Raw genomic sequence first — 114,139 nt, 5'->3', positions numbered from 1 at the left:
ATCTGGTAGCACAGCGACTTGCCGCCGCCGGTCGGCATCAGCACCAGCGCGTCACCGCCCGCGACGACGGTGTCGATGATGTCGGCCTGCTCACCGCGGAAGGATTCGTACCCGAACACCCGCCGGAGGACCTGAAGGGCTTCGGAATCGGGCAGCTCGGTCGTGTCGCTCACGTCGGCGAGTTTAGTGAGATCGCGCCGGCGATGCTGGCGCGATCGCCGGACCCTGTGGATTACGGGTGAAATCGGCCGGCAGGGCCGGGAGTTCCTCGGTCATCCACTGCCGCGGCGAGCAGCCCGCGATCGCCCGGAACTCACGGGTCAGATGCGACTGGTCGGCGTACCCAGCGGCGGCCGACAGCTCGGACAGCCGGGTGAGCGGGTGCCTGCGCAGGTAGCTCGTGACCCGCTCGAAGCGCAGCACCCGGGACGTGACCTTGGGCGGGAGGCCGAACTCGGACGTGAACCGGCCGGTGAGGTGCCGCCGGCTCCAACCGACCTCGGCCGCCAGCTTCTGTACGCCGATTGCGCCGCTCGACGCGCACAGTCGCTGCCACGCCCAGTCGAGCTCCGGACGAACCGCACTCGGACGGCGCGCACCGAGCCGCCGGAGCAACATGTCCTCCAGCACGTCGAACCGGGTCGACCAGTTCGTCTCCGCACGCAGGTGCTCGGTCAGCTCGCGGGCCGGTCGTCCGAGCACCTCGTCGAGTCCTACGACCGCCGACGCGAGCTCACCCGGAGGCAGCCCGAACAGCACGCGAGCGGCCGCGGGAGTGAGTGAGAGCTGCACACCGGCCCGGCTGGGTGTCTGACCGATCTGCACGGCGGTGGAGTGCAGCCCGCCGATCAATGCGTCGTACTTCTCCACCGGACCGCCCGGCCACGCGACGCCCAGCGGCTCGTCGAGCGTGACGACGAGCGTCAGGTAGCGCGAGGGCAGACCGCGGTGCAGGTCCGGGGGATCTGCGTCGTATGCATATCCGATGACGTCACCGACGTACGGGCGCAGCGCAGCGTGCAACGGGCGCGTGCGGTGCTCCATCCCGGCCATGGATCCAGACTAGAGCTGGCCACGGACAGAACCGGCCCTCCAGGATCCGGGACCCGCGTACCGCCATCCGGACGAGCGTGGCAGGATCGGTAGGTACGTTCACGTAGCAAGGAGATGTCGTCGTGCCCGCTCTCAGGTCCCGCACTGTCACCCACGGCCGCAACATGGCGGGCGCCCGCGCGCTCATGCAGGCCTCCGGGGTAGCCCGGGAGGACTTCGGGAAGCCGATCATCGCGGTGGCGAACAGCTTCACCGAGTTCGTCCCCGGCCACACGCACCTCGCCCCGGTCGGCCGGATCGTGTCCGAGGCGATCCATGCGGCCGGCGGCATCGCCCGCGAGTTCAACACGATCGCGGTCGACGACGGGATCGCGATGGGCCACGGCGGCATGCTCTACAGCCTGCCGTCCCGGGACCTGATCGCCGACTCGGTCGAGTACATGGTCGAGGCGCACTGCGCGGACGCGCTGGTCTGCATCTCGAACTGCGACAAGATCACGCCCGGCATGCTGATGGCGGCGCTCCGGCTGAACATCCCGACCGTGTTCGTCTCCGGCGGCCCGATGGAGGCCGGCCGCGCGACGCTCGTCGACGGCACGGTCCGCAAGCTCGACCTGATCGACGCGATGTCCGAGGCCGTCAACGAGAACGTCTCCGACGCCGACATCCTGCGGATCGAGGAGAACGCCTGCCCGACCTGCGGTTCCTGTTCCGGCATGTTCACCGCGAACTCGATGAACTGCCTGACCGAGGCGATCGGCCTCTCGCTGCCGGGCAACGGCTCCGTGCTGGCCACCCACACCGCCCGCAAGGCGCTGTACGAGAAGGCCGGCGAGACCGTCGTACGGATCACCAAGCGGTACTACGACAACGACGACGCCACCGTGCTGCCGCGGAACGTCGCCTCCAAGGAAGCGTTCGGGAACGCGATGGCCCTGGACATCGCGATGGGCGGGTCGACCAACACGATCCTGCACCTGCTCGCGGCTGCCCAGGAGGCGGAGGTCGACTTCGACCTGGACGACATCAACGCGGTCTCGCGGAAGGTCCCGTGCCTGGCGAAGGTTGCGCCGAACGTCGCGCCGCAGGGCACGTACTACATGGAGGACGTGCACCGCGCCGGCGGCATCCCGGCCATCCTCGGTGAGCTGCACCGCGCCGGCCTGCTGAACGAGAACATCCACACCGTGCACAGCGACTCGATCGACGAGTGGCTGAAGACGTGGGACCTGCGCGGCGGCTCGCCGTCGCCGGAGGCCGTCGAGCTGTGGCACGCGGCGCCGGGCTGCAAGCGGTCCGCGACCGCGTTCTCGCAGTCGGAGCGGTGGGAGACCCTGGACGACGACGCGGTGAACGGCTGCATCCGCGACTGCGAGCACGCGTACTCCAAGGACGGCGGTCTCGCCGTGCTCAAGGGCAACCTGGCCGTCGACGGCTGTGTCGTGAAGACGGCCGGTGTGGACGAGTCGATCTGGACGTTCGAGGGTCCGGCGGTGGTGTGCGAGTCGCAGGAGCAGGCCGTCGAGAAGATCCTGACCAAGCAGATCCAGCCGGGTGACGTCGTCGTGATCCGGTACGAGGGCCCGAAGGGCGGCCCGGGAATGCAGGAGATGCTGTACCCGACCTCGTACCTGAAGGGCCGCGGCCTGGGCAAGGTCTGCGCGCTGATCACCGACGGCCGTTTCTCCGGCGGTACGTCGGGACTCTCGATCGGGCACGTGTCACCCGAGGCGGCGTCCGGCGGGACCATCGCGCTGGTCCAGGACGGCGACCGGATCAGGATCGACATCCCGAACCGCTCGATCGAGCTGCTGGTGGACGACGACGAACTGGCCGCACGCGAGGCGGCACTCGGCGGCGTCTACGCCCCGAAGAACCGCGACCGCAAGGTGACCACCGCCCTCCGCGCCTACGCCGCCATGGCCACCAGCGCCGACAAGGGCGCGGTCCGGGACATCTCCAAATTGGGGTAATGAAAGACCCGATGGACGACGTCATGCCCGGCGGCCGGTTCGCCAAGCCGGTGCGGCAAGGTGGCACCGTGCGCCGCAGGAGCGGTTCGGCGAACACGCATGCACTGCTCCGGCATTTCGAGCGGGTCGGATTCGACCTGGCCCCTCGGCTGGTGGCGGTGGACGGTGCGACGGAGACGCTGTCGTACCTCCCCGGAACCACGGGATACCCGCCGCTGACGGAAGAGCTCCGGTCGGATCGGGCGCTGGTGAGTGTGGCCCGCGCGATCCGCCGGCTCCACGACGCGACCGAGGGATTCGAGCCGGTCGAGCCCGAGGACTGGCGCGAGCTGGAGGTCGCGGTGCCGGTTCGGATCGACTGTGTCGGGCACCACGATCTGGCTCCCTGGAATCTCGTCTTCGACGGCCCCGAGGTCACCGGGATCATCGACTGGGACACGATCCGCCCGTCGAACCGCCGGTGGGATCTCGCGTACGCCGCGCACCAGTTCGTGCCGTTCCACCCAGCAGCCTCGCTGGAGCCGTTCGGCTGGCCGGAGGAGCCCGACCGGTCCGGGCGGCTGCGCCTGTTCTGCGCCTCGTACGGCCTCGGGGTCGCGCCGGCCGAGCTGGTGGATCTGATCGGGATCAGGCTGCTGTCGTTCGCGGCGTACATCGAGCAGCAGGTGCGGGCGGGCGATCCGGCGTTCGACGTCCACCGGGACGAGGATCACGCCGGCGGGTATCGAGCCGCCGCGGCCTACGTGCTGGCGAACCGGACGACGTTGCTCGCGGACGGCTAGAACTCGAGGTCGAAGGCGAGGTTGATCGCCTCGGCGAGGGCTGGTTCCTGGTCGGGATGGAGGTAGCCGATCAGGCGGCCGAGCTGCGACTTCGGGATGGTCTGGATGTTGTCGCAGGAGATCGCGCTGGGGTGGTCGAGGCCGTTGTCGGGGCCGACCAGGACCTCGGTGGACAGGCCGCGGATCGTGCTGGTGATCGGCGCGACCGTCACGTTGGTGAGGCGCGGGCGGATCAGTTCACGGGTCAGCACGACGACCGGCCGGGGCTTGTCGAGCCGGGCGATGTGCAGTGGACGCACGACGTCGTACTCAGTCGAGGTCGCTGAGCACGGTGCCCGCGGCCGCGGGGGCGAGGCCCTCGAGGTCGGCGTACTCACCCTGTTCGTTCAGGATGGCGAGATCGCGGGCGGCCAGCTCGCGGCGCCGCTCACGCACCATCGCCCGGGCGACAACAGAGGCCCGGCTCGTCGCCTTGTCGGTGGCGACGAGCTCGTCCATGAAGTCGACCAGGTCGTCCGGCAGCCGGACCGTGATCTGCTTACTCATACCACAACCATACCGCTACGGGATTCACATCGGTAGCGGCTAGTTGGGGGAGAGGGCGGACCAGGCGATGAGGTCGGTGGCGGGGAGGGAGGGGAGGGCGGTGATTGCGGAGAGTTCAGTGTCGATGAGGGCGATGAGCTGGACGAGGCGGGTGGTGATGTCCGTGGCTTCGAGGAGCTTCTGGCGGTCGGGGGTCATGAGTTTCATCGCGGCCGACATCAGGTACGACAGGGTGCCGGGGTCGTCGGGGAGGTCGCCGAGGTGCAGGCCGGGGCGGCTGATCTCGCTGACCGCCTCGGCGTACTTGCGGAACCTCTCGAGCGCGATCGTCGCCGTACCCAGCGGGTCGTCGCCCAGGTCGTCGGGCAGCCACTCGACATCCGCGACCAGGTAGTCGCCGCCGCCGTCCAGCTCGCTCACCTTGAACCGGCGATTGCCGGTCAGCGTCACCTCGACCGGTCCGTCGTCGTCCGCGTCCAGCGAGATCTCGGAGATCGTCGCCGCGCAGCCGGTCCCGTACAACGACCGGAACACCCGCTCACCCAGCTCGTACCCGTCCCGGACCGCGAGCGCGCCGCAGACCAGTTCGCCGCCGTTCTCGACCAGGTCCCGGACCACCGCACGGCCCTGGACGTCGGTCACCGGAATCGAGACCACCAGGCCGGGAAAGATCACCGTGTCGACAGTGAGCAACGGCAGGCGGGAGTCCATGGCAACGAGCCTAGTGGACATATCCCCACATCACGGCCCGTGACAGAGCCAGTGACAGGGCCAGTGACAGGGCCAGTGACAGGGCCGGTACGGCGTCGCTCGCGGCCGAGGTGTGGATATGGGGCCGAGCGGCCCGGCCCGCGCCACTAGACTGGCGCCATGATTCGCCGCGTCGACCTGCGGGGCCGAGTGGCGGCCGGAGAGGTCTTCGACCTCCAAGCCGAAGTGAATGCCCTCGTTCCCCGAGCCGTGTTCGACGTCGAGAAGGCTCTCGACGTCGTCCGACCCATCTGCCTGGACGTCCGCCATCGCGGCCTCGAGGCGATCAGGGAGTACGGCGAGAAGTTCGACCATGTGCGCGTCGAGGACATCCGGGTCCCGGCCGAGGCGCTGAAGACCGCGCTCGAGGAGCTCGACCCGGAGGTACGCAACGCCTTCGAGGAGTCGATCCGCCGGGTCCGCGAGGTCAGCCAGGACGAGCTCACCGCCGACATCGCCTCCGAGCCCGCGCCGGGCGGGCGGGTGACCCAGCGGTTCGTCCCGGTCCAGCGCGTGGGGCTCTATGTCCCGGGTGGCCGGGCGCCGCTCGCATCGAGCGTCCTGATGAACGTCGTTCCGGCTCAGGTGGCCGGCGTACCGTCTCTTGCTGTTGCCTCCCCGCCGCAGAAGGAGTTCGGCGGTCTGCCGCACCCGACGGTGCTCGCGGTGTGCGCGCTGCTCGGGATCGAAGAGGTGTACGCGATGGGCGGCGCGCAGGCGATCGCCGGGTTCGCGTACGGCTTCGACGGCTGCAAGAAGGTCAACCTGATCACGGGCCCTGGCAACATCTACGTGGTCGCGGCCAAGCGGTTCCTGCTGGGTGAGGTCGGCATCGACTCCGAGGCCGGTCCGACCGAGATCGCGGTCCTCGCCGACGACTCCGCCGACCCGAAGCACGTCGCCGCCGACCTGATCAGCCAGGCCGAGCACGACCCGATGGCCGCCAGTGTCCTGGTCACGCCGAGCGAGTCGCTGGTCGCCACGGTCGAGACCGAGCTCCTGATCCAGGTCCCGAAAACCAAGCACCAGGACCGCGTGACGGAGGCGCTGAAGGGTCAGCAGTCGGCTGTCGTGCTGGTCGACGACCTCGACCAGGGCACTGCAGTCGTGGACGCGTACGCCGCCGAGCACCTGGAGATCCAGACCGTGGACGCCGAGGAGCGCGCCTGCCTGATCACCAACGCCGGCGCGATCTTCGTCGGCAGCTGGTCGCCGGTGTCGCTCGGCGACTACTGCGCCGGCTCGAACCACGTCCTCCCGACGGCCGGGTGCGCCTGCCACTCGTCCGGCCTGTCCGTGCGCAGCTTCCTCAAGGCGGTCCACGTGATCAACTACTCGCGCGACGCACTGCACGACGTCGCCGGTCACGTCGTCACGCTGGCGCACGCCGAGGACCTGCCCGCCCACGGTGCTGCGGTGTCCGTGCGCTTCCCAGAGGAGCGGTGATGGGCCGCTTCGACGGGCTGCCGATCCGCGAGGAGTTGAAGAGCTTCGAGCCGTACGGCGCCCCGCAGCTCGACGTCCCTGTGCTCCTGAACGTCAACGAGAACCCGTACCCGGCGAGCGAAGCAACCGTCGCAGACATCGCCGCGGCGGTCACCGAGGCCGCCCGTGGCATGAACCGCTACCCGGACCGCGAGTTCATCGGCCTCCGTGCGGATCTCGCGGCGTACCTGGGGCGCGAGTCCGGCGCGCACCTCGAGCCGGAGCAGCTCTGGGCGGCGAACGGGTCCAACGAGGTGATGCTCCACGTCCTGCAGGCCTTCGGCGGTCCTGGTCGTACGGCGCTCTCGTTCGCGCCGACGTACTCGATGTATCCGGAGTACGCGCGGGACACGAACACCGCTTGGGTCACCGGCCGCCGCGCCGAGGACTTCACGCTGGACAAGAGCAAGGCGCTGGCGGCGATCTCGCGGCACCGCCCGTCGGTGGTGCTGCTCGCCTCGCCGAACAACCCGACCGGGACGGCGCTGCCGATCGACGTGACCGAGGCGATCGTCGCGCAGGCCGCTGCACAGGGTGCCGTGGTCGTGGTCGACGAGGCGTACGCGGAGTTCCGCCGCGCCGGCACGCCCAGTGCGGTCAGCTTGTTGCCGTCGTACCCGAATCTTGCGGTCGCGCGGACGATGTCGAAGGCGTTCGCGATGGCGGGCGGACGGGTCGGATATCTTGCCGCGAGCAAGCAGTTCGTGGACGCGTTGCGGATCGTCCGGTTGCCGTACCACCTGTCCGCGGTGACCCAGGCGGTCGCGCGGGCGGCGTTGCGGCACTCCGACGAGTTGCTCGGCCGGGTCGAGCAGCTCCGGGTGGAGCGGGACGAGACCGTCGACTGGCTGCGGTCGCTGGGGTTGCGCGCGGTCGACTCGGACGCGAACTTCGTCCTGTTCGGTACGTTCGCGGATCGGCACGCGGTCTGGCAGGCGTTGCTGGACGACGGCGTACTGATCCGGGAGACCGGTCCGGACGGCTGGCTGCGGGTCTCGATCGGCACCGGCGACGAGATGGCCGCGTTCCGCGCTTCGCTGGAGCGCATCCTCAAGACTGACGTAGGAAGGCTGACATGAGTCGGACTGCCCGGATCGACCGGGAGACGAGCGAGTCCAAGGTCCTCGTCGAGCTGAACCTCGACGGCGAAGGCCGGGCCGATATCTCGACAGGCGTTGGGTTCTACGACCACATGCTCAACGCGCTCGCCAAGCACGCGCTGCTCGACCTGCACGTGAACACGGTCGGCGACCTGGAGATCGACGCGCACCACACGGTCGAGGACACCGCGATCGGGATCGGTCAGGCGCTGCGCGAGGCGCTCGGCGACAAGCGCGGGATCCGCCGGTTCGGCGACGCGACCGTGCCGCTCGACGAGGCGCTGGTGCACTGCACGGTCGACCTGTCCGGGCGTCCGTACTGCGTGCACACCGGCGAGCCGGACGGTCAGGTGTACGCGATCATCGGCGGCGACTACGCCGGCTCGCTGACCCAGCACGTGTTCGAGACGCTCGCGTTCAACGCCGCGATCTGCGTCCACATCCGGGTGCTGTCCGGCCGCGACCCGCACCACATCGTCGAGGCGCAGTTCAAGGCGTTCGCCCGCGCGCTCCGCGCCGCAGCCGAGCTGGACCCGCGGCAGCCCGGAATCCCGTCCACCAAGGGCGCCCTGTGAGCAAGAAGGTCGTCCTGCTCGACTACGGTTCCGGCAACATCCGGTCGGGGGAGCGGGCGCTGCAACGCGTCGGCGCCGACGTCACGGTGACCGCCGACTTCGACGCGGCCTGCAACGCGGACGGTTTGCTCGTCCCGGGCGTGGGCGCCTTCGAGGCCTGCATGACCGGCCTGAAGGCGGTCCGCGGCGATGTCGCGGTCGACCGCCGGCTGACCGGCGGCCGTCCGGTGCTCGGGATCTGCGTCGGCATGCAGATCCTGTTCGCCCGCGGTATCGAGCACGGTGTCGAGACCGAGGGCTGCGAGCAGTGGCCCGGCACCGTCGAACGCCTGCAGCCGAAGGACGACCAGCCGGTCCCGCACATGGGCTGGAACACCGTCGACGTGCCGTCCGGCACGAAGCTGTTCGACGGCATCGAGAAGGAGCGGTTCTACTTCGTCCATTCGTACGGCGTTCGCGAGTGGCAACTGCTGGACGCCCGCGAGTCGGTCGCGCCGGTCGTGACGTGGACGACGTACGGCGCCGATCGTTTCGTCGCCGCCGTCGAGAACGGCCCGCTGTCCGCCACCCAGTTCCACCCGGAGAAGTCCGGTGACGCGGGCGCGGCGCTGCTCGAGAACTGGGTCCGGTCCTTGTAAGCGAGTGACACTCGTTCTCTTGCCGTTCGGTTGTTGTTTACCGTACGTTCACTGGTCACCACTGCTTGTCGTCGAGCGAGGAGACCGCCCATGTCCGAAGCGCAGTCCAGTTCCCTGTCCAGGCGTCAGTTCGTCGGCCGCGCGGCGGCGGCCGGGGTCGCGGTCACGGTGGCCGGCTCGGTCGACGCGCTCTACACGGCACAGCCCGCGCTCGGCACGTCCGGCCCGAAGATCGGTTACGGACCGCTGATCGAGGACCCGAACGGCATGCTCGACCTGCCGCGCGGGTTCAGCTACAAGATCCTGTCCCGCGAGGGCACCGTCCGGCCGGACGGGCTGCCGATCCCGAGCCGGTTCGACGGTATGGGCGTGTTCCCGGACCGCGACGGCGGCTCCCGCCTGGTCCGCAACCACGAGTGCAGCCCGACCTCGAAGATCAAGGTCGTCGCGCCGGCCGAGCGGACCTACGACCCGGCCGCGGCCGGGGGCACCAGCACGCTGGTGGTCGACCGGCAGAACGGCGCCCAGAAGGAGTTCGTCAGCCTCGGCGGTACGGCGATCAACTGCTCCGGCGGCCCCACGCCCTGGCGTACCTGGCTGACCTGCGAGGAGACCGAGCTCAAGGCCGGACAGAGCGGGTACACCAAGGACCACGGCTTCATCTTCGAGGTCGACCCGTACGACGACCGCCGCAACGTCGACCCTCATCCGCTGACCGCGATGGGCCGCTTCCAGCACGAGGCCGTCGCGATCGACCCGCGGACCGGGATCGTCTACGAGACCGAGGACGCGTTCGTGGCGCCGCTCGGCGGCTTCTACCGCTTCCTGCCGAACCGTCCCCGCGGCGGCTGGGGCTCGCTGCGCGCCGGCGGCGAACTGCAGGCGATGCACATCCCGGGCCTGCCGGACCTGTCGGTGGTCCAGGAGGCCGGCGCCGAGTTCCACGACGTGCAGTGGGTGACGGTGCCGGATCCGCTGGCGACGACCGAGTCGGTCCGGGCGCAGGACTACGCCAAGCCGATCACCGGCGGCTACAAGCTCGAGGGCTGCTGGTGGGGCGACCTGGACCGGTGCGTGTACTTCGTGTCGTCGTTCGCCCGGACCGAGCTCGGCCCGAAGGTCGACCACGATGGCCAGGTCTGGCGGCTCGACCCGCGGAAGCGGACGCTCCGCCTCGAGGTGATCTTCACCCGCCCGAAGCCCGGCTCCGACGACCCCGAGTTCGATGCCCCCGACAACATCACGATGTCGCCGTACGGCGGGCTGATGATGTGCGAGGACGGCCTCGGCGAGCAGCACATCCTCGGCACCACGGAGGACGGCGAGGTCTTCAAGTTCGCCCGCAACCGCGTCAACAACGGCACCCCGGAGGAGCCGGAGTACGGCGAACTGTCCGGCGTCGGCTTCTCCGCCGACGGCCGCACGATGTTCTTCAACGTCTACACACCGGGCATCACCTACGCGATCACCGGCCCATGGCGCCGTAGGCGTTAGGCGATCGCGCCTGGGAAGGGGAGCGGGGTGCCGCCCCAGGTGAGTTGGCTGGTCGCGTAGCCGAGCAGGGTCTCGATCGCGAACGTCCGTACCGCGGGTTGTTCGGCGGCCTCGACGAGGTCGCCGTACACCGCGGCGATCCGGCGCTCGATCAGCAGGACGAGAGCGGTTGCCGTGGCGGTGTTGCTGACAACCTGGGGGAGGTCGTACGCCGGTTCGGCCGCGACCGGGGTCTCGCCGGCGGCGACCAGCAACGCGCTCAAGTGGTCGCGGTTGTTGCGGTGGACCTCGAACGTGTCGGTCGCGTCCCGGAACCTGGCCCCGCTGAGCTTCCCCCCGGCGACGCCCACGCCGTACAACGCGGCATGCTCACCGGCAAGCGCGGCCTGCAGGGCTTCCACCTCGTTCATGGGGCGTCCTTTTTCTTCGGGGTGAGGGTCGAGGACAGCTGGGTCTCGGACGCGGCGATTTCGGCGAGGAGGCGGGCCGGGGTGCCGGACAGCTTGGCTGCGGCTGCCGCGTGAGCGACGGCGGCGGCTTTCTCCTGCTGGGCGATGGCGGCCAGCGCGGCCTGCGCACTCGCCGGGACCGCAGACCTGGCTGCCTTGGCTGCCACACCCTCGGTCTCCTTGAGCTTCGCCAGGTGGCTCACGTGGTACTTCGCGCCCGCGGCGAGCCGGGCCCGCAAAGCCGGGAACTTCCGGCTCGCGGTTGCGTAGAGCTGGGACAATTGAGTCACCTGGGTCGCCGCAGTACTGAGCGCCGCGACGACTGCCGGGTCGACGGTCGGTGTCTCCCCGGTCGGCCCCGGTGACGTCGGCGTGCCGTTCACGGCGCCGTTCGTTCCCGGCGTACCGGCCCCGGAGGCGTCGTCCTTGCAACCGGCCAGCGCGACCGCGCCCGGGACAAGGGCGGCGGTGACGAAGACGGTACGTCGGCTGAGGCGGCGTTCAGGCACGGCGGAACGATACCCGGTGCGGCGCCCACGACCGGTTCGGGAGAGCCGATGACCGGGATCGAAGCACCGGGCGGATATGGTGGGCTACTGCTCTCGGCCGAACCGCCGGGAGCCGAACGGGTGCACAACTGGAGAGAGGCAGGTCAACCTGTGAGCCGAAAGCCGGGCCCCACGAGCCACACGGACACCACGAGCCTCGAGAATTTCCTGCGGCCGATCGTCGAGCAGTTCGGCTGCGACCTGGAGGCCGCGGACATCACGCCGGCCGGGCGCCGCCGCCTGCTGCGCGTCCTGGTCGACCGCGACGGCGGCATCAGCCTGGACGACATCGCCGAGGTGACCCGGGCCATCTCCAAGGCGCTCGACGCCGACGACATCATGGGCGAGGGCGCCTACACGCTGGAGGTCTCCAGCCCCGGCGTCGACCGGCCGCTCACCCTGCCCCGGCACTGGCGCCGCAACATCAGCCGGCTGGTCGCGGTCACGCTGAGCGACGACACGAAGCTGACCGGCCGCATCAAGTCCGCCTCCGAGGAGGCGGCCGAACTGGACGTCGACGGCAAGCGGCAGAGCGTCGCGTACGCCGACGTGGCCAAGGCCAAGATCCAGATCGAGTTCAACCGGACCGCCGGCAACGACGAAAAAGAAACACCTGCCGACGGCACGGTGGAGGAGAACTGACATGGACATCGACATGGCCGTGCTGCGGTCGCTGGAACGGGAGAAGGACATCTCCCTGGACGTGGTCGTCGAGGCGATCGAGCAGGCGCTGCTGGTCGCGTACCACCGCACCGAGGGCGCGCAGCAGCACGCCCGCGCCGAGCTGGACCGCAAGACCGGGCACGTGACCGTCTTCGCCCGCGAACTGGCCGAGGACGGCACGCTGGCCCGGGAGTACGACGACACCCCCGCCGACTTCGGCCGGATCGCCGCCACCACGGCCAAGCAGATCATCCTGCAGCGGCTGCGCGACGCCGAGGACGAGGTGCGGTACGGCGAGTTCTCCGGCAAGGAGGGCGACATCGTCTCCGGTGTCGTCCAGCAGGGCCGCGACCCGCGGTCGGTGATGGTCGACCTCGGCAAGATCGAGGCCGTACTGCCGGCGCCCGAGCAGGTGCCGGGGGAGAAGTACGAGCACGGCTCCCGCCTGCGGGTGTACGTCGTCGGCGTCCGGAAGGGCTTCAAGGGACCGCAGATCACGGTCAGCCGGACCCACCCGAACCTGGTGAAGAAGCTGTTCGCGCTGGAGGTCCCGGAGATCGCCGACGGCACCGTCGAGATCACCGCGATCGCCCGCGAGGCGGGGCACCGGACCAAGATCGCCGTACGGACCCTGAACCCGTCGGTGAACGGCAAGGGCGCGTGCATCGGGCCGATGGGTCAGCGGGTGCGCAACATCATGCACGAGCTGCACGGCGAGAAGATCGACATCATCGACCACAGCGACGATCCGGCGACCTTCGTCGGGAATGCGCTGTCCCCGGCGCAGGTTACGTCTGTCGAGGTGGTGGACGCCGCGGCCCGTGCCGCGCGCGTCGTCGTACCCGACTACCAGCTCTCGCTGGCGATCGGCAAGGAAGGGCAGAACGCCCGCCTCGCCGCCCGGCTCACCGGCTGGCGGATCGACATCCGGCCGGATACCGATGTGACTGGTGAGAGCGAGAAGGTAGACTGATCTCTCGGTCGGTCGACTGAGTCGTCACCACACCCCGAGGAACTGTGACAGAAACTGCAGACGCGCGCCCTGAGAAGCTTCGGGAGCGCACCTGTATCGGGTGCCGGAGACGGTGCAGTCCGACTGACCTGCTGCGGATGACGGTATCCGAAGGACTTGTCCTTCCGGATCCCGATCGTCGGGCACCCGGTCGCGGGGCGCATCTGCACCCGGCGATCGAGTGCTTCGAGTTGGCCGTCCGGCGCAAGGCGTTCCCACGGGCCTTCAAGGTCCAGGGTCCGCTCGACGTGACCGGGCTGCGGGAGTACGTCGCGCAGCGTGATAAGCAAGAAGCAGTGCAAAAGGCGGCCACCCGGCCGTCCGCGGCGGTCTGACCGGACCGTCGTGACCGACATGAAGGCGGGTCATCGACTCATGACCACTCGATGAGTGTCGAACGATGAGTGCAATGCGATGAGCATGTACGTCAACTAACGGTCCGCGCCCAGGCTCGGACCAGAGGGAGAGTAGTGGCAAAGGTCCGGGTCTACGAGCTCGCGAAAGAGCTCGGAGTTACCAGCAAGGTCGTTCTGACCAGACTGAACGACATGGGCGAGTTCGTCCGATCGGCATCCTCGACCATCGAGGCACCGGTTGTTCGGAGGTTGGCGGAGGAGTTCGAGAAGAACCCGCCGAAGAAGCGTGCGGCCAAGAAGGCCGCCGCCAGCACGTCTGCCGCGCCGCAGGCGACCGCACCGGTCGCACCGGCGCCCAAGCCGGCCCAGCCGGCTGCCCCGAAGGCTCCGGCCGAGCGCACCGCGCCGGCCGCTGAGGTGCGCACCGAGGCGGCTCCGGTCGCCGAGGCCCCGGCGGCTGCGGCCCCTGCGGCCGAGTCGGCGCCGGTGAAGTCGACGCCGGGAATCAAGCCGGGTCCGCGTCCGGGCCCGAAGCCGGGTCCGCGCCAGGAGTCCGCTCCGGCCGAGCCGGCTGCGCCTGCTCCGGTCGAGTCGGCTCCGGTCGAGTCCGCTCCGGCGGCGAGGACGGAGTCCCCGGCAGCGCCGTCGTTCGAGGCTCCGGCCGCGAAGGCAGCCCCGGAGACCCGTGGCCCGTCGGCCCCGTCGGCTCCGTCCACTGGGCCGCGTCGTACCGGTGGCGAGTCCGCGGCCCGTCCGGGTCCGCGTCCGGCGCCGGGTGCGAGCCCGCGTCCGGGCGGTCAGGGCGGCGGCCAGGGTACTGGTCCGCGTCCGGGTGGCCAGGGTGGTCCGGGTGCAGGTCCGCGTCCGGGTGCGCCTCGTCCGGGTGCCCCGCGTCCCGGTGCGCCCCGTCAGGGCAGCCAGGGTGGCGGCGGTCCGCGTCCGGGCGCGCCGCGTCCGGGCAACAACCCGTTCAGCTCGACCCAGGGCATGCAGCGCGGTGGCGCACGCCCCGGCCCGGGTGGCGGCGGTGGCGACCGGCAGGCTCCGAGCCCGGCCGGGATGGCTCCGCGTCCGCCGCAGGGTCGCAGTGGCGGCGGCGAGCGCGGCGGTAGCGACCGTCCGCGTTCCGGTGGTGTTCCGGGCGCCCCGCGTCCGAACCCGGCGATGATGCCGAAGTCCTCGGCCGGTACGTTCACCGGCCGTCCCGGCGGCGGCTCCGGCGGTCCCGGCGGCGGCGGTGGCGGCGGCCGTGGTCGTCCCGGCGGCGGCCCGGGTGCCGGTCCGCGTGGCGGTGGCGGTGGCGGCGCCGGTGGCGGCTTCCGTCCCGGTGGCGGCGGCCCGAGCGGCCCGCCCGGTGGCGGCGGTGGCCGTCCGGGTCCGGGCAACCGCGGTCGTGGCGGGACGCAGGGTGCCTTCGGGCGTCCGGGCGGTCCGGCGCGTCGTGGCCGCAAGTCGAAGCGGGCGAAGCGCCAGGAATTCGACAACATGCAGGCTCCGGCCGTCGGCGGCGTGCGCGTCAAGCACGGTGACGGCGAGGTCGTGAAGCTGCCGCGTGGCGCGTCGCTGACGGACTTCGCCGAGAAGGTCGGAGTCGACCCGGCGTCGCTGGTCCAGGTGCTGTTCCACCTCGGTGAGATGGTGACCGCGACCCAGTCGGTGAACGAGGAGACGCTCGAGCTGCTCGGTACCGAGCTGAACTACGACGTCCAGATCGTCTCGCCGGAGGACGAGGACCGCGAGCTGCTGCAGTCGTTCGACATCGACTTCGGCAACGACGAGGGCGACGACAGCGACCTGGCTCCGCGGCCGCCGGTGGTGACCGTCATGGGTCACGTCGACCACGGTAAGACGAAGCTGCTGGACGCGATCCGGATGGCGAACGTCGTGGCCGACGAGGCCGGCGGGATCACCCAGCACATCGGTGCGTACCAGGTGACCACCGAGGTCGACGGCCAGGAGCGGGCGATCACCTTCGTCGACACCCCGGGTCACGAGGCCTTCACGGCCATGCGTGCCCGTGGTGCGCAGGCCACCGACATCGTCATCCTGGTGGTCGCGGCCGACGACGGCGTGATGCCGCAGACGATCGAGGCGCTGAACCACGCCCGTGCGGCGGGTGTCCCGATCGTGGTCGCGGTGAACAAGATCGACGTCCCGGCGGCGGACCCGACCAAGGTGCGCGGTCAGCTGACCGAGTACGGCCTGGTCCCCGAGGAGTACGGCGGCGACACCATGTTCGTCGACGTCTCGGCCAAGTCCCGGATCAACATCGACGGCCTGCTCGAGGGCGTCGTACTGACCGCGGACGCGGCGCTGGATCTGCGGGCCAACCCGAAGATGCACGCCGAGGGCATCGCGATCGAGGCGAACCTCGACAAGGGCCGTGGTCCGGTGGCGACCGTGCTGGTGCAGCGCGGCACGCTCCGGGTCGGCGACTCGATGGTGGTCGGTCCGGCGTACGGCCGGGTCCGGGCCATGCTCGACGAGCACGGCAACACCGTCGAGGAGGCGACCCCGTCGCGTCCGGTCCTGGTGCTCGGTCTGACCGCCGTACCAGGTGCGGGTGACAAGTTCCTGGTCGTCGACGACGACCGCCGGGCCCGGCAGATCGCCGAGCGGCGCGAAGCCCGTGCCCGTGCGGCCGCGAACGCCAAGCGTCGTGTCCGTCGTACCCTCGAGGACTTCATGGCCTCGATGGAGAAGGGCGAGGCCCAGGAGCTGCTGCTGATCCTCAAGGGCGACGTGTCCGGTTCGGTCGAGGCGCTGGAAGACGCGCTGGTCCGGATCGAGGTCGGCGACGAGGTCAACCTGCGGATCATCGACCGCGGTGTCGGTGCGATCAACGAGAACGACGTCAACCTGGCCATCGCGTCGAACGCCGTCATCATCGGCTTCAACGTGCGGCCGGCGGGCAAGGCCGGGGACCTGGCCGAGCGCGAGGGCGTGGATGTCCGGTACTACTCGGTCATCTACTCGGCGATCGACGACATCGAGGCCGCCCTGAAGGGCATGCTCAAGCCGATCTACGAGGAGGTCACCCTCGGCCAGGCCGAGATCCGGGAGATCTTCCGCTCCTCGAAGGTGGGCAACATCGCGGGTTGCTGGGTGACCAGCGGCCTGCTCAAGCGGAACGCGAAGGTCCGGTTGATCCGGGACGGCGCGGTGGTCGTCGACAACACCGAGCTGTCGTCGCTGAAGAGGTTCAAGGACGACGCGTCCGAGGTCCGCGAGGGCTTCGAGTGCGGTCTGACCATCAACAACTTCAACGACATCAAGATCGGCGACGTCGTCGAGGCGTTCGAGCTGCGCGAGAAGCCGCGGAGCTGACAGCAGGTGGTGCCCCTGATCCCAGGGGCACCGGAGTAACGTCCGGAGAGGCGCTGGTCGCCTCTCCGGACGTTGTTCATGAATGAAGGGGTGAGCCCTGATGGGTGAAGCAAGGGCGAAGCAGTTGGCCGACCGGATCCAGGTGCTCGTCGCGGAGCTGCTGGAGCGCCGGGTCAAGGACCCGCGGCTCGGATTCGTCACGGTCACCGACGCCCGGCTGACCGGCGATCTGCGCGAGGCCAGCGTCTTCTACACGGTGTACGGCGACGAGCAGGCCCGCGCGAGCACCGCGGCCGCTCTGGAGTCGTCGAAGGGCCTGATCCGCAGCGAGGTCGGCAAGGCGCTCGGTCTGCGGCACACCCCGAGCGTGGCGTTCTTCCTGGACGCCGTGCCGGAGACCGCGGGGCACATCGAGGAACTGCTCGAGAAGGCCCGGACGGCCGACGCCGAGGTGGCCAAGGCCGCCGCGGGCGCGAAGCCGGCCGGCGACGCGGATCCGTACAAGCACAAGGACGACGACGAGGACGAGCAGGACTGAGTGGGACTTGGGGTACGTCGTTGAGCCTTGACTTCACGCCGGCGTCGGACGGGATCGTGGTCGTCGACAAGCCTGCCGGCCTGACCTCGCACACTGTCGTCGCCCGGATCCGCCGGCTGGCGGGCACCCGGAAGGTCGGTCACGCCGGCACGCTGGACCCGATGGCGACCGGTGTCCTGGTGGTCGGCCTGAACCGGGCGACGCGGCTGCTCGGCCACTTGCAGCTGGCCGACAAGTCGTACGACGCCACGATCCGGCTCGGCGCCACCACGACGACCGACGACGCCGAGGGCGAGATCATGTCCACGACTCCCGTCGACGGCATCACCGCCGAGGCGATCTCGGCGGCCGTCGAGGGGTTCCGCGGGGAGATCTCGCAGATCCCGTCGAAGGTGTCGGCGATCAAGGTCGACGGCCGGCGTGCGTACGAACGGGTGCGAGCCGGCGAAGAGGTCGCGCTCAAGGCCCGGGCGGTGACCGTGTCGCGCTACGACGTCCTCGACGTCCGGCCCGACGCCGACGGGATCTCGGTCGACATCTCGGTCGACTGCTCCAGCGGCACCTACATCCGGGCACTGGCCCGCGACCTCGGCGCCGAACTCGGCGTCGGCGGTCACCTGACCGCGCTGCGCCGTACCCGGGTCGGATCCTTCGACCTCACGACGGCGCACACTCTGGAGTCCCTCGCCGAGTCCTTCGACTGGCTCCCGATCGCGGACGTTGCCGCAGGCACCTTCCCGCGGTACGACGCCGACGACGCCCAGGCGACCGCGATCCGCACCGGCCGCCCACTGCCAGGCCTCGAACTGCCCGTCGGACAAACCGCGATGTTCGCCCCGGACGGCACCTTCCTGGCGCTCTACGAACCGCACGGCCCCGTCGCCAAACCCACCGCGGTCTTCGTCAGCTGATTTCTGTCGGTGGGGCGGCGTACCGTCCTGTCGCATGAAATACGGGTTCGTGATGGCGTACGGCGATGCGCGGGCCGCGGCTGAGCTCGCGCCGATCGCCGAGGCGCACGGCTGGGACGGGTTCTTCGTGTGGGAGTCGATCTGGGGGATCGACGCCTGGGTCATGCTCGGTGCCGCGGCGATGACGACCGAGCGGATCAGGCTCGGGACGATGCTCACGCCGCTGCCGCGCCGAAAACCGTGGGACGTGGCGGGACAGGTCTCGACCGTCGACAACCTCAGCGGCGGCCGGGTGATCCTCTCGGTCGGGCTGGGCGTGACGGGAGACGACCGGTTCTGGCTGTTCGAGGACGATCCCGGACGGAAGGTCCGCGCGGAGCTCATGGACGAGTCGCTGGAGCTCTTGCCGCATCTGTGGCGCGACCAACCGTTCGAGTACTCCGGCAAGCACTACCAGGCCCGCAAGATCGCCGAGCTGATGCCACCGGCGCCACCGCCGCCCGTGCAGCAGCCGCGGGTCCCGACCTGGGTCGTGGGCGGTTGGCCGCGGCCGAAGTCGATGCGCCGCGCGGCGCTGCAGGACGGCTGGCTCCCGGCGTACGTCGGCGACGGCGAGGTGACGCCCGAGGTCGTGGCCGAGGGCGTCGCCTGGATCCGCAAGGAACGCGAGGCACACGGCCTGACGATGGACGGGTACGACGTGGTCGCGGAAGGCACGACCCACGCCGACGACGCCAAGGCAGCGGACACGGTCCGTCCGTGGGCCGAGGCGGGCGCGACCTGGTGGATCGACGCCGACTGGTCCTCGATGGATCCCGTCACCGTCCGCCAGGCTGCCGAGCGCCGCCTGAAAGCGGGTCCGCCCCGCGTCGATTGATCTGCACGTACGCTGGAGTGGTGCGTTCTCGTCCGACGTTGGAGTGGTCCCCGGGCCCTGAGGTGCTGGCTTTGGAGCCGGGCGCGACGGACATCGGCCCGGTCGCGCAGACCGTGGCCGCCGGGCGCGTCGTCGTACTGAGTGGCGCCGGCATCTCGACCGAATCGGGGATCCCGGACTACCGCGGCGAGACCGGCAGCCTGCGGACGCACACCCCGATGACGTACGGCGACTTCACCGCGAGCGAGGCCGCCCGCCGGCGGTACTGGGCACGCAGCCACCTCGGCTGGCGCACCATCGCCCGCGCCGCCCCGAACGACGGCCATCGCGCCGTCGCAGCCCTCCAGGCCCGCGGCCACCTGAGCGGCATCATCACGCAGAACGTCGACGGACTGCACCAGGCGGCCGGCGCCCGCGACGTGATCGAACTGCACGGCAACCTCGACCGGGTGATCTGCCTCGGCTGCGGGACGACGTCCGCCCGCGAGGTTCTCGACCGCCGCCTCCGCGCCGCCAACCAGGCGTTCACGGCCGAGGCGACCCGCATCAACCCGGACGGCGACGTCGAACTCCCCGAGGACGTCGTCCGCACGTTCACCGTCGTTCCGTGCACGGTCTGCGGCGGCGTGCTCAAACCCGACGTGGTGTTCTTCGGCGAGAACGTCCCGAGGAGCCGCGTCGAGCGCTGCTACCGGCTGATCGACGACGCGAACGCCGTCCTCGTCCTCGGTTCGTCCCTCACCGTGATGTCCGGGTTCCGCTTCGTCCGGCACGCCGCCAAGGCCGCTACGCCGGTGCTGATCGTCAACCAGGGCTTGACCCGCGGCGACCCGTACGCGACGTACCGCATCGATCTCCCGCTCGGACGGGCCCTGACGGCGCTGACGGAACTGCTGGAAGAAGCCAGCGGGCCGAGCCACGCGTGAGGTGGCCCGGCCCGTGGTCCGCAGTACGGATTGGAAAGGGTCAGCGTTGCGCGCTGGTCCGTACGCGGTTCAGGGAGGCCTCGAGGGCCTTGGGGGAGGGAGCGGCCTGGGGTGACGCGGCCCGGGGTGATGCGGCGGCCTGCTTCGCCAGCGTGCGCGCCCGGGCGGCCCACGCGGCCTGCTCGGCGGCGGTGACGACCGGCTGTGCGCCGATGAGCGTCTTGTAGGTGAGCGCGGCCATGCCGGCCTCACCCTCGAAGCGCGGGTGGTAGTTCAGTGCCCGCAGCAGGTTGATGTCCTTGCCCTGGATCCACGCCTGACCGTCCGGGGCGCACGCGTCGTGCCCGGTGGACGGCCCGAAGGTGTCGACGTACGTCGCTCCGCCGGCCTCGGCTGCCGCGGAGACGGCCGCGTTCAGCTCCTCCTCGATCGAGTACAGGTACGCGTAGTCGCCGTCGGCGAACGGGAGGATCGACGGGCAGGTCCCGTGCTCCGGCGCGATCTTCGGGTAGCCGACCAGCACGACGGTGGCCTGCGGCGACCTCGCCCGGATGCCCTGGACGACGATCGCGATCCGGGTCTGCGTCTGGGTGATCTTGGTTTTCAGCGTGTCCACGCCGTCGACCGTGAAGTGCGCCTTGCACGGCGCTCCGGTCGGGTCGGAGGCGCGCAGCCCGGGGCAGGTGCCGATGATGTCGCCGAAGACGCCGAAGTCGTTGCCGCCGATCCCGAGCGTCACCAGGTCGGTGTCCGGCGTCAGCGCGTCGAACTGCGGCGCGGCGGTGCCGAGGATCGTGCTCTGCGGCTGGGTCATGTTCGTGGTGTCCGCCCCGCCGCAGCTCACGTCGGTGAACCGGTGGACGCCGAGCGCCCCGGCCAGCAGCTTCGGGTAGTTGCTGTACGAGCGGGCGCACCCGAGCGACAACAGGTCGGCCAAGGGGACGAACGGCGCGGACGTGTACGAGTCGCCCAGTGCGACGTACCGCTCGAAGCCGGTGGATGTCGTGGAGCTCGGCGCAGCGGTGGCGGCAGCGGCAGGTAGGCCGGCCACCAGAGCGAGTGCAGCGCAGACAGCAACCAGACGGCGTAGCTTCACGAGACCTCCCCAGGCTCATCCAGTGCGCGGCCCACCATAAGTTGAGTCACCGCACGATTACAAGGGGTGATCGCGGACCTGGTGGACGCAAGGGAGGCGGGGCATGGAATCCTGCTGCCATGCGTGTCTGGCACGGATTGGACGAGGTGAGCCCGGACTTCGGGCCGACCGTCGTCACCATCGGCAACTTCGACGGCGTGCACCGGGGTCACCAGGAGGTGCTCGCGCACGCCCGCGCGCGTGCGGCCGAGCTGGGTGGTCTGCCGGTGGTGGCGATGACCTTCGACCCGCACCCGATGCGGGTCCTGCGGCCCGACCATGCGCCCCTGCAGCTCAGCGATCCCGCCCGGCGCGCCGAGCTGCTCGGCGAGGCCGGCGCGGACGCGGTGCTGATCCTCCCGTTCACCAAGGAGGTGTCGCACTGGTCGCCGGAGGAGTTCATCGAGCGCACGCTGGTGAACGCGCTGCACGCGAAGGCGATCGTGGTGGGTGAGAACTTCCGCTTCGGCCACAAGGCAGCCGGCCACGTCGACACGCTCGTCCAGGCGGGAACGCAGTACGGCTTCCAGGTCGAGGGGCTGAGCCTCGCGGGGGACGAGCAGCCCTGGTCGTCGACGTACGTGCGGCAGCGGCTCGCCGACGGCGACGTGGAGGCCGCCGCGGAGGCGCTCGGCCGCCCGCTGCGGGTCACCGGCGTGGTCGTCGAGGGCGACAAGCGCGGCCGCGAGCTCGGCTACCCGACGGCGAACATCCCGGCCGACCCGGGCGCGGCGGTCCCGCAGGACGGCGTGTACGCCGGATGGCTCACCGTGCTGACACCGGCACCGGGCGCCCCGGCGTACCCGGATCCGCTGCCCGCGGCGATCAGTGTCGGCAGCAACCCGACCTTCGACGGCGTCGACCGCCGGGTGGAGTCGTACGTGCTGGACCGCGACGACCTCGAGCTGTACGGCGCCACGGTCGCGATCGATTTCGTGGCCCGGCTGCGCGGTACGCAGATCCGATTCGACAGCATCGACGAGCTGCTGGTGCAGATGAAGGCCGATGTCGACGGTGCGCGACGCCTGCTCAGGGCCGATTAGGCACCGGCAGGGCTGATTAGGGGGCGCGTCCACAGGCTGATACGCTGGCTGCTGCCGTCTGAACGGCCGCGGATCGAGAGTGCTCGGGTGAAGAATGCCCCGGTGCGCCGCGCAACGGAAATCGAGAGGACTCCTGTGTCATCTGTTGATGCCGCAACGAAGAAGAAGATCATGGGCGAGTACGCCCTGACCGAGGGCGACACCGGGTCCCCCGAGGTCCAGGTTGCGCTCCTGACGCACCGCATCGCTCACCTCACCGAGCACCTGAAGGAGCACAAGCACGACCACCACAGCCGTCGTGGCCTGCTGCTCCTGGTCGGTCAGCGCCGCCGGCTGCTGAACTACCTGGCGAAGAAGGACATCAACCGCTACCGGTCCCTGATCGAGCGGCTCGGCCTTCGCCGATGACTTCGCGAGGAGCGGCCCCCGAGACTCGGGTGGCCGCTCCTGGCGTATCCACGCCTTGGTGTGGAACAACTGAATATCGAATCACGTAAGACGTACGAGGCGACGCGAAGCGCGTGGCGGGACCACGACCGGTCCTCGGTAGTGGCTTTCGGGTACAGCCAGATGGTTGGCACAGACCCGCGAGCCTCGATCGAAGACCGGCATCCCGGAAGCTCGCGCCTCGCAGTCGTCACACTGTGAGAGAGGGGTATCCCGTGTCGGGATCCACACGTGCGCCCATGGAGGGCGCCGAATTCGCTGAGGCCGTCATCGACAACGGCAGCTTCGGCACCCGTACCATCCGCTTCGAGACGGGCCGTCTGGCCCAGCAGGCCGCGGGCTCCGCGGCTGCCTACCTCGACGGCGACACGATGGTGCTGTCGGCCACCACGGCCAGCAAGAAGCCCAAGGACCAGTTCGACTTCTTCCCGTTGACGGTGGACGTCGAGGAGCGGATGTACGCCGCCGGCCGCATCCCGGGCTCGTTCTTCCGCCGGGAGGGCCGTCCTTCCGAGGAGGCCATCCTGACCTGCCGGCTGATCGACCGCCCGCTGCGGCCGTCGTTCGTGTCCGGCCTGCGCAACGAGATCCAGGTCGTCATCACGGTCCTGGCGCTGAACCCGGACAAGCTGTACGACGTGCTCGCGATCAACGCGGCGTCGATGTCCACCCAGATCGCCGGGCTGCCGTTCTCGGGCCCGATCGGCGCCACCCGCGTCGCGCTCATCGGCACCCAGTGGGTCGCCTTCCCGACGCACACCGAGCTCGAGGACGCCGTCTTCGACATGGTGGTCGCCGGTCGTGTCACCGAGTCCGGTGACGTCGCGATCATGATGGTCGAGGCCGAGTCGACCCCGACCACCTTCGACAAGGTGGCCGCGGGCGCGCAGGCGCCGACCGAGGAGATCGTCGCCGAGGGCCTCGAGGCCTCCAAGGCGTTCATCAAGACCCTGGTCGACGCGCAGTCCGAGCTGGCGGCCAAGGCCGCGAAGCCGACCGGTGAGTTCCCGGTCTTCCCGGACTACCAGGACGACGCGTTCGCCGCGGTCGAGGCTTCCGCCAGCGAGGAGCTCGCGCAGGCGCTGACGATCGCCGGCAAGCACGAGCGTGAGGACGCCACCGACGCGGTCAAGGCCGCCACGGTGGACAAGCTGGCCGCCGACTTCGAGGGCCGCGAGAAGGAGCTGTCCGCAGCGTTCCGCTCGCTGACCAAGAAGCTGGTCCGGCAGCGGGTGCTGAAGGAGAAGGTCCGCATCGACGGCCGCGGGCTGGCCGACATCCGGCCGCTGAAGGCCCAGGTCGGCGTGCTCCCGCGGGTACACGGTTCGGCGCTGTTCGAGCGCGGCGAGACCCAGATCATGGGTGTCACCACGCTGAACATGCTCCGCATGGAGCAGCAGCTGGACACGCTCTCCCCGGAGACCCGCAAGCGGTACATGCACAACTACAACTTCCCGCCGTACTCGACCGGTGAGACCGGCCGGGTCGGTTCGCCGAAGCGCCGCGAGATCGGTCACGGCGCGCTGGCCGAGCGGGCCCTGGTGCCGGTGCTGCCGTCCCGCGAGGACTTCCCGTACGCGCTGCGCCAGGTGTCCGAGGCGCTCGGCTCGAACGGGTCGACCTCGATGGGTTCGGTCTGCGCCTCGACGCTGTCGCTGCTGAACGCCGGTGTGCCGCTGAAGGCCCCGGTCGCCGGTATCGCGATGGGCCTGATCTCCGGTGAGATCGACGGCGAGACGCAGTACGTCGCGCTCACCGACATCCTGGGCGCGGAGGACGCGTTCGGCGACATGGACTTCAAGGTCGCCGGTACGAAGGACTTCGTCACCGCCCTGCAGCTGGACACCAAGCTGGACGGCATCCCGGCCAGCGTGCTCGGCGGCGCGCTGACCCAGGCCAAGGACGCCCGCCTGACGATCCTGGACGTGATGGCCAAGGCCATCGACGCGCCGGGTGAGATGAGCGAGTTCGCGCCGCGGGTCATCTCGGTGAAGGTCCCGGTCGACAAGATCGGCGAGGTCATCGGCCCGAAGGGCAAGATGATCAACCAGATCACCGAGGACACGGGCGCCGACATCTCGATCGAGGACGACGGCACCGTGTACATCGGCGCGACCGACGGCCCGTCGGCCGAGGCGGCCCGGGCCGCGATCAACGCGATCGCGAACCCGACCATGCCGGAGAAGGGCGAGCGCTACCTGGGCACGGTCGTGAAGACGACCAACTTCGGTGCGTTCATCAGCCTGCTGCCGGGCAAGGACGGCCTGCTGCACATCAGCAAGCTGCGTCCGCTGGCCGGTGGCAAGCGCGTCGAGGCCGTCGAGGACGTGCTCTCGGTCGGTCAGAAGCTGCAGGTCGAGATCGCCGAGATCGACGACCGCGGCAAGCTCTCGCTGATCCCGGTCATCGAGGGTGAAGAGAAGTCCGAAGAGAAGGCTGCCGAGTCCGCCGAGTGATTCGAGCAACCACCAGCACGCTGCTGAGCCCGGAGGCGGGCGGTCCGGTGAAACGGACCGTCCTGCCCTCCGGGCTCCGCGTGCTCTCCCAGTCGGTGCCGGGCTTCCGCTCGGTCACGTTCGGCCTCTGGGTCGGCGTCGGCTCCCGCGACGAGCCGGAGCAGCTGGCCGGTGCGACGCATTTCCTCGAACACCTGCTGTTCAAGGGCACCGAGCGCCGCGACGCACTGGAGATCTCCGCCGCGATCGACGCGGTCGGCGGCGAGATGAATGCATTCACCGGCAAGGAGTACACCTGCTACTACGCGCGGGTGCTGGACTCCGACCTGCCGCTCGCGGTCGACGTGATCTGCGACATGATCACCTCCGCCACGCTGACGAACGCGGACGTGGAGAGTGAGCGCGACGTCATCGACGAAGAGATCGCGATGCACGCCGACGAGACGTCGGACCACATCCACGACCTGTTCGCCGAACAGCTCTGGGGCAAGTCCCCGCTTGGTCGCTCGATCACCGGTACGCCGGAATCGGTCGCCGGGCTGTCCCGCCAGCAGGTCGTCGGCTGGTACCGGCGCCGCTACAAGCCCTCCAACATCGTCGTCTCGGTGGCCGGCAACGTCGACCACGCCGACGTGGTTCGCCTGGTTCGCAAGGCGTTCGAGCGTCATTGGGTGACGGCCGAGGCCGAGCCGGCCGCTGTACGACGTGGTTCCGGCAAGACCGTTCCGACGTACGGCGGGGTGCAGGTGCACCACCGTGACGTCGAGCAGGCGCACCTGGTGCTCGGGATGCCCGGGCTGGTCCGGAGCGACGAGCGCCGTTACATCGCCGGCGTCCTGCACGGGATCGTCGGCGGCGGGATGTCGTCGCGGTTGTTCCAGGAGGTGCGGGAGAAGCGCGGACTGGCGTACTCGGTGTTCACGTTCGGTTCGGCGTACGCCGACGCGGGCATGGTCGGCGTATACGCGGGCTGTCTGCCGAAGAAGGCTCCCGAGGTCCTGGACGTGATCCGCGGTGAGCTCGAGTCGATTGCCCGCGGCAACATCACTCCCGACGAGCTGCTGCGCGGCAAGGGGCAGATGCGCGGCTCGGTCGTGATGGGCCTCGAGGACGCCGGCGCCAAGATGACCCGGATCGCGAAGGCCGAACTCGTGTACGGCGAACTCCCCACCGTCGACGAGATCCTGCACCGCATCGACTCGGTCACCCTCGACGACGTGACAGCCCTGGCCGCCGACCTCTACGCCGGCACCCCCGCCCTCACCGTCATGGGCCCCTTCAAAGAAGACACCACCGCCTTCACCCTCTGAATCTCAAGAGCCTCTGGACAAGCGCACACCGGTGTGAGGATGGCCTGGGGACCGGCGCATCATCGTCGGGCGGACCGATACGGCCTCGGTTGGTGTTGCTCGCTTTAGTGCGGATGTGACCGCAGCACTCCGTCGGCGTCGACCAGGTTCAGGGTTACGGTCTTGTCTCCGTCGTCCAGTTGAGCCGGCCAGGTACCCCAGATCACCAGTTCCCCGCCGGGGTGGTGCATCAAATGCTCGGTCAACTCGCTGGGACCGCTGATGATGTCCATCTCCACGACGATGTCGGATGCGCTGGGGTATCCCAGGACGATTTCGCCGGTTGACGTGATCTCCTCGAACATCTGTTGCCGGGTGCGCTCGTCGTCCCTTCCCACGTGGGGACCACCTGCGAAGTAGAAGGAGACACGGCTTCCGGGCAAGAGTTTGTCGTACAGCTCCGTCACCTCTTGGGGTGAGCGCACCATGAACCATCGTGCAGCGCCTCCAGCCCTGGCCAGACGTTCGAGGACGATGACATCGGCCCGTAGCTTGCTCCAGCGTCTGGCCAGAACCTCATGCCCGGCCAATTGAAGCGACATCGGGGACGTCATGTCGGGTTCTCACTTCGGTAGACGGTACGAACCGAATTCCTCCATCGGCTTCAGCCCGAGCTGCTCGAGGAAGTTCTCTGGACCACTCTGCACCACTGCGGCTTTGATCTGCTCGGGGTAGCGAAAGACACTGACGTGACCGGCCGAGTCATTGTCTGCAATGGCTGAGCCCTTCGGCAGCTTGGATGTGTCGACACTCCAGATTTTGGCATTCGGTTGGAAGACCTGCTGGCGATCCACCGAACTGGAGACTGAATTGCGGAAGGATAGGCTCCTGAGGTCCTGGACGTCATCCGCGGCGAGCTCGAGTCGATTGCCCGCGGCAACATCACCGCCGACAAAGAAGATACTGGTCTGAATGGTCAGCTGATTTCCAGGAGGGTGAGGAAGGCGGATGCGGCGGGGGAGCGGCCGGCCGCGCTCCAGACGACGTACTCGATCCGGCCTGGTGCGTCGGTGATCTCGACCGTGGCGACGCCGGTCAGTTGTGGTGCGTAGGTCGAGGCGAACAGGGCAACGGCGAGCCGTTCGCTGACGAGCCGCGCCATCAGCTCGGCGGTGCTCACCTCGAAGGCGACGTCGCGGACGAGTCCCGCGGCCTCGAAAGCCTGGTCGCTCTGCAGACGACCGGCTGTCCGGGGCGGCAGGTCCACGAACACCTCACTCGCGAGGCGCTGCAGCGTCACCGACGACTCGGCCGCGAGCGCGTGATCGGGCGGAACCACCGCGACCAGCCGGTCGCGAGCCAGTTCACGCGTCTCCACGCCCTGGGGCCGAGCGGTGGTGGGCAGTCCGAGGAACGCAACGTCGAGGATGCCTTCCTTGACCTGGTCGGCCAGCTTCTCGCTCGCACCGACGCGCAGCGAGATCCGGACGTCGGGATACTCACGCCGGAAGTCCCGTAGCGCTGCTGGAATGTCGACCGCGGCGACGGTCGGGATCAGCCCGACGGCGAGCCGTCCGCGGACCAGACCGACCGCGGCGGCGGCCTCTGCGGCGGCGCGCTCGGCGGCGTCCAGGCACTGACGGGCCGCCGGCAGGAACGCCGTACCGGCCGGTGTCAGGCGCACACGTCGGCTGGTGCGGTCGAACAGGCGTGCGCCGAGTTCCCGTTCCAGGCGGGCGATCTGGTGGCTCAGCGCAGACTGCACGACCAGGCACCGTTCGGCGGCGCGGGTGAAGTTGTTCGTCTCGGCGACCGCGACGACGTACCGGAGTTGCTGGAGTTCCATGGAACTATCTTGAATCACGATCGATAGCGTGACGAACATGTGTTGGACTCATTGATCGCCGCGGCCGGAAACTGCCAGGGTGACCAATCAACCTGTCCTCACGAAGCAGCGGGCCTCGACGACTCGTTCGTGGCTGGGGGTCGCCGCGATCACCGCCAGCCTGTTCGTCTTCCTGACCACCGAACTGATGCCCGTCGGCCTCCTCACCCCGTTGAGTACCAGCCTCGGCGTCCCGGTCGGGGTCGCCGGCCTGATGGTGACGCTGTACGGCGTCTCGGCCGGCCTCGGCGTACCGTTCATCGTCGCGTGGAGCCGGCGGGTCAATCGCCGCCTCCTGCTGGCCGTCCTGTTGTCGGTGCTGACCGTGGGAAACCTGGTGACCGCGATCGCGCCCAACTTCCCGTTGATGCTGGCCACCCGGCTGTGCATGGGGTTCGCCAGCGGGGTGTTCTGGGCGATCGGCGTCAGCATGGCGATGCGCCTGGTGGCCGAGCGGGACGCGAGCAAGGCGGCCGCGGTCGTCATGTCCGGCATCTCGGTCGCGGCGGTCGTCGGCATCCCGCTCGGGATCTTCCTTGAGAGCCGGACCGACTGGCGCGCCACGTTCCTGATCTGGTCGGGGCTGAGCCTGCTCGTCCTGGTCGCGGTCGTCGTCGCGATTCCCTCGTTGCCGTCCGACAACGCGGTGCCCGTGCGGGCAGTGTTCGCGCTCCCGGTCAGCAACGCGCGACTTCGGGTGGTGATGCTGATGGTGATGCTGTTCGTCCTCGGGCACTTCGGCGCGTACACCTTCGTCCGGCCTTTCCTGGAAGGCGAGTCGTCCGCGTCACCGGCGTTCATCACCGCCGTGCTGATGGCGTACGGCGCGGCTGGGGCGGCGGGCAACTTCATCGGCGGACGAGTGGTGTCCTGGAACAGCCGCGCCGGTTTCATGGCGGGCTGTGCGGGTGCCGCCGCAGCCCTGCTGTTCTTGCTGGCCGTCGGTCATTCGCCGGTCGGTCAGGTCGTCGCACTGGTGCTGTGGGGTACGTCGTTCGGCGTGGTCCAACTGTGCCAGGTGAACCTCACGCAGGCCGCCGCTCCCGAGACCTTCGAGGCAGCCATGTCGCTCAACACGATGGCGTACAACACCTCGATCGCCCTCGGCGCACTCTTCGGCGGCCTGTTCGCCGACCACGCAGGCGTGAACAGCGTCATCTACTTCGGCATCACGCTCATCGCCGCGTCGCTCCTGCTCACGCTCGTCACCGGCCGCCCGAGAGTCTGATCGGTAGGGTCTGGTAGCCGCGCAGGACCAGGCGGTCGCGCCGGGTCGGTTCGCCGTTCGGTGTGATCGTGAAGGGGCGCAGGCGGTCGAAGGCGACCGTGGCCTCGAGCCGGGCGAGGCTGTTGCCGAGGCAGATGTGCGCGCCGGCGCCGAAGCTCAACGGCTTGTTGCCGGGGCGCAGTGGGTCGAACCTGTCGGGGTCCGGGAAGCGCTCGGGGTCACGATTCGCCGCACCCAGCAAGAGCACGAGACTGCTCGCTGCTGGAATCGGCGTGCCCACGATCTCCGAGCGTTCCCGGGCGACGCGGGTCGTCACCTGCACGGGGGAGTCGTAGCGCAGTACCTCCTCGACGAAGGCTGCATCCGTTGGCAGATCGGGCTGTCGGAGCAGGATCGCCAGGCCGTTGCCCAGCAGATCCGTGGTGGTCTCGAAACCGGCCACCAGCAACAGGATCAGGTTGGCGAGCAGTTCCTCGTCCGACAAGCGCTGCCGGGCGGCGACCAGCGCAGCGACCAGGCCGTCGGGCGGCGGGTCCTGGATCAGGTAAGCGAAGTATTCACCCAGCTCTCGGGCCGCCGCGTCAGCAGCGGCGTCCGACGCATCGGTGAGCTCGAGCGCCGCTGTGAGATCTGAGGCGAGTGGGCGGAAGCGATGCCGGTCGTCCGTCGGTACGCCGAGCAGCTCGCAGATGACTGTCACCGGGAGCTGGAACGCGAACCTGTCCATGAAGTCGACCTCCGCCGCAAGCCCGTTGAGCAGCTCGTCGACCGCGGCCTCGATGGCAGGCTGCAGCCCCGCGACCCGGCGCGGTGTGAAGACCTGCGAGAGCAGTGAGCGCATCCGCCCGTGGTCCGGTGGATTCGCGCGCAGGATCGAGCGCTGCATCAATTCGAGCGACGGCTGGCTCGACGGCTCGGCCGGGATCTCGAACACCGGGTTGCGCAGGACCTCGTTCACGGCGGCGTACCCGACGACCAGGAAGATGTCGTCGGTCACCGGGAGCAGCGGGCCGAGGCGATGCGCAGCGGCGTACAGCGGGAACGGATCGGCCCGCCCCGCAGGCGACATCAGGTCCTGGAGGATCTCGGCGGGGGTCATGCGCGGCGTCCCAGCAAGAGGTAGCCGATTGCGTACAGCGTCGCGCCGGCGACCTCGAAGATCTGGATCAACCCGAAGCGCGGACCGGACGTGAAGATGAACAGGCCGCCGAGGGTGTAAGCGATGGCGCCGACGCCGAGGAGTTTGCCGGCCAGACGCAGCCCCCGCCGGCTCAGCGTCCGCCCGAGCCAGACGTAGCCCAGCGGGAAGATCAGCAGCGCCGGGAACACGATGAGTGCGGCCGGTGTGCTCAGGTCGGCCGGCTCGTGGACCATGCTCGGCGCGTACTCCGCGCGCACCGGGTTGTGCGATCCGTCGAAGACGATCAACGCGAACCAGAACAGCGTCCCGGCCATCGCGGCGTACCAGGACCGGAGCTCACGGCGTTGGTTGCTCAGCGCAATCATGCTGGCCAGGCTGACGACCTGCAGGCCGAGGCCGAGGGCTTGGAGGTCGTGGGTGAGTCCGTACCGCTCGCCGACCGCTGCGATGCTCCAGCCGTCGCGGGCGGGATGCAGCAGGGTGCCGAGCCAGAACAGCGGCCCGCCGCTGAAGGCGGTCAAGCGGGCGGTGGCGCGCAACTGCCGGCGCAGGCCGGTCGGCGCGGGGAGGGTCTCGGTCATGGCGGTCTGCTTTTCACTAGAGTGTCCCACTAGCGAACCACTAGAGGCTCGCTCTAGTCAACTGCTATGCTGTCCGTCCATGACACGACGAGCGGAACAGACCCAGGCCAACCGGCAGCGGATGCGCAAGGCGGCGCAGACGCTGTTCACGACCCGGGGGTACGCCGCGACGTCGATGCAGGCGATCGCCGACGAGGCCGGCATGGCGGTGCAGACGCTGTACTTCACATTCCGCACCAAGCGGGCGCTGCTCGGCGAGCTCCTCGACGTGGCGGTGGCCGGCGACGACGAGCCCGTACCGAACCTGGAGCGTCCGCAGGTGCTGGCGGCGATCGACGACCCGGATCCGGTGGCGCAGTTGCGCACGCAGACACGGCTGGCCCGCGAGGTCTACGAGCGGGTCGCGCCGATTCTCCAGGTCGTCGCGCATGCGGCCACTGCTGATCCGGAGATCCATGAGCTCTGGGAGACCAACAATGCCCAGCGTGCCGTCGTGATGGAGCGGATGACCGCAGCACTCGCCGCCAAGACGGCCCTCCGCGAAGGTCTCGACACGGCGATGGCGACCGACATCACGCTCGCCCTGCTGAGCCCTGAGCTGTACCACCTGCTGACGGCCCGCCGCGGCTGGGACCCGTCCCGCTGGGAGAGCTGGACGGCGGACGCGCTGGTGACGCAGCTCCTCCCGCCGGGATAGGTTGAACCGAAGACGTCATACGTGATCTGCCACTGGATCCCTGGATGCACGGGCTGGGCCTGCTTGCTGGGATGACATGCAATTTGCGGCCGACGCGATCCGCGCCGGAACACCGGTGCGGCTCCGGCCTGCCTTGCGAGGATCATCGTGCTCGACGCGTTCCGTACTGCCCGTGAATCGTTGACCGACGCCGTCCGGATCACCCCGGGATGGCTCACGACGTACTCGGTTCTCCAACTACTGCTGGCAATTCTGCCCGGTGCGCAGGTCGTGCTGATCCGCGACTTGGTCGACAGCGGTGACGTCTGGCGTCCCTTGCTCGGGCTGACCGTGGTGGTCGGGTCGATGTATCCGCTGACCCAGGTGTCGAACTGCGTCGGCCAGCGGATGATGCTGCGTCTCCGGCTCGAGTTGCGGATCGAGCTTGCTCGCGTCGCCGCCCGGCTGAGCCCGAGCCGGCTGGCCGAGCCCGAGACGGTTCGCGATCTGGAAGCGAGTCAGACTGCGACGCATCCGATCAGTGACGTGGCCGGCAAGCCGGTGCAGTTGCTCAGCGCGGCGGTGACGTCCGTCGTACTGTGCCTGGCGATCGCGTCGATCAACCTGATCTCCGGGCTGCTGGTGCTTGGTGCGTTGGCGCCGACCGTTCTCGCGTTCACGTTGATCTCGAGGATGGAGGCCCAGGGCTGGCCGCGGGTCGCCGAGCACGAACGCAGAGCGGCGTACGCGACCGAGCAACTGATCCAGCAGCGCCCCGGGACCGAGCTGGCGGTGCTGGGTTCGGGGTGGAAAGTGGCCGGTCTCGTCGCTGGTAGTCGTGCGGGGGCGACCTGGGTCCTCGATCGGATGATTCGTACGGCGTTGTTGTACGAGCTGGGTGCGGCGCTGGTCACGGTGCTGCTGTTCGGGGGTGCGCTGGTCGCTTTGGTGCGCGGCGGTGCGACTGGGGGCGCGGCGGCTGCGGCGGTGGCCGGCACGATCACCGGACTGAACGCGATTCGCCAGTGTGGGTACGCATTCGGCAGTATCATCACCGCGGCTCCGCAGGCCGCGATCTACCGCAGGTTCGTGCGGAGCGTGCCTGCCGGCCCGCGCAGTGCGGTCGTCCGACGCGTCGATTCCGTTGCCTTGGACAACGTCACGTTCGGCTACCCGGGCACCGCCGAGCCGACCCTTCGCGACGTGTCCATCGAAGCTCGTCGAGGCGAAATGATCGCGCTGGTCGGTGTGAACGGGGCGGGCAAGTCGACCGCGATCAACTTGCTGGTCGGTGCGTTGACCCCCGACAGCGGGCGGGTGCTGATCGACGGAGCAGATGCCGACGCGCTGGCAGAGGACGAGCGGCTCGCACACTTCGGCCTGCTGGTGCAGGAGTTCGGACGTTTCGAGTTCACGCTCCGGGACGCGGTCGGCCTCGGCGCGCCGGATGTCGTCACGGACCAGGCCATCCGCGACGCGCTGGCCGGCACCTTCGCCGCCGACCTCCAACTCGACACGCAACTCGGTCAGCAATGGGGCGGCACCGGCATCTCCGGCGGCCAGTGGCAGCGGCTGGCGCTGGCGCGGATCCGGCTGCGTGACGCCGGCGTCTGGATCCTCGACGAGCCGACCTCCGCGATCGACGCCGAGGCGGAGCACGAGATCTTCACCGACCTCCGCCGTACCAGCGCCGACCGCATCACGATCGTCGTCTCCCACCGAGCCTGGACCCTCCGCGAGATGGACCGCATCTACGTCATCGACAACGGCACAGTCGCCCAGCAAGGCACGTACGACGAACTGATGACCGACCCAACCACCCGCTTTGCCCGCTTGTTCGCCACCCAAGCCCTCACCCATACCCGGTGAACGCCTCGTGTTGTTGACTTGGGTGGTGAGTGGGCTCTGGCGGTTTGCGGGCGTCGCCTGGGGAGCGGGGCGCGGGCTGGTGGTGCTCACGGCGGGCATGGTGATGGTGGCGGCTGGGGCGCCGGTGGGGACTGCGGTGGCGCTGGGGCAGGTGGTTGCGGGGGTTGCTCGGGGGGATCGGGATCACGCGGTGGGGTGGGCTGTGGTGGCCGGTGTGTGTTTGTTGCTGCAGTGGCTCGGTGGGGCGTTGCAGCGGGCAGCGGCTACTGCGTTGGGGGAGCGGGTGGATGCGCGGCTGCAGCACGAGTTGATGCGGGCTGTGGCCGCGCCTACCGGCGTTCGGCACTTGGAGGATCCTGCGACGGCGGCGCTCGTGGAAGTTGGGCGTGACACCTTGCGGGCGGACTGGGCGCGGCCGGGCCGGCTCGCGAACACGATCGGTGGATTGGCCACCGGCCGGATCATTCTGCTGGCCTCGGGCGTCATCCTCGCCGGATTCCATTGGTGGCTCGGCGCGGGTTTGCTCGTGGCCGGTGTGTGGTCGGCGTACGAGGACCGGGTCGCGTCCCGCACCGAAGCGGGGCACCACTACGGCGCGACAGAGTCGGCGCGCCGGATGCGGTACTTCAACGACTTGGGAACCACCCCGCCGGCCGCCAAGGAGATCCGCCTGTTCGGACTGCCGGAGTTCGTCGTCGGTCGCCATGGCGAGACCTGGGCCGCGACGATGCAGCGGGTCCTGACTCCGGCCGGCCGTCGTCCGCTGATTGCGACTGCGTTCCTGGGTGTTGTCGTGCTGGGCGGCATCGTGCTCGTGGTCCGCGAGGCGATGGCCGGGCGCCTCGCCGTCGGCCCGACGGCGACGTACGTCCAGACGTTCCTGATCGCGTTGGGCGGCATCCAGCAGTCGTCGTGGTCCGGTCTGCAGACGGAGCTCGCCCTCGCAACCCTCGATCGGTACGACGCGGCGATGGGCGCGATCGCACCGACGGCCACAGTCGCTCATGGATCGCAGCCGGCAACCGGCATGCCGGAACGCGAGATCGCCTTCCGCAACGTGTCTTTCGGCTATCCGGGCACGAACCGGCGGGTACTGAAGGACCTCGACCTGGTCATTCCGGCCGGGAAATCGCTCGCAGTCGTCGGCGCGAACGGTGCCGGCAAGACCAGCCTCGTCAAGCTGCTCTGCGGTCTGTACGAACCGAACGAGGGCACAGTCCTGATCGACGGCGTCGAGCTGCAGGACCTCGACACCGACGACTGGCGGCGCAGACTGGCGGTCGTTTTCCAACAGCCCGTGCGGCTGCCGATGTCGGCGCACGCCAATGTCCGGTTCGGTCGCGGTGACGCAGACATTGGGATCGCAGTCGAGCGTGCAGGAGCGAAGAGCATCGTCGAGGCGCTGCCGAACGGCGGGGAGACGGTGCTCTCCGCGGAGTTCGACGGCGGTGTCGAGCTGTCCGGCGGCGAGTGGCAACGGCTCGGCCTCGCGAGAGCGCTGTACGCCGTCCAACAGGGTGCATCCGTACTGGTACTGGACGAACCGGCGGCGCACCTGGACGCCCGCTCCGAAGCCGAGCTCTACCGGCGTTTCCTCGACCTGACCGCAGGGCTGACCACGATCCTGATCTCGCACCGCTTCTCGACCGTGCGCCAGGCCTCGTCCATCGTCGTCCTCGACGAAGGCAGGGTGATCGAGCGGGGATCGCACGACGAGCTACTCGAGCGAGACGGCACCTACGCCCACCTGTTCCGCCTTCAGGCGGCTCGCTTCGAGGGAGGCCCGGAATGAAGTCATGGGTCGCCACCGCGCGTCTGCTGATCGGCCTCGGCTGGGAGATCGGTCCCGGCCTGTTCACGCTCTACACAGTCGTCACGATGTCGAGTTTCATCAGCCCGCTGCTCGTCGCGCTCGGCGTACGGCCGTTGGTCGACGGCGTGGTGTCCAGCGAACCGCGGCAGATAGTTGCCGGAGGCATCGCGGTCGGCGTCGCGCTCACCTTCGTACTGGTGGCCCCGATCGGGTATCGCTGGGCAACGATCCGGATGCGCGAGCGCTCCAGCTTCGTCGCCGAGCGCAGGGTACTGAGGCTGGCCGCCGGTGCACCGCAGATCCAGCACTTCGAGCGACCCGAGTTCCTGGACCGGCTGCAGACACTGCGGCGGGAGGCACCGGATCTCGCGGACAGCGTCACCATGCCGTTCATCGGCCTGTTCGTCGTGGCCCAACTGGTGATCAGCACCGTCCTGCTGGCGGACCTGATGCCGATACTCGTGGTGCTGCCGCTGGTAGCGATTCCCTCGCTGTGGTTGAGCCGCCGGGCCGAACGGATTCGCCGACGATCGGAGCTGGAGGCCGCTTCGCAACGCAGGCTCGCACAACAGCTGTTCATGCTGTCGGTCGCCCCGACGTCGGCACAGGAACTACACGTCGCCTCAATGGGCGACGAGCTGTTGAGGCACCACCGCGACGCATCCGACAAGGCCAACTCAATCGCCCACGAGGCGCTCTTCCGCTCGGTCCTGATCGGCTCCGTCGGCTGGGCGGTCTTCCCGCTCGCGTACGTCGCCGCGATGGTGCTGATCCTTCATGAGGCGAGTGTCACCCCAGGTGACGTGGCCTTGGCCCTCGCACTGGCCGGCGCCGTGGTGAGCGCGGCGAACCGCGTCCTCGACCTCGCAGGAACCGTACTGCGCGTGCGCACAACGGCCGAGCACTACTTCTGGCTTGCACAGCAGGCCGAAGAGGAACCCGGCACCGTGCCGACGCCGGATCGTCTGACGCGCGGCATCGAGCTGAAGCAGGTCACCTTCGGCTACGGCTCAGATCGCCTCGCCCTCCCCGGGACCGACCTGTTCCTCCCTGCCGGCCGCACGGTCGCCATCGTCGGCGAGAACGGCGCGGGCAAGTCGACCCTGGTCAAGCTCCTCGCCGGTGTGTACCGGCCCGCCACGGGTGCGGTGCTGGTCGACGGCGTCGATCTCGCCACGATGAACCTCGAGGAGTACCGGCAGAAGGTCAGCGCCGGTTTCCAGGACTTCGTCAGATACCAGCTGACGGTTGGCGAGGCCGTCGCGGTCGGTGGACTGTCCGAGCCGCCGGACCAAGTGCGAACCGCCCTCACGAAGGCGGACGCGAGCTTCGTGGACACGTTGCCGCAGGGCCTCGATACCCAACTCGGTACTTCGTGGGTCGACGGCGTCGAACTCTCCGGCGGGCAATGGCAGAAGCTGGCGATCGCCCGCGCACTCGTCCGCCCGGCGCCGCTGCTGATGATCATGGACGAACCGAGCGCCTCACTGGACCCGCAGACCGAGGCGGCCGTCTTCGACCGGTTGGCCGCCGAGGCACGGGCCGGACGTGCGGATCACGTTGCTCATCTCACATCGCTTCTCGACCGTGCGCTCGGCGGATCTCATCGTGGTACTGGAGAAGGGCCTCGTGACCGAGCGCGGTACGCATGACGAACTGATGACAACGGGCGGCACCTACGCCGAGCTCTACAGTCTGCAAGCGGCCGGTTACCGCTGACAAGTGCTCGGAGTGCGCAACTGTGCGCAGAGATGAGTTTTGCCAGGATCTGACCTGTCATCAGATGACTCTGGCGTACTGATCTGATTAAGTGGACGCTCGCTCCGCAACTGTGGGCTGGTCATCTGAGGTCTTGGCAAAGTAACGCCTGAGTTACACGCCGCCGCTTTGCGCCTGACAACGTTGACATGTGCAGTTTCGACCAGCCACCATGACGCTTGATCCGCCCGCCTAGCGGCCCTCCCGCCGAGGAAAGTTGGTTTGACCGTGCGACGTCTGAGTGGGGTAGTGGGGGTGGCACTGGGATTGGCTCTCGTGCTCGCCTCGTGTGGAGACGGCAAGAGCAGCGGCTCCGGCGGCGGCTCCGGCAGCAAGAGCGAGGTCATCGCGATCGCTGCCGACCCGCTGGAGTACATCAACCCGCTGAACGAGAACGGCAGTCCGGGCATCCAGGTCGCGATGGCGATGTTCGCCCCGCTGGTGACCACGGACCCGGAGACCGGCAAGCTGCAGAACGTGATGGCCGACTCGGTCACGCCGGACAAGACCAGCCAGACCTGGACGATCAAGCTGAAGGCCGGCAACACCTTCCAGAACGGCCAGCCGCTGACCGCGAAGGACTACGTGGACAGCTGGAACATGACCGCGATGGGCTCGAACGCCTGGAAGAACAACGGCTTCTTCTCCAAGGTCGACGGGTACGACGCCCTGAACCCGCCGACCCCGGACGGTGCCACACCGAAGCCGACGGCGGTGAAGGCGCTGAGCGGCCTGAAGCAGATCGACGACCTGACCTTCTCGGTCAAGCTGAAGGTGCCGTTCTCGCAGTTCGGCCTGACGCTGCAGTACCTCGGCCTCGCGCCGCTGCCGGAAGAAGTGCGGAAGAACCCGGACGCGTACAAGCGCAAGCCGATCGGCAACGGCCCGTTCAAGCTCGCCGCCGACTGGAACGCCGGTGACGACATCAAGCTGGCCAAGTGGGACGGCTACAAGGGCCCGCTGGTACCGCAGGCCGACGAGATCACGTACCGGTTCATCCCGAACGCGGACACGGCGTACAACGAGTTCCTGGCCGGCAACGTGGACTTCGTCGATGTGCCGCCGACCAAGGTGAAGAGCTTCAAGACCGACGCCCCCGACCAATGGGTGACCAGCATCAGCTCCGGCGCCAACTACCTGGTGATCCCGGCCTGGGACGCCCGGTTCAAGAACCCGAAGCTGCGGCACGCGTTCTCGATGGCGATCGACCGGAAGGCCTTCGCGGACCTGGTCGGCCTGTCCGAGCCCGCCAAGGGTCTGGTCGCGCCGGACATGGCCGGGTACCGCGACAACGCCTGCAAGTACTGCGATTTCGACGCCGCCAAGGCCAAGCAGCTGCTGCAGGAGGCCGGCGGTTTCTCCGGCCCGGTGAACATCAACTACAACACCTCGTCGGCGACCGGCCAGATCTTCGCCGAGGCGATCGGCAACATGCTCCGGCAGAACCTCGGCCTGACCGTCAAGTACACCGGTAAGCAGGGATCGGAGATCGGCGAGCTGGCCGACAGCCGCAAGCTGGACGGGTTGCGCTTCAGCGGCTGGGGTCACGACTACCCGTCGATCGAGGACTACCTGACGCCGATGTTCAAGTCCAACGGTGACGCGAACTTCGCCGGCTACGCCAATCCGGCGCTGGACGCCGTACTGGCCAAGGGTGACGCCGAACCGGATCCGGAGAAGGCGATCAAGCTGTACCAGCAGGCCGAGGACATCGCGCTCGAGGACATGCCGCTGATCCCGCTCTACACGAAGTCGAACGCGTACCTGCACTCGGCGAAGATCGAGCCGCGGGTCTCGAAGTTCGTCGGCGTCTCGGCGCTCTGGGCCACCTTCAAGTGATCCGTTTCGTCCTGCGCCGTGCACTGGCGGCGGTACCGATCGGTGTGCTGGTGACGCTGGGGGTCTTCGCGCTCGTCTTCGCGATGCCCGGAGACCCCCTGCGGGAGCTGGCCGGCGACAAGCCGATCCCCGCCGCGGTGCTCGCCGCCAAGCGCGCGCAGTACCACCTGGACGACCCCTTCATCGTCCAGTACCTGCTGAGCATGAAGGACATCCTCACCGGGCACTTCGGTACGACGTTCGCGGGTGCGGATATCGCCGACCAGCTCCGGCTGCGGATCCCGGTGACGCTGAAGCTGACGCTGCTGGCGAACGCCGTGCAGTGGACGCTCGGACTGTTCTTCGGCATCTACGCCGGCTTCAAGCGCAACGGCTGGGTCGACCGGTCGTTGCTGCTGGCAACACTCGTGCTGCTCGCGGTGCCCGGACTGGTGGCGTACTTCGCCGCGCAGTACCTGTTCGGGGTCGAGCTGAAATGGTTCCCGGTGTCCGGCGTGCTGGAAGGGTTCCCGCACGCGTACCTGCTGCCCGCGCTGGTGATCGGCGTCCTCGGGTTCGCCGGCCTGGCCCGGCTGCTGCGGACGTCGATCGTGGAGACGGTGAACGCCGACTTCGTGAAGACCGCGCGGGCCAAGGGACTGGGCGAGCAGCGGGTGCTGTGGCGGCACATCCTGCCGAACGCGCTGCTGCCGGTGGTCACGTTCATCGGGCTCGACCTGGCCGGCATGTTCGGCGGCGCGATCATCACCGAGAGCATCTTCAACCTGCCGGGACTCGGCCAGTTCATGTTCCAGGCGATCAAGCTGAAGGAGGGCGGGGTCGTGGTGCTGCTGTCCACGCTCGCGTTCATCTCGTTCATCCTGATCAACCTGCTGATCGACCTCCTGTACGGCGTCCTGGATCCGAGGGTGCGCAATGTTTGAGGTAAGCCATGTCTGAACAGATCTCCGCGGCGGTCGGCGCCGAGGCGCAGGAACTCGGCGACGGCCGCACCCTGTCCAACCGCGAGCTGCTCCGGGCCCTGCTGCGCAAGCCGCAGTTCATCGTCTGCAGCCTGCTGCTGCTCGGGTTCTTCACGATGGCGGCGGTGCCGAAGCTGTTCACGTCCGCCGATCCGCGGTTCTGCGAACTGGCCAAGAGCCGGCAGGGCCGCAGTTCGGGGCATCCGTTCGGGTTCGACATCCAGGGCTGCGACTACTTCGCCAATGTCATCTACGGCGCGCGGCCGTCGGTGCTGGTCAGTATCTGCGCGAGTTTCGGCGTGTTCGTGCTGGCCGGATCGCTCGGCCTGCTGGCCGGGTACTTCCCGGGTTTCGTGGACGGCCTGATCTCGCGGACCGCCGACGTACTGTTCTCGATCCCCGGCATCGTGGTGCTGATCGTGATCCTGAACTCGGTCGCGAACCGGAGCATCTGGATCATCGTCGGCGTCATCCTGCTGATCGGCTGGCCGGGCGGGATGCGGCTGATGCGGGCCACGGTCTTCTCGGTCCGCAATCGCGAGTACGTTCTCGCGGCCCGGTCGATCGGCGTGCCGCCGGTGCGGATCCTGCGCAAGCACGTGTTCCCGAACGCGATGGCGCCGCTGCTGGCGATGACCACGCTCGGCATCGGCGGCATGGTCGGGCTCGAGGCCGCGCTGACGTTCCTCGGGGTCGGGCTGCAACCGCCGTCGATCTCGTGGGGCTCGCAGTTCGGCGTCGCGGCGTCGTACCGGGACACGCCGCACCTGTTCATCTGGCCGGCGTTGTTCATCTCCACGATGACGATCTCGTTCATGATCATCGGCGACTCCATCCGGGACGCCCTCGACCCGAAACTCATGCGATGACTGCTACTGGCGAAGTACTGCTCAAGGTCGAGAACCTGTCGGTCGAGTTCGATACGCCGCGAGGCCCGGTGCGGGCCGTGGACGGGGTGTCCTGGCAGGTGCGGGCGGGGGAGATGCTGGCGATCCTGGGCGAGTCCGGGTCCGGGAAGAGCGTCTCGACGCAGGCACTGACCGGGATCCTGGAGATGCCGCCGGGCCGGATCGTGTCCGGTACGGCGGAGTATCGCGGCGCGGACCTGATCCAGATGACCACGAAGGAACGCCGCAAGATCGTCGGCGACCGGATCACGATGGTGTTCCAGGACTCGCTGTCGGCGCTGAACCCGGTGCAGTCGGTCGGGACCCAGATCGCCGAGTGCTACCGGGTGCACCGCGGGATGTCGAAGCGCGACGCGATGAAGAAGGCCGCGGAGATGCTCGACCAGGTGCGGATCCCGGCCGCGGCGAAACGGGTCGGCGACTACCCGCACGAGTTCTCCGGCGGGATGCGGCAGCGCGTGATGCTGGCGATGGCGCTCGCGCTGGATCCCGACGTACTGATCGCCGACGAGCCGACCACGGCGCTCGACGTGACCGTGCAGGCCCAGATCCTCGAGCTGATCGCGGAACTGCAGGCCGAGCGGGACATGGGCGTGGTGCTGATCACGCACGACCTCGGCGTGGTTTCGGACGTCGCCGACAACGTCGTGGTGATGTACGCCGGCCACGTGGTCGAGCGGGCCGCGACGGCCGAGGCTCTCGAGAACCCCGTACACCCATATACCGAAGGGCTGCTGGGTTCGATGCCGTCGGCCGAGCTCAAGGGCCGCGAGCTGCCGACCATCCCCGGGACGCCGCCGTCGCTGCACGCGATCCCGTCCGGCTGCGCGTTCCGGACCCGGTGCCCGATCGCGGTCGACGACTGCGCGGCCGACGTGCCGCCGTTGCTGACGATCGCGCCCGGACGTGAGGCCGCGTGCATCCGCCGTACGTCGCTCGTCGCGAAGGAGGCTGTCTGATGCCCGGATCGACCTCAGAAGAGTTGCTGGTGGCAAAGGATGTCGTGAAGCATTACGACATCAGCCCGGCGCTGAACTTCGGCGCCAAGACCGTCGTCCGCGCGGTCGACGGCGTCGACCTGACGCTGCGCAAGGGCGAGTCGCTCGGCATCGTCGGCGAGTCCGGTTGCGGGAAGTCGACGCTGGTCCGGCTGCTCGCCGCACTCGAGAAGCCGACGTCGGGTCAGATCGAGTACGGCGGTGTGGACGTCAGCAAGCTCCGGGGCCGCGAGCTGCGGCGCTGGCGGCGCAACGTCCAGGTCGTGTTCCAGGACCCGTACTCTAGTCTCAACCCGCGGATGCGAGTCGGTGAGATCGTGGGCGAGCCGTTCGAGGTGCACCCCGACGTCGGCAAGGGCATCGATATCCGGACCAGGGTCCGCGAGCTGCTCGAGCTGGTCGGTCTGCGGCCCGAGGACGAGACCAAGTTCCCGCACCAGTTCTCCGGCGGGCAGCGGCAGCGGATCGGGATCGCGCGGGCGATCGCGCTCAACCCCGACGTACTGCTCTGCGACGAGCCCGTGTCGGCGCTCGACCTGTCGGTGCAGGCGCAGGTGGTGAACCTGTTGATGCGGCTGCAGCGCGAGCTCGGCCTGAGCATCATCTTCGTCGCCCACGACCTGTCCGTGGTCCGGCACGTCTCCGACCGGGTCGCGGTCATGTACCTCGGCAAGGTCGCCGAGCTGGGCGAGCACCAGCACGTGTACGACGTACCCGCCCATCCGTACACGCAGGCGCTGCTGTCCGCAGAGCCCGGTCTGGCGCGGCAGGGCCGGCAGCGGATCGTGCTGGCCGGTGACCCGCCGTCGCCGGTCATGCCCCCTTCGGGCTGCCGGTTCCACACCCGATGCCTGCGGGCGGAGGCCAAGTGCAGTACCGATGTACCGGCGCTCCGGGAGATCAAGTCCGGCCAGACCGTCTCGTGCCACTTCGCGGAGGATGCGCAGGCCGCCTACTCCCACGCCTAGGCAATAGTTGCAGAGTGATGGCCTAGGGTTGCGGCCGTGAGTACGGTTTCCTCGGCAGGCAGACGCTTCGTCCTGCTTGCCGGGGTGATCGTCGTGGCCGGCGGGCTGGCGGCGTGGTGGATTCTCACCGCGGGCCGGGCCGCCAACGAAGGGTTCGACATCACCGACGAGGGCTACTACCTGCTCTCGTACCGGTGGTGGGACAGCAACCCGTTGGCGCTGACCGGTGTGCAGTATCTGTACGGCCCGGTGTTCGAGTGGCTCGGGTACGACATCGTGAAACTCCGGTTCTTCCGGCTGTTCACGGTGGTCGCCGTACATCTCGTCTTCGGCTACAGCTTCATGCGCTGGCTGCGCGGGCGACGGCCGGGGCTGCCACCGACCCGGCTGTGGGAGGCCGCGGGTACGGCGGTCATCCTCGCCGCGGGCGGGATGTGTTACAGCTGGCTGCCGCAGTCGCCCGGCTACAACGATGTGGTGCTGCTCGGCGCGCTGACGCTGGTGTCCTGCGTGCTGTGGATGGCGACCGCGGTCGATCGCGGTACGCCGGTCCCGTCCTGGATCTTCGTCGTCGCCGGACTGGTGATCGGCATGATGGTGCTGGCCAAGTGGACGTCGGTCGTGGTGATCGGACTGATCGTGATCACCGCGGTGGTCGTACTGGCCGGCCAGGGCGGGCGAGCCGTTGCCCGCGGCATCCTTTTCGCGCTCGGCGGCCTGGCCCTCGTGGCCCTCGTCGTACAGCTCTTCGTGGTCCGGCTGAACGTGGCCGTGCCGGGCATCCTCGACGTCAACAAGTTCATCGCCGGTACGTCGTACTCGCCGGCCGAGCTGCTGCAGCTCTACTGGTCGAGCACGATCAAACTGATCGGCCGGACACTGAGCGCGCACGGCCTCCTGCTCCTCGCGACCGCCGTAGCGGTCATCGCCCGCTGGCGCCGGCTCCGGATCGCCGCCGCGATCTTCGCCCTGGCGGCACTGATCCTGTCCGTACGACGGGTGATCGTCGACGACGGCGCCGTCGGCGGCTCGCAACACATCCTGATGTACGCCGAGACCCTGCTGGCCGCCGTACTGGTCGCCGTCGTGGCCGCAGCCGGCGCCGTGATCGCGGGCCGCTTCGGCGTCACGCCCCGCTCCCGGCTCAGCCGTGAGAACACGCGGACCTGGGTGATCCTCGCGCTGCTCGTGCTGCTGCCGCTCGTGCAGGCGTTCGGCACGAACACCCCGCTCTTCACGATCGGCCTCAACGCGTTCGCCGCCTGGGCCGCGGTCATGATCGCCGTTCTGACCGGCATCTGGGCGGCCCCGATCGTGGCCCGGGTGACCGTCGGACTGGTGCTGGTCGGGTCCCTGGTCGCGACATCGACGATCGCGTACACCGGCCTGTTCCGGTACCCGTATCGCTCTGTCGGCCACTCGCAGCTGACCGCGGCCTCGACGATCCCCGCGTTGGACGGCCTGTACCTGTCGCCGCCGGCCGAGGAGAACTTCAGCCGCCTGGCCGCCGATCTCCGCCCGTACACCGAGCCGCCCGGGCGGCCGATGCTCGCGTTCGACAAGATGGCCGGCCTGGTGCTGATGCTCGGCGGTCGACCGCTCGGTGAGGCGTGGATCGCGCCGAAGGAGCGTGCGCGGACCGCCGCCGGTATCGAGGAGGTCTGCCGCAGGGAGCGCCCGTCCAGGCCGCCGCTCGTCATCCTGAACCGCGAGATCTCCGACGTCGAGATCAACGCCCTGCGCGTCTGCGGGCTGGACTTTCACGCGGACTACGAACAACTTGCCCCGGCGCGGCAGACGATCGGTCTGCAGGTGTGGATACCGAAGGCCGAGCGGGCCGGCCACGCGGCCGGATGAGATCCTGTTGCCTTCGGTGCCGTGGGTTCGGACAGGAAGGTTGCGCATGATCAAGGTCGGTGTCCTGGGGGCCAAGGGCAGGATGGGCGCTCAGACGTGCCTCGCGGTCGAGGAGGCTCCCGACTGTGAGCTGGTCGCGCAGCTCGACCAGGGCGACGCGCTCGACGCGCTGACCGCGGCCGGCGCCGAGGTCGTCGTCGACTTCACCCGGCCTGAGGTCGTGATGGACAATCTTGCCTGGTGCATCGAGCACGGCATCCACGCGGTCGTCGGCACCACCGGCTTCGACGACGAGCGGCTCGCCACCCTTCGCGGTCTCTTGGAGAAGGCCCCGGAGACCGGCGTACTGATCGCGCCGAACTTCTCGATCGGGGCCGTGCTGATGATGCAGTTCGCCGCGAAGGCCGCGCCGTACTACGAGTCGGTCGAGATCGTCGAGCTGCACCACCCGGACAAGGTGGACGCTCCGTCCGGCACGGCCCGGCGTACGGCGGAACTGATCGCGGACGCCCGTCGGGAGGCCGGCTCGGGCCCGATCCCGGATGCGACCACGACGGCACTCGAGGGCGCCCGCGGCGCGGACGTCGAGGGGATCCGGGTGCACGGAGTCCGGCTGCGTGGCCTGATCGCGCACCAGGAGGTGCTGTTCGGCGACGAGGGCGAGACGCTGACGATCCGCCACGACTCGATGGCCCGGGTCTCGTTCATGGCCGGCGTCCTGCTCGGCGTACGGCGGATCGGCGGCGCGCCCGGTCTGACCGTCGGGCTCGAGCACTTCATGGACCTCTCCTGAAATGAGAGCCAAGCAGACCGCGTTCGTCCTGGCGGTCGTGTTCGTCGCGTACGCCGTGCTGATCGGCTGGCGGGGCGTTCTGCTGATCAAGGTCGGTACGCCGGTGCCGGTCGTGCTCGGGCTCGCGGTCCTGGTGATCCCGCTGGTCGGCGCGTATCTGGTCTGGCGCGAGATCCAGTTCGGCCGCCGGACCGAGGTGCTGGCACGTGAGCTGGAGGCGGCCGGCGGTCTGCCGGTCGACGATCTGCCGCGCCGGCCGTCGGGCCGGGTGGACCGGGCAGCGGCGGACGAGGCCTTCGGACGGTACAAGTCAGAGGCGGAAGCGGCCCCCGACGACTGGCGGGTGTGGTTCCGGCTGTCGACGGCGTACGACGCCGCAGGGGACCGGAAACGGGCCCGCGAGGCCATGCGAACGGCTATCGCGCACCACGGCCGGACCGCATGAGTTCCGGGGCAGTTCCCCGGGATAACTGACAACTGGGTGTGGAACGCGATATTTTCGCAGGTACGTGGCAGCCGCCACGTAAAGGTCGGAGACTGGGTGGGGCCGTCCTGTGCCATCAGACGGATCTCGCCGCGGCACGGGCGACGTACAGGGGGCTGGGTTCGGCGGGCTACTGCGCCGGCACCGACGCGAGGCGGGGCTGTCGCAGGAAGCGCTGGCCGAACGAGCCGGTCTCAGCGTCGACGCGATCGCGGCGTTGGAGCGAGGACGCAGGCGTGCGCCGCGGGCGCAGACGCTGCGTCTGCTCGCGGACGCGCTGAAGCTCGGTGAGCCGGAGCGGGCCCTGCTGACCGCGACAGCCCGCAAGGAGGCCGGCTCGGTTCGCCTACCGATGCGGCAACCACCCGCGCCGGCCAACGAGCTGATCGGACGGACGACCGAGCTGACCGCGACGACGCGCCTGCTCGGGCAGCGACTGACTCGCTTGCTGACCTTGACCGGACCAGGTGGTGTCGGCAAGACCCGCCTCACCCTGGCACTCGCCGGCGACGTGGCGGACAAGTTCCCCGACGGCGTCTGCTGGGTGCCGCTCGCGTCGGTCACCGACTCCGCCGCGGTCGCTCTCGCCGTCGCCGCGTCGATCGGCATGCATCGGCAGGAAAGCACCCGGCTGGTCGAGGACATCGCCGAGCAGATCGGCCGGAGCACGATGCTGCTGGTGTTCGACAACTGCTCGCACCAGGTCGCGACGGTCGGGCAGGTCTGCTCGATCTTGCTCGAGTCCTGCCCCAACCTGTCCATCCTCGCGTCCAGCCGGGAGCTGCTGCGGCTGGCGGGAGAGAGCGTGTACGTCGTACCCGCCCTGTCCCTGCCGCACGACGAGGACCGGTTGACGTCGTCGGAAGCGGTGCGGCTGTTCGTCGAACGCGCCATCGCCCGCGGCTACGACCCGGCCGGCGAGCTCGACCAGGTCGCGCGCGTGGTACGCCGCCTGGAGGGGATGCCGCTCGCGATCGAGCTGGCCGCGGCGCGGACGAACGTGATGACGATCGAGGAACTCGCGAGCGAGCTCGACACGTCGTTCGGCATCCTGGCCGGCGGTCCACGCACCGCGTCACCTCGCCAGCAGTCGATGTACGGCGCGATCGAGTGGAGCCATGCACTGCTCAGCGAGGCCGAGCGGGACGTGTTCGCGCGGCTGTCGGTATTCGCCGGCGGCTGGACGCTGGGCGCGGCGGCAGCGGTCATGCCCGGTGCCGCGACCCGGGTCGAGGCTCTCGACCTCATCGGGCGGCTGGCCGACAAGTCGCTGATCCGGGTGACCAGGCGCGAAGGCGTCGCCCGGTACTACATGCTCGGTGTGATCCGGGAGTTCGCGGCCGATCGCCTGCGGGCCGCTGGACAGACGGACGACGCCGCCGCGCGGCATGCGCAGTACTACGTCGGCCTGGCCGAGGATTCGGAGAGCCGGCTGCGTGGACCGGAGCAGGGGGAGTGGCTCGACCGGTTGGACGGTGAGCTCGCGAACCTGCGGTCCGCGATGGCGTGGGCGCTGCGGACCAGCTCGATCGACGAGGCGTTGCGACTGGCCGGTGGGCTGTGGCTGTTCTGCTACCTTCGCGGGCACTACGCCGAGGGCAGCCAGTGGCTCGAGCGTGCCCTGCAACTCGGCGAGTCGGTGCCGCCCGAACGGATCGCGGAGCTCGCGCCGGTGTATGCGAAGGCCAACCTGGGCGCCGGGACACTGGCGTTCCTCCAGTGCGAGTACGACGCCGCGACCGAGCGACTGAAGACCGCCTTGCGGCAGTACAAGGAGCTTGGCGACACGTCCGGCGCTGCGTTGGTGCTGCAACGACTCGGCGGTGTCGCACGCGAACGGGGCGACTACGAAGCGGCGGAGGACCTGCACTGCGAGAGCTACGACCTGTACGAGAGTCTCGGCGACCGGGTCGGAATGGCCTGGGCGCACAATTACCTCGGCTTCGTGGCCTGGCTCCGCGGCGACCTCGAGATCGGCGCGCGCCGGTGCCGGCGAGCTCGCGACAGCTTCCGGGCCGTCGGTGACGGCGAAGGACTCGCCTGGTCGCTGATCAGCCTCGGCGCCATCGCGCAGTACGGCGGTGAACTGGTCGAGGCCGAGGATCTGCTGCAGGAGAGCCTCGCGCTGTCGCAACGGCTCGGATATCGCGAGGGTGCCGCCTGGTCGCTGAACCAGCTCGGTATCGTCGAACGCCGGCGTGGCCTGACCGACCGCGCCGTACACCTGCTCGACGAAAGCCTGGCCGAGCATCGGGATCTGGGGGACCGGTGGCGGTCGGCCAGTGTGCTGGAGGAACTCGCCGCGGTCGCACAGCAACGCGAGCGCAGCGAGTACGCCGCATTTCTGCTCGGTGCCGCCGACGGAGTCCGCGAGGTCATCGGGGCGCCGGTGCCGGAGATCGAGAAGGCCGGTTGCGAGGCCACGCGAGCCGCGGTCGAAGCGTCGCTCGAGCGGCGGGCCTTCCGGGCGGCTTGGTCGGCCGGCCGCGCGGCGCCACTGGCCGCGGTTGCGGACGGTTACCCGCCGCCGGAATCCAGCTCAGGAGCTACACCGGCGGAGCGGACGCGCGATCCGTTCTGAACCGGGCGTGCCTCGCGGAGCACCACGACCTGGGGGATCGACGATGCCCCGCGAGGGATCTGAGGGCGCGGATCCAGATTCGTGGCCCGGCCGGCTGTGTCCTCTGTCTGACCCCCCAGGCAGTCCCCCCACTCACAGCCGGCCGAAGCCACGTCCGCGATGGTCACCAGTCGTCGGGCCCTCCCAGTCGACGATCGGTTCCTCCGCGCTACCTCAAGAGTGCCGTGATCACGCTGCGTCGCACAGGGACGCAACCCTGACATCGCCCTGACAAATTTGTCCTGACAACGAAATCCCCGGCCGGATTTCGCCGACCGTGACCGCGACCTGCCGGTCCGTAGGGGAAATGCAGTCCGCTTTCAGGCGCTCGTCACGGCAGATAGCCGGAAACAGCTTTTGTGAATCCGGCGACCTTTCGTAAAGGAGCACCGGCGCCTTCGTCGAGGCCGGGCTCCTCGGCCACTGGTGCGGGGATGCCTTCGCCGGCGCAGCTCACGTCCTTGGCCGGCGCGACCCCGGTGGTGAGGAACGTGTTGACGATCCGGTCCGCGCAGCGGTTCACACCGCCGTAGATGCCGTGGTCGCCTTCGCGCGTGACAGTCAGCAGCCGCGAACCGGCGTACCGGCTGTGGGCCGCCGCAGCGAGGCTGTAGCTGGTCGCGGGATCGTGCACGGACTGCACCATCAGCGTTGTGGGCAAGCCTTTGCCGGTCGGTGTCGGCATGGTCAGGTTCGGACGGTCCCAGTAGAAGCAGGGGTTCTCGGACATCGTCCAGCCGACCAGCGGGAAGTGCGGACCGAGACGGGCGGCGAGTTGTTCGCCGTACTCGCGGCCTTGCGGCCAGACCGTGTCGTTGCAGGTGATGGCGGTGAACGTCGCGTCCTCGGCGTCGTCCTCACCGAGCATCCGGAGGCCCACGGGGGACCGGCCGGCGCGTTCGACCAGTTGCTGCTGGCGGGCCTTCGAGAGCCCGTCGACCTTGCGTTGCGCGGCCCGCGGACCGCCCTTTGCCTGCGCCGCGGAAAGGTCACGGAGAAATAGCAGGTCGGCCGCGAGGGAATGGAAGTCGAGCTTCGAGTACATATCCCCGGTCACCATCAGGTCGAGGGTGTTCTCGTCGTACCTGACGTTGACCGCGCCGTCCAGGAACTCCTCGGTCGCGGGCTGCTCCTTGAGGGCCCGTCGTAACCGTTCGTACAGGCGGATGATCGCAGCCGGTGACGAACCGAGGTGCAGCTGGTCGTCGTACTTGGCCGCCCAGGGCGCGAAGTCCTCGCGGAACCGGCGCTCGAACGCCCGCGGCTGGCTGACGAACGTGTCCAGCCAGCCCTTGGTGAAGTCCGTGTTCGAGTCCAGCACGAAGCGGCCGACGTGCTCGGGGAAGTAGGTCTGGTAGTACGCCCCGAGCCAGGTGCCGCCGGAGTACCCGACGTAGTCCAGCTTGTCGAAGCCGAGCAGCCGCCGGATCAGGTCCATGTCCTGCATCGTCTGCGCGGTGGTGATATAGGGGAGCAGACCGCGGGATTGCTGGTCGCAGTACGTCTGCGTCATCTCCGAGGCCTCGGCGATCAGGTCGCGGGTCGCGGGAGCGCGGTCGCGCGCGTCCATCGTGAACGCGGGGGCGCCGTCGCAGCTCACGTTCGAGCTGCCGCCGGTGCCGCGCGGGTCGAAGCCGACGGCGAGGTGGTCCTTGGCGAGCGGTCCCTGGCTCGCGAGGTACGGCGCCATTCCGAGGCCGGCGCCACCGGGTCCGCCGGGGTTGCCGAACACGACCCGGCTCGGCTTGCCTTTGGCCGGCGCGACCTTGCTGACCGCGATCTGCAGGTCGTTCCCGGCGTACTGGTTGGCCCAGTCGCGCGGGACGGTGATCTTCGCGCAGTACGTGCGGAGCTCGGCGTCGCCGCACTCCGACCAGCGCGGTTTCTGCTCGAGGTACTTGGTCGCCACCTGATGTGGCTTGTCGACAACGGTCGCCTCTTGCGTCGAGGCGGTCGCACCGGAACCGGGAACGACGAGAACGGCTGCAGCGGACAGGCCCAGGCCGACGGCCAGGGTGAGGTACTTCATGCAGACTCCAGCGGATGGCCATGCGTGATCGGTCCGTGACAATCTGTCATGCCCACCAGTGGCCGTCGAGCACCACCCCCGGCCCGTCGCCGATCGGCGACCTGCTATTGGCCGCGGGGGATTACTCCGTGCCGGGGTCGGTGTGGAGGCGGATCTGCTTGATGCGGACGGACTCGTCGCCGTAGAGGTCGAGTTCGCGGTGGGCGCCGTCGGGGGCCCAGCCGGCCTCGGTGTAGAAGGCGCGGAGTACGTCGTCGGTCGAGTTGACCCAGACGGTGACCCGGCGGAAGCCGTCGGCGCGGACCGTGTCGACGACGGCGTTCAGGAGGCGGGAGCCGTGGCCGGCGCGGGTCGCCTCCGGGTTGACCGCCAGCTCGGCGATCAACGCGTCATGCTGCGGGTCGCCGTCCGGGTCGTCGGACGGTGTGATGGCCGCGAAGCCGACCAGCGTGCGGCCGGCCAGCGCGACCATGACCCGGTTCCGCGCCTCGCCCGGAGCGAGCAGCGCAGCCCGCCACTGGGCCGCGAACTGCGCCGGGTTGAGATCGGCGAGGACATCGGCCGGCAGCAGCCCGGCGTACGCCGTACGCCAGGCCGCGACCTGGATCTCGCCGATCTCTCCTGCCTCCGCGGGCAGTGCGAGCCGCACGCTCGTTTCAGCTACCGGGGTGTCGCCGGACAGATCCGAGAGGTTGGCCGGTTCCGGTACGCCGAAGTCACTCATGAACGCAATCCTCGCAAGTCAGTACACGAGCTTGCGCAGCAGGGTCTCGGCCGGACCGCGGTACGAACGCCGGCTCATCAGATAAGCGCCGGCGACCGAGATGACCCAGACACCGATCGCGACCAGCGCCGCGGTGTACGCCGTACTTCCGAACCGCAGGTCCAGCGTGAACGGCGCCAGCAGGATCATCCACGACACCGACTGGAAGAGGTACCCGGACAGCGAGCGCTGACCAAGTGCGGAGATCGCACGGACCGGCAGCGACAGCTTGCGGATCCGCAGGACGAGCAGGCCGAACAGAGCGACGTACCCAGGTCCGCCGAACATGCCGGACACGTGGGACAGCAGGCTCAGCGCGTCCACCGCACTCTCGTCGACGTGCATCCAGCCGGCTCCGACCAGCGCGAGCGGCAGGCCGCCCAGGACGGTGAGGCCGAGACCGCCGACTGCCACCCGGGTGAGCAGGGTCTTGTGGGCGCCCGGGTTCTCCAGGATCTGCTTGCGGGCGGCCCAGATGCCGAGCCAGACGATGATGATGAAGGGGATGACGCTCGCGGCGTGCAGCGGGTACTCGTGCAGCCGGTCGACCAGGCTGCCCAGGTAGGACGAAGCGGCCAGTGACGGGTTCGGGGAGTTCGTCAGCGCGTGCGCGGGGCCGGAGCTGTTGACGATCGCGAGCGCGGCCTTGGCCCCGACGAACAAGACCTCGACGGCCATGAACGCCCAGATCGCGAGGACGATCCGGTGGAACTTGTCGCCGCGGTTGAGCAGGAACAGCGTGCAGATGATGCCCACGATGCCGTAGGCGCCGAGGAAGTCACCGAAGTACAGCAGCGTCGCGTGGACGACGCCGAAGCCGATCAGCCAGGCGTTGCGCTTGAGCAGGATCCGCCGGACAGCACCGGTGGTGGCGCCCGAGGACCGCTGCCGCCGGGCCAGCTGCACGAGGCCGTAGCCGAACATCACCGCGAACACCGGGTACGCCCGGGCGTCGACGAAGGTGAGTTTGAGGAAGTTCAGGATGCGCTCGAAGCCGTGCGGCGCGCTCTCCACGCCGGGCTGGCCGGCGAACGCGAAGTTGGCGCTGTTCGCCAGGCCGATCAGCAGCAGCATCGCGCCCCGGATCAGGTCGGGTGCGAGCGCACGCTCCCGGCCGGTGACCGGGCCGCGATGATCGACGGCCGGGAGGGTGGTTGTAGTCACGGGGTCCTCCGAAAACTGTGGAAGGGTTGAGCTGTTGGCTCAATCCTCGCGACCCCGACCCGCCGTCCCCAGTGCGTCAAACCCACTTCCTGGGTGGGTCCAGCACCACCTTTGTGACACCTGTTGTTGATTCTGAGAAAAAGTGTCACATATGCTGTTGGTATGGACTTCCAGGCGACCATCGACGCCGACGGCCGGATCGAGCCGCGGGACGCGATGCCGGACGGGTACCGCAAGACCCTGATCCGGCAGATCGCGCAGCACGCGCACTCCGAGATCATCGGCATGCAGCCGGAGGGCAACTGGATCAGTCGCGCGCCGTCGCTGCGCCGCAAGGCGATCCTGATGGCGAAGGTGCAGGACGAGGCCGGCCACGGTCTCTACCTGTACGCCGCCGCGGAAACGCTCGGCGTGGACCGCGCGGACCTGCTCGACCTGCTGCACAGCGGCAAGCAGAAGTACTCCAGCATCTTCAACTACCCGACGCTGACCTGGGCCGACATCGGTGCGATCGGCTGGCTGGTCGACGGCGCGGCGATCGTCAACCAGGTCCCGCTGTGCCGCTGCTCCTACGGGCCGTACGCGCGGGCGATGGTGCGGGTCTGCAAGGAGGAGTCGTTCCACCAGCGGCAGGGGTTCGAGATCCTGTACACGTTGTCGAAGGGCACCGAGGCGCAGAAGGCGATGGCGCAGGACGCCTTGAACCGCTGGTGGTGGCCGTCGCTGATGATGTTCGGCCCCCCGGACGCGGCGTCGACGCATTCGGAGCAGTCGATGGCGTGGGGGATCAAGCGCCACAGCAACGACGAGCTGCGGCAGCGGTTCGTGGACATGACCGTGCCGCAGGCCGACGTACTCGGGCTGCGCGTCCCTGACGACGGACTGGTGTACGAGGACGGGCACTACCGGTTCACCGAGCCCGACTACACCGAGCTGTACGACGTGGTGAAGGGCAACGGTCCGTGCAACCAGCAGCGGCTGTCGCATCGCGTGAAGGCGCATGAGGACGGCGCCTGGGTCCGCGAGGCCGCGGCCGCTTATGCGGCCAAGAAGGCGGTGAAGGCCGCATGAACGAGCGGAGCGAGTTCATCAGCAAGCACAGCGTCGAGCCGCTCTACGAGGTGTTCGTGCGGTCGCGCCGCGGGCTGTCGCACACGCATGTGGGGAGCCTGCATGCGCCGGACGCGACGATGGCGTTGCGGAACGCGCGGGACGTGTACACCCGCCGCCAGGAAGGCGTGTCGATCTGGGTGGTGCGGGCGTCGGACATCACTGCGTCTTCGCCGGACGAGAAGGACGAGTTCTTCGACCCGGCCGGCGACAAGGTGTACCGGCATCCGACGTTCTACGAGGTCCCGGAAGGCGTCGAGCACCTGTGAACGACCTGCTCGAATACACGCTTCGCCTCGGTGACGACGCGCTGATCGCGGCGCAGCGCACCGGCGAGTGGATCGCGGCCGCGCCGCAGCTCGAGGAGGATGTTGCGCTCGGCAACATCGCGCTGGACCAGCTGGGGCAGGCGCGTTCGCTGCTGCAGTACGCCGGCTCGCTGGACGGCCGCACCGAGGACGAGCTCGCGTACTTCCGGGACGAGCGCGAGTTCCGGAACCTGCAGTTGTGCGAGCTGCCGAACGGCGACTTCGCGTTCGCAATGGCACGGTTGCTGTACTTCGCGACGTACCAGCATTTGCTGTACGACGAGCTGCGGTCGTGTGCCGACGAGACGCTGGCCGGTGTGGCGGGGAAGGCGGTCAAGGAGGTGGCGTACCACGTCGACCATGCGACGCAGTGGGTGCTGCGGCTGGGCGACGGGACCGAGGAGAGCCACCGGCGGATGCAAGCTGCGCTGGACGCGCTGTGGCCTTACACCGCTGAGATGTTCGCGTCGGACGACGTCGTACGGCAGCTGTCGGTCGCCGTCGATCCGTCCACGCTGGAGGAGGAGTGGACCCGGCGCGTGACGGCGGTCATCGACGAGTCGACGTGTGAGCGGCCGACATCGTCGTACCAGCACTCCGGCGGTCGTTCGGGTCGTCATACCGAGCACATGGGCTATCTGCTGGCCGAACTGCAGCACGTGGCGCGTTCGCATCCGGGTGCGACATGGTGACCGACGCGGCGATCCTCGAGGCCGTCGGCGAGGTCGTGGATCCCGAGGTGCCGGTGCTCACGATCGCGGATCTCGGCGTACTGCGCGGTGTGCGGCACGAGGGCGACGAGGTCGTCGTCACAATCACCCCGACGTACTCCGGCTGTCCCGCCATGGACCTGATCCGCCACGAGGTCGAACTGACACTCCAGGCGTTGCACGTCCACGGAAGGGTCGAGACGGTCCTGTCGCCGCCGTGGACGACCGACTGGATGACGGAAGCAGGAAAGGCGAAGCTGACGGACTACGGCATCGCCCCGCCACCCGGCACGAGCGCCCCCGCCCCCTTCCCTCCATCCCAGTCCCGGGCCAACGCCCCGGTCCTGCTGCAGTTGAGCATCCGCTGCCCCTTGTGCGGCTCGCCCAACACCTCGGAGCTCAGCCGCTTCGGCTCGACCTCCTGCAAATCGCTCTGGCGCTGCAACTCCTGCCGCGAACCCTTCGATCACTTCAAGGCGATCTAGATGACGACCATCGCCCCTCGCAGGCGCGCAACGTTCCACTCGCTGAAGGTCGCCGCGATCGAGCCCGTCACCGACGACGCGGTCGCGATCACCTTCGCCGTACCGCCGGAGCTTGCGGACGAGTACGAGTTCACCGCGGGCCAGCACCTCACGATCCGCCGTACCGGAGAAGAGGTACGCCGCAGCTACTCGATCTGCTCGCCCGCGGGATCAGGCGTGCTGCGGATCGGCGTGAAGCGCCTCCCCGGCGGCGAGTTCTCGTCGTACGCCGCCAAGGACCTGAAGGTCGGCGACGAGCTCGAGGTGATGACCCCGCTCGGCCGCTTCGGTACGACGTTCGACGCCGCCAACGCGAAGCACTACGCGTTCGTTGCCGCGGGCAGCGGAATCACGCCCGTCCTGTCGCTGGTCGCGACGGTCCTCGCGATCGAACCCGCCAGCCGGGTGACCTTGCTGTACGGCAACCGGACCGCGGGCTCGGTGATGTTCGCCGACGAGTTGGCCGACCTGAAGGACCGGTACGCCGAGCGCCTGCACCTCGTGCACGTGTTGTCGCGCGAGACGACCGAGGTGGAGCTCTTCAGCGGCCGCATCGACGCGGACCGCCTGCGGCGAATGTTCGCGACGATCCTCCCGCCGGACACCGTCGACGAGTGGTTCCTGTGCGGCCCGTACGCGATGGTCGTCGGCGCGCAGGACCTCCTGCTGTCCGAGGGGGTCGCACGCGAACACGTCCACGCCGAGCTGTTCCATGTCGGCGACGAGGCTCCGAAGGCGCCGATCGAGGAGGCCGCCGTCGACGAAGACGCGGCCCAGGTGACGGTGATCCTCGACGGCCGCCGGTCGACGTTCGCGCTGGGGGAGCACTCGAAGGCGGTGCTGGACGCGACTCTCGCTGTACGGTCCGATGCTCCGTTCGCGTGCAAGGGCGGAGTGTGCGGCACGTGCCGCGCCAAGGTCCTCGACGGCAGCGTCCGGATGGACACGAACTGGGCCTTGGAACCCGACGAGATCCGCGCCGGCTACGTCCTCACCTGCCAGTCCCACCCGACCACCCCGACCGTCACCCTGGACTTCGACGCCTGACCCCACCGATCTGCTTCACTTCCGAGCATGGCCGTACCCATTCCCGCCCCGCGCCCGATCACGACCGAAGAACGTGAGTTCATCGCGACGGTGGAGAACACGATGAGGCCCGCGTTCCTGGCCGAGGTCGCCCGCGAGTTCGCGGACGGTCAGCCGGCGGACGGGATCGTGGAGCGGATGTCCGCAGCGGCTCCTGGGCACCGTCTGCAGACGGCCGTTCAGGCGAACATCGACGCGCATCGGCACCTCGACGCGTTGCCCGCCGACGAACGCTCCGCAGCCGCTGAGCAGGCCGCGCTGGTCGTCGCCAGGACTGTCTCGCAGCTGACCGTGCAGACCGCCAACGGCCGGCTGGGTGACCTCGTCGGACAGGGAGCCGATCACCTTCTTCGCGGGCAGTACAAGGACCTGGCTCAGCAGGCCGCGGGACAGGCGGGCTTGGTGCTGGGTGGCGCCGCCGGCCGGGCGCACTTGCTGCAGGTGGAGCTGGCGGACATCCGTCGTCAGGCCGGCGCCGGCCTGACGCCGCCCGGCGCCCCACCGCGGAGCACCTCCGGCGCAGCCGAGGACGTCGCCGCGAAGCCGGCCGACCGGACCAAGGCCACGCGCGGACAACTCCGCCACTGACCGGAGCCTGGCCGATCCAGACTGCTCAGTCGCGAGGTCGCGGTTGCATCTCACGGGATGCCGTTAACCGCGGCCTGCGACTGAAACTCTGTGGATGACTCTGGGGGGTGACTCTGGGGGTGACTCAGTCCGTGCCGGATTCCATGGCGGCGCGGTCGAGGAGCTCGTCCTCCTCGGTGGCCTCGCCGCGGGAGGCGATGGCTTCGGCGCCGCCCGTCGGGAGTTCGCCGATCAGTTCGGTGGACGACGCGAGCGCGGGGTTGGACGAGCCGAACATGCCGAGACCGGCGTACTGCTCCAGCTTCGCGCGCGAGTCCGCGATGTCCAGGTTCCGCATGGTCAGCTGGCCGATCCGGTCGACCGGGCCGAACGCCGAGTCCTCGATCCGCTCCATCGACAGCTTGTCCGGGTGGTAGCTGAGCGCGGGCCCGGTGGTGTCGATGATCGAGTAGTCCTCGCCGCGCCGGAGCCGGAGCGTGACCTCGCCGGTCACCGCCGTACCGACCCACCGCTGCAGCCCTTCCCGGACCATCAGCGCCTGGGGGTCGAGCCAACGGCCTTCGTACATCAACCGCCCGAGCTTGCGGCCTTCGTTGTGGTAGCTCGCGATCGTGTCCTCGTTGTGGATCGCGTTCACCAGCCGCTCGTACGCCGCGTGCAGCAGCGCCATCCCGGGCGCCTCGTAGATGCCCCGGCTCTTCGCCTCGATGACCCGGTTCTCGATCTGGTCCGACATGCCGAGCCCGTGCCGGCCGCCGATCGCGTTGGCCTCCAGGACCAGGTCGACCGCCGTACCGAACTCCTTGCCGTTGATCGTCACCGGCCGGCCCTGCACGAAGCCGATCGTGACGTCCTCGGCGGGGATCTCGACCGCCGGGTCCCAGTGCGCGACGCCCATGATCGGGTCGACCGTCTCCACCCCGGTGTCGAGGTGCTCGAGGGTCTTCGCCTCGTGGGTCGCGCCCCAGATGTTCGCGTCGGTGGAGTATGCCTTCTCGGTGCTGTCGCGGTACGGCAGGCCGTGCGCGACCAGCCACTCGGACATTTCCTTCCGGCCGCCGAGCTCGTGCACGAACTGCGCGTCCAGCCACGGCTTGTAGATCCGCAGCTGCGGGTTCGCGAGCAGGCCGTAGCGGTAGAACCGCTCGATGTCGTTGCCCTTGAAGGTCGAGCCGTCGCCCCAGATCTGGACGTCGTCGTCGAGCATCGCCTTGACCAGCATCGTGCCGGTCACCGCCCGGCCGATCGGGGTGGTGTTGAAGTACGTCCGCCCGCCGGACCGGATGTGGAACGCACCGCAGGCCAGCGCCGCGAGCCCTTCCTCGACGAGCGCCGCACGGCAGTCCACGAGCCGGGTGATCTCGGCCCCGTACGCCGTCGCGCGGCCGGGGACCGACCCGATGTCGGGCTCGTCGTACTGCCCGAGATCAGCGGTGTACGTGCACGGGATCGCACCCTTGTCCCGCATCCACGCAACCGCAACCGACGTGTCGAGACCACCCGAGAAGGCAATCCCGACCCGCTCACCGACCGGCAAAGAAGTAAGCACCTTGGACACAGGAAAAGTATGCACCACTCTGAATGATTATGCAAAGCCGCCCCTCACGCCCCTCTTTGGGCCCCCATCAACCCTTTCAAGCCCTCCTTGAGTCCCGGCCAACCGAATTCGGCGGCGAGATTTGGTTGGTGGGGACTCAAAGACGCGTTCGTCGGGCGTGCGGGGGCGTGTGGTGCGTGGGGTTGGTGGGGCTGGTGGGGGAGGATGTGGAGAGAGTGAGTGGAGGGGTGAGGCGCGGGATGATGGGGCGGTCGCATGCTTTGTCGGGGTGGTGTGCCGGGTTGGCGGTGGCGCCGCTGGTCGGGCTGACCTCGGTGGCGGAAGTGGTGCCGTTCGCGGCGGCCACCGCCGGGTACGCGCTGGTGCCGGACCTGGACCATCCGGGCGCGAGCGCATCGCGCCTGCTCGGCCCGGTGACCCGGCTGGTGTCGGCGGCGGTACGGGCGTTCTCAGGCGTCCTCTACAACGTGATGAAGGGCCCGCGCGACGAGGAGAGCACCGGCAAACACCGGCACGCGACTCATACGCTCGTCGCCGCGATCCTGCTCGGGATGCTCGCCGCAAACCTCGGCGACCGCGGCAAGTGGGCAGTGCTGGCTGTCGCAGTGACCGGCCTCGTCCTGGCCGCCGACGCGCTCGGGGACTGGATCATCCTCGCCGTCCTCGCAGCAGCCGGCTGGTCGGTCGTCGGCACCGGCGACGCGCTACCCGGCACAGCGGCCGCCGACGCACTGCAGGCCGGCCTCAGTCAGATCGGCGGCTGGATCGGCGCCGCCGTGGCTGTCGGCATGTTCGTTCACTGCCTAGGGGACAGCCTGACCCGCTCCGGCTGCCCCTGGCTCTGGCCGCTGCCCATCCGGGGCGAGACCTGGTACGAGCTGCGCCTCCCCAAACCGCTGCGCTTCAGCACCGGCAAGTGGTTCGAGCACGTAGTGATCGTGCCGGTGCTGACTCTCGCCGGCGTACTGCTTCTCCCCGGCGCTCTCCAGGCGCTGCGGCAACTGTTCGACGCGACCTCGATCTGGCTCGCCGGTCAGTCCTGAAGGCGGCCGGTCAGGTACGACGGAATCCCGCCGGACTCCAATGCTGCCGCGAACCGGCGCTGGTTGCGCTCACCCGGCCACGCCTCCCAGAAGAACAGTGGCAGGGCGATGACCGCCCCGATCAGGACCACCCAGAAGCTCTCGGCGACGAACGACAGCGCAACGGAGATCAGGAACACGGCCTCGCAGATCGCGAAGCGGGTGAACGTCGACGTGGTGAAACGGCGCCAGGAGTCTGCCTGGATCTCGGCGGCGGGGCGGTTCGAGTACTCCAGCGGGGGAGTGCGGAAGCCGACCAGTTCGCAGATGGAGTACGCGCCGACCGCGGCGGCGAGCACCACAAGCGGCGGCCAGTCCGTCGGGAACTCGCCGATCCCATCAGTGGCGAGGACGAACCACAGGGCGAGCGTCATGACCGGGATCACCCCGGCCATCGACGCGCACACCATGATCAGGCTCTGGCGGGCTGCCGGCGTGGCAGGAGTGGCAGGGGTGGCAGAAGGTGTCGACACGCCGATGAGACTAGAGCATCGGATCATTCACACGACGCAGCCATTTGCTTACAGAGAGTATTTGCAGAAGTTTTTCCGGATTTTTTTGGTGGAAGCTGTAACGACTGCCGGGCGGGGCCCGATAGGACGAGTGAGCCTGGTGGCTGCCCGGACCCCCGAGCGGACAGCCACCAGGCCTACCCATCTCTTCAGGGTTCGGGAGCGGTAATCTGAGGCCCATGTCCTCGCCAGCATCCACGCCCTCGTCAGCGCCGCCGTTCGGCCGTTTGACGACCGCGATGGTCACCCCGTTCCGGCCTGACGGCTCCCTCGACCTGGACGCCGCCCAGAAGGTCGCGACGTACCTCGTCGACGGCGGTAACGACGCCCTGGTGCTGAACGGGACCACCGGCGAGGCGCCGACCACGTCCGACCAGGAGAAGGTCCGGATCATCGAGGCGGTCCGTGAGGCCGTCGGTGACCGCGCCAAGCTCGTCGCCGGTGTCGGGACCAACGACACCGCGCACACGATCGAGTGCGCCAAGCAGGCCGAGGCCGCCGGCGCGGACGGGCTGCTGGTCGTCACGCCGTACTACAACAAGCCCCCGCAGGAAGGGCTGCGCGCGCACTTCACCGCGGTCGCCGACGCCACCGGTCTGCCGAACATGCTGTACGACATCCCCGGCCGGGCCGGCGTGGAGATCAGGTCCGAGACCTTGATCACGCTCGCCGAGCACCCGCGGATCGTCGCGGTGAAGGACGCCAAGGGCGACATCGCCGGGACCACCAAGGTGCTGGCGAACACCGATCTGTTCTACTACTGCGGTGCCGACGAGTTGAACCTCGCCTCACTGGCGATCGGCGCGGTCGGTATCGCGAGTGTCGTGGCGCACGTGGCAAGTCGGGAGTACCGGCAGCTGATCGACGCCGTGGTGGCCGGCGACCTCGCAGGAGCACAGGAAATTGATCGACGGCTGGTGCCCGCCGTCGAGACGATCATGACCAGGACCCAGGGCGCCATCATGGTGAAGGCCGCGCTCAAGCTGGCCGGCGTCATCGAGCATGCGACCCTTCGGTTGCCGCTGGTTGAGGCGACCGCCGAGCAAGTGGACTGGCTCACCACCGACCTCAAGACGGCAGGACTGATTGCATGAGCCATCCCCATCCAGATCTCTCCGCGCCCGGACCTCTCGCTCCGGGCGCTTTGCGGGTCATCCCGCTCGGCGGCCTCGGCGAGGTCGGCCGGAACATGACGGTCTTCGAGTACGACGGCAAGCTGCTGATCGTGGACTGCGGCGTACTCTTCCCGGACGAGAACCAGCCCGGCGTGGACCTGATCCTGCCGGACTTCGAGCCGATCCGGGACCGGCTGGACGACGTCGTCGCGGTCGTCCTGACGCACGGCCACGAGGACCACATCGGCGGCTTGCCCTACCTGCTGCGTGAGCGGGGCGACATCCCGGTGGTGGGGTCGCAGCTCACGCTCGCGCTGCTCGAGGGCAAGCTGAAGGAGCACCGGCACCGCAACGTGCCGCAGCAGACCGTGGTCGAGGGCGAGAAGCTCCAGATCGGGCCGTTCGTCTGCGAGTTCGTCGCGGTCAACCACTCGATCCCGGACGCGCTCGCCGTCGCGATCAAGACACCGGCCGGCGTGGTGCTGCACACCGGTGACTTCAAGATGGACCAGCTGCCGCTGGACAACCGGATCACCGACCTGCGCGCGTTCGCGCGGCTCGGCGAGGAAGGCGTCGACCTGTTCATGGTCGACTCCACCAACTCCGAGGTGCCCGGCTTCACCACCCACGAGCGTGACATCGCCCCGGTCCTGGACCGGGTCTTCACCAAGGCGAAGAACCAGCGCATCATCGTCGCCTGTTTCGCCTCGCACGTGCACCGCGTGCAGCAGGTGATGGACGCCGCGGTGAAGCATCACCGCAAGGTCGCGTACGTCGGCCGCTCGATGGTCCGCAACATGGGCGTGGCCCGGGACCTCGGCTTCCTGAACGTGCCCGGCGACACGCTGATCGACATGCGCGACCTGGACAACTACCCGCCGGAGCAGGTGGTGCTGGTGTCGACCGGTTCGCAGGGCGAGCCGATGTCGGCGCTGTCCCGGATCGCCGCCAACGACCACAACGTCGTACACCTGCAGCCGGGTGACACCGTCGTACTGGCGTCTTCCCTGATCCCGGGCAACGAGAACTCGGTGTACCGGGTGATCAACGGCCTGATCCGGCACGGTGCGAACGTGATCCACAAGGGCAACGCGCTGGTGCACGTGTCCGGTCACGCGAGCGCGGGCGAGTTGCTGTACTGCTACAACATCGTGAAGCCGCGCAACGTGATGCCGGTGCACGGCGAGGTCCGGCACCTGCACGCGAACGCCGACCTGGCGGTGCAGACCGGCGTACCGCGGGAGAACGTGGTGGTCGTCGAGGACGGCGTGGTGGTCGACCTGATCGACCGCAAGGCCGTGGTGGCCGGCAAGGTGGACTGCGGGTACGTGTTCGTCGACGGCTCGACCGTCGGGGACATCACCGAGACCTCGCTGAAGGACCGCCGGATCCTCGGTGACGAGGGCTTCATCTCGGTGATCGCGGTGATGGACTCGGTGACCGGCAAGCTGACCGCCGGCCCGGAGATCCAGGCCCGCGGGTTCGCCGAGGACGACACCGTGTTCGACGACCTCAAGCCGAAGATCGAGGCGGAGATCGAGAAGGCGATCGGCAGCGGGCTGGACGACATGTACCAGCTGCAGCAGGTGATCCGCCGGGTGGTCGGCAAATGGGTCAGCGACACCCACCGCCGCCGGCCCATGATCATTCCGGTCGTGGTCGAAAGCTAGTCACCCGGTGTAACCTCTGCGCGACGACGAAAGGGTGGGCCGGCGATGAGTGTCAGCGGGGTGAACGGGACGGGCCAGCGCCGGCCCACGATGAAGGAGGTCGCCGCCCGGGCCGGCGTCGCGTTGAAGACCGTGTCCCGGGTGGTGAACGAGGAACCGAACGTCAGCCCGGAGCTGACCGCCAAGGTCCAGGCCGCGATCAAGGAGCTCAACTACACCCCGAACGAGTCCGCCCGGATGCTGCGCCGCGGCAAGACCGGGACGATCGCGGTGGTGATCCGCGACATCGGCGACCCGTTCTTCGCCTCACTCGGGCGCGCGGTCGAGCTCTGGGCCCGCTCGTCCGGTTCGGTCGTGATGATCGGCCTGACCGACGAGGACCCGGAGCGGGAGCGGGAGGTCTGCCTGGAGTTCGTCGCGCGGCGGCCGGACGCGCTGATCATGGCGCCGATCGGGGAGACCCAGGAGTACCTGGCGCCGCACGTCGACGCCGGGATGGCGGTCGTCACGATCGACCGTCCCGCGCACGGGATCGAGGCGGACGCCGTCCTCGCGGACAACGCCGGCGGCATCGACCAGGCGATCGACCACCTGGTCCGGCAGGGTCACCGCCGGATCGCGTACCTCGGTGACGACGAGCGGATCTTCACCGCCCGCGAGCGGGTCGTGGCCTACCGGGCGGCGATGGCCCGGCACGGGATCGTCGTCGACGAGGACCTGGTGCACCTGTCCGAGCCGACCACCGAGGGCATCGGCATCACGCTCTCGGCCGTCCTCGACCGCTCCGAGCCGGCCACGGCGTTGCTGTCGGCAAACAACATGACCACCGCCGAGGTACTGCGAGGTCTCGCGGGCCGGCGGGACCAGGTAGCGCTGGTGTCCTTCGACGACCTGGCGCTCGGGGACCTGCTCAGCCCTGGCCTGACCGCGGTCGCGCAATCGGCCGACGTGATGGCTCGTACGGCGATCCAGCTGATGACCGAGCGCCTCCCGGAGCCCCACCGCCCCGGCCGCACCGTCCGCGTCCCGGTGAAACTGACGATCCGCGGCTCAGGCGAGATCCCTCCCGCCCGCTGACCGCCCGCCTGCTGATCGCAGTTCGGCGGCGAGTGGGCAGTCGAAGGGGTCGCGGGCGCGGAGGCCGACGTTGTTCAGGTAGTCGACGACGACCCGGTACGACGTGAACAGGCCGACCTCGGCGTACGCGATGCCGTGCCGCTCGCAGTACTCGCGGACGATCGGCCGCGCCCGCCGCAGCGTCGGTCGCGGCATGCTCGGGAACAGGTGGTGCTCGATCTGGTAGTTCAGCCCGCCCATCGCGAAGTCGGTGAGGACGCCGCCGCGGATGTTGCGCGACGTCAGCACCTGGCGGCGGAGGAAGTCGAGTTTCATGCCGGCCGGCACGATCGGCATGCCCTTGTGGTTCGGGGCGAACGCGGCGCCGAGGAAGACCCCGAACACGGCGAGCTGCAGACCGAGGAACGCGGTGGCCTTTCCGGGCGGCAGCAGGAAGTAGAGCGCAGCGACGTACACCGCGATGCGCGACGCGACGACGGCAGCGTCGACGCGGTCCGCGCGGCTCGCGCCGCGCCGGAGGAGGTGCGTCAGGCTGGACGCGTGCAGGCCGACGCCTTCGAGCGTGAGGAGCGGGAAGAACAGCCAGCCCTGACGTGCGGCGAACCAGCGGCCCACCGGCCCGCGTTCGACGACCGCGTCGGGCGTGAAGGCGAGCACCTTGAGCTGTACGTCGGGATCGCGGTCCGCCTGGTTGGGGGCGGCGTGATGCTTGTTGTGCTTGCTGCGCCACCAGCTGACGCTCATCCCGAGGACGCAGCCGGCGAGGATCCGCGCGGTCCAGTCGTTGCGGGCATTGGAGTGGAAGATCTGCCGATGGGCGCTGTCGTGGCTGAGGAACGCCACCTGCACCAGCACGAGCGCCAGGGCACCGGCGAGCCAGAGCTGGTGCCACGAGTTGCCGAGCAGGATCATGCACGCGACGACCGCGAGCAGGGCACCGAGGACGATGCTCATCCGGGTGACGTAGTAGCCCTGCCGCCGTCTGAGCAGACCGAGGTCGCGGACGGTCTGCAGGAGATCGGTGTAGACGCTGATGTACTGCTGCTGGGCACTCACCTCGGTCAGCCTAGTGACCTCGTGCAACGTCACCTCTGCGGACACGTGACCCGACGAGGTCGGGTCGGCAAAGTCCTATCGCCCGTACTGCGAGGCCAGCGGGCAGTCGAACGGGTCCCGGGCGCGCAGACCGACGTTGTTCAGGTAGCCGACGACGATCTTGTACGACGTGAACAGGCCGACCTCGGTGTACTTCACTCCGTGCAGCTCGCAGTACTCGCGGACGATCGGCTGGACCTTGCGCAGCGTGGGCCGCGGCATGCTCGGGAACAGGTGGTGCTCGATCTGGTAGTTCAGCCCGCCCATCGCGAAGTCGGTGAGGACGCCGCCGCGGATGTTGCGTGACATCAGCACCTGGCGGCGGAGGAAATCGAGCTTCATCGTCTTGGGGACGAGCGGCATGCCTTTGTGGTTCGGGGCGAACGAACCGCCGAGACAGACGCCGAAGACGGCGAGCTGCAGCCCGAGGAAGGCTCCGGCCTTGCCGATCGGCAGCACGAGGAACAGCACGGTCAGATAACCGGCGAGCCGGGTGACCACGATCGCGGCCTCGATGCGCTCGACCGTGCTCGCTCCGCGTCGGAACAGGTGCTGGATGCTCGAGACGTAGAGGCTCAGGCCTTCCAGAGTCAGCAAGGGGAAGAAGAGCCAGCCTTGGCGGCGGGTCAGCCAGGCCTGGAAGCCCTTGCGTCTGCCGACGTGCTCAGGGGTGAACGCGACGACGCCGATGGCGATGTCCGGGTCCTTCCCCAGCTGGTTCGGCGCACCGTGGTGGCGGCTGTGCTTCGACTTCCACCACGCAGCGCTCATCCCGACGAGACCACCGGCCAGCAGGCGGGCGGTCCAGTCGTTCCAGGCGGCCGAGTCGAAGACCTGCCGGTGCGCGCTGTCGTGGCTGAGGAAGGCGACCTGCGTGAGCACCAGCGCCAGCGCACCAGCCATCAGCAGCTGCAACCAGGAGTTGCCGAGCAGTCCGACGCCGACCCAGACACCGGCGAAGGCAGCCAGGACCAGGCCGATCCGGGTGAAGTAGTACCCGCGACGCCGCCGGAGCAGTCCGAGTTCGCGGACGGTCCGGAGCAGGTCGGTGTAGAGATGGGTGTACTTGTTCTGAGCCCGCAAGGGGTCATGGTCTTCGGCAAGAAGCTGCGACATGGGAATGCCCCATTCCAGTAGTGCATCGGCCGATGCGCCACCAGGTCTGGGGCAGCGTCACAAGGAGGTGCTGAGGCCTTCAACGGAACCACGCCCGGTAGCCGCACGCAAGGCGGTGGCCGAGTCCCGGGGGTGATTTGAGGCTCAGTTCGCCCGGCTGTCACCTGACCGTCATCCGCGAGGCGCACCTTCGGGTCATGAAACTGAGTCGTCGTCAACTCCTTGCCGCGTCCACGGTCGCCGGTGCGTCCCTCGCCGTACCTGGTGTCGCAGTCGCGGCCCCGAACCTTGTCCGTCGTGATCGGGCCGCTCTGCCGTCCGGTATCGCGAGCGCCGACGTGACGCCGAACTCGGCTGTCGTCTGGTCGCGCGCCGACCGCCCCGGCAGGCTGGTGGTCCAGCTGACCAGCCACGGCCGCTTCGACAAGGCCGTCTGCCTGCGTGGCCCGAAGACGGACGCCGCGGACGACTTCACCGCTCGGCTGCCGCTGCGCGGCCTGCGCCCGGGGCAGCGGTACGACTACCGCCTCGGCTTCGAGGACGAGAACGGCCGCATCGGTCAGACGCTCGACGGCTCGTTCAGCACCCCGGGCCGCAACCGGCCGGTGTCGTTCGTGTTCACCGGCGACACCGCGGGGCAGGGCTACGGCATCAACCCCGAGCTCGGCGGGATGATCGCCTACAAGACGATGCACGACACCCGGCCGGACTTCTTCCTGCACTCCGGCGACAACATCTACGCCGACGGCCCGATCCAGGCCGAGCTGAAAGTTGCCGACGGCACCGTGTGGAAGAACGTGGTGACCGAGGAGGTGTCGAAGGTCGCCGAGACCCTGGCCGAGTACCGCGGCCGGTACAAGTACAACCTGCTCGACGAGAACGTGCGCTCGCTGTACGCCGACGTACCGCTGGTCGCGCAGTGGGACGACCACGAGACGCTGAACAACTGGTACCCGGGGGAGATCCTCACCGACGACCGGTACGCCGAGAAGCGGGTCGACGTCCTCGCGGCGCGGGCGAAGAAGGCGTTCCTCGAGTACCTGCCGATGGAGCACGTCGGCGGGCGGGACCGGATCTACCGCAAGGTGAGCCACGGCCCGCTGCTCGACGTGTTCTGCCTGGACATGCGCACGTTCCGCGGCGCGAACCCGGTGCCGTCGACGGTCGGGCCGGTCGCGATGCTCGGTGCCGAGCAGGCCGCCTGGCTGGTGCGTGAGGTCGCGGCGTCGCGGGCGACCTGGAAGGTGATCGCCAGCGACATGCCGCTAGGCGTGCTGGTTCCGGACGGCAACCTGATCGAGGCGGTCGCGAACGGTCTGCCGGGGGCGCCCGGCGGTCGTGAGCACGAGATCGCCTGGGTGCTCAGCCAGTTCAAGACGCGCAAGGTCCGCAACGCGATCTGGCTGACTGCCGACGTGCACTACGCGGCGGCGCACCACTACGACCCGTCGCGCGCGGCGTTCACCGACTTCGACCCGTTCTGGGAGATCGTGGCCGGGCCGATCAACGCCGGCACCTTCGGGCCGAACGCGTTGGACAGCACGTTCGGACCTGAGGTGGTGTGGTCGAAGGCGGCCGACTTCCCGAGCCAGTCACCGGCGTCCGGCAACCAGTTCTTCGGGCACACCCGGATCGACCCGCGGACCGGTGTGTTCACGGTCTCCGTGCGGAACCTGTTCGGCACGGTGCTCTGGACCAAGGACCTCACCCCGGCCCGTCCTTGAGTACGACGTCATACACGCTGTAGGACCTCCGCGCCGGGGCCGTCGAGCTGCGGCAGGACGACGCGACGTCCGGTGAGCAGCAGGAGCAACGACAGCACGGGACCGCGGAGCTCCGGCCCCTCGCCTACGCTCCAGTCGATGTCGTCGGCGACCAGTCTCAGACCGTCGTACGGCACCGGTTTGAAGACCTTGGACAGCCGCGTGCCCCGGCACTCCCACACCCGCGAGGCCGCCGTCGCGGCGACCTCCGGCGGAACGGGGAGTGTCCGGCCGAGCGGGATCGCGATGTCCTGCCCGTGAACGACGATGTCGATCAGCGTCTCTCGCGCAGTGACGCCGAGGTTGTGCCGCCGGGAGCCGACCATGCCGCGGATCTCGCCGATGAGCTGCTCGGTCGGCAGGGCTGCCTGGTCACGGGCGGAGGTCTGGATCATCCAGTTGAGGCTGTGGATGCCGGCATGCTTCAGCGTGAGGCGAAGTACGCCACCGATGGTCATCTGCTGGAGGGTGAGGTGACCGGCGACGTCGCGTACGGTCCAGCCGTCGCACAGTGAGCGGTGGGACCAGTCTGCCGGTGTGAGCGTGGCGAGCAGGTCGGTCGTGCGCCGGCGCTGCGCATCGATCGCGGCCCAGAGTTCATCGTCGTTCATCGCGGTGCCTTCCCTCCATCGGACGGTAGCTCACATCGGGCGGTGTGGAGCGCGTGCGCTTCAGTTCGTAGAAGTCAGGACACCCCGCAAGCAGCCGTACGCCGTCGAACAGGCGGAGCGCGTCGTCGCCACGGGGGACCGCGTTCAGGACCGGTCCGAAAAAGGCGGTCCCGTCGATGTGGACAACCGGCGTACCGCCGTCGATCCCCACCGGGAGGGTGCCTTCGTTGTGGCTGCGGCGCAGGGCCTCGTCGTACTCAGTGGTGTCGGCGGCGTCCGCGAGCGTCTCCTGCAGACCGACCTCGCTCAGGGCTGCTACCGAGGCGTCGCGGTACTCCGTCGGCGTCGGGTAGCGCCAGTGGTCGAAGATCAGGTTGCCGAAGGCACCGTGCCAGGTCCGGAACGCTTCACTGCCGTGGTGCGTGACGACTGCGGTCGCCACCCGGGACGGGCCGGTCGACGCGTCCAACTGTCGGCTGTAGGTGTCGTCGCGGCCTTCGTTGAGCATGAGCAGGCTCATCACGTGGTAGCGGAGGTCGAGGTCGCGGTGCTGGGCGACCTCTCGCAGCCAGCAGGCCACCACCCACGTGTACGGGCAGATGGGGTCGACGTACAGGTCGACGCCTGGTGCTGTGCGCTGGTGTTGGCGGGTGTCATTGGTGGGGACGACGCCCAGGCGCTCAGTGAAGTAGGTCCTGGTGACCTGGTCCCACAGGTCGAGGTCGGCGCCGTTCTGGTCGTGTCGCGTCATGAAGCTCAGCGTCCGCCGCGGAGATGCGCCGCGCATCGTCCGAATTGCTCATCCCTTACTCACCCAGGCAGCGACCTGGGCGCGGTTCGCGAAGCCGAGCTTGGTCAGAATGTGCTGGACGTGGTTCTGGGCCGTTCGTTCGGAGATGACCAGTGCGCCGGCGATCTCGCGGTTGCTGAGGCCCTTGGCGACCAAACCGGCGACCTCTCGCTCGCGCTGGCTCAGCGGGTCGGTCGGCGGTCTGTGGAGTCGCTCCACCCAGGGAGTCATGCCGAGGGTCTTCGCGAGGGGCAGCGTCTCGGCGGCCAGTGCGTGGGCATGCACCAGATCACCGGACCGCTCGTACACGTCGGCCAGCAGACAGGCGGCCTCGACCGCGAAGCCGGGCGCACCGATCGCCCGGCAGAGCGCACCGGCCTTCTGGAGGTCTGCAGCGGCCGCATCCCAGTCGCTGAGCGCGGCAGCGCACGCACCGAGTACCAGCTCGACCGGACCGAGGAAGTTGGTCGCGCCGGCGCCGCCGACGACGTACCGGCCACGACGGGGTTCCAGCCGGGCACGGAAAAGCCGTACGTCGTCAGTGCGGCCGAGTGCGGCTGCTACTCGCGCTGCGATGGCGTCCATCAAGAGCTCGGCGGCCCGCATCGGTTGCCAGGACTCCGGGCGGCCGCAGCGTTCGTACGCCGCGGCTGCTTCGTCGAACCGACCTGCGTCCACGAGAACGAACGCGCGGGCCAGGCGGGCGGACAGGTCCCAGCGGACATCCGTCCCGAACTGCCAGGTCGCTGGGCTCAGCAGGTCCTCGGTGTGACCGCGGTGGTGGCCTAGCAGCATGTGGAACGCGACCTCGGCGCCATGCGCCGCCGGGTGATCGATCTGCCGGAAGCCGGTGAGTGCGTCCTCATGCAGGGCTTCGGCATCCTCGAACTCAGCCCTGGCCAGTGCGAGCGAGGCCCGCGTCAGCAGCACGTGCCAGCGGCCGTGCGGACCGCTGACACGACCGGCACAGCTCGCGAGTCGGCCTGTCTCGGCTGCGATCGCGGCCAGGTCGCCGGCGTACCACAGCGCGTCGACCTGCCACAGGCGTCCGCGGAGCTCGATCTCGGCGCGTCCGGTCGACGTACCGAGCTCGATCATCCGGCGTGCTGCGGTGGCCAGTTCGTCGACGTCATCAGGTCCGCTGGTGGCGAGTTGGCGTGCAGTGAGCGCCTCGACGAGCAGCTCGTCGTCCTGGATGCTCTCGGCTTGGCTGAGGGCCTCGCTGCTCGCAGTCGAGGCCTCTGACCAGCGGCCAAGGTAAATGGCCGCCTGTGCTTGCCGGGCTCGTAGCCGGACCATGCGCTCTGCTGACTGGCCGGGCGCCGCCAGCGCTTCGGTGCACCATTGGTGGATGTCGCCGTCCCACGCGGACTGGCCGATCGGCTCCAACGTCACTGCTGCGTCCGCGAGCAGGATGAGGTCCTGCAAGGTGCGTGCGGTCGTGACCGCGGCCCGGACGGCGGCGTGTGCTGCCGGGAGGTCACCGGCGCGCACAGCTGTCTTTGCGAGGTTGAGTTGCAGACGCGCTCGTTCTCGTGGATCTGGTGTCACTGCGACGGCTGCGGACCAGTGACGCAGGGCCTCGGCCGGTGCGTCGACGGCCTCAGCGGTACGGCGGTGCAGGTCGGCGCGCTCGGTCAGGGACAGTCGTGCCTCGGCATCCCGGCGTACGGACTCGTCGGCGAACCAGGCCTCGCCAGCCGTGACGACCAAAGCACCAGCACGGACCAGTGCATCCAAGGCGTTCAGGAAGTCGTTGGGTGGCAGGCCGACGACCTGCTGGAGGACGTCGAGACGCACCCGCTCACCGGCCACCGCAGCGGCGCCCAGGAGCAGGTCATCAATCACGCTCGCAGTGTGACCGTCACCAGCTAGGTTTGTCAGCATGACAGTATCGATGCCGCGACTCCGTCGCGGCGGGTCATGGGGCTGTAACTCCCGCCCTTCCCTCGTCGCTCCGGTCGCTTCGCTCCCTCCACTCCTCAGTCCAGGCCGGGAGGCCCCATGACCGGTCCGGAGAGCCGCCGCGACGATGTGGTCGAGACGTTGCACGGGCACCAGATCGCTGACCCGTACCGCTGGCTGGAAGACCCTGACTCGGCCGATACCCAGGACTGGGTCAACCGGCAGAACGAGTACACGCAGGCCGAGCTGGCCGGGTACCCGGAGCGTGCGTGGTTCCAGACCACCATGTCCGCGATCCTCGCGCGCCCACGCGCCGGCGTACCGGTCAAGAAGGCGGGCTGGTACTTCGTCGGGCGCAACGACGGCACGCAGGCACAGGACGTGATCTACGTTGCCGATTCGCTCGACGAGCTGCTGTCCCGCGGCCGGGTGCTGATCGACCCGAACACCCTCTCCGAGGACGGCACCGACTCGCTGGGGTCATTTACCGTCAGCCCTGACGGGAAGTACTTCGCGTACGGCATCAACGAGAGCGGCAGCGACTGGACGACGTTCCGGCTGCTCGACATCGCCACTGGTACTCCAGTCGACGATGTGGTGTCGGAAGCCAAGTTCAGCGAGGCGACTTGGCTTCCGGACAGTTCGGCGTACCTCTATCTGCACTATCCGGCGAGCGGGCGTAGCGAGGGGACCGGGACGGCGTCGCTGTCGGGTGGGCGGCTGATGCTGCACAGGGTCGGCACACCGCAGTCCGAGGACGAGCTGGTGCTGAGCTTCCCGGGCCAGGACCAGTACTTCATCACACCTGAGGTGTCCGACGACGACCGCTACCTGGTGGTCCACATCACCGAGGGGACCGACCCGAGCACGCGGCTCTGGGTGTACCCGATCAGCTCGGACGGGCTGGGCGAGCCCGTGAAGGTCGTCGACGAGTTCATCGACGAGATCGCCTTCGTACGGATGTCCGGCGACCAGCTGGTATTGCGTACCGACCGGAACGCGTCCCGTGGCCGCGTGGTCCTTTCGACGCTTGACGGCGAATTCACCGACCTCATCCCGGAGGGAGAGTCGACACTGCAGGCAGTCCGCGGTACTGCGGACGGCCTGGCAACGCTGACACTCGTCGACGCACAGCCCGTGCTGACGCTCTACGCGTTGGACGGGTCCGGCCGGCGTGTGGTCGACGTACCTGGCGGGGGAGTGGTCGGCCTCAACGCCGGAGCGGAGTACGACGAGCTCTTCATCGGGCTGTCGACGACAACCGACCCCACGCTGTCGTACGCCGTTTCGACCGGGTCAGGCGACGTACGCGCACTGCCGGAGCTGGTCCGTGGCTCCGGCGGATTCACATCGCCGCAGGTCACCGTGACGCGCCGAATCGCTCCTGGCCGCGACGTGCCGTACTTCCTGATCACCCGGTCCGACCTGGACTTCGACGCGCCGCGTCCGACGCTCATGTGGGGGTACGGCGGATTCCGCATCCCGGTCGAGGCCGACTACCGTCCCGGCTGGCCGGCGTGGCTTGCTGCAGGCGGCGTACTGGTCATCACGAACCTGCGTGGCGGCGGTGAGTACGGGGCCGAGTGGCACGACGCGGGGCGGCTCAAGAACAAGCAGAACGTGTTCGACGACTTCATCGCGGTCGCTGAACACCTGCGGGACACCGGCGTGACCACACCGGAGCAGCTGGCCATTCACGGTCGCAGCAACGGCGGACTGCTCGTAGGCGCGGTCATGACGCAACGGCCGGACCTGTTCGGAGTCGCACTGCCCGGCGTGGGCGTCATGGACATGCTGCGGTTCCACCTGTTCACCGTCGGAGCGGCGTGGGCGTCCGACTTCGGTTTGCCGGACGATCCGGAGCAGTTCGAGGACCTGTTGGCGTACTCGCCGCTGCATCGCATCAGCGACGGTACGTCGTACCCGGCGACTCTCGTGGTCACCGGTGACCACGACGACCGGGTGGTTCCGTTGCACAGCCACAAGTTCATCGCGGCGCTGCAGCATGCCCAGTCCGGTCCGCGGCCTGTCTTGACCCGGGTCGAGGTCAACACCGGCCATGGCTTCGGAAAGCCCGCCGCGATGATCGCGGCGGAGTGGGCGGACCTACTGGCGTTCGCTGCTCACCACGTAGGTCTCGTACCTCCTGAGCAGTAGGAGGGCTGCTTCACCAGATGCGGGGCGCTTGGAGATCGCGGGGATCGTCAGCCGGCTGACAGCCGTGCGCGCTCTCCGTGTACTCCGTGCGCGGGCCACTCGTGGCGAGCGTGCGTACCGCGTCGACGAGCCGGTCCACGTGCTCACGGGTCGTCCCGAGGCCGAGGCTGGCACGGACCGCCGTACCGTGCTCGGGGGAGCCGGCCAGGAGGTGGCCGACCAGCGGGTGTGCACAGAACTTGCCGTCCCGGACACCGATGCCGTACTCCGCGCTCAGCGCCGCAGACACCAGCGTCGAGGTCAGACCGGCGATCGTGAAACAGACGGTGCCGACACGGTCCGCGTCCTCGCCGAAGATCGAGTACGTCGTGACGTTGTCGATCTGAGCAAGCCCGGCGCGCAAGCGGGCCAGCAGGCTGCGCTCGTGCTGCTCGATGGCGTCGCGGTGCTTGCTGATCGCGGCACACGCACTCGCCAGGGCAATGGCGCCGATGACGTTCGGGGAGCCGCCCTCGTGGCGGGCCGGGCCGGTCGTCCACACCACAGTGTCGCTCGTGACCGCGTGGGTCGCGCCGCCGCCGTGCAGGTACGGGTCGGCGGCGTCGAGCCAGTCGGAGCGGCCGATCAGCGCACCCGCGCCGTACGGCGCGTAGAGCTTGTGACCGGACAGGGCGACCCAGTCGACGTCCAGGGTGGCGATGTCGACCGGGCGGTGCGGGGCGAGCTGCGCGGCGTCCAGGCAGACGCGCGCGCCGTGTGCCTTGGCCACCTTGGCGATGTCGGCGATCGGGAAGATCTCGCCGGTGACGTTGGACGCGCCGGTGATCACCACGAGCCGCGGTGCCTCAGGCGCCTGGCGGAGCGCGTCGGCGACACGGGTCACGGCCTCGGCCGGGCTCGACGGCGCGGCCAGGCGAACGGTCCGCTCGGCCGGCCAGGGCAGCAGCGCCGCGTGGTGCTCGGACTCGAACACGATCACGGTCGCGTCCACCGGCACCGCGCGGGCCAGCAGGTTCAGGGCGTCGGTGGTCTGCCGGGTGAAGATCACCTGGTCGTCCGCACGGGCCCCGACGAACGCGTGCACCTCGGCGCGCGCCCGCTCGTACCACTGGGTGGTGATCCGCGAGGCGTACCCGTTGCCGCGGTGCACCGACGCGTACGACGGCAGCGCGGCCTCGACGCTGGCCCGGACGGACTCCAGACACGGCGCGCTCGCACCGTGGTCGAAGTTCGCGTAGTCGGTGACGCGGCCGTCGGCGAGCGGGACCAGGAGGTCCGAGCCGACCGTGGCCGGGATGCTGCCGGTCGCGAGCCGGGCGATCGCCGGCCGCGGGGTCGTCGTACTGGCCGGCTCGAGAATGGACAGGATCGACATGATGCTGCTCCCAGGGAAGTCCGCACTTGCCGAACGGGGTATCCGCACGGCCTGGTCTTCACCCGGGGCACCCCACCGCGGAGGAGGGTTGCCGGCCAGCTAGCCGGGGCTTGTCGCTGACACTCATGACCTGCCGAGAACGGTAACGAACGGGATACGGGCACCGCCAGTGCCTATCTCATGTGATGAGATGGCCGAACACATCGTGGGACAACGTGAGGAATTCGATGACCTGGAGAGCACCTGCCGTCGAGCGACCGGACGGCTCGCTGACCGCACCCGAAGCGGAACTGCTGCACGGCTACCTGCAGTTCTACCGCACCACACTGCTCTTCAAGTGCGCGGGGCTGACCGCCGAGCAGTTGGCCGAACGGCCGTCACCGCCGTCCAACCTGTCGCTGCTGGGCCTGATCAGGCATCTCACGAAGGTCGAGCGGATCTGGTTCCGCATCCACTTCGCCGACGAGCCCGCCGAGCCGCTGTTCGCACCGGAGCTCGGCAAGGACGCGGACTTCGAGTTGATCGACCCTGCTGACGCGCAGGCGGCGTACGACGGTCTGATCGCCGAGTGGAAGCTCTCTGACGACGCTGCCTCCGGTCACTCGCTGGACGACCGCTTCACGTTCAACGGCACGGAGTCGACGCTGCGGATGATCTACATCCACCTGATCGGCGAATACGGCCGCCACTGTGGTCACGCCGACCTCTTGCGGGAGCAACTCGACGGCACCACAGGCGCGTAACACGACCTGCCGCACCCCTAGGCTGCCGCCGTGCCGTTCACCCTCGCCCACCCTGCGGCCGTGCTCCCGCTGTTCCGCCGGCCCTTCGTGGCGTCAGCTCTGGTGGCCGGTGCGGTGGCGCCTGACCTGCTGTACGTCGACCCGATCTACCGGATCGCCACGCGGCAGATCAACGGCAACTTCACGCTGACCCTCACCCACGAGTTCACCTCTGCTTTGTGGCTGGACCCGTTGCTGGCAGTGCTGCTGCTTGCTGCCTTCAACGTGGGCCTCAAGCGGCCCCTGATTGCTCTCGCACCACCTCTGCTCGCCAGTCGGCTGGAGACCTTTCGCCGGCCGTTCCGCATCCCAAGCGTCGCTGTCGTGCTCTGGACGGTCGTATCAGCCGTGGTGGGAGCGGTCACTCACGTCGTCTGGGACTCGTTCACCCACGGTGACGGCTACTTCGTCCGCCAGTTCCCCGGGTTCTTTCGGGCTCAGGTGACAGGAGCGTGGGACGTCAACCGCATCCTCCAGTACGTCAGCACAGGGGGCGGCTGCCTCGTCCTCGCGGTGTGGCTCTATCGCTGGTACCGCCGTACGGCACCGCAGCCTGTCGACGAGCGCATGCCGACCTGGATGCGATACCTCGTCTACGTCGCGGCCATCGGTCTGGCGGTCGGAGGAGCGGTCATGGAACTCGGCAGGGTCGACGGCGGGTTCGGCGGCGAAATCGGCGTACGCACGGTGCTCACTGGCCTCATGTCCGGCGGTCTGATCGCTGTGGGTGCGTACGTCGTTGTGTGGCACCTGGAGCGATTGCGACGGCGTACACACGTTCCGTGACGCTACGGATGGGGCAGCGTGACCGGCGTGTGACACATGGGACTCAAGGGGTAGTCGGGGTAGCCTGATCGATATGGCGACCCGCACGTCTTCCCCGGCGCGGGCGCAGAAGTCGGCAGCTAAACGGCCGAGCACGGCCCGTTCGGCTGCCGGTGGACGCTCCCGTCCGTCAGGCGCCCAGAAGCGTGGGCAGAGCACGAAGCGCGGCGGTGGATCCACCGCCGCGCGGACCAGCACGCCCAAAAACAGCGGACCGGGCCCGTTCGCGGCCGCCATGCTCGCGCTCTGCCGCGGGGTGGTGAAGATCTGGATCGGGATCGCGCACCTGCTCGGCGGCATGGTGCGGGGGATCGGCCACAGCGCCCGTGACCTGGAGCCGGAGCATCGCCGTGACGGTGCCGGCCTGTTCCTGATCGGCCTGGCGGTCGTCGTGGCCGCCGCGATCTGGTGGGATCTCCCGGGCTCGGTCGGCGACGGCGTACGGACGGTGGTCGGCGGCAGCATCGGCATGCTCGGCTGGGCCCTGCCGCTGATGCTGGTGGTCATCGCGATCCGCACGCTGCGTCACCCCGACCGCAACGGCCCAGCCGGCCGTCAGGTCATCGGGTGGACCGCGGTGAGCCTCGGCGTACTGGGCCTGATCCACATCGCCAACGGCCTGCCGCGGCCGAGCAACCCGGCCGACGGACCGCTGCGAGACGCCGGCGGCGCGATCGGGTACTTCGTCTCGTCGTTCCTCTCGGACCTGCTCACGCAGTACGTCGCAGCACCGCTGCTGGTGCTGCTGTCGATCTTCGGCGCCCTGGTGATCACCGGGACGCCGGTCTACGCGATCCCGCTGCGGTTCCGGGCGGCGTTCGACGTACTGATGGGGCGGACCGAGCTGCCGGAGGACGCTCCGTCCGTGATGGCGGCTCCGACCGACGACACGGTCCGATTGACCCGCAAGCAGCGGCGCGCCAAGGCCGAGCTCGAGGAGGACGGCGAGCCGACCATCAAGCCGTACGACTCACCGGTGCTCGAGGAGACCCCGAAGCGCGGCCGCAAGGCGAAGGCGCAGCCGGTGTTCGAGGAGCCATACGACCGCGACGACGCACCCTCCGCAGCCGCGGTCGAGCCGGCCTTCGAAGCACCCGCCCCGAGCAAACCGCCGGCACCTGCCCCCGAGCCGCCGCCGCACACGCCGCTGCCGCAGCGTGTCGAGCAGCTCAGCCTGTCCGGCGACATCACGTACACGCTGCCCGACGGGCAGATGCTCAAGCCGGGTTCGATACACAAGGCGCGGACCAAGGCGTCCGACGCGGTGGTCGACCGGCTGACCGAGGTGTTCGAGCAGTTCGGCATCGACGCGCAGATCACCGGCTACACCCGCGGCCCGACAGTCACCCGGTACGAGGTCGAGCTCGGCTCCGCGGTCAAGGTCGAGAAGGTCACCGCGCTCTCCAAGAACATCGCGTACGCCGTCGCGTCGGCCGACGTCCGGATCCTGTCGCCGATCCCGGGCAAGTCCGCGATCGGGATCGAGATCCCGAACGTCGACAAGGAGACCGTCAGCCTCGGCGACGTGATCCGGTCCGCGACCGCCCGCAACGACCACCACCCGATGGTGGCCGGGCTGGGCAAGGACGTCGAGGGCGGCTTCGTGGTCGCGAACATGGCGAAGATGCCGCACCTGTTGGTCGCGGGTGCGACCGGCTCCGGTAAGTCGGTATTCGTCAACTCGCTGATCACCTCGATCCTGATGCGGGCCACGCCCGACGAGGTACGGATGATCCTGATCGACCCGAAGCGGGTCGAGCTGAACCACTACGAGGGCATCCCGCACCTGATCACGCCGATCATCACCAACGCCAAGAAGGCGGCCGAGGCGCTGCAATGGGTCGTCCGCGAGATGGACATGCGGTACGACGACCTCGCGGCGTTCGGGTTCCGGCACGTCGACGACTTCAACAAGGCGGTCCGCGGCGGGAAGGTGAAGCCGCTCCCGGGATCCGAGCGCGTGCTGACGCCGTACCCGTATCTGCTGGTGATCGTCGACGAACTCGCCGACCTGATGATGGTCGCACCGCGCGACGTCGAGGACTCGATCGTCCGCATCACCCAGCTGGCCCGGGCCGCCGGCATCCACCTGGTGCTCGCCACGCAGCGGCCGTCGGTGGACGTCGTCACCGGTCTGATCAAGGCGAACGTGCCGTCGCGACTGGCGTTCGCGACCTCGTCGCTGGCCGACAGCCGGGTCATCCTCGACCAGCCGGGTGCGGAGAAGCTGGTCGGTCAGGGTGACGGCCTGTTCCTGCCGATGGGCGCGAGCAAGCCGATGCGTATTCAGGGCGCGTGGGTGACGGAGTCCGAGATCCACGGCGTCGTCGAGCACTGCAAGGCGCAACTGGAGCCGACGTACCGCGAGGACGTCACCGCGGCGCCGGGGCCGAGCAAGGACCTCGACGACGAGATCGGCGACGACCTCGATCTGGTGGTGCAGGCAGCGGAGCTGATTGTTTCCACCCAGTTCGGCTCGACGTCGATGCTGCAGCGTAAGCTCCGCGTCGGCTTCGCCAAGGCCGGGCGGCTGATGGACATCCTGGAGAGCCGCGGCGTCGTCGGTCCCAGTGAGGGTTCGAAGGCCCGGGACGTCCTGGTCAAGCCCGACGACCTAGAGGACTTCATCACCACCCTCCGAGGAGAGTGAGACCGTGACCGCCGCGAGCGCACTGCCCAGGCACGACAGATTCGACGTCGACCCCGAGCCCGTGCCGTTCACCGTTCGCGCTTCGCAGCGGGTGCACGGCGGGCTCGCCGCCGGCGCGGCCCTGGTCGCGATCGGCTTCGCGGCGTCGGCGTCCTCGAGTCCGGCCGGCATCCTGCGCTGGATCGTGGCGGCCGCGTTCGCCGTACTCGCCGTGGTGTGCGCCCGCGCGCTGACCGTGGGGGACATGCTGGTCGCCGACGACGTCGGCATCCGCCTGCGCATCGGCAGCGAGTGGGTGGGTACCCGGTGGGAGGACATCGAAGAGGTGACGGTGCTGCAGCGGCGGCATCCGCTCGACGACGGGCGGATCGCCGTACATCTGCAGGATCCTGGGCCCGTCCTCGGTGCGCTGCCGAGTTCGACCCGCAAGACAACCGATGCCAACCGCCGCCTGACCGGATCCTCACTCGCGATACCGTTCGGTCTGACGGCCCGGCCGTCCAACGGGGACGTGGTGCAGGCACTGCACATGCTGGCCGATGCCAGATGTCCGGTCAGGGAACAGCTCTGACTCGTCCGTGACCCCGACGAACCCAAGCCGTTGAGTTGATGTCGTTGTGTTGATATCGATGCACCGGCTGTCGATGGTCCGCGCGAACAGGTCGGACGAGGAGAGGATGGTGGGGACGTGAGCATCGGCAGCGAGCTCACGGCGGCCCGCGAACGGGCTGACATGACGATCGAGCAGCTGAGCGCCGCCACCCGGATCAGATCCGGGCTGCTGATCGCCATGGAGGCCGACGATTTCTCCCGCTGCGGCGGGAACTTCTACGCCCGTGGGCACATCCGGTCGATCGCTCGCGTGGTCAAGGCCGACCCCGCACCGTTGCTCGCCAGCTTCGACGCCGAACATGCCGTCGAGGAGGAGAAGTCCCGGCGCGAGGAACGCGCCGCGGCCAAGGCCCCGACCCTCCGCCCGGCCCGTCCGCGCTGGGCCCTGGTGGTCGGCGCGATCCTGGTGATCCTGATGGGCTGGGGGATGGTGCGGCTCTTCACGCTGCCCAGTGACATCGAGGCCAACGCTTCCAAGACCGCGACCACCACGGCAACGGTCACGACACCGACCCCGAAGGCATCGCCGCAGCCGACGGTGCGACCCACGAAGAAGCCGACGTCGGCCAAACCGCCGGCGCTGCAGACCGCGCTGAGACTGACCGCGACGGGCGACGGTACGTACCTGACAATCCGGGACAGGAAGAATCGCCGCCTTTTCCAGGGCCGCCTCAGCCCGGGCATCGCGCAGTCCGTCACCAGCGCCGGCGACATCCGCGTGACCGTGGGCAATCCCGGCAACCTCGTCGTCGTGCTCAACGGCAAGCGGATCCCCACCAAGCTCTACAAGTTCACCGCGCACCCGAACGGCACCCTCAGCAAGACCACCGCCAACCAGTAATCAGGCTTCTGAGTTAGGTACGGACGTGCACAGCGCGTCATACTCGTGGGGATGACTACGCCACCCACCACCGTCGCCCTGGTCACGCTGGGCTGTGCCCGTAACGATGTCGACTCCGAGGAACTCGCCGGCCGGCTCGAAGCCGGCGGATTCCAACTGGTCGACGACGCCGCCGAGGCGGACACGGTGGTGGTGAACACCTGCGGCTTCGTCGAGGCCGCGAAGAAGGACTCCGTCGACACGCTGCTTGCGGCCGCCGACTACAAGGACTCCGGCCGCACGCAGGCCGTCGTCGCGGTCGGCTGCCTTGCCGAGCGGTACGGCGAGCAACTCGCGGACGCTCTCCCGGAGACGGACGCCGTACTCAGCTTCGACGACTACACCGACATCTCGGACCGCCTCCGCGCGATCCTCGCCGGCACCAAGCACCAGGCCCACGTGCCGCGCGACCGCCGCAAGCTCCTCCCACTGGCCCCGGCCGATCGCCACACCATTGCCGGTGTCGCAATCCCCGGCCACGGCGACCCGTCCGAGACCTCCGCCGGCGGCGGGCGGACGGCTGTGCTCGGTGACCACATCCCGGAGGCGCTCCGGCCGGTCGGCTCGGACGCTCCAGGCGAACTCAAGGGACGATTCGTCACCGGCGCACCGGAAGAGCTGAAGATCGACGCCCCCGACCTCGCGACCGCCCCCGCCAGCGGCCCCCGCGTCATGCGCCGCCGCCTCGACGGCGGCCCGATGGCCCCGCTGAAACTCGCCTCCGGCTGCGACCGCCGTTGCGCGTTCTGCGCGATCCCGATGTTCCGCGGCGCCTTCATGTCCCGCCGTCCGGCCGAGGTACTCCGCGAAGCCGAGTGGCTCGCCGAGAACGGCGTACGGGAGCTCTTCCTGGTCTCCGAGAACTCCACCTCCTACGGCAAGGACCTCGGCGACCTCCGCCTCCTCGAGACGCTGGTCGGCGAGATCGCCCAGGTCCCCGGCATCATCCGCGTCCGCGTCTCGTACCTGCAGCCCGCCGAGATGCGCCCCACCCTGATCACCGCGATGACCGCCACCCCCGGCGTCGTCCCGTACTTCGACCTGTCCTTCCAGCACGCCTCCGGCCCGCTCCTGCGCCGGATGCGCCGCTTCGGCGACTCCGAGCGCTTCCTCGAACTCATCGCCCAGGTCCGCGCCGCCGCCCCGACCGCCGGCATCCGCAGCAACGTCATCGTCGGCTTCCCCGGCGAGACCGAAGAGGACGTCGACATCCTCTGTGACTTCCTCTCCCGCGCCGGCCTGGACGCGATCGGCGTCTTCGGCTACTCCGACGAGGACGGCACGGAGGCCGAGACGTACGACGGCAAACTCGACGAGGACACCATCGCCGACCGCCTGGACCGCGTCACCCGCCTCGCCGAAGACCTCACCTCCGCCCGCGCCGAATCCCGCATCGGCGAACTCCTGGAGGTTCTCGTCGAGTCCCTCGACTCGGCGGACTCCGGTGACGCCGAGGGCCGTGCGGCGCACCAAGGCCCCGAGGTGGACGGTATGACGACGGTGACCGGTCTCCCGGAGGGGATCCGGGTCGGGGATCTGGTCTCCGCGAAGGTGGTGTCGAACGACGGTGTCGACCTGATCGCCGAGTTCGCGGCACTCGTGGACACCCCAGACGCCCGCTCGGCAGCTAACCTGACCGCGTGACCAACCCGGAGACGAACCCGGCGCCGCACGCAGCCGACGGCCATCTCCACGCGCCCAGCGCCTGGAACGTGCCGAACGCGCTCACGGTTCTCCGCTTGGTCCTGGTGCCGCTGTTCGTCTGGCTCCTGCTCCGCGACGGCGGCCACGCCACCGGCGACCGGCTCCTCGCGACCGCCGCGTTCGTCGTCGCCATCGTCACCGACCGCTTCGACGGCGACATCGCCCGCCGCTGGAACCTGGTCACGAACTTCGGCAAGATCGCCGACCCGATCGCCGACAAGGCCCTGACCGGCGCCGCGTTCCTCGGCCTCTCGTACCTCGGCGAACTCCCGTGGTGGGTTACCGTCGTCGTCATGGTCCGCGAGTGGGGCGTCACCGCCCTCCGCTTCTGGGTCATCCGCCACGGCGTCATGCCCGCCAGCCGAGGCGGCAAGCTGAAGACGGTCCTCCAGGCGGTAGCGCTGGGCCTCTACCTCCTCCCATGGCAACACTTGGCCCTGATCCACTGGCCCGCAGTAGCGATCATGGCCGCCGCCGTCGTGGTAACGCTCGCCACCGGCCTCGACTACCTCTCCCGAGCCCTCCGCCTCAGAGCCGCGGCCAAACGTCCGCTCCCGTAGCTACGAATCGGCCAGCCAGGAAAGCATTTCGCCGCGGAGCCAGCAGCGGCCGACCGCCGTGGCCTGCATTGAGGCGTGCTCGAACACGCCCAAGCCGATGATGCTGTGCCCCGACGCCCGTCGATCGCCGTACGTCGGCATCCCCGGCGCGACCCCGACCCCCTCAACCGACACCCACGCCACCGGCCGCCGCGTGGCCGCCTCGTCGAGCCGCTGGAGAAACCGCAACCGCCCATCGAGATCCAGCCCCGACAACGCCCAGGTCGTGATCACCACGGGGAGTACGTCGTCAGGCACCGAGGCGATCGCATCCGGCACAACGTCGACCACGCCACCTCGCACCAGCACCGGAGGAGCCGCCTCCGCCAACGCCAGTTCCGCGTCGAGCCTGGTCAACCGCTGCACCTGATCCGGCGGTACACACGCCCGCAGCCAGCGCGCCTCGTCCACCTCGGTCACATCAATCGGGTCAACATCGACCACAACCCGAGCCGCAACCTCCGGCATCGCATGTTGCGGCACGCGCCCTTCACCTACAACTGACGCCGACACCTGCACCGCAGAATCTGCGTCACCCAACGACTGCCCGTTGGAGTACGAGATCCCTACCCGGTCAACCGCCAGATTCAGCCCAGCCGACCGCCCCACAGCGATCAGCCCAACCGAGGGTGCTCCAACCCGCCGTGCCACCTCAGCAACGGCCGGATACAGCACCGCATGCCGTCCACCCTCGTCCCCCCGAACCTTCCGCCCGGCACCAACCTCCAAAACCAAGTCCCCCGCCCGCCGAACCACCTCAACAGCCACCGCCCCAACCACATCCAGCCCGGCTGCATCCGTCGTGGCATTGGCAGCGGCAGCGGCATTGGCAGCGGCAGTGGCGGTGGTGGCGTTTGCGGCGGCGATGGCTTCGGCCAGGTCAGGGGCCTGGCCGGACAGGGCGAGATGGTGAAGTGCGGCGAGGATCGCGGTCGGATGCCGGCGTCGGGCCGGCGCACTCTCGATCACTCGTAGCGCATCAGGTGACTCGCTCAGGGCAATCGCCATGCGCGCGTGCAGCGGCGAAATCTTCAGCCCATCGCCTTCACCGAACCGCCGATACGCCTGCGCGAGAGGACGCCCGCGCACCCCACTCTTCGTGCTCCCACCAGTCGCCTCCGGCATTCGAACGAGTCTAGCCACGCACACCCCACCCAGGCCGCGACCTGAACCGAGCCGGGGCTGTCCAGGGCACTGCTCGGCCCGGAGAGGCGACTCAGCCGGTGCCGGAAAGGCGGTTCAGCCATTCCGGAGAGGCGGTTCAACCGGTGCCGAAGGGGCGATTCAGCCAGTGCCGGAGGGGTGGTTCAGCCAGTGTCGGAGGGGTGGCTCGGCTCGTGCCGGAGGGGTGGCTCAGCTGGTGTCGGAGTTGGGCCTGCGGCGCAGCCGGTCGGTGGTCCGGCCGATCGCCGCGATTTCCCCGGCCAGGTGCGGGTGGGTTTCCTGCAGGTGCGGTTCGGCCTTGACCAGCAGACCGAGGAGGGCTGCGGTGTCCGCGTCGCCGAGGGCCTCGAACACCTGGTCGACGCTGTCCTGGGTCGCGGAGTCGAGGTCTTCCAACGCGGCGATCTGTGCGGCGAGCCGGCGCAGCTCCGCGGCGTTGGCATCGGCCCATCGGGAGACCGCGCGTTGGCCGGCGCGACGGTCGCGGGCGGCCTGCACCCGTTCTTCTCCGGTCATCCCGACGCGGTCCGCGCTGTGCGGGTTCAGGCGCAGAAAGCGGCGTTCGGCCGCCTGGCGGCTGGCCACCCCGAGCACAGGGGCGATCGCGGCCCAACTCGCGCCCTCGGCGCGGGCCGCTCCGATCAGCAGCGGCTCCCAGGCGGCGAGCTGGTTCTGCACGGCATGGAGCTTGGTCAGCGCCGCCAGCATCTGCGCTGCGCCGGCACCGTCCCGGCCCGTGGACGCGACGCCCTCGCCGTCGGGAGCGAGTTGTCGCACGGTTCTCTCCACCGCGGCGATGTCGGCGGCCGCCGAGGACTGTGTGTCATCTCTGTCGCGCGTGTCGTCTCGATCGTGCGCGTCGTCTCGGTCGTATGTGTCCTCTGCGTCGTGCGTGTCGTCCGGCGTGTCGGTGCCTCTCACCTGATCACCTCCTTCAGCTCAGTATGTCAGCGATTGGATGACAAGTGCCACTTGTCATCGTTTCGTTGACATGTTATAAGGGAAGTGCGTGTTGACACCACTGTGCAAGCGATCACTCAGGAGGTGTAAGGACGATGTTGATGCGCACCGACCCGTTCCGCGAGCTGGACCGGTTTGCCCAGCAGTTCTTCGGAAGCCAGACGCCGGGCACGTGGTCACGCCCGACCCCGATGCCGATGGATGCCTACCGGCAAGGCGAGCAGTACGTCGTGTCGTTCGACCTGCCCGGGGTCTCACCGGACGCGATCGACCTCGACGTCGAGCGCAACGTGCTGACGGTGAAGGCCGAGCGCCGGCCGCTCGAGCTCGGCGACGGCGTGGAGATGCAGGTCTCCGAACGGCCGCTCGGCGTGTTCTCCCGGCAGCTGTTCCTGGGCGACACCCTGGACGCCGACCGGATCGAGGCGAGCTATGACGCCGGCGTACTGACCCTCAAGATCCCGATTGCCGAGAAGGCCAAGCCGCGCAAGATCGCGATCATGGACACCGGCAGCGACCGCAAGCAGATCGACGCCTGACCAGCAACCTGACACCGCCGTCACCGGCGGGCACTTGTCGATGAGGTGAGATCGATGAGGGCGACCAGCACAGAGCGCACACTCGACGAGGCCGACGTCTTCACGGACTTCGTGCTCGCCGACGACGAGCTGGTGCGCGAGGAGTTCGACGCCCTGATCGCTGCCTGTTGGGAAGCACCGTGCGAACCACCCACCCGGATGCCCGGTCCGGCCGCCGGACCCTGGGCTTGGCGGCCACCACGCCGATGGCCGCGCCGGGTGGGCTTCCGGCACAGTCGCGTGCCTCGGCGGCGGCCGCACAGCCGCCAGCGCGGGCCTCCGCGGGAGCGAAGCAACTACTGACAGACCTGACCGAAACGGCCCTGTGTACGGAGGAGGTGAGGACCCCCGACATCGATGGAATCTTGACCCGGTGATGCGGCGCCCGCCTATCACACCCTCGACCCAGCGGCGTTGACCTACGTTCCGCCGCCTGTCCTTCCTAGGACATACACCTCTGTGGCGGGTCGCCGCATCACTCGGGTTCGATCCGAACGAGCCGTTCGCCCATGTCGAAGACATTCACCGCCAGCTGGACCTGACCCACGGCGTTCTCACCGTTCACGCAGCCGAGGCCCACCCCGCCCACCGCAAGCACGGCGTCGGCCCGACGACCTCGGCGATCCTGGTGGAGCACAGCCATGACCACCTCACCGATCCTCGACCCCTATGCAGTACTCGGCGTAGCCCGCGACGCCGCCGACGATGACCTCGACCACGCCTTCCGCAGCGTCGTCCGCCAACTCCACCCCGACACCCGCACACCATCAGAGCTGGATGCTGACGCCGACCAGCGCCTGCAGGAGCTCCTGACCGCCTACGCCACGCTGCGCGATCCGATCCGCCGAGCCGCCTACGACCGCTCCCGGCCAGCGACCGCAAGCAACGCTTCCGCACTCCGGCCTCGCGTCCGGCACGCGCCTCGGGGGCCTGCGGCAGTTCAGGTCGGGGCAGCGCTACGGGTCGGCTCAGTACGTTGGGACCCGCTGCCGACCACCACGGATGGGTCGACCGGAGCGGTGGGCTCGCGCCGTACGAGAGAAGGCCACGATGGCCGTTGACGACGTCGAAACCTACTGCGAGAACGGCATCTGGAAGACACGCTGGCGGCACAGCACCAACCCTTTCGCCGTCGGTGGCGAAAAGGAACGCCAGGTCAGCCAAGGCGCCACCGTGGCCAGCTGGTACGGCGTTGACCACATCATCACCAACCCTGACGGCACCACGGCCGAACACAACTCCTATTGCGACCGCCGAGAATCCGACGCCAGCTGACCACGCCGCACTGGAACCGCACGAGATCGACCAACCCGCCGCCGATTTCGAGCCCCTCGTCGGACGGGGCGGTGCCGTCGGCTGCTGAGCGAGCCTCGTCATGCTGCCGCCTTCCGGTCGCCGCGTGGGTGGCGTGTCATGGGCTGGGTGCCGTGGTGGTGTTGGGTGGTGGGTGACGAGTTGGCGCGGGTTGGGAGTGGGAAGTGGCCGTGGGCGGTGGAGTTGAGGTGGCGGTTGAGCGGCTGGTGGGGTTGTTGCTGGAACGCCGCGTGACGCTGGCAACTGCTGAGTCGTTGACCGGTGGGATGGTCGGGGCGGTTCTGACGAATGTGCCCGGAGTGTCGGCTGTGTATCGGGGTGGCGTGGTGGTCTACGCGACTGACCTGAAGGCCAAGCTTGCGGGCGTTCCGGAGGAACTGCTGGCGGCTGTGGGCCCGGTGCACCCGGACACAGCTGCTGCGTTGGCCAGGGGCGTGCGGGAGCGTCTGGAGGCCGACTACGGGCTCGCGACGACCGGTGTGGCCGGACCGGACCCGCAGGCGGGCGTCGAGGCCGGCACGGTGTACGTCGCCGCGGCCGGACCGGGCTCGGTGCAGGTCCGGAAGTTGCAGCTGAGCGGTGATCGGGCAGCTGTGCGCCGGGGGAGTGTGCAGGCCGTCCTGGAACTCGGAGCGGAACTTGTGGCGGAAGAACTCGACTGATCGGGGTGTTGGGACCAGCATGGGGACAGGTAAGGCAGACTGGCACGGCGCACCGAAGGTGGACATTGCGAGAAGTAGTGACCCAGCAACAGGTACCGTTGGTTCCTACGGTCGAGCTACCGTGCGAGTAGACGCGACCGGACAGGCGGAAGGGAGAAACCTCATGGTGCTGGTTCGTGGCCTGCTGGGCGACGTGCTGCGGCGTAAGCGGCTGCGCCAGGGGCGCACTCTGCGCGAGGTATCCGCCGACGCACGCGTCAGCCTCGGCTACCTGTCCGAGGTCGAGCGCGGTCAGAAGGAAGCTTCGAGCGAGTTGCTGGCGGCCATCTGCACGGCGCTGGACGTGCCGTTGTCGATGGTGTTCGCCGAGGTCAGCGAAGATCTGGCGCGTGAAGAGGCCCTGGTGCTGGCGCACCCGACGATCGAGCCCGAGGTCGTGGCCGCGGCCTGAGCCGCGGATCATCGGACGCCTCCGTCGGGATTCGAACCACTGCTGGACGGCTGGATCAGTGCGGTCCGGGTCGGCCAGACGAGTTGCAGCGCGGGCAGCGGCGGCTGACCGGGCCGCCGGAACATCGTGTTGGCGGTGTACAGATGGTGGGCCGAGTCAGGAAATCGCAGGAGCTCGGCGGTGTGCGGCGGTGGGAAGAAACCGGACAGGTCGTCGCCCTCGTCGAAGGCCGCGCCTTCCAGCACCGCCCAGGCGAGCGGCTTGAGCCCTAGGTAGGCGTAGCAGGGCTCCGGATCGAAGACGATGATTTCCGGATGCCGGTAGAGGCTCAGGCCGAGTGTGTACGCGAAGGCAGGGTTCCGCGCGCCGTCGCCCTCGACGAACTGCATCGTCCAGCCGTACGTCTGGATGTTTCGCTCGAGCTGGCGCGAGTACTGCTCGTCGTCCAGGCCACCGCACTTGTCGCACATCACCGTCTCCTTTCGCTCGAACAGTTGTTCGATGCGTCAGAGAAGGTATCCGTGTTCACGCCTTCCGGAGGCGTTGTCCACAGGGCAATTTCGCCAGGAGTCAGGCTTCGGGCTGGCAGGCCGGGCACCAGTAGGTGACCCGTTCGCGGGTCGCCTCGCCGAGGGTTGACGTGAGGATCGTCGTACCGCAGCGGCGGCAGGGCTTGCCGGCGCGCTCGAACACCCAGGAGCGTTGTCCCGGCCGGTCGATGCCTGTGCTGACCTGGGTGCCGTTGCGGACGTTGGCCTTCATCAGCTTGCGACTCAGATCGATCGCCGCGGGGACGTCGACAGCCTCGACCGGGCGCCACGGGTGCAAGCCGAGCAGGAAGCAGACCTCGGTGCGGTAGAAGTTGCCGATCCCGGCGAGGTTGCGTTGGTCGAGCAGCGCCTCGCTGATGGTGCGTCCTGGATCGGACTCGACGTTCGCGATCGCGAGGGCGCGATCGAACGACGGCGACAGCAGATCCGGGCCGAGATGCCCGACAACGGTGTCTTCCTTGCCGGTGGCGACGAGGTCGAGCACCGGCAGCCGGTAGCCGACGGCTGTCCATGGTGAGGTTTCGAGGACCACGCGGATCTCGTGGTCGGGTCCGCCGCGCCAACGTTCGCCGGGGCGGTACAGATGCCAGCTACCGTCCATCCGGAAGTGGCTGTGCAGCGTGAGCCCACCGGAGATTCGCATCAGGATGTGCTTGCCGCGCGCAACGACTTCCTGCACCGTCCGCCCGCTCAGATCGGTCGTCGCCAACGAAGGCACACGGAAGTCCGTCCGAACGAGTTCCTGCCCGCTAAGGGCCTGATTCAGACGTTGACAGGCTCGCCAGACAGTGTCTCCTTCAGGCATGACCGCCTACTTCAAGCCCGGAGCCGCAGGCCGCGCGGCGTTGCGTGGAAGCCGGCCTTGGCCAAGGCATCCCCGAACGCGGTATGGCGAACCTGCTCACCGTCGGCCGTCTCCACGCTGAGCTTGCCGAGCTGACCGTCCCGGATCGACAGCGCCAACGCGTCGACGGCCGGCTGCAGCAGATCGGGATCCTCCGTGAAGCTCAGCACGGTCCGCCCGCCACGCTCGACGTACACGATCAGCTGGCCGTCGACCATCACGACCAACGCGCCCGCCTTCCGGCCCGGCCGATGACCGCCGGCGCTTTCCCGCTCGGGCCAGGGCAACGCGGCACCGTACGGGTTGGCTGGATCGGACGCAGCCAGTACGACGGCGCGCGCGGTCAACTCCTCGTCCTTCCGGCCGCGAGCCGCACCGCCCGTCCGCGCGCCACCGGGACCGAACCGTCCCGCAGGACCGAACGGTCCGTCAGGCTTCGTAGCCGAAGTCGGTAGCTCGGCGAGCGCCCGCAGCCGATCGACTGCGCCAGGCAGCGCGAACTGGGCAGCTCCAAGACCTGCGACGAAGTACCCGCGCCGGCACCGCCCGGACTCCTCGAAAGCACTCAGCACCTTGTAGACGGCCGCGAACCCACCGGGCGTCCGCTCGGTGATCACCGAACCTCGCGTCACGATGCCGTAGCGATCGAGTAGGGTCTCGGCCGCCGCGTGCGCCCGGCGGGTCGCATCCGAACTTCGGGCCGGAAGCAACGACCACCGCCCACCGGCCGTCGGCGGACCACTGCGAGACGGCATCGCGGGTCGTCCTGGCCGGGCCGGACGTCCCGGCCGCGCACGTGGAGTCGCACGCCGTGTTCGGTGACTGCCGCGGCCACCACCGACGAGCGATCTGACCGGCGTCAGCGTGTCGTTCGTCAGATACCCGGCCCAGACGAGGTCCCAGAGAACGCCGACCAGCGTCTCGTCGTCGATCGCACCGGAACTGGATCCGACGACGTCGCTCAACTGCCGGAAGAAGAACGCACCGCCGCCTGACAACGCGTCCAGCACAGCTTGATGGGTTTCGCCGAGCTCGAAAGCCGGATCCGGGTCGGGCAGCGTCAAGTCGCAGTTGTCCGCCAGATGCAGCGATACCCAGCCGTCGGTCCCGGGCAGTGAACCCGAGCCGGCCCAGACCACTTCGCCGGTCGCGGTCAGCTCGTCCAGCATCGACGGCTGGTACCCCGGCACCCGCGACGGCAGCACGATCGACTCCAGCGCCGACGCCGGCACCGCGCATCCCGCGAGTTGCTCGACCGCGCCGAGTAGTACGTCGTACCCGCGGCCGCGGCTGCTCGTGATGCCCTGCCAGGCCGGCAGGAATCGCGCCAGCGCGGAGGGATCGACCGGCTCGACCTCCTTCCGCAACGCGGCGAGGGAGCGTCGCCGGAGAAGCCGGAGGACCTCGCTGTCACACCACTCGAGCGCGATTCCACCCGGCAGGAACTCGCCTTCGACGACTCGGCCGGCCGCGGTCAGCCGCCGAAGCGCGTCGGTGACGACTGCGACTCCGATGCCGAGATGGGTCGCGAGATCGATCGCCCGGAACGGTCCGTGCGTCCGCGCGTACCGGGACACCAGGTCGCCGAGTGGATCGGCGACAGGCTCCGCATGCGCCTCGGCAACGCCGGGTGGCAGCGGCACGCCGAGCGCGTCGCGCAACCGGGCCACGTCCTCGACGACCGCCCACCTATGCTCGCCCGCGATCCGCACCCGTACGACGCGTCGCGCGGCCGCGAGCGACGTCAGCCAGGACTCCGCATCCGAGCCGTCGACGCACCGTTGCGTTGCTTCCGGCAACGACAGCGGACCGACGATCCGCAGTACGTCGAACAACCCTTCGGCATCGCGCGCTCGGCGATCCTCGGCGAGGCGTTGCAGCTCGGCCTCGGTCCGCAGTACGACCTCGGCGTCGAGCAACTCACGCAGTTCGGTCCGCCCGAGCAGCTCGGCCAGCAAGCTCTGATCCAGCGCCAGCGCGGCAGCACGCTTCTCGGCGAGCGGGCTGTCGCCCTCGTACATGAAGGCGCCCACATAGCCGAACAGCAACGACTTCGCGAACGGCGACGCCTCGGGCGTCTCGACCTCGACGACCGAGATCCGGCGCTCACTGATGCCGGTCAGGAGATCCTTCAACGCCGGCAGGTCGTACACGTCCTGCAAGACTTCGCGCAGGGTCTCGAGGACGATCGGGAACGACCCGAACTTGCTCGCGACACTCAGCAACTGCGAGGCGCGCTGACGCTGCTGCCACAGCGGTGACCGTCGTCCCGGATTGCGTCGGGGCAGCAGCAGGGCCCGCGCCGCGCACTCGCGGAACCGCGCCGCGAACAAGGCCGACCCACCGACCTCGGTCGTCACCAGATCCTCGATGTCCGCCGGATCGAACAGCACCAGATCCGCGCCCGGCGGCGGCTCGTCCGTCTCCGGCAGGCGCAGCACGATCCCGTCGTCGCCGGACACCGACTGAGCATCCATCCCGTAGCGATCCCGGAGCCGCGCCGCGATCGCCAGCGCCCACGGGCCGTGCACCTGACCGCCGTACGGCGAGTGCACGCACACCCGCCAGTCGCCGAGCTCGTCGCGGAACCGCTCGACCACGATCGTCACGTCGTCGGGCACCCGGCTGGTCGCGTCGCGCTGCTCGGCGAGATACGAGACGAGGTTGTTCGCGGCGTACTCGTCCAGGCCCGCGGTCCGCGCGCGCTCGACTGCCTTCCCCGCAGGCAGCGAAGCCATCTTTCGGACGAACGCGCCGGTCGCCGCCCCGAGCTCCGCCGGCCGCCCGACCGCATCGCCCTTCCAGAACGGCAGTCTGCCCGGTTGACCCGGCGCGGGGGAGACGAGCACGCGGTCGTGCGTGATGTCCTCGATCCGCCAGCTCGACGCGCCGAGGGTGAACACGTCGCCGACGCGCGACTCGTAAACCATCTCCTCGTCGAGCTCGCCCACCCGATGGTTCGTCGACTCGCCGACCAGGAACACTCCGAACAGCCCGCGGTCCGGAATCGTCCCGCCGCTCGTCACCGCGAGCCGCTGCGCACCCGGCCGGCCGGAGATCTCACCGCTGACCCGGTCGAACACGATCCGCGGCCGCAGCTCCGCGAACTCGTCCGACGGGTACCGGCCGGACAGCATGTCGAGCACCCCGTCGTACGCCGATCTCGGCAGGGTCGCGAACGGCGCGCAGCGTCGTACCAGGGAGAAGAGCTCGTCGACGTCGATCGAGTCCAAGGCCACGATCGACACGATCTGCTGCGCAAGGACGTCAAGCGGGTTCGCCGGGATGTGCAGGCTCTCGATCAGGCCGTCGCGCATCCGCTGCACGACCACGGCGGTGTCGATCAGATCGCCGCGGAACTTGGGGAACAGCACGCCGCGCGACACCGCTCCGACCTGGTGACCCGCACGACCGACACGCTGCAGCCCGCTCGCAACGGACGGCGGCGCCTCGACCTGGATCACGAGATCCACCGCACCCATGTCGATGCCGAGCTCGAGGCTGCTCGTCGCCACCACGCACGGCAGCCGACCGGATTTCAGGTCCGCTTCGATCAGTGCCCGCTGTTCCTTGCTGACCGAGCCGTGGTGGGCCCGCGCGATCAACGGCGGAGCCGCGAGCGAGCCACCGGACTGCGCCATCAGCTGCGCAGGGGAGCCGAGCTCCGGCAGCTCCAGCTCGGCGCGCTCGGCGGCGATCTCGTTCAGCCGGGCGGTCAGGCGCTCGGCCAGACGGCGCGAGTTCGAGAAGACGATCGTCGAACTGTGCTGACTGATCAGGTCGAAGACGTGCTCCTCGACATGCGGCCAGATCGAGGCGTGCTGCTGCGGACCGGCCGCGGAACCTGAGGTCTCCACCTCGGTCGCGGCCAGCTCGGCCATGTCCTCGACCGGTACGACGACGCTCAGATCCCACTGTTTCGTGAACTTGGGCTGCACGACCGTCACCGGCCGCTCGCCGCCGAGGAACCGCGCGACCTCCTCCACCGGTCGCACGGTCGCCGACAGGCCGATGCGCTGCGCCGGCTGCGGCAGCAATGCGTCGAGCCGCTCGAGGGTCAGCGCGAGATGCGCACCCCGCTTGGTCCCGGCAACCGCGTGCACCTCGTCGACGATCACGGTCTCGACCCCGCGCAGCGATTCCCGGCCTTGCGAGGTCAGCAACAGGAACAGGGACTCCGGCGTCGTGATGAGCACGTCGGACGGGCGGGTGGCGAACCGCCGCCGCTCGTTGGCCGGGGTGTCGCCCGAGCGCACCGCGACCTCGACGTCGATCGGCGCCTCGCCGAGCCGGCGGGCGGTCTCCCGGATACCGATTAACGGTGCGCGAAGGTTCCGCTCGACGTCGACCGCGAGCGCTTTCAGCGGTGACACGTAGAGCACCCGGCAGCGCAACTTCGGATCGTCCGGCGGCGGTGTCGTGGCCAGCCGGTCCAGAGCCCACAGGAAAGCGGCCAGCGTCTTCCCGGAGCCGGTCGGGGCGACCACCAGCGCGTCCCGGCCCGCGGTGATGGCGTCCCACGCCTCGAGCTGGGCCGGGGTGGCCGCCTCGAAAACGTCGCCGAACCACGCCCGGGTCGCGGGCGAGAACCGGCTCAACGCGCTGGTCTTCTTCACGCCGACCATCTTGCCGGGTCGCGCCGACAGTTTTCACGAGCCGGCCGGTGGCCCACCGTGAGCAGGCGCTTTCCGTCCAGTGCGCCGGTTGTCCCTTTCGTCTGGAATGATCGGCGGCATGATGAACCGCGTACGTGCAGCCCTCGTCGTCGTGGCCTGCCTGGTCGGGCTGACCGGGTGCGTCAAGCTCGACGCCGACCTGAAGGTCGGGTCGAACGAGACGGTCTCGGGGAACATGAAGATCGGGGTGGACAAGCAGCTGCTGCAGTCCAGCGGCCAGTCCCTCGACAAGGTCCGCCAGCAGATCGAGAGCGGCATCAAGGAGTCGGCCACCCAGGGCGTCACCTGCAAGGCGTACGAGGACGACAAGTACGTCGGCTCCAACTGCACGTTCGAGAGTGTGCCGTTCGACAAGATGGGCAGCTCGAGCGGCGACGGCGTCGGCTTCACCAAGGACGGCGACAAGGTCACGGTGAAGGTCGCGGCCGGTGACATGGGCGGCAGCCTGCCGTCCACCGGCGGCCAGCCCGAGGTGAACTTCAAGATCACCATGCCGGGCAAGATCCTCGAGCACGACGGCGGCGCCAAGGTCAGCGGCCGTACGGCGACGTACGACAGTCTCGACAAGCTCGGGAAGATCTCGCTGACCTCCGAGGCCGGTGGCGGGTTCCCGACCTGGGCGCTGATCCTGATCATCGTGCTCGTGCTGCTGGCGATCGGCGCGGCGGTGTTCTTCATCCTGCGTAGCCGCAAGGCGAAGGGGCAGCAGGGCTACGGCCAACAGTTCCCGGGGCAGTACCCGGGCCAGCCGGGTCAGTACGGCGGACCCGGGCAGTACCCGGGGCAGCCTGGGTTCGGGCAGCAGTACGGCCAGCAGGGTCCCGGCGGGCAGTACCCAGGCCAGCCCGGTCCGTACGGACAGCCGGGACAGCCTGGTCCGTACGGCGGGCAGCCGGGTCAGCCTGGTCAATACGGCGGACAGCCCGGACAGCCTGGTCAGTACGGTGGGCAGCCGGGGCAGTACCCGGGTCAGCCGCCGCAGGGGCAGCAGCCTGGTCAGCAGCAGTACCCTGGGCAGCCTCAGCAGCCGCCGCAGCAGGGTCCTGGCGGCTGGGGACAGCAGCCTGGCCAGGGGCAGCAGCCTGGGCAGCCGCAGCAGGGTTATGGTCAGCAGCCGCCGCAGCAGGGTGGTTGGGGACCGCAGGGTGGTCCGTCGGCGCCTCAGCAGGGGCAGCAGGGCGGGTGGGGACCGCCGCCGAAGGACAACGACGGGCAGGCATGAGACTGACGGAATTCTGGGCACGGATGGATCACCATCTCGGGCCTGCGTATGCACGGACCTGGGCAGAGACCCAGGTGGTCCAGGAGCTCGGCGGCCGCACGGTCGTCGAGGCCCTGGACGACGGTGAGGCCGCCAAGTTCGTCTGGCGAGCCGTGTGGGCGCACCTCAACCTTCCGCCCAGCGAACGCTGACTAGGTGTTGGTGAGCGTCGGCTCGGGCTCGGGCAGGCTCTCGGGGGCTTCCGGATCACGCTGCCGCGCCAGCGCGCTCGGCCACCAGAGGTGTCGTCCGACGTCGAGGTTCAACGCGGTGACCAGCACCGACCGGACAACGATGGTGTCCAGCAGGACACCGAGCGCGACCGCGATCCCGATCTCCGCGAACGCGACCACCGGCAGCGTCGCCAGCACGGCGAAGGTTCCCGCCAGCACCAGACCGGCCGAAGTGATCACACCACCGGTGGCGGCCACTCCGATCAGCGCGCCGCGCCGGGTGCCGTGGACCTTCGATTCCTCGTGCACCCGGGTCATCAGGAAGATGTTGTAGTCGATGCCCAACGCCACCAGGAACACGAAGACGAAAAGCGGTAGCGACGTGTCGGCACCTTCAAAACCGAGGGCCTTGAACACCAAGGAGCTGATCCCGAGCGCCGCCCCGAACGACAGCACCACGGTTGCGACCAGCAATACCGGAGCCACCAGTGCGCGCAGCAGCAGCGCGAGGATCGCCAGCACCACCGCGAGTACGACCGGGATGATGATCTTGTTGTCGTGATCGGACGCCCGCTGGGTGTCGAGCAGGATTGCCGCGCCGCCTCCGGCCAGCGCGTCCGCATCCGGTACGGCGTGCACTGCGGCGCGCACGCGATCCACAGTCTCCTTCGCGGCCTGACTGTCCGCCGCATCCGTCATGGTGCCCTCGAGGTACGCGAGGCCGCTCGCCACCCGCGGTTCCCCGACTTCGGCGATGCCTTGCGTCGACGACATCGCCGTACGGACGTCTGCGGCCTTGTCCGCCCTGCTGATCACGACAAGCGGGTTTCCGGCACCGGCTGGGAAGTGGGCCGCCACGACCTTCTCCCCGACCACCGAGTCCGGCGTACCGATAAAGGAGTCCTCGTTCGAGAGTCCGCCGGCGTTCAGCGTCAAGATGCCGAGCGAGGCAATTCCCAGCAGTATGGACGTGGTGATCCATGTCAGTCGCGGCCGTACGGCGATGCGGCGGCCGATACGTCCCCAGACACTCGTCTCGGTGTGGTCGTCCGAGCCGTAGGTCGGACGTAGTGGCCAGAACACCCAGCGGCCGCAGATGACGAGCAGTGCGGGCAGCAGCGTGAGCATGGCGAGCAGCGCGATCACGATGCCGACGGCAGCGACCGGACCGAGCCCGCGAGTCGAGTTCATTGATGCGAAGAGCAGGCAGAGCATGCCTGCGACCACAGTGGAGCCGGATGCGACGATCGCTGGACCGGAGCGGTGCAGCGCGAACGCCATGGCCTCGTGACGGTCCTGATGTCGTCTGAGCTCCTCTCGATAGCGAGCAACGAGCAGGAGTGCATAGTCCGTCCCCGCGCCGAACACCAGGACCGTGAGAATGCCTGCGCTTTGTGCGTTCACGGTCAGGTTGGCTTGGGTTGCCAGGACGTAGACGACTGCCTGGGCGGAGAAAAGTGCGACACCCGCGGAGATCAAGGGCAGGAGCCACAGGACCGGACTGCGGTAGGTCAGCAGCAGGATGATGATGACTACTGCTCCAGCGGAGTACAGGAGCTTGCCGTCGATGCCGGCGAAGGCCTCCTGGGAGTCAGCGGCGAAGCCGCCCGGTCCAGTGACGTGGAACGACAGTCCGTCAGGCCGATCGCCGGCGATCCGCCTGATGTCGTCGGCTCGTGCACCGATCGTCTCCCAGCCCCCGGAACCGGCGTTGATCGGTACGAGGACCTGCAAAGCCTTGTGATCCTGAGCTGGGATGGGTCCGACGACATCCCGGTCGACGTCCTGCAGTTCGCCGTACTGCGCGATGTGACTCTGGACGGCCTGCTGGTCCGCGGGAGTGATACCGGACGACCGCTCGTACACCAGGACCGCCGGGATCTCGTCCGGCGAGGAGAACTGTTCGGATGCCTTCAGCACCTCGGTCGACTCGGCCTTGCCGGGCAGCCAGGAGACGGCGTCGTTCTCCTGCGCACCGGTCAGCTTTCCTGCGGGGGCGAACGAGGCCGCTATCGCGACGATCCAGAGAGCCAGCACGATCCACTTCGACACCTTGCCGCACGGCAATGCCGCCAGCCGTCCTGCTCCGCCCACCCCAACCACGCCCCCTGACGGGGCGTCCGCCCGCCCGCCGGACCGCTCACAACGCCCCCGGTCCAGCCTGGTGGCTGGGAGGAAGAGGGTCAACGATCCCGGAGTAGTGCCCCGGTCACCCTCCGTCGGCTAAGGCGTCCAGCCGGTGCGGGCGGCCCATTCCTCGGCCGGTAGATAGATGAGATCGCAGACCGGGTCCTTCAGATCGGTGTAGTCACCGATCTCGAGCCGGAGCGCGGCCGCTTGCCGCTTGAAGACGGCGTACGCGCGTGCCGTTTCCGGGTGGCTGCGCAGGTAGTCGCGGAACAGCAGCGCGTAGCGCTGGTTGGCCCGCCCTGCCACGCGGATGTGCAGGTTCACGCGGCGCCGGTACATCGGCTCGACCAGCATCCGCTTCACCCACTGGATGTCGTCCGCGGGCAGACCCGGCACTGGGTGGTCGCGCCGCGGCGGGCGGAGCTCCCAGTCCGCGGCGGCCATCCGTTCGGCGACGTCGTCCAGGTCCGGTTCCGTACCGACTGTCACCTGGATGTCGAGGACGTCCTTGGCCGGCAGACCGGGTACCGCAGTGGAGCCGATGTGGTCGATCCGCTGGGCCAGCTCGCCGAGCAGCCGGCCGATCACCTGCGCGGTCTTCTGGTACTGCGCGGGCCAGGTGTCGTCCGGCCGCGCGATGACGATCCCAGTCATGCGGAGATCATCCCAGGACCGCGGTGGCAGGTCCCAGCCTTTACACCGGTTTGACCCGGAACGCGCTGGTGGTGAGCAGATCCGCCGCCTCGTACGCCGCCTTCTTGATGCCCTTGCGCTCGTCGAAGAACCCACCGACCACGCCGACGCCAGGGAGCTTCCCGACGAACCGGGCACCCAGGCTGCCGCGCGGGCGGTCCTCGAACACCTCGCTGAGTCCGCCGAACAGCTTGCTCAGTCGCCAGACCAGCCGGACGCCCTTGCGCAACCCCATGTCCGCCGAGACCTCGTGGAGGCCCAATTGCTCGGAGACGTCCTTGCCCGCGATCTCCGGGTCGTCGTACTTGAGGACCTCGTCCGGCGTGATGGGGCGATCGGTGAGTACGCGGATGATGACCGACGTACGGTCGGCGTGCGCCTCCACGCCGTACTCCCGGCAGACCGCGCCGATCACCATCGCCTGCACGGCCGCGCCGAGGGTGTCCTTCATCGGCAGCCGGTCCGCCGCCGCGCCGCTGAGCCGGGGGAGACCGGCGACGACCGCGGCGAACCCGCCGAGGCGCTCGACCCACCAGTCGCAGCGCTTGGCCAGCGGCAGGGTCGGCCATTCCTCGTGGCCGGGCACCTTCATCTGCAGCAGCCGGTCGATCGCGAGGATCAGGCCCTTCTCGGCGAGGTTGGGCTGCTCCTGGGCGGAGTACTCGGCCAGGACGGTGCGGATGCCGAACGGGTCCTGGGAGCGCAGCGCGTCGAGCACGATGTCGATACCGAATTCGACCCGGCTGATCGCGAGGACCACGGCGGAATCGGGTACGTCGGGACGGTCTGTCACGTCCGCAAGGGTAGGGATCATCTGGGTCAGGATGGTTGCCGGAACAGCCTTCGGCGTGTCAGTTGTGATTCGAACACGTGTTCGGGATACTTTGGTGCTCGGAAGGTGGTTGGACGGCCGAGTTGTCCACAGATTCGAAGTCGCGGCGAAAACTGTCGGAGGCAACGAATACCTTCTCTGGCGACAACAAAGTTCCTTCGGGTGGCCGGCGGCGGCCCCGGATTATCAGATGGGTCAGGTGGCAGTCACATGGCGGGTGTAGCGAGTGCGGAGCGCGCGGCGGCCGATCGCGAGAAGGCGCTTGCGACCGCGCTGACGCAGATCGAGCGACAGTGCGGCAAGGGATCGGTGATGCGGCTGGGCGAGCAGAACCGGCCGCCGATCGAGGTCATCCCGACCGGGTCGATCTCGCTCGACATCGCGCTCGGGATCGGCGGTCTGCCGCGCGGCCGGGTGGTGGAGATCTACGGTCCGGAATCCTCCGGTAAGACGACGGTCGCGCTGCACGCGGTCGCCAACGCTCAGCGGGCCGGCGGGATCGCGGCCTTCATCGACGCCGAGCACGCCCTCGACCCGGAGTACGCGCGGAAGCTGGGCGTCGACACCGACGCGCTGCTGGTCTCGCAACCCGACTCCGGTGAGCAGGCGCTGGAGATCGCCGACATGCTGGTGCGCTCCGGCGCGATCGACATCGTCGTGATCGACTCGGTGGCCGCGCTCGTGCCCCGGGCCGAGATCGAGGGCGAGATGGGTGACAGCCACGTCGGTCTGCAGGCCCGGCTGATGAGCCAGGCGCTGCGGAAGATGACCGGCGCGGTCAGCGGGACGAACACGACCGCGATCTTCATCAACCAGCTGCGCGAGAAGATCGGCGTCATGTTCGGCTCCCCGGAGACGACGACCGGTGGTAAGGCGCTGAAGTTCTACGCGTCGGTGCGGCTGGACGTGCGCCGGATCGAGTCGCTGAAGGACGGCACCGACGTCGTCGGTAACCGGACCCGCGTCAAGGTCGTCAAGAACAAGGTGGCCCCGCCGTTCAAGCAGGCCGAGTTCGACATCATCTACGGCCAGGGCATCAGCCGCGAGGGCAGCCTGCTCGACCTCGGCGTGGATCAGGGCTTCGTCCGCAAGGCCGGCGCCTGGTTCACGTACGAGAGCGACCAACTCGGCCAGGGCCGGGAGAACGCGCGGAACTTCCTGCGCGACAACCCCGATCTGGCCAACGAGCTGGAGAAGAAGATCAAGGAGAAGATGGGCATCGGCCCGACCCTTGACCAGCCGGCCGATGCGGCCGCGGCCGAGGTCGATGTCGACTTCTGATCGACCCTCCGCGGGCGGCAGCGTCCCTCGGCAGCCATCAGCTGCCGACGACGCTGCCCCCGCGGCGCTGTCTCTACCGCACGACGAACGCCTCGCCCTGGCCCGCAAACTCCTGGCCGAAGGAGCAACCGCGCCCGCGACCACCACCGGGTCGACCACCACCGGGTCGGCCATCACGGAGTCGTCCGCTACCGAGTCGTCCGCTACGGAGCCAGCTGCTGCCGAGCGCAGGTCGTACCGGCGAACGGCGGCTCGGCGGGTGTCCGCGGAGCGTGACGCGTCGCGATCGGCGTCCTCGTCGGGCGACGCTCGTCGAGATGGTGTGTCTGGTGACAGCGACGATTCCTCGGCTGGTACGAGGCGAGGAAGTCGTACTCGGGGTCGTGGAGTGCGCGCCGCCGACCCGTGGGAGGACCCGGGCGACTTCCTGGACAGCGGGGAGTCGGAGCGGAGTACGACGCGACGTACCGGCTCCATCAGGCGAACCGCCGGCACCGTCGACCCCTGGGGCGGCGACGACAAGCGAACCGTCCAAGCGTTCGAGAACCAGGCCGCCGCGCGCCGAGCCGAGGCCCAAGCCTTCGCTGACGATGCCCCCGCCCCACCTGACGATGCGCCCGTCCCACCCGGCGATGCGCCCGCCCCACCCCGCGATGCCCCGCGTCGCTCTACCTCGAATCGCTCTACCTCGGATCGCAGTGCCTCGAACGGTTCCACCTCTGAGGCCAGCGGCCCGACGCCCGAGCCGTCAGCAGCTGACACCGGCGGAGCGGGACAGGATGAAGAAGCCGCGGACACCACGACGACGTCGATCTCGCGCGACGCTTTCGACACGGTCGCCGCCTCCGACACAGCCGGCGCGTTCGACCCGTGGGCAGACCCAGTCGATGCGCCTCCGCCAACGACCGCTGCGGCACCGTCCTCCGGAGAGACGGCACCCGGCTCGACGGACGAGACTCACCAACCCGCGACCGACACAGCCGGCGCGTTCGACCCGTGGGCAGACCCAGTCGATGCGCCTCGCCCAACAATCGCTGCGGCACCCTCCTCCGGAGAGATGGCGCCCGGCTCGACGGACGAGACTCACCAAACCGCGGCCGACACAGCCGGCGCGTTCGACCCGTGGGCAGACCCAGTCGAGGCGCCTCGCCCAACAATCGCTGCGGCACCCTCCTCCGGAGAGACGGCACCCGGCTCGACGGACGAGACCCACCAACCCGCGACCAACTCACCTCGTCGCCGCCCAGTTGCGAGCCGTGGTGAGGCCGAGGCAGGTGGCACGTCCGCGGGCACAGCAGCTAGTGCACCCACCCCGGAGTCCGCGTGGCCAACTGCGGACACAGCAGCCGATGCACCCGCAGCGGAGCCCGTGTGGCCAACCGCAGGTACGTCGGGTGCGGCGCCCGCAGGTACGACGGACGATGGCACCCGGTTCGCCACCGCTGACACTGCCGGTGGTGGGGGCGCGTCGACTCGGAGTGGGGCCGGGCGGGGGAGTGCGCGGCGGGTCGGTGGGGGATTTGGACGGAGGGGGAAGCGGCCCGTTGCGGAGGAGCCTCAGGGGACGGGAGATCCGGAGCTCGATGGGGCGGCCGCGGATCCGTACTCCGTGGCTCGGACGATCTTGCTGGACAAGTTGACGGGTCAGCCGAGAACCCGGGCCGAGCTGGCCGACGTCTTGGCGGAGCGGGACATTCCGGACGAGGTGGCCGATGCGGTGCTGGATCGGTTTACCGACGTCGGGTTGATCGACGATGCCGCGTTCGCGAATGCGTGGGTGGAGTCGCGGCATCGCGGGCGGGGGCTCGGGAAGCGGGCGCTGGCGCAGGAGCTACGGCGGCGCGGGGTCGACGACGAGTTGGCGCGGGATGCGCTCGAGGAGCTGCAACCCGAGCAGGAAGAGGAGAAGGCCCGCGAGCTGGTACGGCGGAAGCTGCGGTCGATGCGTTCGCTCGAGCGGCAGGTGGCGATGCGGCGGCTGCTCGGAATGCTTGCCCGCAAGGGGTATCCGGGCGGTCTCGCGATGACCGTCGTCAAGGAGGAGCTCGACGCCGGCCATGAAGAGTTCCCCCTCCTCGACTCCTCCGGCCTCGAACCCGAGTAGTTCCTGCCGGTAGCGTCGGTCGGGTGACGAGCATGGGTGATGTGGAGCGGGTGGTCTTGGGGTTGCCCGGGACTGAGGAGACCACTCGGCACGGGATGCGGACGTGGAAGGTCGCTGGGAAGGCGTACGCGTGGGAACGGCCGTTCAGCAAGGCGGACCTGAGGCGGTTCGGGGACGAGACGCCGCCGAGTGGGCCGATCGTCGCGCTGGTCGTTGAGGACCTGGCGGACAAGGAAGCAGTGCTGCAGGCACGGGCGGGGGACGGGTTCTTCACGATTCCGCATTTCAACGGGTACGCCGCGGTGCTGGTTCAGCTGGACGAGGTGTCTGAGGACGTCCTCGAGGAAGCGTTACTCGACGCTTGGTTGGTGCACGCACCGGCGGACATCGCCAAGGCACACCTCGGGAACACCTAGGCCGCCATCCGACTCACCAGCCCCGGAGCCCGGAGCCCGCTTGTCGGGTGTGGTCTGTGTGGTCTGTGTGGTCTGTGTGGTCTGTGTGGTCTGTGTGGTCGGTGTGGTCGGTGTGGTCGGTGTGGTCGGTGTGGTCGGTGGTGTCGTACGGGCGTCGAGGGCTGCTGATCGGGGCTTGGCCGGGGTGGGGTTACGGAGGGTGACGTGGGTTCGGGAGGTGGGCTGCGGCGAGGGGCGTTGACGGGTGCGCCGTGACGGTGTGTTATCCGAGGTAGGGCCGGTATTTGCTCCGGTCCGTAGGCTGGAATTTTCCGTCGATCCGCCCCAGACACCGCGGAGGGTGCAATGAACGATTTCCAGGAACAGGCGAAGAACTGGCTCCGGAATGTCGTCAAGCAGAACCCGGACAAGATCAAGGCCGGCGTCGAGAAGGCAGGCGACCTGCTCGACAAGCAGACCGGCGGGAAGTACGCGGAGAAGGTCGACGCAGTCCAGCAGAAGGTCGGCGGCTTCGTCGACAAGAACTCCGCAGAGACCCCGAACCAGGCGGGAGCAGGATCCACACCTGAGCCCACCGAAACAACCAGCACCGAGCCCAGCGCATCTGGGCCCAGCGCATCCGGGCCCACCGCACCCGAGCGCACCGCATCCGGGCCTACCGCGTCCGGGCCCGCCGCATCCGAGCCGGCCGGGTCGGAGTCCGCCGTGACGGGTTCTGAATCCACTGCCGGCGCCTCGGCAGGCACGTCCGAAGCGGCGCCCGGTGAGTCGACAGCTGAAACGCCCGGCGCGTCGCAAGACCGTGCCGGCTCCCAGGGCAGCAGCACAAACGGCTAGCCCCACCAGCTACACGCAGTGGTCAGCTTGACAGCGCTGGGTCTGGTCGAGCTGACCTGACACGTCCGAGGCCTGCACGCGGACGGCTTCCTCTGCCCGTACCGGCTCCCAGGGCAGCAGCACAAACAGTTAGCGCCAGTTAGGTGCAACGGTCAGCTCGACAGTGCTGGGTCTGGCCGGGCTGACCTGGCACGTCTGGCGGCTGCATGCGGACCGGCTCCTCAAACCCATACGGGCGGTGACGGAGGGATCCGGAGTAGACCAGGTTGGTGGGTGGTCTTGTGCAGATCGGCGGTGGCGGCGATGAGTGTCCGTCTTGACCGGGTGGTGGGGCGCGCCTAGCCTCGGCATCAGGAAGGGATGAATCCACCGAAACGGTGGCGGATATGAGGAACGGCGGGTTGGTGAAACTACCGACCGGCCGGGAAAACGCAACCACGCTCGACCGAGCTGAAGGAAGGACGACGGCGTCGTGCAGACGCTGTCGGATAGACGGCGCCGCACGTAATACCTGAACGGCAGCAGCCCGACGGGACACGAGCGGGGCCATCGTGGTCTCCGAGGGTTCAACCGGCGACGCACGGTGAGCAAGCAACGCTGGGCGGCCGCTGATGTGGCGTCCCTGCAGTCGGCGGACGGGGGTTCGCGGACCGCGAGCACGCTGGACAGCACGTCAGCAGCGAGTGCGCAGCAGCACCGTCGGCACCGCCGGAAGTGGCAGCACCGGTACCGCCTCAGTGGAGGTGGCGCCGGCACCGTCGTACCCCGGTGACGCCTTACTGAACGGCCGGTTGGCTCATCCCTTCGACCGATGGCCACAGTTCCCGCGTGGAACTCGAAGGAGAGGGGAGACGCCGATGACCGCGATGTCCGTTGGCCTGGCCCTGATCGGATTGCTGATCGCCGGACTCCTGGCTTGGATCGGCCTCACCCTCTCCCGCCGGAAGGCCGTGGGCATCTCGACCTCCCAGCAGGAGGCCTCCCGGCTCGAGACCGCGCAGGTCGAGGCTGCCCAACTCGAGGCCGCGCAGCTGACCGCCGGCGCGAAGTCCGCGGCGGAGCTGGTACGTCGGCAGGCCGAGGAGGATGCCGCCATACTGCGGACGCGTGCCGAGGCAGCTGAGCAGCGCGCCGAGGAGATCCGCCGCGCTGCGGAGGACCGGGCGTCCGAGGTACGGCGTGATGCCGAGCAGCGGGCGTCCGACGTACGCCGGGAAGCCGAGGCGGAGGCACAGTCCATCCGGGACGACCTGCGGGAGCAGCGGCTGGAGATGGAGCGCCGCGACCACCGGTTGACCGAGCGCGAGGAGCGGCTCGACGAGCAGCACCGCGGGATCGAGGAGCGCCATGCCGAGCTGACCGCGCAGCTGGCCGAGCTCGAGCAGCGCAAGCAGGAGATCAAGGACCTCGAGGACGAACGCCGCCGGATCCTGGAAGGCGTCGCGAACCTGACGACCGAGCAGGCGAAGGCCGAGCTGGTCGCGGCGATCGAGGACGAGGCGAAGCGGCACGCGCACACCATCGTCCGCGACATCGAGCGGCAGGCGCTCGACGAGGGTGAGACGAAGGCGCGCAAGATCATCACCGGCGCGGTGCAGCGGCTGGCGTCCGAGCAGACCAGCGAGTCGGTCGTGTCCGTCGTCCACCTGCCGAGCGACGACATGAAGGGCCGCATCATCGGGCGCGAGGGCCGCAACATCCGGTCGTTCGAGCAGACCACCGGCGTGAACTTGATCATCGACGACACCCCGGAAGCGGTGTTGCTGTCCTGCTTCGATCCGGTACGGCGGGAGACCGCGCGGCTGACCCTGGACTCGCTGGTGCTGGACGGCCGGATCCACCCGAGCCGGATCGAGGAGATCTACGAGCGCAGCAAGGGCGAGGTCGCCGAGCTGTGCGAACGGGCGGCCGAGGACGCGATGGCCGACGTCGGGATCACCGACCTGCATCCGGAGTTGGTCCGGACGATGGGGCTGCTGCGCTACCGGACGTCGTACGGGCAGAACGTGCTGAAGCACCTGATCGAATCGGCGCACATCGCCGGGATGATGGCGGCCGAGCTCGGGCTGGATCCGAAGCTGTGCAAGCGCGGCGCGTTCCTGCACGACATCGGGAAGGCGCTCACCCACGAGTCCGAGGGCAGCCACGCGATCGTCGGTGCGGACCTCGCGCGGAAGTACGGCGAGAACGACGACGTCGTGCACTGCATCGAGGCGCACCACAACGAGGTCGAGGTCCGCACCGTCGAGGCCGTGCTGACGCAGGCGGCGGACGCGGTCAGCGGCGGGCGGCCGGGTGCGCGGCGCGAGTCGCTGGAGGCGTATGTGCAGCGGCTCGAACGGCTGGAGGAGATCGCGATGCACCACGAGGGTGTGGAGAAGGTGTTCGCGATGCAGGCCGGCCGGGAGATCCGCGTGATGGTCCTGCCGGACGCGGTCGACGACATCGCGGCGCAGGTGATGGCCCGCGACATCGCGAAGCAGGTCGAGGAGGAGCTCACATATCCGGGTCAGATCCGCGTGACCGTCGTACGGGAGTCCCGCGCGACGGAGGTCGCGAAGTAGTCACAAGTTCGTGCTGGCTACCTGTGGTGCCTGTGACCCACGCCGCGCTGCGGCGGCGTGACGTCGATCGGATCCTCGGCGACGCGCGACGTCGCTTCGGTGCGGTACTGCCGTTCGACATCGACGTCCATGACCTCGCGGTCGACGTGCGTGCGCCGGTTGGCGAGGTAGTAGGACAGCCAGATCCCGGCCGCGCCGCCGAGCATGATGATGATGCCGAGCGCGGTCAGGTTGAACGTGTCGGACGTGTCCCGTACGGCGAACGCGATGACGGCGCCGATCACGATGAGTGCGATGCCGGCCCCGATCCGCATGACTGCTCCTTCCGAACACGGAGTAACTGATCTCACTCCCCGTGCCCAGATCGGGTGGGTGGTATGCGTCAGCGGAACGCGGACTGGCCGGTCAGGGCCTGGCCGATCACGAGTTGGTGGACCTCGGACGTGCCCTCGTAGGTGAGGACGGACTCGAGGTTGTTGGCGTGCCGCATGATCGGGTATTCGCCGCTGATGCCGTTCGCCGCCAGGATCGTGCGGCACTCGCGCGCGATCGCGATCGCCTCGCGGACGTTGTTCAGCTTGCCGACCGACACCTGCTCGGGACGCAGCGCGCCCTTCTCCTTCAGCCGTCCGAGGTGGACGGCGAGCAGAATGCCCTTGTTCAGCTCGACCGCCATGTCGGCCAGTTTCGCCTGCGTCAACTGGTACGCCGTCAGCGGCTTGTCGAACACGATCCGCTCGCCGGCGTACGCGATCGCGGTCTCCAGACAGTCCCGCGCCGCGCCCATCGCGCCGAAGATGATGCCGAACCGGGCCTCGTTCAGGCAGCCGAGCGGGCCGGACAGACCACGTGCCTCGGGCAGCATCGCCGACGCCGGCAGCCGTACGTCGTCCAGTACCAGCTCGGACGTGACGGATGCGCGCAGCGACATCTTCTGCTTGATCTCCGGCGCCGAGAAACCGGGTGTCGACGTCGGTACGACGAAGCCGCGGACGCCGTCGTCGGTTCGCGCCCAGACCACCGCGACGTCGGCGATCGAGCCGTTGGTGATCCACATCTTCGAGCCGTTCAGAATCCAGCCATCACCATCGCGCCGGCCATTGGTGCGCATGCCGGCCGGGTTCGAGCCGAAGTCCGGTTCGGTCAGTCCGAAGCAGCCGATCGCCTCACCCGCGGCCATCCGGGGGAGCCACTCAGCCTTCTGCTCCTCGCTGCCGTACTTCCAGATCGCGTACATCGCCAGCGAACCCTGCACCGACACCAGCGACCGCATCCCGGAGTCGGCCGCCTCGATCTCGAGACAGGCCAACCCGTATGCGACCGGTCCGAGTCCGGCGCACCCGTACCCGGTCAGGTGCATCCCGAGGAACCCGAGCGCCCCGAGCTCCTTGGCCAGCTCCCGCGCCGGAATCGCCCCGGCCTCGAACCACTCCGGCAAGGACGGCCGCAACCGCTCGTCCGCAAACCGCCGCGCAGCCCCCCGAACATCAACCTCCTCCGAACTCAGCAAGGAGTCGACATCCACCAGATCCAACGAAGCGCTCATGCCCAAACGCTAACCGCAATCCGGGCGGCCGCGGAGGAGGCATGAATCACTTGCGGTACCAGGGCCACCACCAGTGGCGTTTGCGGGGGTGGCGGACTATGACGCTGGCGTGGTGGGCCTTGCCGGTGACGTGGAGGCGGACGCCGCCGGGGCGCGGGGCCACGGCCTTGTTCTTGGCGCTGCTGTGATTGGCATCGACCTGGTCGATGTCGACACTCCAGCCTTCGGGGATGACCATCACCACCGAGCTGTGGATGGCCTGGGCGTCGACGTGGATGTCGGACCAGTGCACGACGGCGTCGGTGAAGTCGAGCTTGACCGAGGAGTGTTCCGCGATCGCGGTCAGTCGCTCGGGGACGACCCAGGCGCCCTCGCGTTTCTGCGCGCTGTGCCGGGCCCGGAGCGTCAGCTCCTGGGAGCCGCCGTGGGCGACCAGCACCAGGTCCGCGGTCGCGTTGCGGAGCTCGAGCTGGGTCTTGGCCGAGTAGATCTGGGTCAGCCGCTCGTCGAGTTCCTCGAAGTCCAGCCGCCCGTCGGTGTGCGCCTCCTGGACCACGGCGGCGGCACGCTCACGGTCGTTGTCGGATGCCCGGTGGTTGGGCGGCGGCTGCTCCAGACTCATGCCCCATAAGGTAACGCCGCATCAGCCGACGAGGGACAGGAATCGGCCCACGACCGTGGACCACGTCTTCTCGAGTTCGACGGCGTACCGTTCCGCATCCGCCACGACGGTGTCCGGGTCGAACCCGAGCGACCGCAGTCGTGCCGGCTCCCAGCGCCGTACCCGCTCGGCCTCCACCTCAGGATGGAACTGCACACCCCAGCTCTGCCCAATGCGCAGCATCTGGTTCGTGCACCGCTCACTGGACATCAGCAGCACCGCATCCTCAGGCAGCCGCGTGATCTGGTCCTGGTGGCTCTCGACTGCCCGCAGCATCGTCGGCAGCCCTGCCAGCAGTACGTCGTCCGCACCGGCCGGCAGCACCGTCAACGAGGTCACACCCTTCTCCGGCTGCCCGTACTTCCCCTGCACCTCACCGCCGAACGTGTGTGCCAGCAACTGCGCACCCAGGCAGATCCCGAGCACCGGCACCCGTCCGTGCGCGTCGCGTAGCAGCGAACGCTCTGCCGGCAGCCACGGCGATCGCTCGTCCTCGTCCGGCAGCATGCCTCCGCCGAGCATGATGAGCGCCGCATGCCCGTCCATGCTCGCGGGTACGGGCTCACCGTCCCAGGCCCGCACGACGACCGGAGGGAGCCCATGCTCGTCCAGCCAGTCGAGCAGCCGGCCAGGTCCGCTGTCCCGGTCGTTCTCGATGATGAGCACAGAAGCCGGCGGTGTGGTCACTGGGCAACGGTACGGCGGCACACCATGACACGCAGCACACCGCCGTACCGGAGTGGCGATTCCGGGATACTGATGCACTGGGGGTGTCGATGGAACCTGTCAGCGGATTCGTGCGGGCTGTTGTCGGAGATGTGGCCTTCATCTTCAGCAAGGGCATGGTCCCCGCGTACCTGCTCGCCCGCCGCAACGGGTGGCCGCGACCGCAGCTCGACGTACTGGTGCGGTCACACGGTCAGTACGTCCCGCTGTCCATTCCGACCGGCACCGTGCCCGCGGTGGACCGCTTGGTCGGGCTGGACGAGTTCCGGCCGGCTCCGATGGTCACTGTCGAGTTCACCCCGGGTGATACCGGCGCCGAGGCACATCTCACTGCCAACAGCCCCGTCCTCGTCACGATCACCGACATCAGTCACCGCGAGTACGACGCTGTAGTGCTGACCACGTCCCTCGGCGCAGCGGCGTACGCCCAGCTGCCGCCGGGGTACTACCACGTCTCCGCTGTCGTCATCGACGAGTACGGCGACCTGCTGCAGGGGTACGGCGCTCAGCACAACCTGCACGTGGACAAGGGCGACGACCTGATCGTCTCGCTGTCGATCCGCACCGCGGGCGTGACGGAGATCGCAGAGGCCCTGGAAACCGGACCGCAGCCCGCACTGGTCGGACCGGACGGCGACGTCGTACCGCTGCTCGACCTGGCCCGGATCGGCCGCGCACCGGAATGTGACCTGATCCTCGATCGCCCGGAGGTCAGCCGGCACCACGCGGAGCTCCTGCGGATCGACGCGACCAGCTACGAGCTGCGGGACCTGGGGTCGACCAACGCGACGATGGTGAACGGCGTACCGATCGTGACCGCGATGGTGACCCACGGGGACGAGATCCGGCTCGGAGCGCTCCCGTTCCGGCTGCTGCTGTCCTGAACCGGTGGCCTGACCTGGAACAATGGCGCCGTGAACCCGCGTAGCGTCGTCATCCTCGGCTCGACCGGCTCGATCGGCACTCAGGCGCTCGAGCTGATCGGACGGAACCGGGACCGCTTCCACGTCCTGGCCCTGTCCGCCGGCGGCGACAACGTCGCGCTGCTCGCGCAGCAGGCGCTCGAGTTCGGGGTCGAGGTCGTGGCGGTGGCCAAGGCCACGGTCGCGCAGGACCTGCAGCTGGCGTTCTACGCCGAGGCGCAGCGGAAGGGATACGCGCAGGGCGAGTTCCGGATTCCCAAGATCGTCACTGGGCCGGACGCCTCCAGCGAGCTCGCGGCGCTGCCGTGTGACGTAGTACTCAACGGCATCAACGGCTCGGTCGGCCTGCACGCGACGCTGGCCGCGCTGGACGCCGGGAACACGCTGGCGCTCGCCAACAAGGAGTCGCTGGTGATCGGCGGCCCGATCGTCACCCGGCGCGCGAAACCGGGGCAGATCGTCCCGGTCGACTCCGAGCACAGCGCGATCGCCCAGTGCCTGCGCGGTGGTACGCCGGAGGAGGTCCGCAAACTGCTCCTGACCGCGAGCGGAGGCCCGTTCCTCGGCCGGCCGCGGAGCGAGCTGGAGAACGTGACCGTCGAGCAGGCCCTGGACCACCCGAACTTCGCGATGGGGCCGGTCGTCACGATCAACTCGGCCACGCTGGTCAACAAGGGCCTCGAGCTGATCGAGGCGCACCTGCTGTTCGGGATCCCGATGGACCGGATCGACGTGGTCGTCCACCGGCAGCAGGCGATCCACTCGATGGTCGAGTTCTTCGACGGCTCCACGATCGCGCAGGTCGGCGTACCGACGATGACGGTGCCGATCGCGCTCGCGCTCGGCTGGCCTGACCGGATACCGGACGCTTCGCCGCCGTGGAACTGGGCCGAGGCGAGCACCTGGACGTTCCAGCCGGTCGACGGCACGGCGTTCCCGTCGGTCCAGCTGGCCCGGGAGGCAGGGACCCGCGGCGGGACCGCCCCGGCCGTGTTCAACGCGGCGAACGAGGTCTGTGTGCAGGCTTTCCGCGACGGGCGGCTACCGTTCGTGGCGATCGTCGACACAGTGGCGCGGGTCGTGACCGATCACGACGTACCCTCGTATGAGGAACTGTCCGTCGACGACGTGCTCGCCGCGGACGCGTGGGCGCGGCAGCGGGCCCGTGAGATCACCGGCGTACAGGAGAACCAGCAGGCATGAGTGTGCTTCTCACCATTCTCGGCATCGTGCTGTTCGTCGCCGGGGTGCTGATCTCGGTCGCGCTGCACGAGATGGGCCACATGCTCCCGGCGAAGGCGTTCGGGATGAAGGTCACGCAGTTCTTCGTCGGCTTCGGGCGGACCGTCTGGTCGGTGAAGCGCGGCGAGACGGAGTACGGCATCAAGGCGATCCCGGCCGGCGGTTTCGTCCGGATCATCGGCATGATGCCGCCCGCCAAGGGCCAGGACCCCACGAAGGTGCGCAAGGCCAACACCGGCCCGATCCAGTCGATGGTCGAGAACGCCCGTACGGCGGAGTACGAGACGATCTCGCCCGATGACAACGGTCGGCTCTTCTATCAGAAGGTGTGGTGGAAGAAGCTGATCGTCATGGCGTCCGGGCCGCTGGTCAACGTGCTGATCGCGGTCGTGCTCTTCACCGGGCTGTTCACGATCTACGGCGACAGCGTCGCGCAGACCACCATCTCGACGGTGACCGACTGCGTGATCCCCGCCGACCAGGCGAAGCCGGACCGCAAGTGCCAGGACGGCGACAAGGTCTCGCCGGCCAAGCAGGCCGGGTTCCAGGTCGGCGACAAGATCGTCGCGTTCAACGGGACCACGATCACCAGCTGGGACCAGCTGACGCCGCTGATCCGGGCGAACACCGACAAGCCCGCCACGATCGTTGTCGAGCGCAACGGTCAGCAGCTGACCCTGCACACGAGCACGATCGTCAACCAGGTCCTGGACAAGCCCGGGTCGGACAAGTACGTCTCGGTCGGGTTCCTCGGGGTCTCGCCGGAGAGCAAGATCGAGCGGCAGAGCGTCGGTTACGCGCTCGACAAGATGGGCGGCTACACGGTCAGCACCATCCAGGCCCTCGGCCGGTTCCCGGAGAAGCTGGTCGGCGTCGCCAAGTCGATCGTCGGCGGCGAGCGGGACCAGGACAGCCCGATGAGCGTCGTCGGCGCCAGCCGGGTCGCGGGCGAGATCGCCTCCAGCGACCTGAACGTCGGCGCCAAGGCGGCCACCCTGATCCTGCTGCTCGCCTCGCTGAACCTGTTCCTCGCCCTGTTCAACTTCATCCCGCTGCTGCCGCTGGACGGCGGTCACATGATCGGCGCGATCTGGGAAGGTGTCCGGCGCGGCCTCGCGAAGCTGTTCGGCCGGCCGGACCCCGGGTACGTCGACGTGGCCAAGCTGCTCCCGATCGCGTACGTCGCGGCGAGTGTGATCGTGGTGATGGGCGTGCTGCTCGTCATCGCCGACATCGTGAACCCCATCAAGCTGTTCAACGGATAAGGAAACATGAGCATCAACCTGGGCATGCCCGCGCTGCCGCCTCCGACGCTGGCGCCACGTCGGAAGACTCGTCAGATCAAGGTGGGCAGCGTACTGGTCGGCGGTGACGCGCCGATCTCGGTGCAGTCGATGACGACCACGCCGACCCACGACGTCAACAAGACGCTGCAGCAGATCGCCGAGCTGACCGCTGCGGGCTGCGACATCGTCCGGGTCGCGTGCCCGCGCCAGGAGGACGCCGACGCGCTCGCGGAGATCGCGCAGCACTCGCAGATCCCGGTGATCGCCGACATCCACTTCCAGCCGGGCTACGTGTTCGCGGCGATCGAGGCCGGGTGCGCCGCCGTACGGGTGAATCCGGGCAACATCCGCAAGTTCGACGACCAGGTCAAGGAGATCGCGCAGGCCGCGAAGGACCACGGTACGTCGCTGCGGATCGGCGTGAACGCGGGATCGCTGGACAAGCGGCTGCTGGAGAAGTACGGCAAGGCGACGCCCGAGGCGCTCGTCGAGTCGGCCGTCTGGGAGGCGTCGCTGTTCGAGGAGCACGACTTCCACGACTTCAAGATCTCGGTCAAGCACAACGACCCGGTCGTGATGGTGCAGGCGTACGAGATGCTCGCCGAGCGCGGCGACTGGCCGCTGCACCTCGGGGTCACCGAGGCCGGCCCGGCGTTCCAGGGCACGATCAAGTCGTCGGTCGCGTTCGGTGCACTTCTGTCGAAGGGCATCGGGGACACGATCCGGGTCTCCCTGTCCGCGCCGCCGGTCGAGGAGGTCAAGGTCGGCCTGCAGATCCTGCAATCGCTGAACCTGCGCGAGCGCAAGCTCGAGATCGTCTCCTGCCCGTCCTGCGGCCGCGCCCAGGTGGACGTCTACACCCTGGCCGAGCAGGTCACCGCCGGCCTCGAGGGCATGGAGGTCCCGCTCCGCGTCGCCGTCATGGGCTGCGTCGTGAACGGCCCCGGCGAGGCCCGCGAGGCCGACCTCGGCGTCGCCTCCGGCAACGGCAAGGGCCAGATCTTCGTCAAGGGCGAGGTCATCAAGACGGTCCCGGAATCCGCCATCGTCGAAACCCTCATCGAAGAGGCGATGCGCATCGCCGAACAGATGGAGACCACGGAGCCCGGCGAGCCCACCGTCAGCGTCAGCTGACCGACCCGGGCGAAGGGTTCGTCCCACCGCTGCGAAGGGTTCCCTCCGACGTGGGGCCGGTGGGTCTTCAGAGCTTCTCCGGGGGCAGGCGGCGGCGTAGTGTGCCGCTGTTCGTGCCCCCTGGGAGGTTCCATGCGCAAGAAGATCCTGACCGTGCTGGCGATCGGTGCGGCGGTGTGTGCGTCCACCGTGCCGGCGGCGGCCATCAACTCGTACA

General features: G+C 68.9%; 108 protein-coding genes and 1 riboswitch (2 of these 109 only partly in view). Of the genes, 71 read left to right on the top strand and 37 right to left on the bottom strand.

What is annotated here, in order from left to right:
- On the bottom strand, nt 1–173 hold the start of the coding sequence (recQ, locus tag EV647_RS04120) for a DNA helicase RecQ (protein WP_133998606.1). 1,660 nt of this gene lie to the left of the window's left edge; only the first 173 of its 1,833 coding nucleotides appear in the window; it begins with the start codon at nt 171–173; its stop codon lies off the left edge, out of view.
- 10 nt (nt 174–183) lie between these two features.
- Nucleotides 184–1,053, bottom strand: a complete 870-nt coding sequence (locus EV647_RS04115) for an AraC family transcriptional regulator (RefSeq protein WP_133998603.1) — start codon at nt 1,051–1,053, stop codon at nt 184–186.
- 122 nt (nt 1,054–1,175) lie between these two features.
- Here EV647_RS04115 and ilvD point away from each other — a divergent pair, with 122 nt between their 5' ends.
- Both ilvD and EV647_RS04105 read left to right on the top strand, forming a co-directional pair.
- The gene (gene ilvD / locus EV647_RS04110) at nt 1,176–3,026 is read left to right on the top strand and encodes a dihydroxy-acid dehydratase (protein WP_133998600.1); all 1,851 of its coding nucleotides are present in this window, start codon (nt 1,176–1,178) and stop codon (nt 3,024–3,026) included.
- On the top strand, nt 3,026–3,808 hold the full coding sequence (locus EV647_RS04105) for an aminoglycoside phosphotransferase family protein (RefSeq protein WP_133998597.1): 783 nt from the start codon (nt 3,026–3,028) through the stop codon (nt 3,806–3,808). The genes ilvD and EV647_RS04105 overlap by 1 nt, the downstream gene beginning before the upstream one ends.
- Here EV647_RS04105 and EV647_RS04100 read toward each other — a convergent pair.
- From EV647_RS04100 to EV647_RS04090, 3 genes are read right to left on the bottom strand one after another with little or no spacing between them, the layout of a single operon-like run.
- Complete coding sequence (locus tag EV647_RS04100; protein ID WP_130379809.1) at nt 3,805–4,107, bottom strand: type II toxin-antitoxin system PemK/MazF family toxin; 303 nt, start codon at nt 4,105–4,107, stop codon at nt 3,805–3,807. The two genes, EV647_RS04105 and EV647_RS04100, sit on opposite strands and share 4 nt — an antisense overlap.
- Before the next feature lie 10 nt (nt 4,108–4,117).
- Complete coding sequence (locus EV647_RS04095) at nt 4,118–4,354, bottom strand: ribbon-helix-helix domain-containing protein (RefSeq protein ID WP_133998594.1); 237 nt, start codon at nt 4,352–4,354, stop codon at nt 4,118–4,120.
- Nucleotides 4,355–4,393: 39 nt separating this feature from the next.
- A complete protein-coding gene (locus tag EV647_RS04090) occupies nt 4,394–5,065 on the bottom strand; it encodes an LON peptidase substrate-binding domain-containing protein (RefSeq protein ID WP_133998591.1) in 672 nt (223 codons plus the stop codon).
- Between the two features lie 159 nt (nt 5,066–5,224).
- Between EV647_RS04090 and hisD the strand changes: the two genes are divergently transcribed.
- From hisD to EV647_RS04065, 5 genes are all read left to right on the top strand, one after another.
- Complete coding sequence (hisD, locus tag EV647_RS04085; RefSeq protein ID WP_133998588.1) at nt 5,225–6,550, top strand: histidinol dehydrogenase; 1,326 nt, start codon at nt 5,225–5,227, stop codon at nt 6,548–6,550.
- Nucleotides 6,550–7,668 carry a histidinol-phosphate transaminase gene (locus EV647_RS04080; RefSeq protein WP_133998585.1) on the top strand — a complete coding sequence of 373 codons (1,119 nt, stop codon included), beginning with the start codon at nt 6,550–6,552 and terminating at the stop codon, nt 7,666–7,668. The genes hisD and EV647_RS04080 overlap by 1 nt, the downstream gene beginning before the upstream one ends.
- Nucleotides 7,665–8,264, top strand: a complete 600-nt coding sequence (gene hisB / locus EV647_RS04075) for an imidazoleglycerol-phosphate dehydratase HisB (RefSeq protein WP_133786250.1) — start codon at nt 7,665–7,667, stop codon at nt 8,262–8,264. The genes EV647_RS04080 and hisB overlap by 4 nt, the downstream gene beginning before the upstream one ends.
- Nucleotides 8,261–8,902 (top strand): imidazole glycerol phosphate synthase subunit HisH, encoded by a 642-nt coding sequence (gene hisH, locus EV647_RS04070; RefSeq protein ID WP_133998582.1) that lies wholly within the window; start codon nt 8,261–8,263, stop codon nt 8,900–8,902. The genes hisB and hisH overlap by 4 nt, the downstream gene beginning before the upstream one ends.
- A gap of 90 nt (nt 8,903–8,992) precedes the next feature.
- The gene (locus tag EV647_RS04065) at nt 8,993–10,396 is read left to right on the top strand and encodes an alkaline phosphatase PhoX (protein ID WP_133998580.1); all 1,404 of its coding nucleotides are present in this window, start codon (nt 8,993–8,995) and stop codon (nt 10,394–10,396) included.
- Here the strand turns inward: EV647_RS04065 and EV647_RS04060 are convergent.
- The gene (locus EV647_RS04060) at nt 10,393–10,806 is read right to left on the bottom strand and encodes a ferritin-like domain-containing protein (RefSeq protein ID WP_133998577.1); all 414 of its coding nucleotides are present in this window, start codon (nt 10,804–10,806) and stop codon (nt 10,393–10,395) included. The two genes, EV647_RS04065 and EV647_RS04060, sit on opposite strands and share 4 nt — an antisense overlap.
- A complete protein-coding gene (locus EV647_RS04055) occupies nt 10,803–11,354 on the bottom strand; it encodes a cell division protein FtsK (RefSeq protein WP_133998574.1) in 552 nt (183 codons plus the stop codon). The genes EV647_RS04060 and EV647_RS04055 overlap by 4 nt, the downstream gene beginning before the upstream one ends.
- 150 nt (nt 11,355–11,504) lie before the next feature.
- On the opposite strand from EV647_RS04055, the gene rimP reads away from it, so the two are divergent.
- The 8 genes from rimP (at nt 11,505) to EV647_RS04015 (ending at nt 20,003) form a co-directional block, all read left to right on the top strand.
- Nucleotides 11,505–12,035 (top strand): ribosome maturation factor RimP, encoded by a 531-nt coding sequence (rimP, locus tag EV647_RS04050; RefSeq protein ID WP_238175129.1) that lies wholly within the window; start codon nt 11,505–11,507, stop codon nt 12,033–12,035.
- Between the two features lies 1 nt (nt 12,036).
- On the top strand, nt 12,037–13,029 hold the full coding sequence (gene nusA, locus EV647_RS04045) for a transcription termination factor NusA (RefSeq protein ID WP_133786256.1): 993 nt from the start codon (nt 12,037–12,039) through the stop codon (nt 13,027–13,029).
- A gap of 44 nt (nt 13,030–13,073) precedes the next feature.
- On the top strand, nt 13,074–13,403 hold the full coding sequence (locus tag EV647_RS04040) for a YlxR family protein (RefSeq protein WP_133998568.1): 330 nt from the start codon (nt 13,074–13,076) through the stop codon (nt 13,401–13,403).
- A 135-nt stretch (nt 13,404–13,538) separates the two neighbouring features.
- Nucleotides 13,539–16,751 carry a translation initiation factor IF-2 gene (infB, locus tag EV647_RS04035; protein ID WP_133998565.1) on the top strand — a complete coding sequence of 1,071 codons (3,213 nt, stop codon included), beginning with the start codon at nt 13,539–13,541 and terminating at the stop codon, nt 16,749–16,751.
- A gap of 100 nt (nt 16,752–16,851) precedes the next feature.
- Nucleotides 16,852–17,289, top strand: a complete 438-nt coding sequence (gene rbfA / locus EV647_RS04030) for a 30S ribosome-binding factor RbfA (RefSeq protein ID WP_202870369.1) — start codon at nt 16,852–16,854, stop codon at nt 17,287–17,289.
- A 20-nt stretch (nt 17,290–17,309) separates the two neighbouring features.
- The gene (gene truB, locus EV647_RS04025) at nt 17,310–18,200 is read left to right on the top strand and encodes a tRNA pseudouridine(55) synthase TruB (protein WP_133998562.1); all 891 of its coding nucleotides are present in this window, start codon (nt 17,310–17,312) and stop codon (nt 18,198–18,200) included.
- Between the two features lie 34 nt (nt 18,201–18,234).
- Complete coding sequence (locus tag EV647_RS04020; RefSeq protein WP_133998559.1) at nt 18,235–19,077, top strand: LLM class flavin-dependent oxidoreductase; 843 nt, start codon at nt 18,235–18,237, stop codon at nt 19,075–19,077.
- A 20-nt stretch (nt 19,078–19,097) separates the two neighbouring features.
- Nucleotides 19,098–20,003, top strand: a complete 906-nt coding sequence (locus tag EV647_RS04015) for an NAD-dependent protein deacetylase (RefSeq protein WP_133998556.1) — start codon at nt 19,098–19,100, stop codon at nt 20,001–20,003.
- Nucleotides 20,004–20,043: 40 nt separating this feature from the next.
- Here the strand turns inward: EV647_RS04015 and EV647_RS04010 are convergent, their stop codons facing one another.
- The gene (locus EV647_RS04010) at nt 20,044–21,099 is read right to left on the bottom strand and encodes an SGNH/GDSL hydrolase family protein (protein WP_133998553.1); all 1,056 of its coding nucleotides are present in this window, start codon (nt 21,097–21,099) and stop codon (nt 20,044–20,046) included.
- A gap of 119 nt (nt 21,100–21,218) precedes the next feature.
- On the opposite strand from EV647_RS04010, the gene EV647_RS04005 reads away from it, so the two are divergent.
- The 4 genes from EV647_RS04005 (at nt 21,219) to EV647_RS03990 (ending at nt 26,394) form a co-directional block, all read left to right on the top strand.
- A complete protein-coding gene (locus tag EV647_RS04005; RefSeq protein ID WP_133998550.1) occupies nt 21,219–22,181 on the top strand; it encodes a bifunctional riboflavin kinase/FAD synthetase in 963 nt (320 codons plus the stop codon).
- A 135-nt stretch (nt 22,182–22,316) separates the two neighbouring features.
- The gene (gene rpsO, locus EV647_RS04000; RefSeq protein WP_130379758.1) at nt 22,317–22,589 is read left to right on the top strand and encodes a 30S ribosomal protein S15; all 273 of its coding nucleotides are present in this window, start codon (nt 22,317–22,319) and stop codon (nt 22,587–22,589) included.
- A gap of 278 nt (nt 22,590–22,867) precedes the next feature.
- Nucleotides 22,868–25,084, top strand: a complete 2,217-nt coding sequence (locus tag EV647_RS03995; RefSeq protein WP_133998547.1) for a polyribonucleotide nucleotidyltransferase — start codon at nt 22,868–22,870, stop codon at nt 25,082–25,084.
- Nucleotides 25,081–26,394: a pitrilysin family protein gene (locus tag EV647_RS03990; RefSeq protein WP_133998544.1), complete on the top strand. Its 1,314-nt coding sequence runs from the start codon at nt 25,081–25,083 to the stop codon at nt 26,392–26,394. Before EV647_RS03995 ends, EV647_RS03990 begins: the two co-directional genes overlap by 4 nt.
- Before the next feature lie 104 nt (nt 26,395–26,498).
- Here EV647_RS03990 and EV647_RS03985 read toward each other — a convergent pair whose 3' ends face one another.
- From EV647_RS03985 to EV647_RS03975, 3 genes are all read right to left on the bottom strand, one after another.
- Nucleotides 26,499–26,987 (bottom strand): hypothetical protein, encoded by a 489-nt coding sequence (locus EV647_RS03985; RefSeq protein WP_133998541.1) that lies wholly within the window; start codon nt 26,985–26,987, stop codon nt 26,499–26,501.
- A gap of 9 nt (nt 26,988–26,996) precedes the next feature.
- Nucleotides 26,997–27,227, bottom strand: coding sequence for a hypothetical protein (locus tag EV647_RS03980; protein ID WP_133998538.1), 231 nt, complete (start codon nt 27,225–27,227; stop codon nt 26,997–26,999).
- Between the two features lie 122 nt (nt 27,228–27,349).
- Nucleotides 27,350–28,219: a LysR family transcriptional regulator gene (locus EV647_RS03975; protein WP_238177021.1), complete on the bottom strand. Its 870-nt coding sequence runs from the start codon at nt 28,217–28,219 to the stop codon at nt 27,350–27,352.
- Nucleotides 28,220–28,298: 79 nt separating this feature from the next.
- Between EV647_RS03975 and EV647_RS03970 the strand changes: the two genes are divergently transcribed.
- Nucleotides 28,299–29,486, top strand: coding sequence for an MFS transporter (locus EV647_RS03970; protein WP_133998532.1), 1,188 nt, complete (start codon nt 28,299–28,301; stop codon nt 29,484–29,486).
- On the opposite strand, the gene EV647_RS03965 is transcribed toward EV647_RS03970, so the two are convergent.
- Together EV647_RS03965 and EV647_RS03960 are read right to left on the bottom strand one after the other, a co-directional pair.
- Nucleotides 29,464–30,585 (bottom strand): cytochrome P450, encoded by a 1,122-nt coding sequence (locus EV647_RS03965; RefSeq protein ID WP_133998529.1) that lies wholly within the window; start codon nt 30,583–30,585, stop codon nt 29,464–29,466. The two genes, EV647_RS03970 and EV647_RS03965, sit on opposite strands and share 23 nt — an antisense overlap.
- Nucleotides 30,582–31,208, bottom strand: a complete 627-nt coding sequence (locus tag EV647_RS03960) for a hypothetical protein (RefSeq protein ID WP_133998526.1) — start codon at nt 31,206–31,208, stop codon at nt 30,582–30,584. Before EV647_RS03960 ends, EV647_RS03965 begins: the two co-directional genes overlap by 4 nt.
- A 79-nt stretch (nt 31,209–31,287) precedes the next feature.
- On the opposite strand from EV647_RS03960, the gene EV647_RS03955 reads away from it, so the two are divergent.
- The 13 genes from EV647_RS03955 (at nt 31,288) to EV647_RS03895 (ending at nt 48,714) form a co-directional block, all read left to right on the top strand.
- Entirely contained in the window at nt 31,288–31,905 is a 618-nt protein-coding gene (locus tag EV647_RS03955; protein ID WP_202876034.1) for a TetR/AcrR family transcriptional regulator, read from the top strand.
- Nucleotides 31,906–32,052: 147 nt separating this feature from the next.
- Nucleotides 32,053–33,753, top strand: a complete 1,701-nt coding sequence (locus tag EV647_RS03950; protein WP_238177020.1) for an ABC transporter ATP-binding protein — start codon at nt 32,053–32,055, stop codon at nt 33,751–33,753.
- A gap of 25 nt (nt 33,754–33,778) precedes the next feature.
- Nucleotides 33,779–35,545 carry an ABC transporter ATP-binding protein gene (locus EV647_RS03945; protein ID WP_133998520.1) on the top strand — a complete coding sequence of 589 codons (1,767 nt, stop codon included), beginning with the start codon at nt 33,779–33,781 and terminating at the stop codon, nt 35,543–35,545.
- Nucleotides 35,542–37,218 carry an ABC transporter ATP-binding protein gene (locus tag EV647_RS03940; protein WP_133998517.1) on the top strand — a complete coding sequence of 559 codons (1,677 nt, stop codon included), beginning with the start codon at nt 35,542–35,544 and terminating at the stop codon, nt 37,216–37,218. The genes EV647_RS03945 and EV647_RS03940 overlap by 4 nt, the downstream gene beginning before the upstream one ends.
- 361 nt (nt 37,219–37,579) lie before the next feature.
- On the top strand, nt 37,580–39,163 hold the full coding sequence (locus tag EV647_RS03935; RefSeq protein ID WP_238175124.1) for an ABC transporter substrate-binding protein: 1,584 nt from the start codon (nt 37,580–37,582) through the stop codon (nt 39,161–39,163).
- Nucleotides 39,160–40,086 (top strand): ABC transporter permease, encoded by a 927-nt coding sequence (locus tag EV647_RS03930; RefSeq protein ID WP_133786276.1) that lies wholly within the window; start codon nt 39,160–39,162, stop codon nt 40,084–40,086. The genes EV647_RS03935 and EV647_RS03930 overlap by 4 nt, the downstream gene beginning before the upstream one ends.
- An 8-nt stretch (nt 40,087–40,094) precedes the next feature.
- Nucleotides 40,095–40,994, top strand: a complete 900-nt coding sequence (locus tag EV647_RS03925; RefSeq protein WP_131341838.1) for an ABC transporter permease — start codon at nt 40,095–40,097, stop codon at nt 40,992–40,994.
- Nucleotides 40,991–41,992 (top strand): ABC transporter ATP-binding protein, encoded by a 1,002-nt coding sequence (locus EV647_RS03920; protein ID WP_133998511.1) that lies wholly within the window; start codon nt 40,991–40,993, stop codon nt 41,990–41,992. Before EV647_RS03925 ends, EV647_RS03920 begins: the two co-directional genes overlap by 4 nt.
- On the top strand, nt 41,992–42,999 hold the full coding sequence (locus tag EV647_RS03915; RefSeq protein ID WP_133998508.1) for an ABC transporter ATP-binding protein: 1,008 nt from the start codon (nt 41,992–41,994) through the stop codon (nt 42,997–42,999). Before EV647_RS03920 ends, EV647_RS03915 begins: the two co-directional genes overlap by 1 nt.
- 36 nt (nt 43,000–43,035) lie before the next feature.
- Complete coding sequence (locus tag EV647_RS03910) at nt 43,036–44,856, top strand: hypothetical protein (RefSeq protein WP_133998505.1); 1,821 nt, start codon at nt 43,036–43,038, stop codon at nt 44,854–44,856.
- 46 nt (nt 44,857–44,902) lie between these two features.
- Complete coding sequence (gene dapB / locus EV647_RS03905) at nt 44,903–45,649, top strand: 4-hydroxy-tetrahydrodipicolinate reductase (RefSeq protein WP_202876033.1); 747 nt, start codon at nt 44,903–44,905, stop codon at nt 45,647–45,649.
- Nucleotide 45,650: 1 nt separating this feature from the next.
- Nucleotides 45,651–46,094, top strand: a complete 444-nt coding sequence (locus tag EV647_RS03900; RefSeq protein WP_133998498.1) for a hypothetical protein — start codon at nt 45,651–45,653, stop codon at nt 46,092–46,094.
- Between the two features lie 109 nt (nt 46,095–46,203).
- Nucleotides 46,204–48,714: a tetratricopeptide repeat protein gene (locus EV647_RS03895; RefSeq protein ID WP_133998495.1), complete on the top strand. Its 2,511-nt coding sequence runs from the start codon at nt 46,204–46,206 to the stop codon at nt 48,712–48,714.
- A 370-nt stretch (nt 48,715–49,084) separates the two neighbouring features.
- On the opposite strand, the gene EV647_RS03890 is transcribed toward EV647_RS03895, so the two are convergent.
- The 3 genes from EV647_RS03890 to EV647_RS03880 all read right to left on the bottom strand — a co-directional run bounded on the left by EV647_RS03890 (nt 49,085) and on the right by EV647_RS03880 (nt 52,709).
- Nucleotides 49,085–50,782, bottom strand: a complete 1,698-nt coding sequence (locus EV647_RS03890) for an alpha/beta hydrolase (protein ID WP_133998492.1) — start codon at nt 50,780–50,782, stop codon at nt 49,085–49,087.
- A 121-nt stretch (nt 50,783–50,903) separates the two neighbouring features.
- Complete coding sequence (locus tag EV647_RS03885; protein WP_133998489.1) at nt 50,904–51,506, bottom strand: GNAT family N-acetyltransferase; 603 nt, start codon at nt 51,504–51,506, stop codon at nt 50,904–50,906.
- A gap of 18 nt (nt 51,507–51,524) precedes the next feature.
- Entirely contained in the window at nt 51,525–52,709 is a 1,185-nt protein-coding gene (locus tag EV647_RS03880; RefSeq protein ID WP_238177019.1) for a DUF418 domain-containing protein, read from the bottom strand.
- 162 nt (nt 52,710–52,871) lie between these two features.
- Between EV647_RS03880 and paaA the strand changes: the two genes are divergently transcribed.
- From paaA to EV647_RS03850, 6 genes are read left to right on the top strand one after another with little or no spacing between them, the layout of a single operon-like run.
- Entirely contained in the window at nt 52,872–53,780 is a 909-nt protein-coding gene (paaA, locus tag EV647_RS03875; RefSeq protein WP_133786285.1) for a 1,2-phenylacetyl-CoA epoxidase subunit PaaA, read from the top strand.
- The gene (gene paaB / locus EV647_RS03870) at nt 53,777–54,088 is read left to right on the top strand and encodes a 1,2-phenylacetyl-CoA epoxidase subunit PaaB (protein ID WP_133998486.1); all 312 of its coding nucleotides are present in this window, start codon (nt 53,777–53,779) and stop codon (nt 54,086–54,088) included. The genes paaA and paaB overlap by 4 nt, the downstream gene beginning before the upstream one ends.
- Nucleotides 54,085–54,819 (top strand): 1,2-phenylacetyl-CoA epoxidase subunit PaaC, encoded by a 735-nt coding sequence (gene paaC / locus EV647_RS03865; protein WP_133998482.1) that lies wholly within the window; start codon nt 54,085–54,087, stop codon nt 54,817–54,819. The genes paaB and paaC overlap by 4 nt, the downstream gene beginning before the upstream one ends.
- Nucleotides 54,813–55,322 (top strand): 1,2-phenylacetyl-CoA epoxidase subunit PaaD, encoded by a 510-nt coding sequence (gene paaD, locus EV647_RS03860; protein ID WP_133998479.1) that lies wholly within the window; start codon nt 54,813–54,815, stop codon nt 55,320–55,322. The genes paaC and paaD overlap by 7 nt, the downstream gene beginning before the upstream one ends.
- Nucleotides 55,323–56,408 carry a 1,2-phenylacetyl-CoA epoxidase subunit PaaE gene (paaE, locus tag EV647_RS03855; RefSeq protein ID WP_133998476.1) on the top strand — a complete coding sequence of 362 codons (1,086 nt, stop codon included), beginning with the start codon at nt 55,323–55,325 and terminating at the stop codon, nt 56,406–56,408. It begins immediately after the preceding gene.
- Between the two features lie 27 nt (nt 56,409–56,435).
- The gene (locus EV647_RS03850) at nt 56,436–57,035 is read left to right on the top strand and encodes a hypothetical protein (RefSeq protein ID WP_133998473.1); all 600 of its coding nucleotides are present in this window, start codon (nt 56,436–56,438) and stop codon (nt 57,033–57,035) included.
- Between the two features lie 124 nt (nt 57,036–57,159).
- Here EV647_RS03850 and argG read toward each other — a convergent pair whose 3' ends face one another.
- Nucleotides 57,160–58,593: an argininosuccinate synthase gene (gene argG, locus EV647_RS03845; protein WP_133998469.1), complete on the bottom strand. Its 1,434-nt coding sequence runs from the start codon at nt 58,591–58,593 to the stop codon at nt 57,160–57,162.
- 239 nt (nt 58,594–58,832) lie between these two features.
- Here argG and EV647_RS03840 point away from each other — a divergent pair, with 239 nt between their 5' ends.
- Nucleotides 58,833–59,636, top strand: a complete 804-nt coding sequence (locus EV647_RS03840) for a metal-dependent hydrolase (protein WP_370342792.1) — start codon at nt 58,833–58,835, stop codon at nt 59,634–59,636.
- Here the strand turns inward: EV647_RS03840 and EV647_RS03835 are convergent.
- On the bottom strand, nt 59,627–60,148 hold the full coding sequence (locus EV647_RS03835; protein WP_133998466.1) for a hypothetical protein: 522 nt from the start codon (nt 60,146–60,148) through the stop codon (nt 59,627–59,629). The two genes, EV647_RS03840 and EV647_RS03835, sit on opposite strands and share 10 nt — an antisense overlap.
- 218 nt (nt 60,149–60,366) lie before the next feature.
- Between EV647_RS03835 and dapA the strand changes: the two genes are divergently transcribed.
- Genes dapA through EV647_RS03820 form a run of 3 tightly spaced genes read left to right on the top strand, consistent with a single transcriptional unit; the run spans nt 60,367 to nt 64,049 of the window.
- Nucleotides 60,367–61,281, top strand: a complete 915-nt coding sequence (gene dapA / locus EV647_RS03830) for a 4-hydroxy-tetrahydrodipicolinate synthase (RefSeq protein ID WP_133998462.1) — start codon at nt 60,367–60,369, stop codon at nt 61,279–61,281.
- Complete coding sequence (locus EV647_RS03825; protein ID WP_133786294.1) at nt 61,278–62,972, top strand: ribonuclease J; 1,695 nt, start codon at nt 61,278–61,280, stop codon at nt 62,970–62,972. The genes dapA and EV647_RS03825 overlap by 4 nt, the downstream gene beginning before the upstream one ends.
- A gap of 45 nt (nt 62,973–63,017) precedes the next feature.
- Nucleotides 63,018–64,049 (top strand): LacI family DNA-binding transcriptional regulator, encoded by a 1,032-nt coding sequence (locus EV647_RS03820; RefSeq protein WP_131293231.1) that lies wholly within the window; start codon nt 63,018–63,020, stop codon nt 64,047–64,049.
- On the opposite strand, the gene EV647_RS03815 is transcribed toward EV647_RS03820, so the two are convergent.
- Nucleotides 64,023–65,105 carry an acyl-CoA desaturase gene (locus EV647_RS03815; RefSeq protein WP_238177017.1) on the bottom strand — a complete coding sequence of 361 codons (1,083 nt, stop codon included), beginning with the start codon at nt 65,103–65,105 and terminating at the stop codon, nt 64,023–64,025. The two genes, EV647_RS03820 and EV647_RS03815, sit on opposite strands and share 27 nt — an antisense overlap.
- A 75-nt stretch (nt 65,106–65,180) precedes the next feature.
- Entirely contained in the window at nt 65,181–66,260 is a 1,080-nt protein-coding gene (locus EV647_RS03810) for an acyl-CoA desaturase (protein ID WP_133998459.1), read from the bottom strand.
- 197 nt (nt 66,261–66,457) lie between these two features.
- On the opposite strand from EV647_RS03810, the gene EV647_RS03805 reads away from it, so the two are divergent.
- Complete coding sequence (locus tag EV647_RS03805) at nt 66,458–67,984, top strand: alkaline phosphatase (protein ID WP_133998456.1); 1,527 nt, start codon at nt 66,458–66,460, stop codon at nt 67,982–67,984.
- A gap of 8 nt (nt 67,985–67,992) precedes the next feature.
- Here the strand turns inward: EV647_RS03805 and EV647_RS03800 are convergent, their stop codons facing one another.
- The 3 genes from EV647_RS03800 to EV647_RS03790 are packed head-to-tail and all read right to left on the bottom strand — an operon-like array spanning nt 67,993 to nt 71,272.
- Nucleotides 67,993–68,634, bottom strand: coding sequence for a maleylpyruvate isomerase family mycothiol-dependent enzyme (locus EV647_RS03800; RefSeq protein ID WP_133998453.1), 642 nt, complete (start codon nt 68,632–68,634; stop codon nt 67,993–67,995).
- A complete protein-coding gene (locus EV647_RS03795; protein WP_238177016.1) occupies nt 68,621–69,385 on the bottom strand; it encodes a disulfide bond formation protein DsbA in 765 nt (254 codons plus the stop codon). Before EV647_RS03795 ends, EV647_RS03800 begins: the two co-directional genes overlap by 14 nt.
- Nucleotides 69,386–69,433: 48 nt before the next feature.
- Entirely contained in the window at nt 69,434–71,272 is a 1,839-nt protein-coding gene (locus EV647_RS03790; protein WP_166680220.1) for a helix-turn-helix transcriptional regulator, read from the bottom strand.
- Between the two features lie 156 nt (nt 71,273–71,428).
- Between EV647_RS03790 and EV647_RS03785 the strand changes: the two genes are divergently transcribed.
- The gene (locus tag EV647_RS03785; protein ID WP_133998448.1) at nt 71,429–73,486 is read left to right on the top strand and encodes a prolyl oligopeptidase family protein; all 2,058 of its coding nucleotides are present in this window, start codon (nt 71,429–71,431) and stop codon (nt 73,484–73,486) included.
- Between the two features lie 10 nt (nt 73,487–73,496).
- On the opposite strand, the gene EV647_RS03780 is transcribed toward EV647_RS03785, so the two are convergent.
- Nucleotides 73,497–74,861 carry an aminotransferase class V-fold PLP-dependent enzyme gene (locus EV647_RS03780; RefSeq protein WP_133998445.1) on the bottom strand — a complete coding sequence of 455 codons (1,365 nt, stop codon included), beginning with the start codon at nt 74,859–74,861 and terminating at the stop codon, nt 73,497–73,499.
- A 17-nt stretch (nt 74,862–74,878) separates the two neighbouring features.
- Nucleotides 74,879–74,992: riboswitch (SAM riboswitch) on the bottom strand.
- Nucleotides 74,993–75,088: 96 nt separating this feature from the next.
- Here EV647_RS03780 and EV647_RS03775 point away from each other — a divergent pair.
- The 7 genes from EV647_RS03775 (at nt 75,089) to pgsA (ending at nt 82,874) form a co-directional block, all read left to right on the top strand.
- Nucleotides 75,089–75,604, top strand: a complete 516-nt coding sequence (locus tag EV647_RS03775; RefSeq protein WP_133998442.1) for a DinB family protein — start codon at nt 75,089–75,091, stop codon at nt 75,602–75,604.
- A 30-nt stretch (nt 75,605–75,634) separates the two neighbouring features.
- Nucleotides 75,635–76,429: a DUF4184 family protein gene (locus EV647_RS03770; RefSeq protein ID WP_133998439.1), complete on the top strand. Its 795-nt coding sequence runs from the start codon at nt 75,635–75,637 to the stop codon at nt 76,427–76,429.
- Between the two features lie 73 nt (nt 76,430–76,502).
- Nucleotides 76,503–79,118, top strand: coding sequence for a DNA translocase FtsK (locus EV647_RS03765; RefSeq protein ID WP_202876032.1), 2,616 nt, complete (start codon nt 76,503–76,505; stop codon nt 79,116–79,118).
- A 4-nt stretch (nt 79,119–79,122) separates the two neighbouring features.
- Complete coding sequence (locus EV647_RS03760; RefSeq protein WP_133998436.1) at nt 79,123–79,689, top strand: hypothetical protein; 567 nt, start codon at nt 79,123–79,125, stop codon at nt 79,687–79,689.
- A 117-nt stretch (nt 79,690–79,806) separates the two neighbouring features.
- Nucleotides 79,807–80,571: a helix-turn-helix domain-containing protein gene (locus EV647_RS03755; protein ID WP_238175119.1), complete on the top strand. Its 765-nt coding sequence runs from the start codon at nt 79,807–79,809 to the stop codon at nt 80,569–80,571.
- Nucleotides 80,572–80,622: 51 nt separating this feature from the next.
- A complete protein-coding gene (gene rimO, locus EV647_RS03750) occupies nt 80,623–82,254 on the top strand; it encodes a 30S ribosomal protein S12 methylthiotransferase RimO (protein ID WP_133998433.1) in 1,632 nt (543 codons plus the stop codon).
- On the top strand, nt 82,251–82,874 hold the full coding sequence (gene pgsA / locus EV647_RS03745) for a CDP-diacylglycerol--glycerol-3-phosphate 3-phosphatidyltransferase (protein ID WP_133998430.1): 624 nt from the start codon (nt 82,251–82,253) through the stop codon (nt 82,872–82,874). Before rimO ends, pgsA begins: the two co-directional genes overlap by 4 nt.
- Here pgsA and EV647_RS03740 read toward each other — a convergent pair whose 3' ends face one another.
- Together EV647_RS03740 and EV647_RS03735 are read right to left on the bottom strand one after the other, a co-directional pair.
- Nucleotides 82,875–84,038 (bottom strand): DUF2332 domain-containing protein, encoded by a 1,164-nt coding sequence (locus EV647_RS03740; protein ID WP_133998428.1) that lies wholly within the window; start codon nt 84,036–84,038, stop codon nt 82,875–82,877. It abuts the gene before it with no gap.
- Between the two features lie 228 nt (nt 84,039–84,266).
- Complete coding sequence (locus EV647_RS03735; protein WP_238177015.1) at nt 84,267–84,998, bottom strand: hypothetical protein; 732 nt, start codon at nt 84,996–84,998, stop codon at nt 84,267–84,269.
- 134 nt (nt 84,999–85,132) lie between these two features.
- On the opposite strand from EV647_RS03735, the gene EV647_RS03730 reads away from it, so the two are divergent.
- Together EV647_RS03730 and EV647_RS03725 are read left to right on the top strand one after the other, a co-directional pair.
- Nucleotides 85,133–85,576: an Hsp20/alpha crystallin family protein gene (locus EV647_RS03730; protein ID WP_133998425.1), complete on the top strand. Its 444-nt coding sequence runs from the start codon at nt 85,133–85,135 to the stop codon at nt 85,574–85,576.
- A 54-nt stretch (nt 85,577–85,630) separates the two neighbouring features.
- Entirely contained in the window at nt 85,631–85,918 is a 288-nt protein-coding gene (locus EV647_RS03725) for a hypothetical protein (protein WP_133998422.1), read from the top strand.
- A gap of 172 nt (nt 85,919–86,090) precedes the next feature.
- On the opposite strand, the gene EV647_RS41865 is transcribed toward EV647_RS03725, so the two are convergent.
- The gene (locus EV647_RS41865) at nt 86,091–86,258 is read right to left on the bottom strand and encodes a hypothetical protein (protein WP_166680219.1); all 168 of its coding nucleotides are present in this window, start codon (nt 86,256–86,258) and stop codon (nt 86,091–86,093) included.
- Between EV647_RS41865 and EV647_RS03720 the strand changes: the two genes are divergently transcribed.
- The 4 genes from EV647_RS03720 to EV647_RS03705 all read left to right on the top strand — a co-directional run bounded on the left by EV647_RS03720 (nt 86,257) and on the right by EV647_RS03705 (nt 88,042).
- Complete coding sequence (locus tag EV647_RS03720; RefSeq protein WP_133998417.1) at nt 86,257–86,676, top strand: DnaJ domain-containing protein; 420 nt, start codon at nt 86,257–86,259, stop codon at nt 86,674–86,676. The two genes, EV647_RS41865 and EV647_RS03720, sit on opposite strands and share 2 nt — an antisense overlap.
- Complete coding sequence (locus EV647_RS03715; RefSeq protein ID WP_133998414.1) at nt 86,666–86,890, top strand: DUF2188 domain-containing protein; 225 nt, start codon at nt 86,666–86,668, stop codon at nt 86,888–86,890. The genes EV647_RS03720 and EV647_RS03715 overlap by 11 nt, the downstream gene beginning before the upstream one ends.
- 227 nt (nt 86,891–87,117) lie before the next feature.
- Nucleotides 87,118–87,591, top strand: coding sequence for a CinA family protein (locus EV647_RS03710; RefSeq protein ID WP_133998412.1), 474 nt, complete (start codon nt 87,118–87,120; stop codon nt 87,589–87,591).
- Nucleotides 87,592–87,754: 163 nt separating this feature from the next.
- On the top strand, nt 87,755–88,042 hold the full coding sequence (locus EV647_RS03705; protein ID WP_133998409.1) for a helix-turn-helix domain-containing protein: 288 nt from the start codon (nt 87,755–87,757) through the stop codon (nt 88,040–88,042).
- An 8-nt stretch (nt 88,043–88,050) separates the two neighbouring features.
- Here the strand turns inward: EV647_RS03705 and EV647_RS03700 are convergent, their stop codons facing one another.
- The 3 genes from EV647_RS03700 to EV647_RS03690 form a co-directional block, all read right to left on the bottom strand.
- Nucleotides 88,051–88,512, bottom strand: a complete 462-nt coding sequence (locus EV647_RS03700) for a DUF4262 domain-containing protein (protein ID WP_133998406.1) — start codon at nt 88,510–88,512, stop codon at nt 88,051–88,053.
- 100 nt (nt 88,513–88,612) lie between these two features.
- Complete coding sequence (locus EV647_RS03695; RefSeq protein WP_133998403.1) at nt 88,613–89,398, bottom strand: Fpg/Nei family DNA glycosylase; 786 nt, start codon at nt 89,396–89,398, stop codon at nt 88,613–88,615.
- A gap of 11 nt (nt 89,399–89,409) precedes the next feature.
- Nucleotides 89,410–94,062 (bottom strand): ATP-dependent helicase, encoded by a 4,653-nt coding sequence (locus tag EV647_RS03690; RefSeq protein ID WP_133998400.1) that lies wholly within the window; start codon nt 94,060–94,062, stop codon nt 89,410–89,412.
- Between the two features lie 109 nt (nt 94,063–94,171).
- On the opposite strand from EV647_RS03690, the gene EV647_RS03685 reads away from it, so the two are divergent.
- Together EV647_RS03685 and EV647_RS03680 are read left to right on the top strand one after the other, a co-directional pair.
- Entirely contained in the window at nt 94,172–95,335 is a 1,164-nt protein-coding gene (locus EV647_RS03685) for a hypothetical protein (RefSeq protein ID WP_133998397.1), read from the top strand.
- Nucleotides 95,332–95,526: a DUF3046 domain-containing protein gene (locus tag EV647_RS03680; RefSeq protein ID WP_133786317.1), complete on the top strand. Its 195-nt coding sequence runs from the start codon at nt 95,332–95,334 to the stop codon at nt 95,524–95,526. The genes EV647_RS03685 and EV647_RS03680 overlap by 4 nt, the downstream gene beginning before the upstream one ends.
- Here EV647_RS03680 and EV647_RS03675 read toward each other — a convergent pair whose 3' ends face one another.
- The 3 genes from EV647_RS03675 to EV647_RS03665 form a co-directional block, all read right to left on the bottom strand.
- Nucleotides 95,527–97,641 (bottom strand): MMPL family transporter, encoded by a 2,115-nt coding sequence (locus EV647_RS03675; RefSeq protein ID WP_133998394.1) that lies wholly within the window; start codon nt 97,639–97,641, stop codon nt 95,527–95,529. It abuts the gene before it with no gap.
- Nucleotides 97,642–97,770: 129 nt separating this feature from the next.
- Complete coding sequence (locus EV647_RS03670) at nt 97,771–98,331, bottom strand: GrpB family protein (protein WP_133998391.1); 561 nt, start codon at nt 98,329–98,331, stop codon at nt 97,771–97,773.
- A 40-nt stretch (nt 98,332–98,371) separates the two neighbouring features.
- On the bottom strand, nt 98,372–99,163 hold the full coding sequence (locus EV647_RS03665) for a hypothetical protein (protein ID WP_133998388.1): 792 nt from the start codon (nt 99,161–99,163) through the stop codon (nt 98,372–98,374).
- Between the two features lie 249 nt (nt 99,164–99,412).
- Here EV647_RS03665 and recA point away from each other — a divergent pair, with 249 nt between their 5' ends.
- The 6 genes from recA (at nt 99,413) to rny (ending at nt 106,404) form a co-directional block, all read left to right on the top strand.
- On the top strand, nt 99,413–100,483 hold the full coding sequence (gene recA, locus EV647_RS03660) for a recombinase RecA (protein WP_133786321.1): 1,071 nt from the start codon (nt 99,413–99,415) through the stop codon (nt 100,481–100,483).
- 1,609 nt (nt 100,484–102,092) lie between these two features.
- A complete protein-coding gene (locus EV647_RS03655; RefSeq protein WP_238175117.1) occupies nt 102,093–102,587 on the top strand; it encodes a regulatory protein RecX in 495 nt (164 codons plus the stop codon).
- A 32-nt stretch (nt 102,588–102,619) separates the two neighbouring features.
- Nucleotides 102,620–103,003 carry an MmcQ/YjbR family DNA-binding protein gene (locus tag EV647_RS03650; RefSeq protein ID WP_238175116.1) on the top strand — a complete coding sequence of 128 codons (384 nt, stop codon included), beginning with the start codon at nt 102,620–102,622 and terminating at the stop codon, nt 103,001–103,003.
- Nucleotides 103,004–103,348: 345 nt separating this feature from the next.
- The gene (locus EV647_RS43485; protein WP_133998382.1) at nt 103,349–103,840 is read left to right on the top strand and encodes an antitoxin; all 492 of its coding nucleotides are present in this window, start codon (nt 103,349–103,351) and stop codon (nt 103,838–103,840) included.
- Between the two features lie 583 nt (nt 103,841–104,423).
- The gene (locus EV647_RS03640) at nt 104,424–104,612 is read left to right on the top strand and encodes a hypothetical protein (RefSeq protein WP_133998379.1); all 189 of its coding nucleotides are present in this window, start codon (nt 104,424–104,426) and stop codon (nt 104,610–104,612) included.
- Between the two features lie 85 nt (nt 104,613–104,697).
- Nucleotides 104,698–106,404: a ribonuclease Y gene (gene rny, locus EV647_RS03635; protein ID WP_133998376.1), complete on the top strand. Its 1,707-nt coding sequence runs from the start codon at nt 104,698–104,700 to the stop codon at nt 106,402–106,404.
- Nucleotides 106,405–106,421: 17 nt separating this feature from the next.
- Here the strand turns inward: rny and EV647_RS03630 are convergent, their stop codons facing one another.
- The 4 genes from EV647_RS03630 to EV647_RS03615 all read right to left on the bottom strand — a co-directional run bounded on the left by EV647_RS03630 (nt 106,422) and on the right by EV647_RS03615 (nt 109,298).
- Nucleotides 106,422–106,718 (bottom strand): DUF6458 family protein, encoded by a 297-nt coding sequence (locus tag EV647_RS03630; RefSeq protein WP_202876031.1) that lies wholly within the window; start codon nt 106,716–106,718, stop codon nt 106,422–106,424.
- Nucleotides 106,719–106,786: 68 nt separating this feature from the next.
- Nucleotides 106,787–107,950, bottom strand: coding sequence for an acyl-CoA dehydrogenase family protein (locus tag EV647_RS03625; RefSeq protein WP_133998373.1), 1,164 nt, complete (start codon nt 107,948–107,950; stop codon nt 106,787–106,789).
- Between the two features lie 46 nt (nt 107,951–107,996).
- A complete protein-coding gene (locus EV647_RS03620; protein ID WP_133998370.1) occupies nt 107,997–108,572 on the bottom strand; it encodes a DUF1707 domain-containing protein in 576 nt (191 codons plus the stop codon).
- Nucleotides 108,573–108,593: 21 nt separating this feature from the next.
- Nucleotides 108,594–109,298 carry a type 1 glutamine amidotransferase gene (locus tag EV647_RS03615; RefSeq protein WP_133998367.1) on the bottom strand — a complete coding sequence of 235 codons (705 nt, stop codon included), beginning with the start codon at nt 109,296–109,298 and terminating at the stop codon, nt 108,594–108,596.
- Nucleotides 109,299–109,387: 89 nt separating this feature from the next.
- On the opposite strand from EV647_RS03615, the gene EV647_RS03610 reads away from it, so the two are divergent.
- The 5 genes from EV647_RS03610 to EV647_RS03590 all read left to right on the top strand — a co-directional run.
- Entirely contained in the window at nt 109,388–110,221 is an 834-nt protein-coding gene (locus EV647_RS03610; RefSeq protein WP_133998363.1) for an FHA domain-containing protein, read from the top strand.
- 30 nt (nt 110,222–110,251) lie between these two features.
- A complete protein-coding gene (gene dxr, locus EV647_RS03605) occupies nt 110,252–111,463 on the top strand; it encodes a 1-deoxy-D-xylulose-5-phosphate reductoisomerase (RefSeq protein ID WP_133998360.1) in 1,212 nt (403 codons plus the stop codon).
- Nucleotides 111,460–112,767, top strand: coding sequence for an RIP metalloprotease (locus EV647_RS03600; protein ID WP_133998357.1), 1,308 nt, complete (start codon nt 111,460–111,462; stop codon nt 112,765–112,767). The genes dxr and EV647_RS03600 overlap by 4 nt, the downstream gene beginning before the upstream one ends.
- A gap of 6 nt (nt 112,768–112,773) precedes the next feature.
- Entirely contained in the window at nt 112,774–113,922 is a 1,149-nt protein-coding gene (gene ispG, locus EV647_RS03595; RefSeq protein ID WP_133998354.1) for a flavodoxin-dependent (E)-4-hydroxy-3-methylbut-2-enyl-diphosphate synthase, read from the top strand.
- Nucleotides 113,923–114,054: 132 nt separating this feature from the next.
- A protein-coding gene (locus EV647_RS03590) for a trypsin-like serine protease (protein ID WP_133998351.1) crosses the window boundary here: on the top strand, nt 114,055–114,139 show its 5' end (the start). Its footprint extends 797 nt past the window's final position; 85 of the gene's 882 nt are visible here — the first part of the coding sequence; it begins with the start codon at nt 114,055–114,057; its stop codon lies beyond the right edge, outside the window.

The sequence above is a fragment of the Kribbella sp. VKM Ac-2566 genome (genome assembly GCF_004366005.1).
Taxonomy (GTDB): Bacteria; Actinomycetota; Actinomycetes; order Propionibacteriales; family Kribbellaceae; genus Kribbella; species Kribbella pratensis.
This window is presented reverse-complemented; position numbering and strand designations above follow the sequence as displayed.

Excerpts from the sequence above, each read along its gene's own strand:
- EV647_RS03630 (WP_202876031.1), bottom strand. The coding sequence starts at position 106,718 with ATGCGGATCGGGGCCGGCATCGCACTCATCGTGATCGGCGCCGTCATC.
- rny (WP_133998376.1), top strand. The coding sequence starts at position 104,698 with ATGACCGCGATGTCCGTTGGCCTGGCCCTGATCGGATTGCTGATCGCC.
- EV647_RS03925 (WP_131341838.1), top strand. The coding sequence starts at position 40,095 with ATGTCTGAACAGATCTCCGCGGCGGTCGGCGCCGAGGCGCAGGAACTC.
- dapA (WP_133998462.1), top strand. The coding sequence starts at position 60,367 with ATGTCCTCGCCAGCATCCACGCCCTCGTCAGCGCCGCCGTTCGGCCGT.
- rimO (WP_133998433.1), top strand. The coding sequence starts at position 80,623 with ATGACTACGCCACCCACCACCGTCGCCCTGGTCACGCTGGGCTGTGCC.
- EV647_RS03995 (WP_133998547.1), top strand. The coding sequence starts at position 22,868 with ATGGAGGGCGCCGAATTCGCTGAGGCCGTCATCGACAACGGCAGCTTC.
- EV647_RS04065 (WP_133998580.1), top strand. The coding sequence starts at position 8,993 with ATGTCCGAAGCGCAGTCCAGTTCCCTGTCCAGGCGTCAGTTCGTCGGC.
- EV647_RS03720 (WP_133998417.1), top strand. The coding sequence starts at position 86,257 with ATGACCACCTCACCGATCCTCGACCCCTATGCAGTACTCGGCGTAGCC.
- EV647_RS03680 (WP_133786317.1), top strand. The coding sequence starts at position 95,332 with ATGAGACTGACGGAATTCTGGGCACGGATGGATCACCATCTCGGGCCT.
- rbfA (WP_202870369.1), top strand. The coding sequence starts at position 16,852 with ATGGGTGAAGCAAGGGCGAAGCAGTTGGCCGACCGGATCCAGGTGCTC.
- hisD (WP_133998588.1), top strand. The coding sequence starts at position 5,225 with ATGATTCGCCGCGTCGACCTGCGGGGCCGAGTGGCGGCCGGAGAGGTC.
- EV647_RS03690 (WP_133998400.1), bottom strand. The coding sequence starts at position 94,062 with ATGGTCGGCGTGAAGAAGACCAGCGCGTTGAGCCGGTTCTCGCCCGCG.
- EV647_RS41865 (WP_166680219.1), bottom strand. The coding sequence starts at position 86,258 with ATGGCTGTGCTCCACCAGGATCGCCGAGGTCGTCGGGCCGACGCCGTG.
- paaE (WP_133998476.1), top strand. The coding sequence starts at position 55,323 with ATGACGACCATCGCCCCTCGCAGGCGCGCAACGTTCCACTCGCTGAAG.
- EV647_RS04060 (WP_133998577.1), bottom strand. The coding sequence starts at position 10,806 with ATGAACGAGGTGGAAGCCCTGCAGGCCGCGCTTGCCGGTGAGCATGCC.
- EV647_RS43485 (WP_133998382.1), top strand. The coding sequence starts at position 103,349 with ATGAACGATTTCCAGGAACAGGCGAAGAACTGGCTCCGGAATGTCGTC.
- EV647_RS03700 (WP_133998406.1), bottom strand. The coding sequence starts at position 88,512 with ATGTGCGACAAGTGCGGTGGCCTGGACGACGAGCAGTACTCGCGCCAG.
- EV647_RS03900 (WP_133998498.1), top strand. The coding sequence starts at position 45,651 with ATGAGAGCCAAGCAGACCGCGTTCGTCCTGGCGGTCGTGTTCGTCGCG.
- EV647_RS03775 (WP_133998442.1), top strand. The coding sequence starts at position 75,089 with ATGACCTGGAGAGCACCTGCCGTCGAGCGACCGGACGGCTCGCTGACC.
- ispG (WP_133998354.1), top strand. The coding sequence starts at position 112,774 with ATGAGCATCAACCTGGGCATGCCCGCGCTGCCGCCTCCGACGCTGGCG.
- EV647_RS04105 (WP_133998597.1), top strand. The coding sequence starts at position 3,026 with ATGAAAGACCCGATGGACGACGTCATGCCCGGCGGCCGGTTCGCCAAG.
- EV647_RS03650 (WP_238175116.1), top strand. The coding sequence starts at position 102,620 with ATGGGTGATGTGGAGCGGGTGGTCTTGGGGTTGCCCGGGACTGAGGAG.
- EV647_RS03940 (WP_133998517.1), top strand. The coding sequence starts at position 35,542 with ATGAAGTCATGGGTCGCCACCGCGCGTCTGCTGATCGGCCTCGGCTGG.
- hisB (WP_133786250.1), top strand. The coding sequence starts at position 7,665 with ATGAGTCGGACTGCCCGGATCGACCGGGAGACGAGCGAGTCCAAGGTC.
- EV647_RS04095 (WP_133998594.1), bottom strand. The coding sequence starts at position 4,354 with ATGAGTAAGCAGATCACGGTCCGGCTGCCGGACGACCTGGTCGACTTC.
- EV647_RS03805 (WP_133998456.1), top strand. The coding sequence starts at position 66,458 with ATGAAACTGAGTCGTCGTCAACTCCTTGCCGCGTCCACGGTCGCCGGT.
- EV647_RS03915 (WP_133998508.1), top strand. The coding sequence starts at position 41,992 with ATGCCCGGATCGACCTCAGAAGAGTTGCTGGTGGCAAAGGATGTCGTG.
- EV647_RS03730 (WP_133998425.1), top strand. The coding sequence starts at position 85,133 with ATGTTGATGCGCACCGACCCGTTCCGCGAGCTGGACCGGTTTGCCCAG.
- EV647_RS03685 (WP_133998397.1), top strand. The coding sequence starts at position 94,172 with ATGATGAACCGCGTACGTGCAGCCCTCGTCGTCGTGGCCTGCCTGGTC.
- EV647_RS03890 (WP_133998492.1), bottom strand. The coding sequence starts at position 50,782 with ATGAAGTACCTCACCCTGGCCGTCGGCCTGGGCCTGTCCGCTGCAGCC.
- EV647_RS03975 (WP_238177021.1), bottom strand. The coding sequence starts at position 28,219 with ATGGAACTCCAGCAACTCCGGTACGTCGTCGCGGTCGCCGAGACGAAC.
- EV647_RS03785 (WP_133998448.1), top strand. The coding sequence starts at position 71,429 with ATGACCGGTCCGGAGAGCCGCCGCGACGATGTGGTCGAGACGTTGCAC.
- EV647_RS04115 (WP_133998603.1), bottom strand. The coding sequence starts at position 1,053 with ATGGCCGGGATGGAGCACCGCACGCGCCCGTTGCACGCTGCGCTGCGC.
- EV647_RS03800 (WP_133998453.1), bottom strand. The coding sequence starts at position 68,634 with ATGAACGACGATGAACTCTGGGCCGCGATCGATGCGCAGCGCCGGCGC.
- EV647_RS04090 (WP_133998591.1), bottom strand. The coding sequence starts at position 5,065 with ATGGACTCCCGCCTGCCGTTGCTCACTGTCGACACGGTGATCTTTCCC.
- EV647_RS03820 (WP_131293231.1), top strand. The coding sequence starts at position 63,018 with ATGAGTGTCAGCGGGGTGAACGGGACGGGCCAGCGCCGGCCCACGATG.
- EV647_RS03840 (WP_370342792.1), top strand. The coding sequence starts at position 58,833 with ATGATGGGGCGGTCGCATGCTTTGTCGGGGTGGTGTGCCGGGTTGGCG.
- EV647_RS03960 (WP_133998526.1), bottom strand. The coding sequence starts at position 31,208 with ATGACCGAGACCCTCCCCGCGCCGACCGGCCTGCGCCGGCAGTTGCGC.
- EV647_RS04080 (WP_133998585.1), top strand. The coding sequence starts at position 6,550 with ATGGGCCGCTTCGACGGGCTGCCGATCCGCGAGGAGTTGAAGAGCTTC.
- EV647_RS03985 (WP_133998541.1), bottom strand. The coding sequence starts at position 26,987 with ATGACGTCCCCGATGTCGCTTCAATTGGCCGGGCATGAGGTTCTGGCC.
- paaB (WP_133998486.1), top strand. The coding sequence starts at position 53,777 with ATGAACGAGCGGAGCGAGTTCATCAGCAAGCACAGCGTCGAGCCGCTC.
- EV647_RS03825 (WP_133786294.1), top strand. The coding sequence starts at position 61,278 with ATGAGCCATCCCCATCCAGATCTCTCCGCGCCCGGACCTCTCGCTCCG.
- nusA (WP_133786256.1), top strand. The coding sequence starts at position 12,037 with ATGGACATCGACATGGCCGTGCTGCGGTCGCTGGAACGGGAGAAGGAC.
- EV647_RS03810 (WP_133998459.1), bottom strand. The coding sequence starts at position 66,260 with ATGTCGCAGCTTCTTGCCGAAGACCATGACCCCTTGCGGGCTCAGAAC.
- EV647_RS03725 (WP_133998422.1), top strand. The coding sequence starts at position 85,631 with ATGAGGGCGACCAGCACAGAGCGCACACTCGACGAGGCCGACGTCTTC.
- EV647_RS03620 (WP_133998370.1), bottom strand. The coding sequence starts at position 108,572 with ATGAGTCTGGAGCAGCCGCCGCCCAACCACCGGGCATCCGACAACGAC.
- EV647_RS03740 (WP_133998428.1), bottom strand. The coding sequence starts at position 84,038 with ATGCCGGAGGCGACTGGTGGGAGCACGAAGAGTGGGGTGCGCGGGCGT.
- EV647_RS03670 (WP_133998391.1), bottom strand. The coding sequence starts at position 98,331 with ATGACTGGGATCGTCATCGCGCGGCCGGACGACACCTGGCCCGCGCAG.
- EV647_RS03955 (WP_202876034.1), top strand. The coding sequence starts at position 31,288 with ATGACACGACGAGCGGAACAGACCCAGGCCAACCGGCAGCGGATGCGC.
- EV647_RS03920 (WP_133998511.1), top strand. The coding sequence starts at position 40,991 with ATGACTGCTACTGGCGAAGTACTGCTCAAGGTCGAGAACCTGTCGGTC.
- EV647_RS04005 (WP_133998550.1), top strand. The coding sequence starts at position 21,219 with ATGCGTGTCTGGCACGGATTGGACGAGGTGAGCCCGGACTTCGGGCCG.
- EV647_RS03965 (WP_133998529.1), bottom strand. The coding sequence starts at position 30,585 with ATGACCCCCGCCGAGATCCTCCAGGACCTGATGTCGCCTGCGGGGCGG.
- EV647_RS03795 (WP_238177016.1), bottom strand. The coding sequence starts at position 69,385 with ATGACGCGACACGACCAGAACGGCGCCGACCTCGACCTGTGGGACCAG.
- EV647_RS03625 (WP_133998373.1), bottom strand. The coding sequence starts at position 107,950 with ATGAGCGCTTCGTTGGATCTGGTGGATGTCGACTCCTTGCTGAGTTCG.
- EV647_RS03715 (WP_133998414.1), top strand. The coding sequence starts at position 86,666 with ATGGCCGTTGACGACGTCGAAACCTACTGCGAGAACGGCATCTGGAAG.
- EV647_RS03765 (WP_202876032.1), top strand. The coding sequence starts at position 76,503 with ATGGCGACCCGCACGTCTTCCCCGGCGCGGGCGCAGAAGTCGGCAGCT.
- recA (WP_133786321.1), top strand. The coding sequence starts at position 99,413 with ATGGCGGGTGTAGCGAGTGCGGAGCGCGCGGCGGCCGATCGCGAGAAG.
- paaD (WP_133998479.1), top strand. The coding sequence starts at position 54,813 with ATGGTGACCGACGCGGCGATCCTCGAGGCCGTCGGCGAGGTCGTGGAT.
- EV647_RS03780 (WP_133998445.1), bottom strand. The coding sequence starts at position 74,861 with ATGTCGATCCTGTCCATTCTCGAGCCGGCCAGTACGACGACCCCGCGG.
- paaA (WP_133786285.1), top strand. The coding sequence starts at position 52,872 with ATGGACTTCCAGGCGACCATCGACGCCGACGGCCGGATCGAGCCGCGG.
- EV647_RS04020 (WP_133998559.1), top strand. The coding sequence starts at position 18,235 with ATGAAATACGGGTTCGTGATGGCGTACGGCGATGCGCGGGCCGCGGCT.
- EV647_RS03705 (WP_133998409.1), top strand. The coding sequence starts at position 87,755 with ATGGTGCTGGTTCGTGGCCTGCTGGGCGACGTGCTGCGGCGTAAGCGG.
- EV647_RS03850 (WP_133998473.1), top strand. The coding sequence starts at position 56,436 with ATGGCCGTACCCATTCCCGCCCCGCGCCCGATCACGACCGAAGAACGT.
- EV647_RS03600 (WP_133998357.1), top strand. The coding sequence starts at position 111,460 with ATGAGTGTGCTTCTCACCATTCTCGGCATCGTGCTGTTCGTCGCCGGG.
- EV647_RS03695 (WP_133998403.1), bottom strand. The coding sequence starts at position 89,398 with ATGCCTGAAGGAGACACTGTCTGGCGAGCCTGTCAACGTCTGAATCAG.
- EV647_RS03885 (WP_133998489.1), bottom strand. The coding sequence starts at position 51,506 with ATGAGTGACTTCGGCGTACCGGAACCGGCCAACCTCTCGGATCTGTCC.
- EV647_RS03610 (WP_133998363.1), top strand. The coding sequence starts at position 109,388 with ATGGAACCTGTCAGCGGATTCGTGCGGGCTGTTGTCGGAGATGTGGCC.
- dapB (WP_202876033.1), top strand. The coding sequence starts at position 44,903 with ATGATCAAGGTCGGTGTCCTGGGGGCCAAGGGCAGGATGGGCGCTCAG.